Origin of the sequence: Streptomyces roseolus (assembly GCF_014649855.1) — a bacterium.
GTDB classification, from domain to species: Bacteria; Actinomycetota; Actinomycetes; order Streptomycetales; family Streptomycetaceae; genus Streptomyces; species Streptomyces roseolus.
Genome location: NZ_BMTV01000011.1, coordinates 111,435 through 203,934, shown reverse-complemented (window position 1 = coordinate 203,934; position 92,500 = coordinate 111,435). Strand labels below are relative to the sequence as shown.

Sequence of the window (92,500 nt, the reverse complement as noted above, 5' to 3'; positions counted from 1 at the left end):
GACCCTCGCATCACGTTCGAGACGTACGCGCACGTCATGCCCGACGCGCCGGAGCGGCTGAGGAACCTCATGGACGCCGTCTTCACCCGGGAGGCCGAGCCGGCTCTGCCCCTGGAGTTCGACACGCTCGCTGCGGCTGCCTGACGCCGGTCGATGAGACGTGAGGCCGACGGTCCTCGACGGAGGCTGTCGGCCTCACGTGTCTGCTCACCCATGGCCATCCGATCCGTGTCCGAATGCCCGAGTTCAACGCTCCGTAGTCAGCACCGAACCAGCACCGGAGGGAGAACCCCCTCGTCGAACCGGGGCGGAAACAGCCATATCTGACGCCCTCCTGGGGCGGGTGCAAGCCGCTGTCCGGAAGGTGGTCGACCGTCTCGGAGGGCCTTCGCATGGTGGCCGCCCGCACCTTCGGCCGCCGAACTATGGTGTGCAGCCACATACACGCGTGACCAGCGGGTTTCTACGGTGTGGCGACACGAACACGTCCCCGTCGCCTGCTCGGAAGTGGTGCACATGGCCGCCGCAACACACGCTCCCACGTCCCCCGGATCCATCAAGCGGATCGTCGCCGCGAGCCTGATCGGCACCACCATCGAGTGGTACGACAACTCATCCGATCAGGGCTAGGACCTGCGTCTTTTCGCGCTGTGAGCGGCGAGAACCAGCACGGGAGTTGAGTGTGCTGGTTCAGGCCGGAGGCCGGCGAGTTCCGACCCTGAACCGGAAGCTCTTTGCTCGGAGCCGGCGTCACTCGGTGCGATCTCTCTCGCGGCGCTACATAGGTGGCCATGTTGTGGTGGAACTTCGTCGGCCGCGCCTACGACGAGATCCGCAAGGCGAGGGAGGACTGGACGGCGAGCGATCGCTTCGGCGAGGTCAAGGGCTACGACGGTGACCGTCTGGACGCCTCCGAGCTCCCGGCGGCCCAACTGAAGGCGCGGGGTCGGGTGCGCTGAGTTGGGGTCTTCCGCTCCTAATCGATGCAGGGGCGGAGGTGCCTGGTCCTGTCCGTGGTTCGTTGTCGCGGCTGTGGGAGGAGGGCGTATCGCAGCCCCTCCCGCAGCCGCGCAGTCGGCTGGTGTGCTTCCAGGGTGTGCTCGTGCACGAGCGGGTCCGGTCAGCTGAATGCCGACCTCTTGCCGACTTTTCTGACGGGAGGTCAGTTTTCTCGATGACGCGGCGCAGGGGGGGCCAGCGTGGGTCACGTGGGGCGGAGCAGGAGCGGCGCTCGTCATCCGCGGGCCGACCGCCTGCTCGGCCGTACGGGCCGCGCGGGTGCCCTCAGAGCCGTGCCCGCTGTCTGCGACAGGAAGCTCGCGCACCGGTCTCGGCCCTGGAAGAGCGCGTACCGGCGTCGCGCCTCCTGGCGTCGGTGAACCGCGACGGAAGCGGCCGATGCGGCGAGTCGCTCGCCAGCAGCTTCTTCGTCTGCTGGTAGTGCTCCGGCATCATCTTGTGGGTCTCCCGACCGATGCCCGACCGCTTGTGGCCGCCGAAGGCGGCGTGTGCGGAGTGTGATGAAAGTCCGTGGATGCGGAAAGCGTCTGAACGGGCATGATGACGGACGGAGGGCGATTTGATCACTGACTGCAACGGGCTCCGGCTCTCTCAGGGAGGCTCTGGAGCGGCTTCCGGAGCACCTGACTGACGTCGAGGAGCGACCACCGGGTCTGTGCCGCTACTCCGCGCCGGCAAGGCTCGAAGACTGCTGGGGCAGCAGGCCACGAAGATGACCGAAGACCCGTGGGTCGACGGCGTCGGGATAGCCGTTGAACCAGCCCGTCGGAGGCGGGTCACGCGATTCCGCCAGGCCGTGGCACCACTGCGAGAGGACGTTGTCGCCGAGCGCAGGATCCGTCCCGGCGGCGCAGCTTGACGATGTGCCGAAGGACGCGGTCGCGGTCCACGGACCGGACGGCGCCGATCGAGGCGCCTTCGTGGGCGATCCGGTTCCGGACCTGCCTGGCCTGGTGCAGGGTGTCCGTGCCCGTGGCCCGGCCCGCCGGGAGTGCGGCCAGGCTGTGCGGGCCGCCGCCCAGCGACTTGTCGGCGGGAACTGGGGCGACGGTCTCTTCGAAGGTCACGGCCGGATCTGCCCGGTGGGCGCGGTGCCCCTGTCCCTTGCGTACGCCGGGATCTCGGCTTCAAGGTCAGGGGCGTTCAGCCCACGTACGGGGCCGTGACCGAGGCCTGCACCCGCCGCCACGCCGGCGCTCAGTCGACGGCGGAAGACGATGGTGCCCCGTCCTGCGGTGGGCGAGGGCTCACCCGCTCGACCGTCAGCCGGTTCACCACACCGACCACGCCGTCCACCCGCCACGCGGCTCGGACCAGTACCGACGCGTCGGCCTCCGGCCCGGGCGAGCCGGCCAGGGTGACCATCCCGTCCCGGACATCGACGTGGAGCTTCTCGGCACCGCGGGGGGCCGCCCTCCGGGCAGTGACGGCGTCGGCGACTTCCCTGCGGATCTCCTCGTCCGTTCTCAGGAAGACGCGCAGGAGGTCACGTCGCGTGGTGATGCCGATGAGGCGGTCCTCCTCGTCCACCACGGGCAGCCGGTCGATGTGACGGCGTTCCATGATGCGCGCGGCGTCGACGACGCGCTGCTCGGGGTGGACCGTGACCGCTGGACTGGTCATCAGTTCCATGGCCGCCGACGCGGCCGGACGGGCGTGGACGAGCCGCTTCAGAACTCCCGCCAGTCGGCGTCGCCCGACACCACCGCGGCCGAGACCTGCCTGTCGCCGGGTGAGGTCCGTCTGGGACACCACACCCATGACCTTGTCGTCCTCGTCCACCACCGGCACGCCGCTGATCCGGTGGGAGGCGAGCATGCGGGCCAGTTCGCCGACTGAGGTGTCCGGGCGCGCCTGCACCACCTCACCGGTCATCACCTCGCCCACCATCCGGTTTCCGACCACGGTTCTCATCTCCTGTCGTGCGCGCGGGTACGGGACAGTTCACATCTCGAAGACCACGCGAGCCTTCACCGTTCCCTTGAGCACCTCGTCGACGCACTCGTTGACGGACGAGAGGGGGCGGGTTTCGTAGATCACGCGGGTACGTCCGGCGGCGTGCAGCTGGAACACCTCGGCCAGGTCCTGGCGGGTACCGACGATCGAGCCGATGACGGACGTTCCGCCGAGCACGGTGGAGAAGATCGGAACCTGGACCGCGCCGTCGGCGGGAAGGGCCACCATGACCAGCCTGCCGCCCCGGCGCAGGCCGGCCAGGGCGGTCGCGAAGCTTTCCTCGCTCACCGCCAGGGCCAGGGCCGCGTGCGCGCCTCCGTACCGCTGGAGGACCGTTGCCGGGTCTTCCTTGCGGGCGTCGATGAGGATGTCGGCGCCGAGGTCGGCGGCGAGCCGGAGCTTGTCGTCGGAGATGTCGATCGCGGCCACAGTGGCACCGGCGATCTTGGCGTACTGCACGGCGAGGTGTCCCAGCCCGCCTATACCGGAGATCGCCACGAGGTCTGTCGGACCGATGCCGGCCACCTTCAGGGCCTTGTACGTGGTGACTCCCGCGCACGTCAGGGGCGCCGCCTCGCGCGGGTCGACGCCGTCGGGCACGGGCTGCGCGAAGTCGGCGTGGGCGAGCATCTTCTCGGCGTAGGCGCCGTCGACCCCGTACCCGGTGTTGACCTGCTGTTCGCACAGGGTCTCCCAGCCGGAGAGACAGTGCTCGCACCGTCCGCAGGCCCAGCCCAGCCAGGGCACGGCCACGCGCTGCCCGACCGACAGGTGCGTGACGCCCGCGCCGAGTTCCTCGACGATGCCGACGCCCTCGTGCCCGGGGACGAACGGGGGCGTGGGCCTGACCGGCCAGTCGCCGTGGGCCGCGTGGATGTCCGTATGGCACAGCCCGGACGCTTCGACGCGGATGCGTACCTGTCCGGGACCGGGCACGGGATCGGGACGCTCCTCGATCACCAGCGGTTCTCCCAGGGCCTTCACCACTGCTGCCTTCATGGCCTGCTCCTCATGCTCGTCGTCGCTTCCAGCGTGCTGCGCGGCACGGGCAGGGAACAGAACCGGTCAGGACCCGTTCGCCGGGCCGAAGGGCCGTGGCGGACCGGGCCGGGAGGGGCACGGCGCACGAGGGCCCAATGACCCTGCGGCGCCCCCCGTTCGGCCCCTGCCCCCCGGCCAGGCGGAGCCGACAGGCTGGCCCCACTCGAATCGGCACCTGTCGGGAGGGCGGCGGAGATGACCGTACGCATAGGCATCAACGGCTTCGGGCGCATAGGGCGCGACTACCTGCGCTGCGTCATGGAACGCATGGAGACGGGTAACGGCATCCCGGTGGAGGTGGTGGCCGTCAACGACCTCGCCTCGCCGGCCGCGCTGGCCCACCTGCTCGCCTACGACTCCACCTACGGCAGGCTCGGCCGCACCGTCGAGCACGACGACGAATCGCTCACGGTGGACGGGCACCGCATCGCCGTCACGTCCGAGCGCGACCCGGCCGACCTGCGCTGGGGGGACCTCGGTGTGGACGTGGTCATCGAGGCCACCGGCCGCTTCCGCACCAGGGAGGACGCCGGCCGGCACCTGCGGGCGGGTGCGCGCAAGGTGCTGCTCTCGGTGCCCGGCAAGGACGTGGACGCCACCCTCGTCATGGGCGTCAACGAGTACGCGTACGACCCGTACGCGCATCACGTGATCTCCAACGCGTCCTGCACCACCAACTGCGTGGCCCCGATGGCGAAGGTCCTCGACGAGCGCTTCGGGATCGTCAAGGGACTGATGACCACCATCCACGGATACACCAACGACCAGGTCGTGCTCGACGGTCCGCACAAGGACCTGCGCCGGGGGCGCACGGCCGCCGTGAACATCATCCCGACCGGCACCGGTGCCGCCCGCGCCGTCGGTCTCGTGCTCCCGGAGCTCGCCGGCACCCTGGACGGCATCGCCGTGCGCGTGCCGGTCGAGGACGGTTCGCTGACGGACCTCACCCTCGTCCTGGAGCAGCCGGTGTCCGCGGAGGACGTCAACGACGCCTTCCTCGACGCCGCCGGTGGACCGCTGAAGGGCATCCTGCGCGTGAGTCACGCCCCGATCGTCTCGCGCGACATCGTCGGCGACCCCGCGTCCTGCATCGTGGACGCCCTCCTGACCCAGGCCCACGGGAACCTGGTCAAGGCCTTCGGCTGGTACGACAACGAGTGGGGCTACACCAACCGTCTGGTCGATCTGACCCAGTACGTCGCCGCCCTGCTGGACGGCCGGTGAACCCCGGGGCACGCGGCGGCAACGGAGACGGGACGGCGGGCGTCAGGCGGGTGCGGCTATGGCGATGGCGGCGCAACGCGCTGCGCCGCCGCTCCCACGCCGTGGAGGGCTGGTTCCTGCTGGTGCTGGGCGTGACCGGGTGCGTCGGCGCGCCGCTGGGCGGCGCGGCGGCCTGGGAGGCCGTGCTGGAGGCACGGTCACAGCAGCGGGCCGGGAGCCACCTCACCGACGCCGTGCTGGTGGAGGACGCCGCACCGCCGGCCAGGGGCAGCGCACGCACCACGGTCGCGGTGCGGTGGACCGACGTCGACGGCGTCCCTCACACCGACCGGGTGCCGGTCGCCGGCCACCTGGAGCGCGGAGCGCGTGTCCCCGTGTGGACGGATGAGGACGGCGCGATGACCTCGGCGCCGCCCGGCCTGGCCGCCGCACGGTTCGACGCCTCCGTGGCCGGAACAGCCGTCACGGTGAGCCTCGGCTTCATGGTCCTCGCCGTCCACCGGATCGTGCGACGGCGATACGAGCGTCGCCACAGCCGGCGGTGGGCGAGGGAATGGGCCCGAGTGGCTCCCGCGTGGGACCCGCGAACCGCCTGAGCTGCCGCCGGGAGACCATCGGGCCCCTCCGCGGGACCTTCGGGACCTTCGCCACGGGCTCGTCCGGCGCAAGGCTGTGGGTGACGGAACGGGCAGCCGACCCGGTGGCCGGCCTTGCACGGCCGCCGGCCACCCAGACTCAGGGAGCCTTCATGACCCAGCCGACCAGCGACCCGCACACCACCTCTGACAGCGCCCCATCGGACACGCGCGTGGCCGTGAACCTGCTGGTCGACAACGCGACCAAGGCACTCACCGACTTCGAGTCCTTCACGCAGGAGCAGGTCGACCACATCGTCGCCAAGGCCTCCGTGGCCGCCCTCGACCAGCACACCACCCTGGCACGGCTGGCGGTCGAGGAGACCGGACGCGGCGTGTTCGAGGACAAGGCCGCGAAGAACATGTTCGCCTGCGAACACGTCACGCACAGCATGGCCCGGGCGAAGACGGTCGGCGTCGTCGGCCGCGACGACATCGAGGGAATCATCGAGATCGCCGAACCGGTGGGCGTGATCTGCGCGGTCACCCCGGTCACCAATCCGACGTCGACGACCGTCTTCAAGGCGCTGCTGGCACTGAAGACGCGCAATCCGGTGGTGTTCGCCTTCCACCCCTCCGCACAGGCGTGCAGCGCCGAGGCCGCCCGCGTCGTGCGGGACGCCGCCATCGCCGCCGGAGCCCCCGAGCACTGCGTCCAGTGGGTCGAGGAGCCCTCGATCGAGGCGACCAGCCTCCTCATGCGCCACCCGGGCGTGGCCCTGATCCTCGCGACCGGCGGAAACGGCATGGTCAAGGCCGCCTACTCGGCGGGCAAGCCGGCCGTCGGCGTCGGCGCGGGGAACGTACCCGCCTATGTGCACCGCAGCGCTGACCTGCGCAGGGCCGTCAACGACCTCGTCCTGTCCAAGTCCTTCGACAACGGCATGATCTGCGCCTCCGAACAGGCGGTCATCCTCGACGCGGAGGTGTACGACGAGGCCCTCGCCGAGTTCCGACGCCTGCACGCGTACCTCGCGACGGCGGAGGAGAAGAGGCAGCTGGAGACCTACCTCTTCCCGCCGGACCCGGCGGGGCGCCAGGGCCGCGTCAATCCGGCGGCCGTGGGCCAGAGCCCCGCCTGGATCGCCGAGCGGGCCGGGTTCACCGTCCCCGCCGACACCTCGCTGATCCTGGCCGAGACCGGTCGCGTCGGCCCGGGCGAGCCGCTGACGCGGGAGAAGCTCTGCCCGGTGCTCGCCGTGCTACGGGCCGGCACGCCCGAGGAGGGGTTCGACCTCGCCGCCGACATGGTCGCCTTCCACGGGCAGGGGCACAGCGCTGTGATCCACACCGGCGACCCGGACCTCGCGGAACGATACGGCCACCGCATGAAGACGGTACGGATCATCGTCAACTCACCGTCGTCCCAGGGAGCCATCGGCGGCATCTACAACCGCCTCCTGCCCTCGCTGACCCTGGGCTGCGGATCCTGGGGCAGCACGTCCGTCTCCGACAACGTCTCCGCCGCCCAGCTGCTCAACATCAAGCACGTCACCACACGGCAGAACAACCTGCAGTGGTTCAAGGTGCCGCCGAAGATCTACTTCGAGCCGCAGGCCATCCGCTACCTGGCCGCGATGCCGGATGTCCACCGCGTCACCGTGGTCACCGACGCCACCATGACCCGGCTCGGATACGTCGACCGCGTCAGCCGGGTCCTGCGGCAGCGGGAGCGGCCCGTGACCCTCCAGGTCATCGACGACGTCGAACCGGAGCCGAGCATCGACTCCGTACGACGCGGCGCCGCCCTCATGCGCGACTTCCGGCCGGACACCATCATCGCCCTCGGCGGCGGGTCCCCCATGGACGCGGCGAAGGTGATGTGGCTGCTCTACGAACAGCCGGACGTCGACTTCGCGGACATGCGGCAGAAGTTCTCCGACATCCGCAAGCGCGCCTTCCGCTTCCCGGTTCTCGGTGACCGCGCGCGCCTGGTCTGCGTCCCCACCACCTCGGGCACCGGCGCCGAGGTCACCCCCTTCGCGGTGATCTCCGACCCGGCGACCGGCAAGAAGTATCCGCTGGCCGACTACGCCCTCACCCCCAGTGTCGCGATCGTCGACCCGGTACTCACCGCCGACCTGCCGGCGTCGCTCGCCGCCGACAGCGGCTTCGACGCCCTCACGCACGCCACCGAGGCGTACGTCTCGGTCTACGCCAACGACTTCACCGACGGCCTGGCGCTGCACGCCATCAAGCTGATCTTCGAGAACCTGGAAGCCGCCGTCACCGGCCGGGACGCACCGCGAACCCTGGCCCGGGAGAAGATGCACAACGCGGGCACCATCGCAGGCATGGCCTTCGGCAACGCCTTCCTCGGCATCGTCCACGCCATGTCCCACACCCTGGGCGCCACCTTCCACCTCGCCCACGGGCGGACCAACGCGATCCTCCTCCCGCACGTGATCCGCTACAACGGCACGGTTCCCGCCAAACCGACGGGATGGCCCAAGTACGAGAGCTACCGGGCGCCCGAGCGCTTCCAGGACATCGCCCGCGCCCTGGGACTGCCGGCCTCCACCGCCGCCGAAGGCGTCGCCTCGTACGCCGCCGCCGTGGAGCGCCTGCGCGACGCCGTCGGCATCGAACCGTCCTTCCGAGCCCTGGGCGTCGACGAGACCGACTTCACCAGCGCCCTGCCGCGGCAGGCGCTGAACGCCTACGAGGACCAGTGCGCGCCCGCCAACCCGCGCACGCCGATGCTGGACGACATGGAGGACATCATGCGAGCCGCCTACTACGCCGGGCCCCGGCCACTGCCCTTGAGCTGACGCTCCGGGTCACCCGCCCGGCCGATAGGCTGTCACGGTACGGGCGGGTGATCGACGGAGGAGGACCGGTGGGCGTGGAGGAGCCGCTGTCGCGGATGCCCCAGATGCGGCTCGACGAGCTGCTGGAGGAGCTGCAGGCGCGCATCAACGCCGCCCGCGGCACCCGGGACCGGGTGCACAGCCTCCTGGAGGCCGTCGTCTCGGTAGGCCGTGAACTGGACCTCTCCCAGGTGCTGCGGCGCATCGTGGAAGCCGCCGCCCTGCTCGTCGACGCCCAGTACGCGGCGCTCGGAGTGATCGGGCCCGACGGCCGGACCCTGTCGCAGTTCCTCACCGTCGGGCTGACGGAGGAGGAGATCGCGAAGATCGGCCCCCTGCCGGCCGGGCACGGCATCCTGGGAGAGCTCATCCGCAACCCGGAACCGCTCCGCCTGACGGACCTCGGCGCCCACGAGGCGTCCTACGGCTTCCCGGCCCATCACCCGCCGATGCGCACGTTCCTCGGCGTGCCCATCCGGGTACGCGACGAGGTCTTCGGCAACCTCTACCTGACCGACAAGCGCGGCGGCATGGACTTCGACGCCGAGGACGAGTCGGTGATCTCCACCCTGTCCGTCGCCGCCGGCGTCGCCATCGACAACGCGCGGCTGTACGAGGGGTCGCAGCGCCAGCAGCGGTGGCTTCAGGCCAACGCGGAGATCACCAACAGCCTGCTCTCAGGCAGCCCCCGACTCGAGGTCCTGGAGCTGATCGCCCGCCGCGCCCAGGAGATCACCGGCGCGGCGCTCGCCGACGTCTCCGTGCCCGTCGCCGGGACGGACGACCTCGTCGTCGAGCTGGCCATCGGTGCCGACGGCGAGACCCGCCGTGGCCTGGTGGTCCCGGTCGCGGGCACGCTTTCGGGCGCCGCCTACCAGGCCGGCGCCCCCGTGACCACCGCCGGCCTCGCGCAGGACGACCGGTACACCGCCGGGCCCCGTCGCTTCGACGGGCTGGGCCCGGCGGTCGCCGTCCCGCTGGGCACCGCCGTCAAGGACACCCGAGGCGTTCTGCTGCTCGCCCGTCACGAGGCCGAACCGGTCTTCACGGAGGGGGAACTCGACCCGCTGCTCGCCTTCGCAGGGCAGGCCGCGCTCGCTCTGGAGCTCGCCGCGCGGCGCAGTGACGCCGAGCAGCTCGCCCTCCTGGAGGACCGCGACCGCATCGCCCGGGACCTGCACGACCTCGCCATCCAGAGGCTCTTCGCGACCGGGATGACCCTGCAGAGCGCGGCACGGCTCGTACAGCACGAGGGCGCCGCCGAACGCGTCTCGCGCGCGGTGGGGGACCTCGACGAGACCATCAAGATCATCCGTTCCACGATCTTCGGCCTGCGTGCCCGTGAGGAGGACTCGGGACCGAGTCTGCGGGCACGCGTGGCCCGCGCGGTGGGAGAGGCGGCGACGACCCTCGGCTTCCCGCCACGCCTGAGCATGGAGGGACTGCTCGACACGGACGTGCCGCCGCAGGTGGCCGAGCACGTCGTGGCGGCCCTCACGGAAACGCTGAGCAACGCCGCCCGCCATGCCCACGCGAGCCGGGTCGAGGTCTCGCTGCAGGCCACCAACGACGAGGTCGTCCTCACGGTGACGGACAACGGCCGGGGCATCCCCGCCGAGGGCAGGCGCAGCGGCCTTCGCAACCTCGAGGAGCGGGCGACGGGCGTGGCCGGCACGCTGCGGGTCGAGCGGCCGACGGAGGGCGGCAGCCGACTCGTGTGGCGGGCGCCGCTCGCCCCACGCCGTGACGGCTCGTGATCGCCGTCGCGGGACGCCGTCCTCACACGCGCCGTGCGGGCTCGGGCGCCGGGACCACCCCTGGCAGCCGGAACGTTCGCGTGCAGGTCGCACGCGCTCCCGGAGAGGAAGGCCGACCCGCTACGGGGTGAGCCGCAGGCCCGTCACCAGGTCCGGTCGGATGCGCAGCGCGGCGTTCATGGCGGGGTGGTCCACCCAGGAGCGCAGGCGGGAGGCGAAGGACGCCAGCTCGCCCTCGTCCGTGACGCGGCGGGCGTATCCGGTGACCACGACGCTCCAGCCCAAGTGTGTTTCGGGATCGATGACGTCCGCTTCGTAGGCCACGACGACACCGGTGGCGTCGGTGGGCGCCACGATGGAGGCGAGCGTCGCGCCGTCGTGGAGCTGGACGACGACGTCGTCGCCGTCCATGAGGTGGTTGACGGGACGGACGGCCGGCAGGGCGTGCTGGGTGAAGACGATGCGTCCCAGGGACACGGTGCCGAGCAGGCGCAGCGCCTCGGCCCGCCCGAGCTGTGCCATCCGCCGGGGCGCCACCGCCTCGCGGTGATCGTCCACCGTTCGATGAGTGGCTTCCTCCTCCATCGTGCCCACCTTCTGCTCCGGTTCGGTCCTCGCGTGCTACGCGCCTTCCGTCAGCGTGCCTGCGGCCGACCACCGGCACTAGGGCCGAACGGACCTTTCCCGCCACACGCGTTTCAGGCCGTCCTGCCGGAGGGCACGGCCTCCTGCCCAGCTGTCAGGCGAAGGAGCAGGGCAAGGCACGGTCCACGCCCAGGGCCCGGACGACCCGAGCGGGAAGCCGCTGGATACCGGACAGTCTCAAGCCCACGCCGGAGGCCTGGCAGCGCTGGTGCATGCGGAGGAAGAGCGCGACGCCGGAGCTGTCGCAGAAGGTGACGCCCGTCAGGTCGAGCGTCACTCCGCGTTCCGCCTCCCTGGTCAGACGGTTCAGAACCGGCTCGATGCGCGCGACGGTGCAGAGATCGAGCTCTCCGGCCAGGGCGACGGACACCGTGCTCCGGTCCGCTGGGGTCTCGGTCAGGCTGATCTGGGTCATGGTCGTGGAGGCTGCCTCTCTGTGACCGGGCAGGGCCCGTGGCCCCTCGTTGCGCCGACAGCGCCGGCACGGGGCAGTCCACCGGAACGCGGACTCGGGCGGCATCTGCCGTGGGTCCCTCGGCGCGGGGCCGAAGGTCCCTGTCCGGTCGGGCTGATCGCGAAGGGCCCATCGGATGCGAGTCGCCTCCGCCGCCCGGTGTTCCTCGTCCGTGCGGTTGCCGAGCCCGGCGATCGCATGGGCACCGCCGCTCCGGGCACCGGTGTGGAGAGGACGACGCGGAATGAGGGCCATCCGGCCCTGGCCGGAGGTCCCGTTCACGCGGCACGATGCAGACGGATCCGCCTGCGGCGGAAATGGACTAGGCGAACACGGAGTGCTTCATGACGGACAGCAGCGGCCTCACCGAGAAGGAGCCGGTCAGGGTCTTCCTGCTCGACGACCACGAGGTGGTGCGCCGTGGGGTGCATGACCTGCTGGACGCCGAACCGGACCTGACTGTGGTCGGGGAGGCGGGCACGGCCGAGCAGGCGCTCGTGCGGGTGCCGGCGCTGCGTCCGCAGGTCGCCGTCCTGGACGTGCGACTGCCGGACGGAGACGGGGTGAGCGTCTGCCGCGAGCTGCGCTCACGCATGCCGGACCTGGCCTGCCTGATGCTGACGTCCTTCGACGACGAGGAGGCACTGCTCGACGCCATCATGGCCGGCGCGTCCGGCTACGTCCTCAAGCAGATCACCGGCACCGACCTGGTCAACGCCGTGCGTACGGTCGCATCCGGTCAGTCCATGCTCGACCCCGGCGCCACGGCACGGGTCATGGCCCGGCTGCGGGGCGGAGCCGCCAAGGAAGAGCAGCCGCAGGGCCTGCCGGGTCTGACGGATCGGGAGCGGGAGATTCTCGCCCTGGTCGGGGAGGGACTGACCAACCGGGAGATCGGCAAGCGGCTCTACCTCGCCGAGAAGACCGTGAAGAACAACATCTCCCGGCTGCTGGCGAAGCTGGGCGTCGAACGCCGCGTGCAGGCCGCGGTCATCGCCACCCAAGCCCTGGCCGCCCAGGACGACCAGGGCCGCCCGAAGACCTGAGTACGGTCCCACGGGGTCGTGAGCGTCCCGTCCGCGTCATCCGGCAAGGATGCCGCGGACGGGACGTTTCCGTATGTCCGGCCGACAGGCCGGCGCATCGCGTTCGGGCCGTCCCGGCAAGGTTGCGCCGGCCTCGGACGGTGATGGCCGACGTGGTGGTCGACGCGCCGCACTCGGGCCACCCGCCGTCACCGGGTCGCGCGACGGGGACCCTCGGGTCCACGCCGCGGAGCTCTCGACGGCCCTGGCAGGGGAGCCTCGAACGACGCGAGGCTTCTGGGTGTCCCCGCGCGTGGTGCCCCCGCCCCGACAGACCATGTGGTGCGGGCGCTCACGACCGGTCCTCCTCGGTGCGAGGGCCGGTACAGGTCGTGAAGCCGGCTGCGTGACGCCTGCAGCCGGTGGGACGACCACCGAGCAGCCCCGGACGGCGATCACTCCCCCCGGCTCCGCGCCCACGGCCCGTACCGACAGTTCGTCGAATCCGTGCGGGGCGGGAGCGCGACGGTTGAGGACACGGCTGTCAGGCCCCAGCGTGTGCCGCGCGAACGGGAAATCCGCGGACTTCCGCTTCGTGGGCGGTCCGTTTCGCCGTGCCCGTGCCTCGACCGGGTCACCCGGCTTCCGGCGCCGCCGCGGCCTCACACCACGGGGCGTTCACGGCGACCGGGTTCCCCCGCCGTGCTGCCGCCACGACGCCGACTTCCTGATGAGGGCACGGGCGTGCCGAGGCGTGACGAGCGCTTCGCGTCGGAAGGGCGTGGTCCGGTGAAGCGGGTGATGACGGGGCCGACCACGGCGAGCAGGAGGACGTAGGCGGCCACGAGGGCGCCGAGCCGGTCGTCACCGGTGCCCACGAGGCCGACGATGACGAGGGAGAACTCGCCCCTGGCGATGAGCGCGGTTCCCGCACGCAGCCGCCCTCGGCGTCCCGCGCCCTCGCGGCGCGCCGCGTACCAACCGGACCCCACCTTCGTCACGGCGGTGACCACGGCCAGGAGCAGGGCGACCGGAAGGACCGGCAGCAGCGAGTCCGGCGGGACGGACAGGCCGATCGCGAGAAAGAACACCGCGGCGAACAGGTCCCGCAGCGGGCTCAGTACCTTCCGCGCCCGGTCGGCCGCCTCGCCCGTGAGGGAGAGGCCGACCAGGAAGGCACCGACCGCCGCCGAGACGTGGACGGCCTCCGCGAGGGCCGCGACGACCAGCGTCACGCCCAGGAGGCGCAGCAACAGCTGCTCCGCGTCCGGGTGCGACAACAGCCGCCCCAGATGGTGCCCCCACCAGTACGACATGGTGAGCGCGGCCGCTACCGCGCCCAGGGCCAGCAGCACTCCCAGCAGGGCCTCCTGCCATGTGCCGCCGGCCGCCACGACGGCCAGCAGTGGAAGGTACGCCGCCATCGCGAAGTCCTCCAGCACCAGCACGGACAGCACTGCCGGGGTCTCCCGGTTGCTCATCCTCCGCAGGTCGCCCAGGAGCCGGGCGATGATGCCCGACGAGGAGACGTAGGTCACCCCGGCGAGCGCGAGGATCCCTCCTGCGCCCAGTCCGAGCAGCCATCCCGCCACCGCACCGGGGGTCGCGTTCAGCACGAGGTCGACCCATGCCGAGGGCAGGTGGCGGCGCAGACTGACCGTGAACTCCGGCACCGTGAACTCGAGACCGAGCACCAGCAGCAACAGCACGACCCCGATGCCCGCACCGGTCTCCACGAACGAACCCGCTGCCGGGACCGGGGCGATTCCTCCCTCGCCCAGTGCCAGGCCCGCCAGGAGGTACAAAGGGACAGGGGACAGCGCGAAGCGTCGCGCCAGAGCGCCGAGCAGACCCAGGAAGGTGAGGATGACGCCCAGCTCCAGCAGCAGGGCGACCGAGATACGCATCCGCTCAGCCCCGGAAGAGCTGTTCCACCGCGGCGATCCCCTCCCGGGTCCCGATCACCACCAGTACGTCCCCGGCACTCAGAACCTTCTCCGGACCCGGCGAGGGAATGACTTCCTCGTCACGGACGATCGCCACGATCGACGCACCCGTCCGTGTCCGTGCCCTGGATTCTCCCAGCGGGCGGCCGGCGAACGGAGTGCCGACGGGCACCTCGACCTGCCCGGCGCTGAGGCCGGGCACCTCCCTGGTCAGATCCGCGAACCGCTCGGCGATACGCGGTGCGCCGAGGATCTCGGAGAGGACGTCGGCCTCCTCGCCGGTGAGCCGGAAGACGGCCCGCGCCTGGTCCGGGTCGGCTTCTCCGTAGACCGCCAGCTCGAAGTCACCCGAGCGCTGCGCGACCACACCGATCCTGTCGCCCTCCCGGTTGACGAACTCGTAGAGCAGCCCCACACCGGGCAGCAGCACCTCGTTGACGTCCACACGACCCCATCCCGTCCGTCTTGAAGCCGCGTCATACGACTCGGCACCCGACTGTTGCGCATTGGTTATTCGGCATCCGCGGACGGCAGCTCAAGCGCCGGTCCCGGCCGGGAAGGCCCACCGGGGACTCTTCCTGTCGTCGCGCACGGGCCGACAGGGCTGAGCGGCCCCACGCGGAAGGCCGGACGGTCCTTCAGGTGACGACTTGCTCCGGTCGGGGCGTCGGCAGGGCCGTTCCCGACGACGGCTTCGGGACGGTCGGCCCTGGAAGTGGTCCGTACGCCCCATGGCCGGGGGGTCGCGTCCGGGGTGGGCTGGGAGACGAGAGCCGGAGTCCGGTCAGAGGAGGCGTCATGAGCGGTCTGGTGGTCGTGGGTGTGGACGGGTCGGAATCGAGTTCCGTCGCGGTGGAGACGGCGGCCCGGGAGGCACGGGCGCGTGGGGCGGCGCTGCGGGTGGTGCACGCGTTCGCCTGGCCGGTGCCGTATGCGCTTCCGCGCTCTTCACTGGTTGGCCCGTCGTTGTCGGGGCCGCCGTCGTTGGTCTCGGAGGACGTGCTCCGGGAGATGGCCGGGGGGCTGGTGGCCGACGCGGTCGGGCGGGCGCGGGCGGCGGCACCGGAAGTCGAGGTCAGCCATGCCGTGCTGCCCGGTGACCCCGTGACGGTCCTGGAGGCACAGTCCCGCGCCGCCGAGCTGGTCGTGGTGGGTCCCCGGGGGACGGGCGGGTTCGTCGGACTGCCGACCGGGTCGACGGCGGTGCACCTGGTGGCGCACGGGCGGTGCCCGGTGCTGGTGGTCCGCGGGCAGCCGCGCGTGGACGGCCCGGTCGTGCTGGGCGTCGACGGTTCGGCCGCGGGCGCAGCGGCGGTCGACTTCGCCTTCGCGACGGCAGAGCGGCGGAGGGCGCCCCTGGTGGCGCTCCACGCCTGGACGACGTGGAACGCGCCGATGCCCCCTCCGCAGGACGCATCGGCTCCGTACGCCAATCCGCCGGGCGCTCTGTCCGAGGCGGAGGAGGCCCTGCTGTCCGAGGCGCTCGCGGGCTACCGCGCACGGTATCCGGGGGTGGTGGTGGAGTACAGGGTGGTGCACGGTCGCACCCGGGAGGCGTTGATCGACGCGAGCCGGTCCGCCCGGCTGATGGTGGTCGGCGCCCGGGGGCGCGGCGGTTTCGCCGGGCTGCTGCTCGGCTCGGTCAGCCAGGCCCTGCTGCATCACGCCCACTGTCCCGTCGCCGTGGTCCGAGGCCGGCGATGACCACGCCTCAGCAGACCAGGACCGGGAACAGCGCCCCGCACGTACCGGCGTCCCCGCAGCCGGATGCCCACCGACGCGGCGTCGACGACGTCGCGGGCTCGCTCGCGGTGGTTCCGGACCTCGGCTTGACCACGGCGGACGCCGAACGGCGGGCGGCCGTCTGGGGAGCCAACGAACTGGCCGAACCGGTCCGCCGGCCGCGGTGGCTGCGTCTGCTGGACCAGTTCCGCAGCTGGCTGATCGGCATCCTGCTCGCTGCCGCCGTCATCGCCGGAGTCGTCGGCGACGTCACGGACGCCCTTGTCATCACCGCCGTTCTGCTCATCAACGCCACCATCGGATACCTGCAGGAAAACCGTGCCGAGCGCAGCCTCGAAGCGCTGCGCCGGATGCTCGTCCCCACGGCCCGGGTGCGCCGCGACGGTCGGGTCCAGGTGATCCCGGCGGGCTCCCTGGTGCCCGGCGACATCGTCCTCCTGGAAGGCGGAGACCGCGTCCCGGCCGACGGACGCCTGATCGTCGCCGAGTCGGTCGAGGCGGCCGAGGCCGCTCTGACCGGCGAGTCACGCCCCGTCGCCAAGACGACCGCGCCCACCGCGGCCGACGGCCAGGAACACGTGCCCGTGGCCGAGCGCACCGGCATGCTCTTCATGAACACCGCTCTGACCCGCGGTCGTGCCGAGATGATCGTCACGGCCACCGGCATGCGTACCGAGGTCGGCGCGATCGCGGAGGCGCTGCGCACCGACGCGGAACCACCCAGCCCGCTTCAGGTCCAGATGGACAGCCTGGGCCGACGCCTCGCAGTGGTCAGCGGCATCGCCGTGGCCGCCTACGCGCTCGTGGCCCTCCTACGAGGCGAAGAACCGGCCGACCTCGCCCTCCGGGCGGTGGCTCTGGCTGTCGCCGCGATCCCCGAGGGGCTGCCCGCCGTTCTCGCGCTCACCCTGGCCCTGGGCGTCCACCGCATGGCCCGTCGCGGTGCCGTCGTCAAGCGCCTGGCCTCCGTCGAAGCGCTCGGATCCGCGACCGTGGTGTGCAGCGACAAGACCGGCACCTTGACCCTGAACGAGATGACCACCCGGGTCCTGTGGGCCGCCGGAAGCACCTACAGCGTGGCAGGCGAAGGCTACGACACCACCGGCACCGTGCTCCTGGCCGACGGTGAGGGCGGAGTGGACCTGCACGACGCGCTGTTGCCGTTCGCGCTCTGCAACGACGCCCGCCTCACCCCGGACGGAATCATCGGGGACCCCACCGAAGCCGCCCTGATGGTCCTCGCGGCCAAAGCAGGCCTCGACGCCGACCCGCGCACACACATGACGCGTACGGACGAGGTGCCCTTCGACCCGGCTGCCAAATACATGGCCACTTTCCACGCTGACGCCGATGACCGCGTCCGCGTCCACGCCAAAGGAGCCGTCGACGTCCTGTTGGACCGCTGCGCCCACGTCCTGACCGCGCAAGGGCCGATGCCCCTCGACGCGGATCGCCGCCGGGAGGTCACCGATGTCGCGCGGCGGTTGGGCAGCCAGGGCCTGCGTGTCCTCGGTGCCGCCACCGCCACCGTCGACCAGCCCCACCGGAGAGACGTGACAGGGCTGACCTTCACCGCCATCGCCGGGATCTCCGATCCGCCCCGTCCCCAGGCCCGTGACGCGGTCGCCCTGGCGCAGGCGGCCGGTGTGACGGTCAAGATGGTCACCGGGGACCATGCCGACACCGCGACCGCCATCGCCCGCGAACTCGGCATCACGGGAGACATCGTCTCCGGGACCGAACTCGCCCGGATGAGCGACCAAGAGCTCACGGACCGCATCGGGGACATCGGCGTGTTCGCCCGCGTCGCCCCTGAGCACAAGGTGACCATCGTCCGAGCCCTGGCCCGGCGCGGTCACATCGTGGCCATGACCGGAGACGGCGTCAACGACGCGGCGGCCCTTCGCTCCGCCCACATCGGCGTCGCGATGGGCGTCACCGGTACGGACGTGGCCAAAGAGGCCGCGGACATGGTGCTCACCGACGACGACTTCTCCACCGTCGTCCGCGCGGTCCGCGAAGGCAGGACCATCTACGACAACATCGTCACCTTCGTCCGCTTCCAGCTGTCCACCAACATCGGCGCCATCTTCACGTTGCTCGCCACTGTGCTGGCCGGGCTTCCCGCGCCCCTGTCCGCCATCCAGCTGCTGTGGGTCAACATCATCATGGACGGGCCGCCGGCCATGGCCCTGGCCGTCGATCCTCCGCGGGACGACGTCATGCGGCGCCCGCCCCGGCCACCCCAAGAGCGGATCCTGGACGCCCGCCGCCTGGCCGCCATCTCCCGATCAGGCGCCGTCATGGCCGCCGGCACCCTGGCGGTCTTCGCCGGAGCCCGCCATCTCACCGACGCCGCGACGGCCGCCACCATGGCCTTCACCACGTTCGTCCTCTTCCAGCTCTGCAACGCCCTGGCCTCGCGCAACGACGGGGGCCCCGTCCTGGCACGCCATCAGTTCCACAACCGCACCCTGTGGACGTGCCTGGCCGCTGTACTCACCCTCCAGATCATCGCCGTACAGCTGCCCGTCGCCCAAGGCGTCTTCGGCACAGTCCCCCTCAGCCCGGTCCAGTGGGCGATCTGCCTCGCCACCGCCTCCACCGTGCTGCTGACCGAGCACTGCCGGCGTGCCGCACAGGTGCGGTCGGGCCGCCGTCGAGCAGTACGGGAACGGACGCTTGGAGACGGGTGAAGACCGGACGGGATGGGCGAGGGCGTGGATCACCGGCTCGACGCGCAGCCGGGACGGCCATCCCTTGAGGATGTCGTCGCTACTTGGGCGGATCACCCCGGCGAGGACGGCGACCGAGGCGACCACCGGAGGAGGGGCCGCCGGTGAGTTCGGCGCGCTTGGCGGCCCCTCCTCCGGGGTGGCGGGGCCGTTGGGCTCGACGAAGTCGGTGATCAGCTCGTCCAAGGAGCCGCGCTCGATCTGCCGCTGAGGGACGTGGAAGCACCACACTTGCCACCCGCGCACGGATCGCTCCCGTGGCGCCGATGGTCCCGCCCGGCCGACGTCCGGCCTCCTCCCGCCACGACCGTGACGCGCGGAGGCGATGACGCGTTCTGGAAGGGATACAGGATGCGCCTCGCGCAAATCTGCACCGCACTCCCCGCCTTCGACGCCGCAGTGGCAAAGGGCCCAAGCTGAAGGCCCGTGCCGGGCGCGGTCATCCGGCACATCGCAGAAAGGCCGTACTCCGGGCTCTTCTGACCGAAGAAGAAACTCAGCCCGTGCCCGCTGTCTCCGTCAGCTTCTTGAGTTGGGCGGTGATCACCTCGTCCGGGGCCTCGCCCGCGTTCTTGTGCGCGACCAGGCCCTGCCAGCTGAAGACGGCCACGTTGGAGCCGCTGCGGACCACCCGGTACCAGTGCGCTGTTCCCGACAACTCCCTTTTGAAGGCCAGCGCTTCGTCGGCAGGATCCGGGTCGGGGACGGGGAGTCCCGTGACGGTCGGGTTGAGGCCCATGTCGTTCTCGTACCCGGTGCAGCTCTTCGCCGCGTCACGGACGCGGGCGAGGAGTTCCTCCGCGTCGGCCGCCTCGGCGTAGGCGTAGAGCGTGATGTCGGTGGCCTTCGTGTCCTTCTTCGGGTGGACGGAGCGGGCCGCCGCCGCGGTCGGTGCCGGTTCGGGGGAGCGCAACCGGATGTCCTCCACGGGCTGGCAGGCCGCCGGTTCGGCCGGCTTCCCCTTGCTGCCGAGGACGGTGCCCTGCTTGAAGACGGTGAAGGTGTATTCGGGCAGGTCCGCTTCGGTGACCGCCGCGCTCTCCAGGCCGGCGGCGTCCAGCGGTCCTCCGTTCGTCCTTCCCGCGGCCGTCCCCTCTGCCGAGTCCTCGGTCACGGCGCCGCTTCTGCCGTCTTCCGGCCCTTCGTCGCCGTTTCCGCAGCCGGCCAGCAGGGCCACCGCGGCAAGCGTCACCGCGACAGCCTGAACCCGTCGCAGTCCGTCCACTCTCATTTCCACTCCTCCGGTACCAGTGCCCGGGCACGTCGGCACCTGGGGCATATCGGGAAGACGATGGCAGAGCGCGGTAGGGGCGGCGTCACCCGAAACGCGTACAGCCACTACGTACGCCGACCAGTTGGAGGACGAGCCGGTCGCGGAACCCGGCGAGTGCCGCGTCGTGGATCGCCGTGTCCGGAGGCCGGGAGCACGTCATGCGCGCTGCTTCCGCGGCACTTCGAAGGAGGTGGGCCCCGAGCCCGGACTGCTGGCCGTCGGAACCATCGCGTCGATAGGGCTCGGCGCGATACTCGTGTTCGCCGTCGACTGGCAGGGGGAGGGCGCTGACCGGCCCCTGGCGGGACTGATCATGATGGCGGTCGGAAGCCTCGCCCTGGTCGCCGTCACGCACATGTACGGCCATGACTCCCGTTCCGGGAAGACGCCGTGAGTCCGCGGGGCCACACCGGCACCATCCTTGTCCCCGTGGTGGGCCCCATGGCGCCTGACGGCAGGTGAACTTGCTCCGACGTCCCACGGCGGGACCGGGGCGGTGACAGTCCCAGCGTCAGGGCTGTCGTCGTCGTGATGCCGTTCTGGTCGGCCGCGGTGGGCCCGGCGGGGCCGGCGTTCTCGTTCCTGCGACGGGGTGGAGCGCGTTGCGCATGGTCCGCACCTGGGCGGTACCCGCGGCCTGGGAGACGCCGGTGTCGTCGGTGGGCGTCCTGCCCGGACCTGACGAGCGGTCCAGCGCAGGACCGGTCCGAAGGCGTCGACCCCAGCGCTTCGCCCTCGGCCACCGCGATACCGCACCCTCGCAACGACCGGGGCCCGGTGTGGCCGCTTCCCTTCAGGGGAAGCGGCCACACCGGGCCCCGGCAGACTCCGGCGAGCTCATGCCGACCGCGAGTGACGGTCAGGGATGCCGCACCACCGCCACAGGCGCCGCAGCACGGTGCAGCACCGCGTGCGTGACCGGGCCGATGCGCGGGCCGATCGCCGAGTGGCGCACACGCCGTCCCACGACCAGCAGCGAGGCGTCCTTCGAGGCGTCCACGAGGTGGTCGGCCGCCCCGCCCACCACACACTGCTCCTTGACGTCGACCTCCGGGAACTTGCCCCGCCACGGCCGCAGCGCGTCGGTGAGCACGCTTGCCTCACGCAGTCCCATCGCGACGCCATGTCCGGGATCGACGGCTTCGGGGTCGTGTCCGAACACGATCGGTACGCCCCACCCGTGGACGACCTTCAGGGCGGCCCCGCGTGCGGCGGCGGCGGAGAAGGCGAACTCGATCAGCTCGTCGCACGGCCGGGTGAGGTCGAGCCCCAGCACCACGTCGAGGTACCGTGCCCGGCCGGTCGGGCCGCCCTGGGGCTGCTTCTCGTCCTCGGCCTGCTCGCCGGCCCGCACGACGACGACCGGGCACTCGGCGTGCGCGATGACGGGCAAGGACACCGATCCGGCCAGAAGGCCACCCAGGGCTCCCAGTCCCCGCGAGCCCAGAACCAGGACCTCCGCCTTGTTCGTCGCGGCGAGCAGCACCTCGACGGGACGGCCGAGGATCTGCTCGACGCTGACGCGCAGACCGGGATGACTCTCCCGCACCCGCTCGGCCGTCTCACGCGGGATGCGCTCGGCCCAGTGCCGGGTGACGGTCGTTTCGCCGGAGGCGCTGTCCGCACCCGTGAACGGGACGTGGGTGAACCCCGGTGACCAGTCCTGCCAGGCATGGACGATGTGCAGGGGCAGATCCCGCAGCAGCGCCTCTCGGGCAGCCCAGTGCGCGGCTGCCTGCGACTCCATCGAGCCGTCCACAGCGGCGATGACCGGACGTTGTGACATGGAATCCTCCGTGTGAGGGGGCGTTTCGATCGGGAAGCATCCGCGGACCAGGCGAAGGCCGGGCCCCTCGCAGAGGCGCGGCACGTGTCGGCGGAGAACGGGCCCGCCGCCCACGACGGCCGGTGACGGGAGGCGAGGGGCGGGCCGGAAGCGGGGCGCTTCCGGCCGGAGGACGATCTTTACCGGGCGGGGGCGATCAACCCGTAGTGGCCGTCGTAGCGGTGGTAGAGCACGCTGCCCCGACCGGTGGCCGTGTCGGCGAAGAAGACGAACGGCAGTCCGGTGAGGTGCAGCCGCTGAACGGCCTCGGGCACCGTGCTCGCAGGCACCGGGACCGTGCTCACGCCCAGCAGCCCTTCGGCCTCGCGCTCCTGGCCCACGGGCCCCAGCGATGCCAGGCGGTGGCGGCCGGTACGGACGTCGCGGTAGACCACGCTGTCGTACCCGGAGACCAGGTCCGTGAAGACCCAGAAGTCGTAGTCCATGGCCTCCAGGTCGATCACGGCGTCCTCGGGCGTCTGCCGGGTCCGGCTGAACGACTTGTACCGCTCGACGCGGCGCTCCTCGGCAGGCAGGTGCTGACGGTGCGGACGGTGCTCGTGGCCCGCGCTGTCCCACCACGCCTCCTGGGCGGTGTCGGAGAGCCCGCGCGGCCCGTGCCGCCGTGCCCTGGCCAGCCGCGCGGTCAGACGCTCCTGCAGGAGGTCGACCGCTTCGAACATGGTGCTCGCGGCGACGTGGGCACGTACCGGCCGACCGCTCACATCGACCACGGCCTGGGCGATGGCGGGGCGGGCCGCCGAGCAACGGACCGCCTGGGTGAGCTTCACCTGGGCGGCCAGTACCGGCTCGCTCACGTGGTCGAGGGTCGCGAGCACCTTCTCCCGTGCGTAGGCGGCCGCGCCTTGGGGCACCTGTCCTCGGCTGCGGACCTGGACGTCGACTGCCTGGCTGGTCTTGAGACGGCTCATGGGAACTCCTCCTTGATCGCTCTCAGCCTGTCCGGTGCCGACTGTTCCCGGCAGAGCCGACGGGGTCGTCGCCGCGGGGCGACCGGTCCCCTCGCCGCCCCTCCATCCGGGACGTGCGGACATCCGCAAAGGGCCGTTCGGCCCAGGGCCAGGCAAGGGTTGGAGCCAGGAACAAGCACGTGGCCGTGGTCAGCCGGGACAGCGCAAGGAGGCTGCCGAAGTAGCCCATCCGGCCCTTACCGCGACGCTTTCGCTGTGTCAGCGTCGTGGTGGGCGGGTGCACTTGCGGCCATGCGGCTCAGGAGCCGTGGAATCGCGAGGGGCGGCGCCTCCGGGCGGCCCGAGGCGGTTCGCGTTCCCGCGACGCGAGACGTCGCACGCTTCGGCCCCGCAGGCCCGGCGCCCCGCTTGCCGCCCGCGACCACACACGACGGAGAAAACATGCGTGAGGACGAGCGCTCTGAAGGCGTACCGCTGACCGACGAGGAACTCGGTGCGCTCGACGCGCACTGGAGGGCCGCCAACTACCTGTCGGCCGGCCAGATCTACCTGATGGACAACCCGCTGCTGAGGAAGCCGCTGGAACCGGCGCACATCAAGCCGCGGCTGCTCGGACACTGGGGCACCTCCCCGGGCCTCAACCTCGTCCACACCCACCTCAACCGCGTCATCAAGCGGTACGGCATCGACGTGCTGTGCGTCTGGGGGCCCGGACACGGCGGGCCGGCCGTCCTCGCCAACTCCTGGCTGGAAGGCAGCTACAGCGAGACCTACCCCGACGTGAGCCGCGACGAGCACGGCATGGCCCGGCTGTTCCGGCAGTTCTCCTTCCCCGGCGGGGTGCCGAGCCACGTGGCGCCCGAGACCCCCGGCTCGATCCACGAGGGCGGCGAACTGGGCTACTCCCTGGCACACGCCTACGGCGCCGCCCTGGACAATCCCGACCTGCTGGTGGCGTGCGTCATCGGCGACGGTGAGGCGGAGACGGGACCGCTCGCCGCCTCCTGGCACTCCAACAAGTTCCTCGACCCCGTCCACGACGGAGCGGTCCTGCCCGTCCTCCACCTCAACGGGTACAAGATCGCGAATCCCACCGTGCTCGCACGGCTGCCGGAGGCGGAACTCGACCAGTTGCTGCGCGGCTACGGCCACGAGCCCCTGCACGTCACCGGAGACGACCCCCACCAGGTCCACCGGGCCCTGGCGGCGGCCATGGACACGGCCCTCGACCACATCCGGCACATCCAGCGGCAAGCCCGGACCGGCGCCCCCGTCGGGCGGCCGCGCTGGCCGGTGATCGTCCTGCGCACGCCGAAGGGCTGGACCGGACCCGCCACGGTCGACGGTGTCCCCGTCGAGGGCACCTGGCGTGCCCACCAGGTGCCCCTGACGGGCGTCCGCGACGACGACGGCCACCGGGCCCGACTGGAAGCGTGGCTGCGCTCGTACCGGCCCGAGGAGCTCTTCGACGACGCCGGCCGGCCGAGCCCCCAGGTGCTGGAATGCGTGCCGGAGGGCGAGCGGAGGCTGGGTGCGACCCGGCATGCCAACGGCGGCCTGCTCCTGCGGGACCTGCCCCTGCCTCCGCTCGCACGCTTCGCCGTCCCCGTGGACCGGCCCGGCCAGACCCGCCACGAGCCGACCGGGGTACTCGGAGACCTGCTGGAGGGCGTCATGGCCGCCACCGGCGAGCGCCGCGACTTCCGGCTCGTCGGCCCCGACGAGACCGCCTCCAACCGTCTCCAGGCCGTGTACGGAGCGAGCGGCAAGGCCTGGCAGGAACCGCTCCTGGCCACCGACGAACACCTCGACCGGCACGGCCGGGTCATGGAGATCCTCTCCGAACACACCTGCCAGGGCTGGCTGGAGGGCTACCTGCTGACCGGCCGACACGGCCTGTTCTCCTGCTACGAAGCCTTCGTCCACATCGTCGACTCCATGGTCAACCAGCACATCAAGTGGCTCAAGACCTCGCGAGCCCTGCACTGGCGCGCCCCTGTCGCCTCACTCAACTACCTGCTCACCTCCCACGTGTGGCGCCAGGACCACAACGGCTTCTCCCACCAGGACCCCGGGTTCGTCGACCACGTCCTCAACAAGAGCCCCGAGGTCGTCCGCGTCTACCTGCCGCCGGACGCCAACACCCTGCTGACCGTCGCCGACCACGCGCTCCGCAGCCGCGACCAGGTCAACGTGATCGTCGCCGGCAAACAGCCCTGCTTCGACTGGCTCTCCCTCGACGACGCCCGCGCCCACTGCGCCCGCGGCGCCGGCGTGTGGGAATGGGCGGGTACCGAGGACGGGACCCGTGACCCGGACGTCGTCCTGGCCTGCGCCGGTGACGTCCCCACCCAGGAGATCCTCGCGGCGGCCGGCCTCCTGCGGCGCCATCTCCCCCAGCTCGTCGTACGGGTGGTCAACGTCGTCGACATGACCCGGCTCATGCCCCACGACGAACACCCGCACGGCATGACCGACCCGGAATACGACGCCTTGTTCACCCGGGACAAGCCGGTGATCTTCGCTTACCACGGTTACCCCTGGCTCGTGCACCGTCTCGCCTACCGCCGCACCGGCCACCCGAACCTGCACGTGCGCGGCTACAAGGAGGTGGGCACCACCACGACCCCCTTCGACATGGTCGTGCGCAACGACCTCGACCGCTACCGCCTCGTCATGGACGTGATCGACCGCGTGCCCGGCCTTGCCGTGCGAGCCGTGGGCGTGCGCCAGGCCATGGCCGACGCCCGCACCCGCCACCACGCCTTCATCCGCGAACACGGCGCCGACCTGCCCGAGGTCGCCGACTGGAGCTGGAGCTGGAGCGACGGCCGGCAGTCGGCATGATCCCACCGTCCGCATCGTGTGACGCCGAACGCCTCGGCAGGCAGCCGCGACACCCCTGCGCGGCTTCAGCCGACCCGGGAACCACCAAGGGCGGGAGCCGCCGGGAAGCAAGCGGGCGGGCCGGCTCGAAGGAAGTGCCGGAGCGGGCCCGGACCACTTCGTTCGTCATCCCTTCGCCCACGGTCCGGTGCCGCGCCACGGTTCCCGTCTCCATCCGACTGAGGAGCTTCCGCCCCCGCTCTCGGCCTCCACGGGGAGGCGGTGGTCCGCCGAGGGTCCATCGGCCCTGTCTCCCGGCCGTTCGGGTCACACCGCCGTGGCCGTCCACCCGGGGCGTGCGGCGTGAGGCCTCCCGGCCCCCAGCAGGGACCTCCGGCCCCCTGCGCGCACCGCTCCGGCCGATCACCGTGGAGGGGCAGGCCCGCCCAGCACCGCCCCGGAGTGCCGGACGGCGATCACCGGGCCTCTGAAGTCACCCCGCGCACGCCGCGTCCGGCCCGCCCGGCCGCCAGACCCACGGAGTCCCCATGTCCCGCACCGTCACCGCCGGCCTCGACGGATCCCCGGAGAGCCTCGCCGCCACGCAGTGGGCCGCCCAGGAGGCATCGCGACGTGCCGTGCCGCTGCGGCTGCTCCGCGTCTGGAACGTCGACGAGGATCCCCGTACCCGAGTGGTCGATCCCGCGACCGCACGCGGATGGGGCGAGCGCACGCTCGCCATCGCCGAAAGGCGGCTGCGGCGCCGCCACCCGGGCCTGGACGTCGAGACGGCGTGGGTGGCCGGCGACCCCGTGGAGGAGCTGTGCGGTGCCGCCGAGGAAGCGGAACTGCTGGTGCTCGGCTCCCGTGGTCTGGGTGGCCTGGCCGGATTCCTCGCCGGGTCGGTCTCCCTGGCGGTGCTCGCCCGCACGCGGCGCCCGGTCGTCCTCATCCGCCCGCACGACCCCCTGGGGCCCGATGAGGAGCGCACGGGGGAGGTGGTCGTGGGTCTGGACGTGTCCGCCGCCTGCGACGAGCCGCTCGCCTTCGCCTTCGCCGCCGCGGACCGGTACGGCTGCGGGCTGCGCGTGGTGCACCGGTGGGCCGTACCGGCGCTCTACGGACCCGACATGCTCGACGCACTGCCGCTGCTCCTGACGGAGGTCGCCGAAGACACGCGGCGGGCGCTCGACGAGGCACTGGCCCCCTGGACCGAGAAGTTCCCGGACGTGCCGGTGGTGCGCGACTGCCGCCAGGGCCGGCCGGCGCAGGACCTGACGGAGCTGTCGCACGACGCCCGGCTCGTCGTCGTCGGCCGCAAGGCCCGCCGGGCACGGATCGGCACCCGCATCGGGGCCGTCACCCACGCGGTCCTGCACCACTGCCCGGCGCCGGTCGCGGTCGTCCCCCACGACTGAACGGACCCGACCTCCGGAGCGGCGCACCGACACCGCCCGTCCGGCACCGGCCCCGGACGGCTCGGGCAGCCGTGCCGCCCGGCGGCTGCCTCCCCTCTCTCCGCGACGGCTCCGCGCGGCCCGCGAGGGAGGGCGCAAGGTCCCTCGTGCCGCCGGGACCACCGGGCCCCGCCCACCCGGAACGACAAGGCCGGTCAGCGGCTTCGCGCGGCCCTTGCGGCCCTCGGCCGGTGGCAGGCGGACGACGAGCATCGAAGGTGAGGCCGGGCCGTCTCGCCCGCCTCGCAGGCCGCCGTCCCTTGGAGATGACGACATGACCGTGACCGTCCAGCCCCCCGCCGACACCAGCACGCCGTGGCGCGGCTTCACCGGTGAGGAGTGGCAGCGGGAGATCGACGTCCGTTCCTTCATCCAGGACAACTACGCCCCTTACGAAGGCGGTGCCGCGTTCCTGGCCGGTCCCACGGACCGGACGCTCGCCGTGTGGAGAGCCGTCGCCGCCCTCTTCCCCGAGGAACGCCGCAAGGGCGTCCTCGACGTCGACACGGCGACGCCCTCCACCATCACGTCCCACGCGCCCGGCTACATCGACCGCGACCGGGAGCTGATCGTCGGTCTGCAGACCGACGCCCCGCTGAAGCGGGCCATCATGCCCAACGGCGGACTGCGCATGGTCGAGAACGGATTGCGCGCCTACGGCTTCGAGCCCGACCCGTTCGTCACCACGGTCTTCGGCACCTACCGCAAGACCCACAACGACGGCGTCTTCGACGCCTACACCCCCGAGATGCTGCGCGCCCGCAAGGCCGGCATCGTCACGGGCCTGCCCGACGCGTACGGGCGGGGCCGGATCATCGGCGACTACCGCCGCGTCGCGCTGTACGGGACCAGCCGGCTGATCGAGGCCAAGCGCGCCGAGCGGTCGCGCCTCGACCACATCCCGTCCGCGGCCGACGTCATCCGCGACCGGGAAGAACTGGCCGAGCAGATCAGGGCGCTGGGCGAGCTGGAGCGCATGGCAGCCTCCTACGGCTGCGACGTCTCCCGTCCCGCGGCCACCGCACAGGAGGCCGTCCAGTGGCTGTACCTGGGCTTCCTGGCCGCGGTGAAGGAGCAGAACGGCGCGGCGATGTCCCTCGGCCGCACCTCCACCTTCCTGGACGTCTACCTCCAGCGCGACCTCGACGAGGGGCGCATCGACGAGAGTCGCGCCCAGGAGCTCGTCGACGACTTCGTGATCAAGCTGCGGATCGTGCGGTTCCTGCGCACCCCGGAGTACGACGCACTGTTCTCCGGCGACCCCACCTGGGTCACCGAGTCCATCGGCGGCATCGGAGAGGACGACCGCCCTCTGGTCACGCGCACCTCCTTCCGCTTCCTCCAGACCCTCTACAACCTCGGACCCGCCCCGGAGCCCAACCTGACCGTGCTCTGGTCCCGTCGACTGCCCGAGGGGTTCAAGCGGTTCTGCGCCCAGGTCTCCATCGACACCAGCTCGATCCAGTACGAGTCCGACGACCTGCTCCGCCCCCGCACGGGTGACGACTCGGCGATCGCCTGCTGCGTCTCCGCGATGGCGGTGGGCAGGCAGATGCAGTTCTTCGGCGCCCGCGTCAACCTCGCCAAGGCCCTCCTGTACGCGATCAACGGCGGCCGCGACGAGATGACCGGTGAGCAGGTCGCCCCCGCGACCACCCCGCTGACCGGCGAGTACCTCGACCACGCCGAGGTGGCCGGCGCGTACGACCGCATGCTGGACTGGCTCGCCGCGACCTACGTCAACGCGCTCAACGTGATCCACTACATGCACGACAAGTACGCCTACGAGCGCATCGAGATGGCCCTGCACGACCACCCGGTCCACCGGACGATGGCGTGCGGCATCGCGGGTCTCTCCGTGGCCGCCGACAGCCTCTCGGCCATCAAACACGCCCGGGTGCGGGTCATCCGGGATGCCACCGGGCTCGCCGTCGACTACCGGGTCGAGGGCGACTACCCGGCCTACGGCAACGACGACGACCGGGCGGACCGGATCGCCGTCGACCTGGTCCGCTCCTTCATGGCCAAGGTGCGCCGGCACCCCACCTACCGGGGTGCCGAACACACGCAGTCGGTTCTCACCATCACCTCCAACGTCGTGTACGGCAAGCACACGGGCAACACTCCCGACGGGCGGCGCGCCGGAGCACCGTTCGCCCCGGGCGCCAACCCGATGAACGGCCGCGACCACCGCGGCATGGCGGCCTCGGCGCTGTCGGTCGCGAAGATCCCGTACGACCAGGCCCGCGACGGCATCTCCCTGACCTCGACCATCACCCCGGAGGGGCTGGGTCACGATCCGGCCGAACGCGCGGGACACCTCGTCGGGATCCTCGACGCCTACACCGCCGAAGGCGGCTTCCACATGAACGTCAACGTCCTCGACCGCGCCACACTGGAGGACGCCATGGAACACCCGGACGACTACCCGGAGCTGACCATCCGCGTCTCCGGATACGCCGTCCACTTCGTCCGGCTCACCCGCGAACAGCAACTCGACGTCATCGGCCGCACGTTCCACGGCGCGCGATGACCACCGGCCGCATCCACTCCTGGGACCTGTCCACCGGCGTGGACGGGCCCGGGACCCGTTTCGTCCTCTTCCTCAGCGGCTGCCCGCTGCGCTGTCTGTACTGCGCCAACCCCGACACCTGGCACATGCGCGACGGGGAGCAGGCCACCGTGGACGACGTGCTGGCCCGCATCGAGCGGTACCGGCGGTTCACCGGCCTGGCCGGCGGGGGAGTGACCCTCACCGGAGGCGAGCCCCTGCTTCAGTCCGCCTTCACGGCCGAGGTCCTGCGGCGGTGCAAGGAGCTGGGCCTGCACACCGCCCTCGACACCTCCGGTGTCCTGGGCGCCCGGGCCGACGACGCGCTCCTGGCCGACACCGATCTCGTCCTGCTCGACATCAAGTCCTTCGACGCCGGTGTCCACCGGCGCCTGACCGGCGGCCGGCTCGCACCCACCCTCGGCTTCGCCACCCGTCTGAACCGTCTCGGCGTCCGGGCCTGGATCCGCTACGTCCTCGTCCCCGGCTGGACCGACGACGAGGAGGCCGTCGACGGCCTCGCCCGCTTCCTCGCCGATCTGGACAACGTCGACCGCGTCGACGTCCTTCCCTTCCACAAGCTCGGTGCCGCCAAGTACGACGCGCTCGGCATCCCCTTCCCCCTCCGTGACCATCCCGTTCCCGACGCCGCGCTGGCCGAACGCGTGCGTGAGCAGTTCCGAGCGCACGGCCTGCGGGCGCAATGAACGAACCGGGCGGGGCGAACGGCGCGTGCCCCGTGCGGCACCGGGAAAGACCGGTGCCCGGCTTCCGCGGAGCAGGAAGCCGGGCACCGTAGGGGTGTGCGAGGGGGTTGGTCCTCGCACGAAGCGATGGCCTGGAACGGCAGGGCGGTCGGTCAGGCGGTGGCGTCGGCCAGCCACAGGTCGGGGCCGAAGACCTCGTAGCGGACGTTGCGGGCGGGGATGCCGCCGCGCAGCAGCTGCGACCTGACCTCGCGCATGAAGGAGAGCGGGCCGCACAGGTACACGCTCGCGTCGGCCGGAAGTTCCAGCGCGTCGAGCTCCATCAGCCCCGTCCGGGAGCCGGGCTCCTCCGCCGCGTCCCGCTCGTACCAGAACTGGGCGCGTGCCTCGGGCAACGCGTCGACCAGCCGCTTGGTGTCGGCCCGCAGCGCGTGGTCGGCGGGCGAACGGTCGGCGTGCAGGACCGTGACGGAGCGGGTGGACGTCTCGCCGGTGAGGCGCTCCAGCATGGACACCATCGGTGTGCAGCCGATGCCCGCGGAGACGAGTGCCAACGGCGCGTCCGTCTCGTCCAGCACCACGTCACCGAACGGGACGGAGAGGGTGAGTTCGTCGCCGGCCTCGAGAGTGCGGTGCAACAGGTTCGACACTTCGCCCTCGGGAGCGCCGTTCCCGCGCACGCGCTTGACGGTGATCCGGCGCACCTGGTCGCCGGGTGCCGAGGAGAGGCTGTACTGGCGCAGTTGGTGCACGCCGTCGGGCATCCGCACGCGCACGCTGACGTACTGTCCGGCCCGGGCGCGAGGAGCCGGGGCACCGTCGGAGGGCCGCAGCAGGAAGGAGACGGTGTCGGCGGTCTCGTCGCGACGTTCGACGACGGTCCACTGTCGCCAGGGGTGCCCGGGTCGCACCTGGGCTTCGAGGCAGAGGCGGGCTTCCTGCGCGATGAGGGCGCCGGCCATCAGCCAGTAGACCTCGTCCCAGGCGGCCGCGACGTCCGGGGTGACCGCTTCGCCCAGGACGTCGGTGATGGCGGCGAACAGGTACTTGTGCACGAGGGTGTACTGATCGTCGGTGACGCCCACGGCCACGTGCTTGTGGGCGATGCGGGCGAGCAGGGCGTCCGGGCGGGTGCCGGGCTCCGCCAGGAGCGAACCGGCGAAGGCGGCGATCGACCCGGCAAGGGCCCGGCGCTGCGCGCCACTGGCCTGGTTGCCCCGGTTGAACATGCCGTCCAGCAGCTCGGGGTGCTCGGCGAACATCGTGGCGTAGAACCGGGTGGTTATCTCGTCCAGTGCCCCGCCGACGGCAGGCAGGGTGGCCCGGATCAGCGCGGCCGACTCGGCAGACAGCATGACACTCCTGAGGGGGAAGCGGAGGGGTTTCGCACTGCACAGCGGCAGGCACCTCCTGGTTTAGCAGGCTGAAGACCGCCCGACCTCCTGTGTGCGCAGGACGCGGGACCAAGGTCCCGGGTTCAGGGCCTCACGGTCCGGTGCGGAGCAAGAGCCCGGGACCAGTGGCCCGGAGCGGGAGCGGGGCCTCTCGCACACGCCGCGGACCTCGTGCCGCCCACGACTCCCTCCCGCGCTCTTTGCCACCTGAGACCGGCTCAAGGCCCTGGCGGGCAGCACAGCAGGGCCATCGAGGCCCACGTCAGGGACGATCGGCCCCAGCGCCGGCCGCCGGGTTCCTGCGAGGCTCGCCTCACCGCGTCAGCAGCTCCGCCGACGCCTTCACCCGCACCGGCAGCCCCGGGAGGCACCCATGTCCGGCACCATCACCGTAGGACTCGACGGAACCGACCACGCCCTCGCGGCAGCGGACTGGGCGGCGGACGAGGCGGAGCGCCGCGGCGCGAGCGTGCGGCTGGTCCATGCCTGGGTCTGGGGCCCCACCGACGTGGTGTACGTCGGCGACCGCGCGGCGGAGGAGCGCTGGGCACGCGACGCGCTCAACGAGGCGCGGGCCCGCATCGCCAAGAAGCACCCGTCCCTGGACGTCACCACCGAACTCCTCGTCGGCGACCCGGTGCCCACCCTTCTCACCGAGGCCGCACACGCCGAGATGCTGGTGCTGGGATCCCGTGGCTACGGCACTCTCACCGGTTATCTGATCGGCTCCGTCTCGCTCCACGTGCTTCGACAGGCGACAGGGCCCGTCGTCATGGTCAGGAGGCCCGAGGTCTCCACGCGCCGGCACGAACCCGGGGAGGAGGAGGTGGTGGTCGGCGTCCAGGAACCCGGAGAGAGCGGCGACTCCGTCCTGGAGTTCGCCTTCACGGCCGCCGCCGAACGAGGAGCGGCCCTGCGTGTCGTGCACGCCTGGAGCATCCCGACAGCCCTTGCCTGGGGTCCCGGGTCGCTGTACCTGGCCGACCAGGCCGGTGCTCTGGCGCGGATCAACCGGGAGGTCCTGGCCGACGTCCTCGCGCCATGGCGCGACAAGTACCCCGGGGTGGAGGTCATCGAGCACTTCGAGATCGGCTCGCCCTCCGAAGTGCTGCTGCACAGCAGCGTCCGTGCCGGCCTGGTCGTCGTCGGTCGCCGCTCCCACGAGGCGGGCCTGCGACGCCTCGGAGCGGTCACCCACGCCGTCCTGCACCATGCCTCCGCACCCGTGGCGGTCGTGCCGCACGACTGACACCCGGGGCCGGGGCCACGACCCGACTTCGCGGCCGAGGCGTTACGAGGAGCCCCGGCCGGATTCCCCGGGGTACAGCGAGGCCCCCGGGCCGTCGGCGCGGTCGGAGAGCGGACCGACGGCGGCGAGGGGGACCCGCATCAGGGACCATCGGGCGGAGCGGCTGACAGGGCGGTCACGAGGCGCCGGTGTTCGTCCTCGTCGATCTCGCCAGGACAGAGGTGGGTGGCGCGCCGTCGTGCAGCTGCACGACGGTGTCCACGCCGCCCACACGGTGATGGACCGGCTGCACAGCCGGGAGGACGTGTGGGGGTGAAGACGATGTGCTCCAGCGAGACGGTGCCGGGCACCGCAGCGCTTCGGTGCGGTCGGGTCCGGTTGGGCGCCGGGGTGCCACCGCCTCGTGGTGGCCGTCCGTCGTCCCGTGCGTGGCCGCGTCGTTCCCCGTGCCTGCCTTCTTGTTCCGGCCTGAGAACCCGGGGGCTGCCCGAAGTGCCCTGCCGTCTCAGCGCCTTGCCGTCCCGGCCGCGCAGGCAGGACCTGACGGAACTTTCCCGAGGGCCGGTTTCCGGGAAGGGCCCGGTCAGGCGAAGGAGCACGGGATGGTCCGATCCAGCCCCAGAGTCCGGATCACCGTCGCCGGAAGCCGCGGGACACGGCCCTGTTCTCGTATAGCTACGGCGAACGGACGTGTAGCGCTGTGTGATTGCCCCGGTCCTCGTTTCTCCTGGCTGGGCGCATCGTTGAGCCGAATGAGTGATCTCGGTCGGGGTAGAGGAGTGCGGGTGCAGCAGGACTGGGAGCCGGAGGACCTGATCGAGGTCTGGACGCTGCTGGAAGACGACATGAAGCGGGTGCGGAACAAGTCCGGGGCGACCCGGCTCGGGTTCGCGCTGTTGCTGAAGTTTTTCGAGGCGGAGGCCCGGTTCCCGGAGTCGGCCAGGGAGGTGCCGTCCGCCGCGGTGGAGTACGTGGCGCAGCAGGTGAAGGTCCCGGCAGGGGCGTGGGCGGGGTACGACTGGCAGAGCAAGGCGATCCAGCGGCATCGGGGCGAGATCCGGGCGGCGTACGGGTTCCGGGCGAACACCGAGGAGGACCAGGACCGGCTGGCCGCGTGGCTGGCGACCGAGTTGTGTCCGGTGGAGCTGTCGCGGGACCGGGTGGCGGCCGCGGTGGTGGCCCGGTGCCGCGACGACCACGTCGAGCCGCCGGCGCCCGGTCAGGTTCGGCGGCTGGTCGGCAAGGCGGTCAAGGACTTCGAGAAGCGGCTCTCGCTGGACCGGCTCAGCCACGCGACGCGCTGACGGCTGGAGGACCTGATCACGGGCGACGGAACCGAGCAGGGCGTCGACGGCGACGGCGCCGCGGTCGGGGGCGGGCGGTCGCACTTCACCGAGCTGAAGACCGACCCCGGCGCCCCGGGCCTGGAGAGCCTGCTGGCCGAGGTGAACAAGCTGGAGCGGGTACGGCGCCTGGAGCTGCCCGCGGACCTGTTCGCGGACGTGTCGGAGAAGCTCGTGGACGCCTGGCGGGCGCGGGCGTCGAAGGAGTACCCGGCGAACCTGGAGCGGATGAAGCCGCCACGGCGCCTGACACTGCTGGCCACGCTGTGCCACGTGCGCCAGACGGAGATCACCGACTCGCTGGTGGACCTGTTCATCCAGCTCGTGCTGAAGATCATCACGCGGGCGGAGCGGAAGGTCGACAAGGAGCTGGGGGCGGAGCTGAAGAAGGTCCGGGACAAAGAGGCGATGCTGCTGCGGGTCGCGGAGGCGGCCCTGTCGGAGCCGTCCGGCACGGTGCGGCGGGTGATCTTCCCGGTGGTCGGTGGTGAGAAGACGCTGAAGGCCCTGGCGGCGGAGGCCGCGGCGAACGAGGCCCGGTACAAGGCCCGGGTCCGGCGCCGTGCTGCGCTCCTCGTCCTCGGCGCACTGGAGGCAGATGCCGTCGCCGCTGCTGAAGGCGCTGGAGCTGAAGTGCAACAACACCGCCTACCGGCCGGTGATGGACGCGATCGACCTGCTGAGGCGGTATCTGGGGCAGCCGTTGAAGGAGGGCGCGTTCTTCGATGCGGCGGAGACGGTGCCGCTGGACGGGGTGGTGCCCGAGCAGTGGCGGGCGGCAGTGGTGGACGACAAGGGCCGGGTCGAGCGCATCCCGTATGAGCTGTGCGTGCTCGTTCCCTGCGGGACGCGCTGCGCCGTCGGGAGATCTGGGTGGTGGGCGCGAGCCGGTGGCGTAATCCGGAGGACGACCTGCCCGCCGACTTCGAGGACAACCGGGACGTCCACTACGCGGCCCTGGGCCAGCCGCAGGACGCGGGTGAGTTCATCACCGCCTTGAAGGCCAAGCTCCGCACTCGTTGGACCGCTTCGAGCAGGCTCTGTCCGCGGGCACCACGGGCGGGGTCGCGATCGTCAAGAAGCACGGCGAGCCGTGGATCAGGGTCTCCCCGCGCGGCAAGCAGGAGGAGCCGGAGTTCCTGGTCGCCGTCAAGGCGGAGATCGAGCGGCGCTGGGGCACCATCGACCTGCTGGACATCCTGAAGTACGCCGAGTTCGACACCGGCTTCATCGTCGAGTTCACCTCGGTCGCCACCAGAGAGAACCTGTCCAGGGACGTACTGCGGCGCCGGCTGCTGCTGGTGCTGTTCGGTCTGGGCACCAACATGGGCGTCAAGCGGGTCACGGTCACCGGCAAGCACGGCGAGTCCGAGGCGACGCTGCGCCGGGTGCGGCACCTGTTCGTCAACCGGGCCAACATGCGCGCCGCCTTGCGCAAGCTGGTGAACGCCACCTTCGCCGCCCGGGACGAGATGTGGTGGGGCACCGGCACCGCGTGCGCCTCCGACAGCCGCAAGTTCGGCGCCTGGTCCAGCAACCTGATGACCGAGTGGCACCAGCGTTACCGCGGCCCCGGCGTGATGAACCACTGGCACGTCGAGCGGAAGTCGGTGTGCATCTACTCCCAGCTCAAGTCCTGCTCCGCCTCCGAGGTCGCCTCGATGATCAAGGGCGTGCTGCGACACTGCACCGACATGGAGGTCGACCGGCAGTACACCGACACCCACGGCGCGTCCATCGTCGGCTTCGCCTTCGCCCACATGCTCGACTTCAAGCTGATGCCGCGGCTGAAGAACATCGGCTCCGCGCGGCTGTACCGGCCCGCCGCCGGTGAGGACGACAACTGGCCGAACCTCGCACCGGTGCTGTCGACCAAGACGATCAACTGGGACCTGATCCGCAAGCAGTACGACCAGATCGTGAAGTACAACACCGCCCTGCGCCTGGGCACCGCCGAGGCCGAGCAGGTCCTGCGCCGCTTCGCCCGCGGCGGACCCAAGCACCCCACCTACCAGGCGATCGAGGAACTCGGGCGGGCGGTACGCACGGCGTTCGTCTGCGACTACCTCGCCGACGTCGAACTCCGGCAGGAGATCCACGGGGGTCCGCAGGTGGTGGAGAACTGGGACAGCGCGAACAAGGACCTCTTCTACGGCAAGGACGGCGACCTGGCCGGGTCGGACAAGGAGTCGCAGGAGGTGTCCATGCTCGCCCTGCACCTGCTCCAGTCCGCCCTCGTGCACGTCAACACGCTGCTGATCCAGCAGGTCCTCGCCGACCAGAAGTGGGCCGACATGCTCACCGACGCCGACCGGCGGGCCCTGCCCCGCTGTTCTGGACGCACGTGAACCCCTACGGCCGGTTCGAGCTGGACATGAACAGCAGCCTCGACCTGGACCTGACCGCCCCGGCCCGGGCCGTGCCCGCCCCGCGCAGCCCGCAGAGAGAGGCGGTGCCGACCGGAGGAGACGCCGCGGTGCTGTTCTAGACGCGGGCGGCCGCCGGGCCGGAGGAGTCGGACCCTGCCCGCTAAGCCGAGGCCCAAGGCTGCCTCCACGACCGGCGTCCCCGAGGTCGTCCCTCGCGCCGCTGTTCGTCGCGCTTGCGCTGCCATAGAGGTGCCATGCCGGGCGCGTAACCGCAAACCGCCGTGACGTGAACGTTCGAGCTGCCCCGGACCTCACGATCGCGGCAGCCCGATCGGGGAGACACCCCTGCAGACAAACAAGAGCAACCTCAGTGCCGAAGACGGGGAGGGGAAACAGCCGGGTCCCTGCCGCGCCGACGCGGCAGGGACCCGGCACGCCCGCGCTCCACGGGGGGATTGAAGAGCGCGAGGCGCAAGGGAAGAGCCCTTGACCGTGCACGCCTTGCCGCACACGCCCGGTTCAAACGCGCAGGGCGAAGAGAAAGCGGAGCGGCGGCAGAAACGTCCTGTTCCTCCAGGGCTGCGGCAAAGTACCGGCTGGTTCTGGATGCGCCCCGTCTTCTCGGGCAGGCGCTGGGGGAGGGAAGCGGCGGCCGGCCGGTTCGGTGTGTGCTCCCGGCGGGGTGACGGTGTCGTGCGTAGCGTGGGCGGTGAGGGACGAGAGCGAGAGGGCGTTGTGAACTCCGACGAGGAACCGAGCGGCACACCGAGCGAGACGCGTCTGCCCGGGCTTGGGCTGAAGCTGGACGAGCAGCTGGAGGGGATCGCGCAGCAGCTGCGGGAGCTGGCTCGGGCGAAGGGCCGGTTGCAGGGGCTGCTGTCGGCGGTGCTGGCCATCGGCGGGGATCTGGACCTGCCGGCGGTGCTGCACCGGATCGTCACCACCGCCATGGACCTGGCCGGGGCGCGTTACGGCGCCCTCGGCGTCCTGGCCCCTTCCGGAGATCACCTGGAGCAGTTCATCACTGCCGGCCTCACCGAGGAGGAACGGGCCGCGCTCGCGGGAATCGACTTCCCGCACGGCCGCGGCGTCCTGGGTCACCTGATCCACCATCCCGAGCCACTGCGCGTGGAGGACATCCCCTCGCACCCGGCCTCGGTCGGATTCCCGCCCGGCCACCCGCCCATGCGCACGCTGCTGGGCGTCGCGATCACCGTCCGCGGCGAGATCTACGGAGACCTCTACCTCTCCGAGCGCGGGGACGGCCGGCCGTTCGACGAGGACGACGAGGCCATCGTGCGCGCCCTGGCGGGAGCAGCCGGGATCGCCATCGAGAACGCCCGCCTGTTCGGTTACATGCGTGACAGCGCCGAACAGTTCCAGCGGCTGCTGCTGCCGACCCTGCCCGACCTGACGCCGTTCTCCGGCGCAGCGGTCTACCGCACCGCGGCCGAGCCGGCCAGCGTCGGCGGCGACTGGTACGACGCCGTCGTCCTGCCCGACCGCGCCTGCGCGGCCGTCATCGGCGACGTCGTCGGCCACGACCTGCACGCGGCCGCCGCCATGGCCCAGGCCCGCAACATGCTCCGCGCCCTGCTCTACGACCGCCAGACCCCGCCCAGCTCGGTGCTGACCCAGCTCGACCACACCGTCCACGCCATCACCGACCTGCCGGTCACCACCGCATGCCTGGTCAGGATCGAGCCCACCGGCGACGGCTGGACGCTCCACTGGAGCACCGCCGGCCACCTCCCGCCGCTGATCCTGACCCCCGATGGATCCGCCCGATACCTGCATGCGGAGCCGGGCATCCCCCTGGGCGTCGACCCCGACATCCACCGCCCCGACCACACCCACGAGCTGCCGCCGGGCGCCATCGTGCTGCTGTTCTCCGACGGCCTTGTCGAACACCCGGACCATCCCATCGACGACCGCCTGAACGCCCTGGCCGATCTCGCCGCCGCGCACGCCACCCAGCCACTGGACGCCCTGGTCCACGCCCTCGCCGACCACCACCCCAGCGACGGGCACGACGACATCGCCATCCTCGCCATCCGCACCCCCGGCGAAGAATGACCCCCACCCGAGCCGAGCCTCCTTTCGCGAAGGCCAAGCACGGCAGGGTCAGACCGGTGCCCTGCAGGCTCTCCTCCAGGGCGGCCGCAGTGCGCACGGCTCCCGTCCCCGCAGGCGCGCAGTCCGGGCCGATCGTGGGCATGCTGATGGGTGTAGTGCTCAGGTATCACGTCGTGGAGGGATCATGCTCATCCAGCACGCGTTCGAGAACGGCGTCCTGCATGTGCACCTCGTACAGGACCTCGAAGTCCACAACCGCGCCGCGGCCGCCGTACACATCGAGCAACTTCTCATCACACACCGCCCCCGGACGCTGCGCCTCCAGCTGCCCACCGCCACCCCCTCACCGGCATCCCTGAGCGCCCTGGCCCGCACCCGCCGGCTGTGCGAAAGCCTGGGCGTCGGTCTGAGCGTCGTCAGCTCCGCCTCCCTCGCCCCGCCCGCCGCCGCATGAGCGAAACTCTGCAGCGGGTGCGCGAAGCGCTCCTGCGCGCAGGATTCGACCCCCACCCCGCCGACGACAGCGGCCTGCAGATCCGCAAGCAGGACGAGGAGACGGTCGAGGTGTGGTGGGAAGCCGACGACGTCCTGCGCCCCACCGCGATCACGCATGCCGCCGAGCCAGGCCTGGCCGGCCGTATGGAGATCGCGGGCATCCACCACGCGATGGACATCGCCCTCACCGAGATCTTCCGGAAAGCGGGCCTGCACGTCACCCACCGCCCCGACGACACCCTTCTCGTCCAACAGCCACCCAAGGAATAGAGACGGCGACGGACTCTTCCCCCTTCACTCTCGTGCGGTTCTCACCAACGATCCTTTGCGCGAGCAAGATCAACAGCGGACGGCCGGACCTCCGCCGGACCCGAATGCGTTCGCAGAACCCGTTCTCACTCAAAAACGGGAGAGATCCCCTTCTGAGACTTGCATGGTGCGAAATCCGGGCCCATGACGGACCCTCGGGAGCCTTCCCCGACCGACCGGTCGGATGCCGACGACGTCGAACAGCACGCCTGCCCGAAGTGTGACGCCCAGCCCGGCTCGCCCTGCCGCTCGCGCGGCGGCGCGGTCGCCTCCGCCTACCACACCCGCCGCTTCACCATGGTGCCCCGGCTGAAGAAGGCGCTGCGGGTGCCCACACCGGCCGACCGCAGCCCGGGTCGGCCGTGGCGGCCGGGCACCCAGCCGCAGGCGCCGATCGACCCGGACCTGCCGAGCGCGGACATTCGCATCGGCTGCGCGCGGTGCTCGACGCTCGGGCAGGAACTCGACTACCGGCTCGACGCGCTCAGCAAGCACGGCATCCCGAGGGAGAAGATCTTCAGCGAGAAGATCAGCACCCGCGTCCGGGTCCGCCCGAAGTTCGAGGAAGCGCTTCGGGCTGCGCGGGAGGTCAAGGCGCACGCCCCGCACTGCCGTGTCATCTTCACCGTGTACGAGATGAAGCGGCTCGGCCGCGATGCCGCCGAGCTGACCGCGCTCGCCGACCACCTCACCGCTCACGGCCTGGTCCTGGAGATGCTCGCCGGGCCCCTGCCCGGGATCTACGACCCCACCGGGCCGGGGAAGCCGCTGTTCGCGTTCTTCGCGGTGATGGCGGAGACCGAGCGGGAGAACATCCGCGAGTCCACGGTGGAGGGGCTCGACACCGCGGTTCGCAAGGGCGAGCACGGCGACCGGCCACCGGTCGTCACCGATGACATGCTCCACACCGTCCTGCGGCGCCGCGCGGACGGCGAGTCCGTCGAGCAGATCCAGCCCGACCTGATCATCCCCACCGGCAAACGCAAGGGACAGAACCCCTCGGTGGCCAGCATCTACCGGGCGCTCGCCGAGCACGCCAAGCGCGAGGTGTACCCCGAAGCCGTCGAACAGGCCCACGCCGACTTCACCGCCCTCCAGGTCGGTGACATCCCCGGACCCCGCCTCGCTGTCCCTGACCGAGCGTCACTCTGATCACAGAGAGCTGCTTGTCACTTCGCCGTAGCTTCGGGGGAGCAGGGCCGAGACGGTTATTTGCCTGATCCACACCGGCAGATCCGCCCGGACTCCCCGTCGGCCTGGTCTACTTCGTGCTGCACGACGTGGAAGGCGAGAGCCGGGCCCGCGAGCTGGCCGCAGCGCTGCACGTCGCCCTCTACGGCGAGCCCCAGCCTTTGGAAAGCTGCCTGCGCAGCTCGTGGAGGACGTCAGGGCTGCCGGTACGGACCACCTGCTCCAGCAGCCGGTCGAGCCGGGCATCGTCTCCCGCGCCCACCGCGTCCACGATGCCCGCGATGACCTCGCGCGCTCCAGGCGGCAGCCCCCGCTCACCGCGTCGCCGCCTCCGCCTCAGCGAGCTCGGCCTCCGGGGTGTCCTCGCGGTGCAGGAAGGCACCCAGGAGGTCACCGACCGGGTGGTCGGCCTCGGATGGGTGACGCAGGGCCACGCTGTCGTCGACGGTGTAGCGGTTGCGTCGTCCCACCCGGGTGCGGGTCAGATAGCCGGCCACCTCCAGGTCGGCGACGATGATCTGCACCGCGCGTTCGGTGATCCCGATCCCGGCGGCGATGTCGCGCAACCGTACCTCGGGGTCGCGGGCGATCCGTAGCAGCACCCGTGCGTGGTTGGTGAGGAAGGTCCACTGGTCGCCGCGTGCCGATGAGCTGCTCATGGCCTCCATCATACGAACCCGACTTCGCATATTCGCCCCTTCGTGCGAACTTTTATTAGCGAAAAAAATTTCGCGTAACTGTTGACGGGTGTCGGTGCCGCAGGTGACGCTTGAGGGGATTCCTCCCGTTAAGGAAGGCGGGCCGTAGCCATGACCCGACTGCTCTCCCACCCCGTACGCGACCACGGCCACCGCCCCGCGCGGGCGGGTCTGGTCCAGCCGATCGCGGCCGTGCTGACCGATCGCATCGACGATGTCGCGGTGGCCGAGGCGGCCGCGCGGATGGCGCTGGTCCGCCGGGTGCCGCTGCTGCTGATTGCCGTGATGCCCCCGCACGTCGGCCGTTCCCCCCTCGGCCCGGCGGCCTGCCCGTCGGTGCGGGCGGTTCTGGCCCGGGTCATGCCCAAAGTCGGCCCCCACGCCATCGGCTGCATCCCCGAGGTGTTCCACCTGCCGGCGGGCAACGGATCACGGCTCGCGGCGGCCAAGCAGCTGCTGGCCCTGGCCGGCCGCCACCGGGCTCCGGACGTGGTGGCCTCGCGTCGCGGCCCGCACGGGCTGGACGCGCACGCCCTGATCGAGGCCGCAGCCCTGCGCGGCGGCCCGTTCGTCCATGCGATCGCCCCTGCGGCCTGGGTGCCGCTGCGATCGCCCTCGACGTGATCGCCTCCTCAGCGTGACCTGCCGTCCGGCCCCTTGAGAGGAAACGTTTAGCGATGAATGACCTGTCGTTCGCCGTCCCGCTGTGGGTGTGGGCCGCGGTCACCGTCGGCATCTGCGTGATGCTCGCCGTCGACCTGATCGCCCACCGCGACAACCACGTCATCGGCTTCAAGGAAGCCGCGATCTGGAGTGGCATCTGGATCGCCATCGGCCTGGGCTTCGGCTTGATCCTGCTGGCGTGGCAGGGCGGGGAGGTGTCCTCCACCTACTACGCCGGCTACCTGATCGAAAAGGCCCTGTCGATCGACAACGTCTTCGTCTTCGCGCTGGTCTTCTCGTTCTTCGCCGTCCCCGACGCCTACCAGCACAAGGTCCTGTTCTGGGGCGTGCTGGGCGCCCTCGCGGCCCGGCTGGTGTTCATCTTCGTCGGCGCCGAACTGCTCCAGGTGTTCTTCTGGACCGCCTACCTCTTCGGCGCGTTCCTGATCTGGACCGGCTGGAAGATGGCCGTCTCCAAAGACGAAGAGGTCCACCCCGACCGCAACCCCATCGTCCGCCTGGTCAAGAAGCTCATCCCCACCGATCCGAAGTTCCACGGCGACAAGTTCTTCATCCGCCGCAACGGCAAGCGGATCGCGACGCTGCTGTTCGTGGTCCTGGTCGCCGTGGAGGCCACCGACCTGATCTTCGCGATCGACTCCGTCGCCGCCGTCCTGGCGATCACCACCAACACCTTCCTGGTGTGGACCGCCAACGCCTTCGCCGTTCTCGGCCTCAGGAGCCTGTACTTCTGCCTCGCCGGACTCCTGCGCCGCTTCCAGTACCTGCACTACGGGCTGGCGGTCCTGCTCGTCTTCGCCGGCGTCAAGCTCATCCTGTCCGAGACCCCCGTCGGCAAGCTCCCCATCCCCCTCACCCTCGGCGTCATCGTCGCAACGATCACCATCTCCATCGGCTGGTCCCTGATCGCCACCCGCAACCAGCCCACCGACGGCAGCGACGAACAGCACCCGGCCCAGACCGGCGAGGACGAGCCGATCGCCGACCGACCGCCCGTCGAACCCACCCGCCAGCAGCCCACTGCCCACCGCAGCCCGAACCCAAAGAACATGCCATGACCACCACCCAGACACCCCGGCCGTTCATCCCCTCCCCGGCCCCGCCGGAGGCCCACATCTACCATCTCTCCCTGCACTCCAGCGGCCATGTTCTGGCGCTGTTCACCGGCTCCCGTGCCGACCGGGCCGTGGCCGCCCACGCGGCCGACCTGGCCGCCCGCACCGGACACAGGGTCATCGCCGCGGCGGTCGTGCGCAGCACCGGCTTCAGCATCAACGCCCTGCTGCACCACGTCCGCTCCCGCCGGATCCAGGCCGAGACCCACGCCATCCTCACACCCGTCATGCCGGCCATCGCCCGCGCCGGCCCGGTCCAGGTCACCGCCCTGGTCGTGCCCGCCCGCAGCAACCCCTACCGGGACCTGCCCGCCGACCGCATCGAGCGCCTCGCCGAGCGCACCGGCACCGAGGTCGCCGTCAGCCCCGTCCCCCTGACCGGATACACCTCACCCATCACACGACACCTTCAGCGAACAGCACCCGACCCGCTCACCACCCCGGACGCGCAGCGACGGGGCCGCCGCGGCACCCGGCAAGACGACTCCGCACCACCGAGGAGGTCGTGATGGCTGCCCGGGGCGTGGTCGGCGTCGACGGCTCGGCGTCGAGTCTGGCCGCCGTCGAGGCCGCGGCACGAGAAGCCCGCTGGCGCGGCGCCGGGCAGCACCTGGTGCACGCCTTCATCTGGCCGACCATGCACGTGCCGCTGGGCCCATCAGAACTGGGCCCGCCCGACGGCGGCCTGCGGAACATGGCCCGGCGCCTGGTGGCCGAGGCCGAGGAGCACGCCAGGACGGTGGCCCCCGACGTGACGGTCACCTCCGCCCGTCGTGACCGGGGACGCGCTGACGGTCCTCGAAGCGCAGTCCCGCACGGCGCAGCTCATGGTGATCGGCTCCCGGAACACGGGCGGCGCCATCGGCCTGCTGGTGGGCTCGACCGCGGTACACCTGGCCGCCCGCGGCCACTGCCCCACCCTGGTGGTCCGGGCCCCGGCGACGCTGCGGGGCCCATCGTGCTCGGGGTCGACGGGTCGGCAGCCGGGGAACGGGCAATCGAGTTCGCCTTCGCCGAAGCGGTATTGCGTAACGCCGACCTGCTCGCCTACACCCCCTGGAACACACAGACACCCCCGCCACCCGACCCGGCCCTGCCCTACGCGAGCGCGCCCGGCGCGCCGGCCGAACGCGAAACGTCCCTGCTGTCCGCAGCCCTCGCCGGCCACCAGGAAAAGCACCCGGACGTGCACGTCGAATGCCATGCGGTGCGACAGGACACCCGCGAGGCGCTCATCAAAGCCAGCCGCACCGCCCAGCTGCTCGTCGTCGGCGCCCGTGGACGAGGAGGATTCACCGGACTGCTCCTCGGATCAGTCAGCCAGGCCATGCTCAACCACGCCCACTGCCCCGTCGCGGTGGCCCCGACAGCCAGCACGACCCGGTGACCGCAGACCTCCGCGGCCCACCATGATCAAGCTCACCGATAACCACGGTTCGATTGATCCCCGACGCCATACCGATGTACCGAGGCCGTGCCACTCTCGCAAGTGCCGTCACGCAACTCCGCCGAGCCGGATCCCCGCAGCCCAATAACCAAGATCAAGTGCTTAGCGCTAACCGCTGTACCGATGTTCCCCAAGGCCGGCGATAGCGGAGACCGAGCGGGAGAACATCCGCGAGTCCACGCTGGAGGGGCTCGACACCGCGGCCCGCAAGGGCAAGCACGGGGCCGGCCGCCGGTCGTCACCGACGACATGCTCCACACCGCGCTGCGGCGGAGGGCCAACAGGGAGTCGGTCGAGCGGATCCAGCCGGACCTGATCATCCCGACCGGCAAGCGGAAGGGGCAGAGTCCCTCGGTGGCGAGCATCTACCGGGCGCTGGTCGAGCACGCCAAGCGAGAGGCGTACCCCGAAGCCGTCAAGGCCGCACACGCCGACTTCCCCGCCATGAACAACGGAGCGGTCCCGAGCCCCGCACTCAAGCAGAGGCCCTGAAATCACACGGAGCTACTTGTCCCCTCGCCGTAGCTACACGAGAACAGGGCCGACACGGCACAGTCTCAGGCGCACACCGGCGGCCAGGCAGCGCCGAGGGACCCGCACGAAGAGCTCGGTGCCGGAGCTGTCACAGAACGTGACTCCCGACAGATCGAGCTGCAGCTCCCGCTCCCCTCGGCCGGCGAGGCCGGTCAGCTGTGGTTCGACGCGCTCGGCGGTGTCCATGTAGAGCTCCCCGGCCAGGGCGACCGTCAGCGTGGTGGGGCCCGGTGCGGTGACCGTCAGGCTCACCGGCGTCATGATCATGAGAATCTGCCTCCGTCCAGGCGTCGGCGGGAAGGGGTGTCTCGTCCGTCCGCCGACGCCGACAGTCCACTCCAGCGCGCCCCCGAGGGGCGAGGTCCGGCAGGCCCCGGGACGGGGGCGAAGGTCCCTCGTCGGAAACCTGCCGGGCGGCCTTCACGCGTGCGGTACGACCGCGACCGGGCAGCCGGCGTGGTGCAGCGCGGCATGGGCCACCGATCCGATGCGGGTCCCGACGGGGGAGTGGCGCATCCGGCGACCGACCACGAGCAGCCGCGCCCGCCCGGCGGACGACAGCAGTACCTGCGCCGCACTTCCCATCTCCACGTGCTCGATCACCGGCACATCCGGGAACCGCTCGCGCCAAGGGGCGAGAGCCTCGTGCAGCGCCTTCCTCTCGAACGGCTCCAGCCCGCCCGCCCGGTCGGCCAGGTACATCGAGCCGGGACTGTAGGCGTAGACGGGAGGCAGGTTCCAGGCCCGTACCGCTCGTACCGCCGCGCCCCGTGCGGCAGCCGCCTCGAAGGCGAACCCCAGCACCACGTCGCTCTCCTCCGGCGTGCCTTGCTGACCCACGACGACCTCGCCGCCCTCCATACCCCGCGCGTCCTCGCCCTGGGCACGCACCGAGACGACCGGCCGGGAGGCGGTGGCGATCACCTGCTGGCCGTACGAACCGAGCAGGAAGCCGACGAAGGCGCCGTGTCCACGGGAACCGAGCACCAGCATCTCGGACCTCTCGGCCTCGGCGAGGAGAGCGGAGACCGCCGTGTCCGGCACTACTTCCGCGGTCACGGAGAGCCCCGGGTACCTACCGGCCACGTGTGTCTCGGCTTCCCGCAGGACAGCGCCGGCGGCCTCGGCCTCGGTCTCGCGGTGCTGGACGACGGGCACGTCCAGCGGTTGCCAGAGCCAGGCGTGAACGATCCGCAGCGGTACACCGCGCAGTGAGGCCTCTCCTGCCGCCCACTCGGCCGCCGCCAGGCTTTCCGGCGATCCGTCCACACCTACGGCGATAGCGCGGTTCATGATGATGGCCTCCGTACGGTTCGACGGGCACGGCTCCTGCGGCCCGCCCTCCGGCACTCAGCATCGGTGAGCGGACGCTTCTTGAAGAGGGCCGGTCGGCCCTGCACGGCGGTCCGCACGGGCCCGCGCCCGGCGGGGACGACCGCGTGCCGTCGGTGAGGGGAGGCACGCGTGCGTCCTCTTCAGGCACGCCACTTCCGCTCCCACGCTGTGTCCTCGCTCGCCGACCGGTGCGGTCTTGGCACTATGGAGGACCGAGAACCTGGCGGGAGAGACGGGTTGCCGGCGGCGATGGCCCGGAGGCTGGGCGTGAGCACAGGGCGTATCACCAGTCCCTGGCACCGCTGCGGTCGTCGGCGAACGCCGACCGGTCCCCGGGGAGGAGAGGAAGCTCGTGGGCTGCCTGCAGCACGTAGAGGGCGTCGTCTTCGACACGGACGGCGTGATCACCGACTCGGCCCGTGTGCACGCCGCCGCGTGGAAGGCCGCTTTCGACGCCTGCCTGAAGGCGCACCCTCCGGCCGATCCGCCCGCACGGCGGCCGTTCGACAGGGACGACTACCTGCGGTACGTCGACGGCAGGTCGCGCCTGGACGGCGCCGTGTCCTTCCTCGCGTCGCGAAGCGTCGTGCTGCCCACCGGGACCCTCGCGGACCCACCGGGCACGGACTCCGTCGCAGCGGTGGCCGCCTACAAGGAACAGCTCTTCACCGAGCGGCTGCTGGCCCAGGGGATCGAGGCGTACCCGGGGACGCTGCTCCTGCTGCGTCGCCTGCGCGAGCGCGGGGTGGTGATGGCGGCCGCGTCCGCCTCCCGGCACGCCGGAGAACTGCTCGGCCGCTCCGGAGTGCTGCCGTACTTCACGGCCTTGGTGGACGGAGCCGAGGCGGCCCGCCTGGGCCTGCCGGGCAAACCCGCCCCCGACCTCTTCCTCGAAGCGGCCGGACGGCTGGGACTGCCGCCCGGACGCACGGCCGTGGTGGAGGACTCCCTGGCCGGAGTGGAGGCGGGCACACGCGGCGGGTTCCGCCTGGTGGTGGGGGTGGACCGCAGCGCCGCCCCCGGCACGCGCGCCGCGCTCCTCGACCGGGGCGCGCACATCGTCGTGAACGACCTCGCCGAACTGCTCACCGCCGACTCCACCGAGGAACGATGATGACGGAGCACGCCCCGGAGACGAACCACACCTGGGAGTACGAGGGGTACGAGCCCGGCGGGGAGCGCCTGCGGGAGGCACTGTGCACCCTCGGCAACGGATACATGGCGACCCGGGGCGCGATCCCGGAGTGCACGGCCGACGCGGTGCACTACCCGGGCACGTACGCCGCCGGCTGCTACAACCGGCTCACCTCGACCGTCGCGGGCCGCCAGGTCGAGAACGAGGACATGGTCAACCTGCCCAACTGGCTGCCGCTGCGTTTCCGGATGTACAGCCCGCGGGGCGACACGCCGTGGTTCACCCCCGACGGCGGAGCCCTGCGTGAGCACCGCCAGCATCTCGACCTGCGCACCGGCACCCTGGAACGCACGACGAGGTACGAGGCCGACGGGCGCGTGCTCGCCGTGCGCCAGGTCCGCCTCGTGCACATGGGGGACCCCCACATCGCGGCACTGCGCACCGAGTTCACGGCCGAGGGCGGCTGGTCCGGCGACATCGAGGTGGAGGCCGCCCTCGACGGCTCCGTGACCAACAGCGGTGTCGCCCGATACCAGCAGCTCGACGGCCGGCACCTGGTCCACGTCAACGCCGGGGACGGCACGGCCGACACCATGTGGCTGCGGTGCAGGACCAGTACCTCCGACATCCGGGTGGGCCTGGCCGCCCGTACGACGGCCGACACGGGCCTGGTCGAGGCCGGCACGGCGCACGAGCCCCTGCGCGCCGTACAGCACATGCGTCTGCGGCTGTCCGCGTCGGAGGGCGCCCGCACGGTCGACAAGATCGTCGCCCTGTACACGTCCCGGGACCCCGCCATCAGCGATCCGCTGCACGCGGCGATCGACGCGGTCGGGCGGGCGCCCTCCTTCCCGGTGCTCCTGGAGTCACACCGGACCGCCTGGCGCCAGCTCTGGCGCAGGGCGGACCTGGACGTGCCGGGCGAGGCGGGCCGCATCCTGCGGCTCCACCTCTTCCACGTGCTCCAGACGCTGTCGCCGCACACCGCCGAACTGGACGTCGGCGTCCCGGCCCGGGGCCTGCACGGAGAGGCGTACCGTGGACACGTCTTCTGGGACGAACTGTTCGTCCTGCCGTACCTGAACCTGCACCTCCCGGAGGTGTCCCGCGCGCTGCTGCTCTACCGCCACCGGCGCCTGCCCCGGGCCCTGAACGCGGCGCGCGACGCGGGCAGGAGGGGCGCCCTCTATCCGTGGCAGAGCGGCAGCGACGGGCGGGAGGAGACCCAGCAGCTCCACCTCAACCCCCGGTCCGGGCGCTGGCTCCCCGACCACACGCACCTCCAGCACCATGTGGGCTCGGCCATCGCGTACAACGTGTGGAAGTACTACGAGGCGAGCGGGGACAGCGAGTTCCTGCACACCAAGGGCGCCGAGATGCTGACACAGATCGCCCGCTTCTGGGCCGACTCCGCCACCTACGACACGGACACCGGGCGCTACCGGATCCTCGGCGTGCTCGGACCGGACGAGTACCACGACTCCTACCCCGGCTCGCCCACACCCGGACTCGACGACAACGCCTACACCAACGTCTGCGCCTCCTGGGTGCTCACCCGGGCCCTGCACGTGTTGAGAGAACTTCCCGCACCGCGCCGCGTGGAGCTGTGCGAGCGGACCGGCCTCGACGACGCGGAGCTCGCCCTGTGGGAGGAGGTGTCGCGCAAGCTCCGCGTACCGTTCCACGCCGGCGTGATCAGCCAGTTCGAGGGCTACGGCGACCTGGCGGAACTCGACTGGGAGGGCTACCGCGCCCGGTACGGCAACATCCGCCGCCTCGACCGGATCCTGGAGGCGGAGGGCGACACGGTCAACCGCTACCAGGCGTCGAAGCAGGCCGACGTCCTCATGCTCGGTTATCTTTTCTCACCGCCCGAACTCGCCGGTGTGTTCCGCCGCCTGGGATACGAACTGGACGACGCGACCTGGAGCCGGACCGTCGACCACTACCTGCACCGCACCAGCCACGGCTCGACCCTCAGCGGGCTGGTCCACGGCTGGGTCCTGTCCCGGGTCCGCCGCGAGGAGGCGTGGGCCTACGTCCAGGAGGCCCTGGAAGGCGACGTCGCCGACCTCCAGGGCGGAACCACGGAAGAGGGAATCCACCTGGGCGCGATGGCCGGCACGATCGACCTCGTACAGCGCGGGCTCACCGGCCTGGAGACCCGGAGCGGCGCCCTGTGGCTGGATCCCGTGCCCTCCCCGCGATTCACCGAGTACGGCTTCTCCATCCGCTACCAGGGCCACTGGGGCGTCCAGCTCCGGATGTGCCCCGGCAGTCTGCAGATCAGTGTGCCGCCTTCGGACATGTCCCCGATCGATGTCCGGCTGCCCGACCGTGCCGTTTCGGTGGAGCCGGGCGATTCGGCCGTGCTCGCGCTGGGCCGGCCGTGAGCGGTGGGCATCGCACCGGGACCGCTTCGCCGGGCCGGTGACCACCGCCGCCGAGCCGGCGGCACGTGGCAGCCGGTTGCGCCGTCGCGGGTCGGCGGGCCCCTGGAAAGAACCGCGGTCGAGCAGGACCTCACCCGCGACCGGGCCACCGCCGGCTGCTGCCTCTCGCTTCCACGGCGGCCATGCCCTCCCGGTCAGGAACGAGCCGTCCATTCCCCACGTGGAGACCGGCCTGGTCCAGGCGCCCGGGACCGCAGTGGCGCGGCTGTGGTTCCACCGTGAAGAGGAAAGTCGGGCTCGCCACCATCGCGACCGCCCAGCTGTACACCCCCGGCCGCATCATCGCGGTCGATCTCGCCGAGTCCCGGCTCGACGCCGCGCGCTCCATGGGCGCCGACGCCGTCGTCAGCGCCGCGGAAGTCCCGGAGCAGCTGGTCAGGTACCTCACAAACGGCCTGGGCGCCGACGTCGTGGTAGGGGCTGTCGGCGCCCCCGAGACATTTTCGCCGGTGCGTCCCGCACCGGAGCGCTCAAGGCGGTGCCGGGCCGCCCCAAGCACGACGAGGTCGGTGTGGCCTCCTGGCGGTCACAGCGCGTTCTCCGCCGGTGCTGGTCTTCCCGCCGCGGCGGCCATCGTGTTTGTCTTCCGGGCCGTCCATGCCGACGACGGCGACCCTTTCGGGCCAGGTGTCCTGGCGGCACTCGGCGTAGTCGGAGTGCCGCCGAACGTGACTGTCGTGGGCTGTCCCGGCCCTGTCGCCCGCCGTCGGAGCGGATCCGGGTCCCGGCTCAGCTTCTGTGCCGGCGGAGCCCGGCCGGGAAAAGGAGTTCACGGGCCAGGCGGGCGTCATCGGGGGGCCGATCGGCCCTGGGGCGTGGTGACTCACGCGCGCGAGGCTGGTCCCGAGGCCGTACGAGCTCGGTGAAAGGCGGTGGGGACGATGCAGTCGCCCCTGGTGGTAGGTGTGGACGGTTCGGAATCCAGCTTCGAGGCGGCCGACTGGGCCGCGGACGAGGCGCGTCGTCACGGCCTGCCGCTGCGCATCGTGTACGCGTCCCTCTGGCCGCTTGACGAAGGGGCTGCCCTCGCGGCCGGTCTCGGCCGTCCCGGCGGGCAGGTGTTCGCCGAGAACATCGTGCGAACCACGGTCGGGCGCGTCAGGCACCGTACGCCGGACGTCGAGGTCACCGCCGAGGTCCTGAGGGAGGACACGGTGCCGGCTCTGCTGAGAGAAGGACGGCACGCCCTCGCACTCGTCACCGGCTCCCGTGGCCGGGGCGACATCGCCGGTCTCCTGCTGGGGTCGGTGAGCCTCGCCGTGGCCGCCAAGGCCCACTGCCCCGTCATCGTCGTGCGGGGTGACGAGGCGGGACGTGCCGGCACGCACCAGCGGATCATGCTCGGTGTCGGTCAGGCCGACGTCGACTCCGAGGCGGTCCGGTTCGCCTTCCGCGAGGCGGAGCTGAGGGGGTGCACGCTCGAGGTCGTACGCGCCTGGCGCCGCCCGGCCCACGAGTCCACGGACCACCCGCTGCTGGCGGGAGACCCCGCCCACTATCACGAGGCCCAGGCCTCAGCACTCCTGGACAAGGTCCTCAAGACGGCCGTGAGCGACCATCCGGACGTCCGGGTGAAGCGAGCCACGGTCGAGGGGCCCGCGCGCAAGGTCCTGCTCGCGCGGTCGGCGGCAGCCGACCTGCTGGTCGTCGGAGCACGACGTCGCCACAGCGAGTTCGGTCTGCAACTGGGCCGAGTCGCCCATACCGTTCTGCACCACGCCTCGTGTCCTGTGGCGGTCGTTCCTCGGACCGCGTGACACGAGGGCGACGGCCCGGAGGACTCGGAAGACGGTTCGGGCCGAACGACGGGCCGCTCGGCCCTACCGCGGGTCGTCCGTCCGGATCACGCCGGCGGTGAGGAGCCGGCCGTGGCCCGGCCGGTCGTCGATGCACTCCCGAAAGGAGGCGTGTCGTGAACCGCCGATCGCCGCACACCGTCAATGACGTGATGACATCGACCGTCGTCGCGGTGGGGCTGGACGCCCAGTTCGAAGAGGTCGTGACCGCCATGAGGCAGTGGCAGGTCACAGCGGTGCCCGTCCTGGAAGGAGAAGGACGCGTGGTGGGAGTCGTATCGGAGGCGGATCTCCTGGCCAAGGAAGAGCTGCGCGACGTGGAACCCACGATGATCGCCCAGAGGGAGCGCCTCGCGGACTACGCCAAAGCCGGTGCCGTCACCGCACGGGACCTGATGTCGAGCCCCGCGGTCACGGTTCCCCGGGCTCCACGCTGCCCCGGGCCGCCCGCCTGATGGCGGAGCATCGGGTGAAGCGCCTGCCGGTTGTCGACGAACAGGGGGACCTGAAGCGGATCGTGAGCCGGTCCGACCTGCTCAAGGTCTTCTTCCGGACGGACGAAGACCTCGCCGCCGAGGTGAGGCGTGAAGTGGTCGACCGCCTCTTCCCCGTCTCCCGCATGGGGGTTGACATAGACGTCCGGAAAGGACGCGTGACCCTGACCGGGGCCGTCCGTGACCCCACGCCGGTCCCTGCCGCGGAGCGTCTCACACGGATGGTGGAAGGCGTGGTGGACGTGCGCTGCGACCTCGTGGCGCCCGGGGCTCACGGTGAGGGTGTTCAGTAGTCAGGAGGCTCACTCCTCCTTGCCGGTGGGACGCACGACGACCACCGGGCATGCGGCGTGCTGAGCACAGCGCTGACTCACGGACCCCAGCATCGCGCGGGCGAAGCCTCCCCGGCCCCTGCTGCCCACCACGAGCAGTTCGGCTCCCTCGGAAGCCCTTACCAGGACTTCCGACGGGTCGCCCCGGACCAGCATCTCCCGTACCTCGACGGGCCTGTCCTCGCCGAAGACCGTCCGGATCTCCTCGGCGAAGCCTCTGCGGGCCTCCTCCAGGTCGAAGCCGGGTTCCGTGGCCGGTCCCGCCCAACCGGACTCCGAGGGCGTGTCCCACGCGCAGACGGCTTCGACCGTGCCGCCGATGAGCCGGGCCTGCCCGGCCGCCCAGCGCAGTGCTGCCTGTGACGATGCCGAACCGTCGACCCCGACGACGACGCGGGGAACCGGATCACTGCTGTTCATGGCCGTCTCAGCCCTCACCGGGCCTGGTGCTCCTCCACGGTGCGCGCCCCTGGCGGTCTACGCCAAGCCGGGATGCTCCGTCCGGTCCGCTCGTCCGTCCAGTTCCCGCCCGATGCCGGCCGCCCACGCGTCGATCTCCGCCCAGTCCCGGTAGTCCCCGTAACGGCATCCCAGCAGGCGGAAGAGCATGGCACCCTTCCGGTCCAGGTGTCCGCGCCTGATGACGCCGGAGAAGCGCCGGTGCTCGCGAGGGCGGACGAGGCCGACGAGCCGAGCGATGCGCGGCTGCTCGGCCCTCGCGGCGAGCAGCCGCAGCGGGCCGGGCAGGGCGGCGGTCATGCCCACGCTGAACATCCACACCGGTCGGCTGCCCAGAAGCTCGGCACGGGCTTGGACGAAGGTCTCGGCAGCGGGCAACCAGGCCCCGTCGTGAACGGCGCTGCCGACCACCACGGCGTCAGGCGGCGGGGACAGCGGCCCGGCAGGAAGCTCGTGCACCTCCACGGCGTGCCCCTGCTCCACAAGCCGGTCGCTGATCCGGGCCGCGATCTGCCGCGTGGAGTGGTGCTCTGACGCGAAGACGATCCACACGGACGCCATGACACCTCCTCGTGCCGTCCAGTCTCGCACCGCCCATGGCAGGCGGCGGCGCACGACCTGCCGGTTCTCCCACAGTGCCCGCTCGGCCCACGTCGAGGGCCGTTCATCCCCTGGCGGGCGGCCTGCCCACGTGAGGACCGAAGTGCGGACAAGGGTTCTTCACCGATGCGGAGGAGGTCGTCATCAAGCGATGGATCGCAAGGTCGCCCTGGTGACAGTCCGCACCTCCGGCGAATGCGCCACGGGCCACTTGCCCGGCGCACACGACGTTCCCCTCGATCACCTGGACGCGGCCCCGCCCGCGATCAAGGCCGCCGCCGGCCTTGGGGACCTGCTCGTGGTCTACGCCTCCGGCGCACGTTCGGCCCGGGCACGCGCCACCCCGGCCGAGAACGACATCGTCGCGGCCCCTCCCACCGGCGGAGACGGTCGGGACACTTGGTGACGTGGTCAGAAGCACACCGCGACGAGATACGCGCGGCATCGATGCTCGCACGGGGGCGGTACCCGCCTCCATGCCGGCGCCGACCGCACCACCGGACGACGAAGAAGCGGCGGCCCAGTGCGTCGCCTGGGCCATCAGCAGGGAGACGGCCGTGATCCACAACAGTCATCCGCACCTGGTCACAGAGAGCAGGACCGGGCTGGAACGCAGCGCGAACGCGGGCATGCGTGCGCGGCTCGGCGACCAGATCGTCGTGGAGAGCCCCACCGAGGGAGTGGTGGGCGGGACGGCGAAGTGGTCGGTCTGCACCAAGACGACGGCAGCCCGCCCTATGACGTGCGCCGGTCCGGCACCGGAAGGGTCACGTTGTTCTTCCCCGACCCGGACGCACGCCTCCCGTCAGTCGCCCCGTCAGTGCGGGACCACCTCGGGGCCATGCAGATCGAGCCTGATGTCCACGACTCCCTCGACCGCGCGGACGGCCCTCGCCAGAAGGGGAACCAGAGCGCGGTCCCGTAGCCGGCCACCCAAGGTCACCACACCGTCCGTGACCGCGACGCGAACCCCGGCCGCGGCCGGCAGGTCCGGCAGGACACAGGTTCGGATCTCGGCTGCCATGTCCTCGTCCGTTCGCAGGAACACCTTCAACAGGTCGCTTCTGCTGACCACGCCCTCCAGCAGACCGTGGCCGTCCACGACGGGCAACCGTTTGACGCGCCGCCTCGCCATGACCCTCGCGGCCTCGGCGATGGTCGCGTCCGCGTGGACGGTGACGGCCGGGCTCGACATGAGGTCCTCCGCGTACACCGCCCCCGCCTTGGCCGTGTCGGCGCGCGGCCGGTCCCTCGGGACCGCGTCGTCCACGCGGTACTCCTCCTTGGGCAGGAGGTCCGCTTCGGAAACCACGCCGATGACGCGGCCCTCGCCCGCGAGCACGGGCAGGGCGCTCACCTTCCACTGGTTCATCAGCTCGACGATCTCCTTGTACGACGCCCGACCGCCCACCGCCACAGCGGTGTGGGTCATGACGTCGCTCACGGTGTGTGGTGATGCGTTCATCGCAAGCCTCCACTCAGGTCCCGCCGCCGATGCGACCGCACCGCCGCGCACACGGGTTCACGCGCTTTCCGGCTTCCCGATGTCGTGGGCCACGTCCGTGGCCCACTCCGCGATGCGGTTCAGATCACGGAAGTCACCGCCGCGGCCCTCGTCCAGGATGGCCTTCGCCATGCGCCCCTTCGCTCCGGCCTCGAGCCGACCGCCGAAGGTGACGTGACCGAGGGCGTCCGTACGACGCTGCGCCCGACGGGCACTCGCGACGGGCGGGATGTCCCGCTCGGACGCCGAAGGGTCGAGAGGGCCGCTGCTGAACAGCCACACAGGGCGTTCTCGGAGGTCCTTACGATGCTGCCGCGTGAAGCGCCGGGCGTCCCGGTGCCAGCGGCCCATGTAAAGAGCCCCGCCGATCACGATCGCGTCGTAGGGAGCGACGTCCTCCACTTCGGACGGCGGCCGGACTTCGGCCTCCAGCCCCTCGTCCCTCAGAACGGAAGCGACGACGTGGGCGATCTCGGCCGTCGAACCGTTCTTGGTCCCGTAGGTGATCAGTACACGCCCAGGCACTGCTCCCACCGCCCTTACCGGTAGCCCGGAGGCCGACGCCGACCGCGCCGCCGTCCGGTCTGCGTGTGGTTCCACTTCCGAGCGTGCGCTGATCGACCGGGACAATGAAGGGCCACCGAGGCAGAGCTCGGGGCCGAACGGCCCTCCCCTCGGCTGACGGGGCGCGTCGGCGTCCGTCGCCACGGGCTTCCGGACCGCTTCGGAATCGACGGGGCCGAACGGCCCTCGGCGCTGCCCCATCCGCCTCTCGTCACCGTCAGCGGGCCCTGCGACGGTGGTCGTGGGGGAGGAGTTCGCGCAGTGAGAAGGCGGTGGAGACCGTGTGGTTGCCCCTTGTCGCCGGAGTGGACGGTTCGGCCTCCGGTCTCCGCGCGGTCGACTGGGCGGTGGCCGAAGCATCCCGGCTGGCCCTCCCCGTGAAGATCGTGCACGCCACCATGGAAGAGGATCGCGGAGCTTCCCGCGGCCCGGGAACCGGCACCGCGATCGCTCCCGGGCACGACGTCGGCCGGTATCTGGTCCAGGTGGCTCGGGAGCGGGCTCGGCTGCGCGACCCGGACGTGAAGGTGAGCACGGAGCTCCTGTGCGGCGACGCCGTCGCGGCCTTGCTGCACGCCGGCCGTAACGCCTCCGCGCTGGTCATCGGCGCACGCGGCCATGGCGAGCTGAAGGATCTGCTGCTCGGATCCGTCAGCCTCGGCGTGGCTGCCCGGGCCCAGTGCCCCGTGGTGGTCGTCCGGGACGGTGACAAACCTCCCGCTGACCGGTACGGACGGATTCTGCTCGGTGTCGCGGATGCCACGTCCGGCTCGGAAGCGGTGCGGTTCGCCTTCGAACTCGCGGCGGCACGTGGCTGCGTCCTCGACGCGATGGTGGCTTGGGAGCACCCCCCGCGCACCTCCATCAGCCGGCTCCTCGGTCTTCCGTACCGCGACGACCGGGGCGGACGGCGGGCGAGGGCCGTTCTGGACGAAGCTCTCGAGCGGTCCGCCGGCGAGTTCCCGTCGGTCGACGTCCACCGCGTCGTGATCGAGGGACCCGCACGCGACGTGCTCCTCAAACACTCGGAGGCGACAGACCTGCTGGTCGTGGGAGCCCGGCGGAGGCTGAACCACGCCGGTCTGCATCTCGGCAGGGTGAACCACGCGCTGCTCCACTACGCCGGCTGCTCTGTGGCGGTCGTACCGCAGTGGCGTGGGCCTCCGGAGTGAGCGGCGGGGCCGGGTGGCGCCGGCGGTCTTCCTGACGATGCCGATGGTCGGTGCGCCCTCCCGTCACGGCACTGTTCCGCCCGGACGTCGCGGCGGCGTGGTACGCGCCGACGGGGCGAAGGCGGGCACAGGTGAGTCCTGATGCCCTTCGGTCCGAGGAGTCTCGCGCGAAGCCCGATTCCCGCACCGCCCTGTCGGCCGTGGTCGCCCCGGCGCTCCTCCTGACCGGCTGCGGTGACGACGGCAACGGTTCTGCCGCTCCCTCTCCCAGCCCCACCACGTCCGTTCCGGCAGGCGAGCACAGCCGCGCGGCCGTCGACTTCGCGCAGGGCGTGATCCCGCACCGCCGCCAGGCCGTCATGATGTCCGACATGGCCGAGGCCCGGTCGCGTCCAGGGACGTCGAGGCCCTCGCCGGCGACGTCATCACCGACCGGAAGGCGGAGATCACCCGCCTGCGGCAGATGTTCGGCACCGGTTGATCCCGGCCGGCGCGGGCGGTCCGCCCGGTGTCGCGGACAGAACGGAACAGCCCCGGTCGCACGGCGGTGCCGCGGCCGGGCGAGATGGCGCCGAGGGGTGTTGGCTGGAAGGTGGACCTGAGACCCGTCAGGCGGCCCGTCCCGGTCCGCCGGCCCCAGGACGAAGGAGGCAACGATGGCCAGCACCGTGAAGGACATGCTCGCCACCTACCCCGCCGACCTCGGCGGCGTCGACCGCGAGAAGCTCACCCACTGCATCGAGCAATGCATCGCCTGCGCGCAGGCCTGTACGGCGTGCGCGGACGCCTGCCTGTCCGAGGGCATGGTGGGTGACCTGACCAAGTGCATCCGTACCGACATGGACTGCGCCGACATCTGCAACGCCACCGCGTCCGTCCTCTCCCGCCACACCGGGTACGACGCCGACGTGACCCGCGCGATCCTCCAGGCGTGCGCGACGGCCTGCAAGGCGTGCGGTGACGAGTGCGCTTCCCACGCGGACATGCACGAACACTGCCGTGTGTGCGCGGAAGCCTGCCGCTCGTGCGAACAGGCGTGCAACGATCTCCTCGGCGCGCTCGGCTGACCGGAGGCACGACATGACGGCCCGCACCGGGCCGCCCGGGCAGGGGATTCCGGGGGATTCCGGCCGCGTCGACTGCGGGGCACCGGACCGCACTGCGGCGCGCCGCCGGCCTTCGGACCCCGCCGTCGCCGGCTGGACCGAGCGCAGCCGCGGACCTCCTTGCCTGTCACCCGATGGCTGTGACCGGTCATCTGCGCGTGCGGAGACCCGGCTGTGCGGCGACGGCGGACATGGGTCAGGTGGGAAGGGCCAGGGTCAGCGGATCAGGACGGCCTCACCGGACCGGGGCACGACGGCCGTCCAGCCGAGTTCGCGGTCGATGCGGTCGCGCAGCGCTTCGGAAGCGGCCGCTTCGCCGTGCACGAGATAGGTGGTGTGAGGGGGAGGGGCGTCACGCAGCCACTCGATGATCTGTTCGGCGTCGGCGTGTGCCGAGAAGCGGGGTACGTCGGCGACCTCGGCCCGTACGGGCACGTACTCGCCGAACATCTTCAGTGCCCGGGCGCCGTCCACCAGGTCACGCGCCCGCGTGCCGGCCGCGGCGAACCCGACCACGACCACGGCGTTGCGCGGGTCGGGCAGCAGACGGTGCAGGTGGTGCAGGACCCGGCCGCCGGTGGCCATACCGGCCGAGGAGACGATGACCGCGGGGCCTCGGGAGCCGTTGATGTCGATGGACTCCTGGACCGTGCGTGCGGCGAGGAACGGCGCCGGGCTCAGCGCGTCGGCCCCCTTGGCGAGGATTTCCGGCCGCAGCTCGGGGGACCCATCGCGCACGGCGTCCCGGTACACGTCGAGCGCTGCCAGGGCCATGGGGCTGTCCACGTACACGGGCACCGAGCCGGGCAGGACCCCTGTCTCGCGCAGCCGGGTGAGTTCGTGCAGGACGACCTCCGTGCGGTCGATCGCGAAGGCGGGGATCACCACGGTTCCGCCCCGGCCGATGGTCCGCTCGATGACCGATGCGAAGGCGGACCGACCGGAGTCCTGGTCATGGCGGCGGTCCCCGTAGGTCGACTCCAGGAGCAGCACGTCGGCGCCCGAGAACGGCTCCGCCGGCAGCAGCAGGGGGTGCCCCGGTCGGCCGAGGTCACCGGATACGGCGAGAGTGTGCCCGTCCTCCAGTGTCAGGTGGGCCCAGGCCGAGCCGAGGATGTGCCCGCCCTGGTGGAGGGCCAGACGGGTGCCGGCCATGATCTCCACCTCGTCGCCGACCGGTACCGGATCGAAGAACGCCAGCGTCTTGTCGACGTCGGAGTCGTCGTACAGCGGCTTCGCCGGGCGGTGCTTGGACCAGCCGTGCTCATTGGCGTGCCGGGCGGCCTCCATCTGGAGCCGCGCGCTGTCACGCAGCACGATTTCGGCGAGCCGGGCGGTGTGCGGGCTCATGAGGATCGGCCCCCGGAAACCCTGCCGGACGAGGCGCGGCAGATAGCCGCAGTGGTCCAGGTGGGCATGGGTGACGACGACGGCGTCGATGTCGGCGGCGTCACGGGCGAACCGGCCCCAGTTGCGGCGGCGCAGGTCCGCGAAACCCTGGAAGAGACCGCAGTCCAGGAGGATGCGCGCATGGTCGCTCTCGACGAGGAACTTGCTGCCGGTGACCGTTCCCACCCCGCCCAGGAAACTGAGCAGGGCCGGTCGCGGGCCGGCGGCGGGAGCGAGGGGAGCCGCGGTCGGGTCTGTTCGGGACATGGCCGTCCTCCTTGGAGTGTGTGTCAGCTCCACCGTCGCACCCGCTTCCTCCTCGGCCGGAGGGTCCGATCGGCCCTTACCCCGGGCCGGTCGGCACGTGCGGTGTCCTGACCTGGCCGCGGGTCCGAGCGGGTGGACCCGGAACAGGGCCGCGTCCTGGTCTTCCGCATCTCCGTCGGCGATCGCCTCTGTCGCGAGGGCCGCCACGACCGGTGCCGTGACGGAGCGACTTGAGGCAGGTTCGCTCGGCTGTGCCTCCGGATGGCGACGTGCCACCGGGAGGGCTGGTCACGTACCCCCTCCCAGTGGCGCGGCCGGTGCGGTGCGCTTCTCCGGTGTGCTCGTGTGCGAGCCGATCCGGTCAGCTGAATGCCGGCCTTTTGCCGATTTAGCTGATGGGGCATCAGGTCGGTTGTCGGGAGGCAGTGACTTTCTCGGCGGGCCGTCGTACAGGCGATCTGGCACGCCTGTACGACGGCCCGCACTCGACGTGGTGCCGATCACCGGACCGCAGTGTCCTCGGAGTCGGTGCCTGTGCGTCGTGAGCGGATGGAGGGCCCGGACGAGTTGCCCAACGTGATGATCCGGGGTTCGGACGCCCTTGTACGGGTCGGGTCCGACGGAACGGAGGCGCACCTGCCGCCGCCTGTGGCAAAGGGTTCGGGCTGCTCGTCGTACGGGGCAGCCGCCCATGACCTGTGGCTTCAGGCCGGCGGGGGCTCAGTCCGTGACGCGGACCGCGCGGGCCGGGCGGATGGCGGCGGCACGGCGGGCCGGACCCCACGTGGCCAGGAGCGATGCGGCGAAGGTGGCGGCCGCGAGGATGCCGATGCTCGCCCATTCGACGGGGAACCCTCCTTCGAGGCCCTCGAACGCGGCGCTGTTCCGGTACATCAGCCACGTGGTCAGCACGCCCAGCAGACTGCCGAGTACGATCCCCTCCACCGCGACGAAGGCGCTCTCCCAGAGGAAGGACCGCCGCACGGTCGCGGCCCGGAAGCCCAGGGCCCGCAGGATGCCGATGGTGCGTCGGCGTTCGCGGACCGCGCGGACCATGACGACGCCGAGCCCGGTGATGCCCACGCCCAGCCCCAGCGCGAGGAAGCCCTGCATGAGCCGGAAGAAGGCCGTGCTGGAGTCGAACTGCCGGCGGATGTCCGTCTCGATGGGGGTGGCGACCAGGCTGGACGACAGCTGTTCGCCCTGCAGCCTGGTCGCGAGGACGTCGGGCGAGGTTCCGGGATCCGTCCGCACCAGCGCCGAGGAGTTCTGCGCCTGGGAGCCGAAGAGCTCGCGCGCCGCGCGCTCGTTCATCACCACGGGGTACGTGGTCGAGCCGGCCCCGGTGCCGGGGTAGAAGACCCTGCCGTTGCTGAGGACGCCGGCGATGACCTTCTGCTCGGCGCGCCCGGTCCGCGGGTCGGTGACGACGAGGGTGTCGCCGGGGTCGTAGTAGTCGCCGGCCGGGCCGCCCGTGCTGCCGAAGAAGCCGTCGAGGACGACGTAGCGGGGATCGGCGGCGAGCGCCTGCCAGACCGCGGGATCGTCCGCGAGACCGGGCAGCCGTTCGCGGAAGGTGATGCCGGTGATCGCGCCGTCCGGCACCCCGACGGCCGCGACGTCCAACGGCCGCGGATCGCGGTGGCCGGGATCGGTGGCCCGGCCGGTGGCGTTGAGCAGGGGGGCGACCCCGGAGATTCCGTGGGCCGAAGGGCTGTTCCGCAGCTCCTCGACCAGGTGCTCGCCCGCGACCAGGGGGTTGTAGTCGAGCCGCAGCGAGTACCCGGCCGTGGCGTCGGCGACGACTCCGTCGACTCCCGCGCGCAGGACGCCGGAGATCTCCGTGAGGAGGACGAGGACGAACACGATCAACGTGTACATCACCAGCGTCGCACCTGTCCGGAACCGCTTCGCCAGCGGATGCGCGACCGCGAGCCGTGCCGCCAGACCCGACTCCGAAGGGCGTTCCAGCAGCCGCCGCACGGGGCGGAGCAGGGTCTTCTGGTTGTCGCTGACGAGGACCACGGCGGAGAAGGCGGCGAGGGCTCCCTGGACGACGTAGACGGACATGGAAGGCGTGTCGAAGATCCGGGGGCGTACGACGGGAGCCAGCAGGGTCCAGGCCAGAACGGCTGCCGCGACCAGGGTGGTGACGGCGTGTCGCGGCAGGACGAGCAGGAGCGCCGGGGCGGCGAAGGCGAGGGCGAGCGCCGGCAGGAGGTAGGTCGCGTCCGGCTGACTGCGTGCCAGGGCCGGGACGGCCGCGGCCGCGCACAGCACGGCCAGGCCGGTCGACAGGATCAGCCGCCCGCGGTGCGGTCCCCGGCCGAGCGGCGCGGGAAGGTCGCGGACGGCGGCGATGATGTTGAACCTGCTGATGCGCACACTCGTCGCCAGGATCGCGGCGAAGGCGATGAGCAGCCCCATGGCGAGTCCGTTCAGGACACTCGTGGGAGTCACGTCGAAGGCGATGCGGATGCTGCTTCCGCCGACCGACCACCCCTGGAAGATCTCCGCGGCCACCACGGCGACGCCCCAGCCGACGGCGATCCCGATGCCGACACCCGGCAGCGCGGACATCAGCGCGTAGGCGGCCCCTTCGAGGGTGAAGGAACCCACGAGCCGCGAGCGCCTCATGCCGAGCGCCCGCACCATGCCCATCTGTGCCTTCCGCTCCTCGCCGAGCATCACGAAGATGTTCACCAGGAGCAGGGCACCCGCGATGACGCTGAAGCTGCCGATCATCAGGAACAGCGCGCCGAGCGAGTCCCCGGCCTGCCGCGCCTCCCGCAGCACCGTCTGCTTCGGCGTGTCGATCGTGGCCTGCCCGGCCAGCGGGCCCAGGGCGTCCCGGATGTCCGCCGTGACCCGAGAGGTCAGCGCGTCCCCGCCCTCCACCCCGCCCCGGTTCGACACGAAGGTGACCGACCGGGGTTCCGCCCCCGCGGCCCGGGCCGCGGCGTCCAGAGTCCCCGGTGCCAGGAACGCGTTGCGGTTCAGGCGCCCTCCGAGTCCCGCACCGGCCACACCCCGCTCCGGCACCACGCGCTCCACCCGGTAGGTCCCGGGCGTCCCGAACAGGTACAGCGTGATCGAATCCCCGGAGCGCACGCTCAGCGACCGGGCCAACGGCTCGTTGAGCACGACCTGACCGGGCCCCGGGGCCGGTCCGTCGAGACCTGAGTCGCCTCCCGCCGCGCCGAAGCGCGCCGCGTCGGCGAAGTCCACCTGCCAGGCGAGCACGCGCGGTTCGGCGACGGTGCCGCCGCCGTCGGTGCCGAGCGCGGACGCCTGGATGGTCCTGGCGTTCAGCACCCCGTCCACGTCGGGATCACCGGCCAGGGTTTCCAGCCGTTCGGCGACGGCGCGTCCGGCCGGGCCGGGCGGCGCGACGACCCTCTCGTCCACCGGCCCCAGGGTCCGGTACGCCTCCTGTCGCACGGAGAAGTCCAAGGTGTCGCCGACGACCAGAGCCCCGATCACGATGGCCGTGCCAAGCATCGATCCGCCGATCACCAGAGCGGCCTCGGTACGTCGCCGGGCGACCTGCCGGAAGGCCAGCCGGCGCGACACCGGCTGGCGGACGGCGATCAGGGCGAGGGCCGCGAGGGCGAGCGTCAGCGCGGCGAGCAGGGGGAGCAGGAGGTTCGGGTACATGATCAGTCCAGGGCGAGGTCGCGGCGTTCGGTCCGGCGCACGTCGGCGACCAGCCGGCCGTCGCGCATCCGGATCAGCCGCGGGACGCGCGCCCCGATGGCGCTGTCGTGGGTGACCAGGACGATCGTCTGGCCCTCGTCCCGGTTGAGCTCGCCCAGCAGGTCCATCACCTGATCGGCCATCGCGCTGTCGAGGTTGCCGGTCGGTTCGTCCGCCCACACGATGGCGGGCCGTCCGACGAGAGCGCGTGCGATGGTCACGCGCTGCTGTTCGCCGCCGGACAGTTCACTGGGCCGGTGCTCGACCCGGTGGCCGAGGCCGACCCGTCCGAGCGTGGCCAGCGCCCGCCGCCGCGCCTCGCGCGGCCGGGCGCCGACGAGCAGCAGGGGCAGTTCGACGTTCTCCGCCGCGGAGAAGACCGGGATGAGGTTGAACGACTGGAAGACGAAGCCCATGGTGCGGGCCCGGTGCTGCGTGCGCGCGGCGTCCGACATGGCGAAGAGGTCCTGGCCCTCGATCTCGACCCGGCCGCCGTCGATGTCGTCGAGCCCGGACAGACAGTTCAGCAAGGTCGTCTTGCCGGACCCGGAAGGACCCATGACCCCCACGAGCTCCCCGTGGCGCACGACGAGATCCAGGTCGTCCAGGGCGGTCACCGCCACCGAGCCGGTCCGGTAGATCTTGCGGACCCCGGTGGCGACCAGAAGGGGGCGGTCGCTGTTCATGCCTTCCATACGAACTTCCGGAGGCGACCCGCCGCGACGGCCGTCCGGGCCCGTCCGAGGGACCGACCGGCCCTGTGCCCGGCGTGCCGACCGGCGCACCGTGAGGAAAGGAGGCCGGAACGCTCGCGTACGCGTTCGGCGGGGACCGGCCCGACCTCGGGAGCGTGAGTGGCGATGATGTTCTGGTACGGCGACGGCATGAACGGATGGGGCTGGTTCGCCATGTCGGCGGGGATGATCCTCTTCTGGGGCCTTCTGATCACCGCGGTCGTGTTGATCTTCCGCGCGCTGGACCGATCCGCTGAACGGCCCGCGCGTCAGGACGGCTCCACGGGACCGGAGCGGATCCTCGGCGAGCGGCTGGCCCGCGGCGAGATCGACGAGGAGGAGTACCGAAGGCGGCTGAGCGCCCTACGGGGCGGCGCGTCGTAGACCGTGCCGTGCGAGCGCCCGGGGATCCGTGCGCCCGGTCACTCTGGGAGCATGCCCCGTCGGCGCACGCCACGGCTGATCGCGCGGGTGGGGAGAGACGCCGGCCGGGGTCAGGTGTTCTGCGCCTTCCGTTTCCCGTCCGACGGGAGTCGTCCCAGTCCCTTCCCCCGAGCGCGCCGAGACCGTGACTCCGTGTCCTGACGACGGGGTCGCGGCGGTACGGTTCCGTATCGCCGCGCGGATGAAGGCCGAAGCCGTCCCGTCCGTCCGGCCCTGGGATCGCGGCCCCACGGGGTCAGTCGTGGGGCACGAGGGCGACGGGTGCCCGACTGTGGTGCAGCACGGCATGGGCGACACTGCCGATGTGCGTGCCCATCGCCGAACGACGGGTGCGCCGCCCCACGACCACCAGGCCGGCGCCGGAGGCGGCACGCACCAGTTCGAGGCCGGCCGATCCGACCACCACGGAGGCCGTGGTGGTCACGGCGGGGTACTCGGCGCGCCAGGGTTCCAGCATGTCCTTCAGCGCGTGCTCGATCTCCGGTCGCAGCGTGAACCGCACGTCCGGTACCATCGCCGGCCCCCAGGCGTAGAGCGGGAGCTGCTGGGCGTAGACGACGCGTACCTCGGCGTGCCGGCGAGCAGCCTCCTCGAACGAGAACGCCAGGACGGCGTCCGCGGGCTGTCGCGCGTCGATCCCGACCAGGACGGAGTTCTCCGGACGAGCGCCGCCGTCCGCGCGCACGAGGACGACCGGCCGTTCGACGGCACCGGCCACGGCCAGGCCGACCGAGCCGACCAGGTAACCGGCCACACCGCCCAGCGCACGTGAGCCCAGGACCAGGAGGTCGCCCGCCTCCGCCGCGGCGACCAGGGCCTGGACGGGGCCGTCGGCCGCGACCCGGGCCGTCACGGACAGCCCCGGATGCCGCTCACGCAGTCCCGCGGCGGTTCGCGTCAACAGCTCCTCTGCCCACGGCTCCTCCGATTCCCGCGCCGCCACGGGCGAGACGGGGTCCGGCCAGGGTTGCCGTGCGTGCAGCAGGTGAACGCCCGCACCGCGGAGGACGGCTTCGTCCGCGGCCCACCGGGCGGCGGTCTCCGCCTCCTCCGAGCCGTCCACCCCGACCACGATGCTGCCGGTCATGACCGTCCACCTCCTGATGGCGTCGTGATGTCGCCGTTTCCCTCGGCGAGTCGGGTGAGCGAGGCCGAGACCACACCGTCCACCGTCGTGCACATGCGCTCGATCACGGGGAGCAGGCCCCGGTACGGCACGGTGCCGCAGAGCTCCACCCGGCCTTCCTTCACCTCCACGGTCACGGTGCCCGGCGCGAGGCCGAGCGTGCCGCCGAGGACGTCCTCGGCGATCTCGCGGCGGATGCCGTCGTCGTCGCGGAGGAAGACGCCCAGCAGGTCCCGGCGGCTCACGACGCCGACGAGCCGGTCCCGGTCGTCGACGACGACCAGGCGCTTGACGCCCTGTACTTCCATGAGACGCGCGGCCTCCACGACCGTCCAGTCGGGACGGGCGCACACCGCGGGGGCGGACATCAGCTCCTCCGCGCGCGTCCCCTCAGCCTTCGCCCGCTCCCACGCCTCCAGTCCCGGCACGGCGGGAACGTCTCCGGCGGCGGTCCGATCGACCGTCTTGCGCAGGAGGTCGCCCTCCGAGACGACGCCGATCACGCGGTCCGCTTCGTCCACGACCGGCACGGCGGTGACGCGGTGGCGCGTCAGCACCCGCACGATCTCCTTGAACGGCGCGTCGCCGTGGATACTCACCACTTCGCGGGTCATCAGCTCTTCGATCCTGCGGTGTCGCATCATCCGTTCCTTCCGTGTACAGGCGTCTCCGCCTCGGCCGTCGGGCGATCGGCCGGTCCGCCGTCACGGGAACCGGCGGGCGGAGTTCGACGCGGCTGCTCCACGTCGGGCGCCAGGTTGTCGTAGGCGTAGTCGATCGATTCGTGCAGGGCGACGACTCCGTCGACGGAGCGGCACAACCGGGCGATCGCGGGTATGTCGGCGCGTTCGTCGACGTGACCGGTCAGCGTGACGATCCCGTCGTCGACCGTGGCGCGGAGCGCGCCCGGGGCGAGTCGTAGGGCGCCGGCCAGGACGTCGTGCTCGATCTCGTCCCGGATGGCGGCGTCACCACGGAGGAACGGCCGCAGCAGATCGGCGCGGCTGATGATCCCGGCCAGCCGGCCGGTGTCGTCGAGCACGGGGAGCCGCTTCACGCCTTCGCGGTGCATCGTCCTGGCCGTCTCGACGAGGTTCCAGCCGGGCCGTGCCGAGACGGCCGGCGAGGTCATCAGCTCGGCCGCCGTCTCCGCCTCGGGTACACCCCGTTCCCGGGACAGCAGCCGGACGCCCGCCCAGCGTCCCTGCAGAGAGGGCAGTTCGGAGGTGTCCCGCAGCAGATCGGCCTCGGAGACCACCCCCAGGACACGCAGGTCCTCGTCGACGACCGGCACCGCAGAGATGCCGTGTTCCACGAGGAGGCGCGCGATCTCCTTGAACGGAGTGGAGGGGGAGACGGTGACCACGCGGTGCGTCATCATCTCGAGGACGGTGCGGTGCCGCATGACGTCCCTCCTTCGCAGGGTCGATGCCCCCGTTGGTCCCACCCTGCGGTACCGGCGCATGCGTCAGGAGTGCCGAACGGGACCTTTCCGGGGCCATTGGCCCCATGGGCTGTGACCGATGTGCTCGCGGGGTTCCGGCTCTGCCCCTCGGAAGCCGACGTCTTTTCCGGTGTGCCGGGTGGCGCTGTTTCTGTGCGGGTTCCGTGGCCGTGGCCGCGTGCGCCGTCTGACCTGGGGCCGGGCACCGGCAGGGATCAGGGCTCGGTGCGGTCGGTGATCCAGCGGGCGGCGAGGAGGCCGGAGGCGGCGGTGAGGACGGCGGCGGCCACGACGGTGGCGTTCAGGCCGAGGGTGTCGGCGAGGATGCCCGCGACGAGGGCGCCGGCGGCGTAGCCGATGTCCCGCCAGAAGCGGTAGGTGCCGAGGGCGTTGGCGCGCCAGGCGGGATGGGCGTGGTCGGACACGGAGGCGATGAGGGCGGGATAGACCAAGGCCGTGCCGAGGCCGAGGGCCACGGCGGACAGGACACCGGCGAGCAGGGGAGTGTCGAGGAGGGCGAGGGCGAGGAGGAAGCCGGCCGCTTGGACGAGCATGCCGGTGACGACGAGGGGTTTGCGGCCGACGCGGTCGGCGAGGTGGCCGGCGGGGATCTGGCCGATGCCCCACAGGACGGGACAGAGGCCCTTGATGAGGCCGACGGCGGCGAGTCCGAGGCCGTGGTCGGTGAACAGCAGGGGGAAGACGCCCCAGGTCAGACCGTCGTTGAGGTTGTTGACGAGGCCGGCCTGACTGGCGCCGCGCAGGGAGCGGTCACGCCAGGAGGTGCGGACGAAGACGGCCTTCAGGCCGGTCTTCTCGCCCGTGGGCAGGGGCTCGGCGTGCCGGGCCAGTTCGAGGGCCACGTGTGCGGCGGTGTCCCGTACGACGAGGGACAGGGCCAGCCCGGTGGCGACGAAGACGACGCCGAGGAGTTCGGGGACGGGGCGCAGGCCGTGGCCGGTGGCGAGGTAGCCGGTGAGCAGTGCGGTGACGCCGACGGCGGTGTACCCGGCGGCCTCGTTGAGACCGGTCGCCAGTCCGCGGCGGGAGGGGCCGACGAGGTCGATCTTCATGTTGACGGTCATCGACCAGGTCAGGCCCTGGTTGAGGCCGAGCAGGACGTTGGCGGCGACGATCCAGCCCCAGGACGGCGCGTAGGCCAGGGCGAAGGGGACGGGGACGCCGATCAGCCAGCCGGTGAGGAGGAGCCGCCTGCGACGGAAACGGGCGGTCAGCGCCCCGGCGGCGAGGTTGGTCAGGGCCTTGGAGAGTCCGAAGGCGATGATGAACGCGAAGACCGCCAGGTCGCTGGTCAGGCCGAAGACATCGGTGCCGATGAGCGGCACGGTGGTGCGTTCCAGGCCCACGAGACCACCGACGGCGACGTTGACGACGACGAGAAGCGCGAACTGGAGCCGGTTCTCCCGCAGCCCGAGCCGCACGGCGTGCTCGGCGGGCCGCTTCGTCGTGAGGGTGGTGGTCATGCGCGCGTCCTTGCGGAGGAGAGGGAAGGGGGCCGACGCGAGGGTCAGACGAACGCGTCGACGAGCATGAAAACCGCGACCGCGAGCAGCACATAGGCGAAGACGCGTTGCAGGGCGTCGCCGGTGAGCCGACGCGCGTGCCGCTTGCCGTCCCAGGCGCCGAGGATCGCGGCCGCGGTGAAGGGCGCGATGACCGTCCAGTCCAGGTGCGTTCCGGCGCCGGCCCGGGCACCGAGGGCGGCGAGCGAGTTGACGGTGATGACCAGCAGGCTGGTGCCGACGGCCCGGCGCATCGGGAGGTTCAGCACCCGTACCAGGGCCGGTACGGCGAGGAAACCACCGCCCACGCCCAGCAGTCCGGTCACCGCGCCGAGTCCGGCGCCGGCGGCGCCGGCCTTGGCGGGACGCACCTCGCCCACGGCCGGGGTGCGTGCGGGGCGCAGCATGCGCAGGGCGGCGAGTCCCGCGACGGCCGCGAAGGCGACGGTCAGTCCCGCCTGGGGCAGACGGCCGGCGGCCATCCCGGCGAACATGGCGGGGACGATGCCCGCCGCCGCGAACAGCAGGCCGGTCCGCCAGGCCACGTTGCCGTCCCGGGCGTGCCCGGACAGCGCGGTGATCGACGTCAGGGTGACGATGATCAGACTGGTGGTGATCGCGTCCGCCGGGGGCAGGCCGATCAGGTAGGTCAGGGCGGGGACCGCCAGGACGCTGCCGCCACCGCCGAGTCCGCCGAGCGCCAGACCGACGACGGCTCCGGCCGCGAGTGCGAGGATCACGGGGGTCATGCCACCGAACCGTCGTCACCGTGGCCGTCGACGACAGGGTGTCCGGCGGCAACCCACTCCCGCAGGCCGCCCCTCACGTCCACCGCGTCCGCGCCGCGGGCGCGGAGCAGCTCGACGGCCTTCCGCGAGCGGTTCCCGCTGCGGCACATCACCACCAGCGGCCGCCCCTGGGCGGCCTGCGGCAGGGGCGCTCCCGCGACCAGGCCGGACAGCGGGGCGTGCACGGCGCCGGGGGCGCGCCCGGCGTCCCACTCGCCCCGCTCGCGTATGTCCAGCAGGACGGCAGAGGCGCGGGTGCCCCGGGTGCGCCGGTGGGCCTCCTCGACGGTGACGCGTGTGCGGTCTCGGGAGAACAGGGACATCACAGGACCTCGTGAAAGTAGTCGTACGGGGGGTGGGGCGGCCGTCGGTCGCCCGGGGGCGGGGCGCCCGGACGTGCGGAACCTTTCCGCCGGCCGGGCGCCCGGTGGACGCCGGTCAGGGCGTGGGGACGGCGGGGGAGAGAGCGGTCACGACGGGTTCCGCAAGGAGGCGACGACGGTGCGGATGTCGGTGCGCGGGCCGCGGTTGTAGGGCAGCTTGGAGAGCATCATGCCCATGGCACAGGTGTTGCTGAGGGCGGCGAAGGTCAGTCCGGCGCCGATCGCGGTGCCGATCAGGTGCACACCGGGGACGAAGACGCCCGTGATGCCGGTGACCAGGACGACCGAGCCGGCGATGAGGCGCACCTGCCGCTCCAGCTCCCAGCGCTGTGGGCCGCGGTTGACCGGAGCGCCGGAAGCCTCCCAGGCCGTCATGCCGCCGTCCAGGACCCGCAGGTTGGGCAGGCCCGCCTCGGCGAGCGCCTGCTCGGCCTGCATGGCGCGGGCGCCGGAGCGGCAGACCAGCACCACGTCCTCGTCGAGGTGCCCGCGCAGTTCCGTACGGTGCTCGCGCAGGGTGTCCAGGGGCACGTTGTAGGCGCCGGGGATGTGGCTCGTCCGGAACTCGCCGGGGGTACGTACGTCCAGCAGGCGGGGGCCCCTGCCGGTCTCGATCAGGTGCTGGAGGGCCGCGGGGGTGAAGGCGGTGGCGCGAGAGGCGTCGGTCGTCATGAGGACTGCTCCGTGGGGACGAGATGAACGGGAAGGGGGAAGGGGGCGAGTCCGCACCGGGACGTGTGCGTGGCGGACCCGCCGGGGTCAGGCGGTGGCGGGCGTGCTGAGCAGGGACCAGGCGGCCCAGCCGCCGAGGACGTCCGAGACGTCCTCGAAGCCCTTGTGGCGCAGCAGGCTGGCGGCGATGGAGGAACGGTGACCGCCCGCGCAGTGCACCACCAGCGGCCTGTCGCGCGGGATCTCGTCGAGACGGCGGGGCAGCTCGCCCAGGGCGATGTGCAGCGCACCCTCGATGAATCCGTTCTCGCCGCGCTCGCCGCAGTTGCGGACGTCGATGACGACCGGTGGGTTGTCTCCGTCCAGCGCGGCGCGGAGCCGGCCGGCGGTCAGACGGCTGGCCGGGGTGACTTCTTCGGCCATGGCCTCCAGGGCCTCCTCGGGTGCGTCCAGGTGGCCGGCCACCCGGTCGAAACCGATCCGGGCGAGCCGGGTGGCGATCTCCTCCTCGCGGTCCTCCGGTGCCACGACCAGCAGTTCCGCGTCGAGCGGCAGGACGGTGCCGGCCTGCTCGGCGAACCGGCCGTCGGCCGGGACGTTGACCGCGCCGCGCAGGTGGCCGGCGGCGAACTCCTGCGGATCGCGCGCGTCGACCACCACCGCGCCCGCCGCACGCCGGGCCAGGAAGTCCGCCGCGTCCAGCGCCCGCGGCGCGGTCGCCGGGTCGAACAGCTCCCGCTCCCGGCGATTGAGGTCCGCGTCGTAGGCGAAGTATCCCGGCGCCGCGGACTGCCCGGCGGTCACGAGCGCGACGAAGTCCTTCTCGCTCATGGGCGTGCACGCGTAGTTGGCGGCGCGCTGCTCGCCGATCGTGGACTGCAGTTCGGTGGACAGGTTCTTGCCGCAGGAGGAACCGGCGCCGTGGGCGGGGAAGACCCGTACCGCGTCGGGCAGGCCCATCAGCTTGTGCTGCACACTGTCGTGCAGCATCGCGCCCAGCTCGTCGGCGGTCACCCCGACCGAGGCCAGCAGGTCCGGGCGGCCGACGTCGCCGATGAACAGCGCGTCACCGGTCAGCACGCCGTACGGGACGGGATCCTCGGCGCGCTCGTACACCAGCACGCTGATCGACTCCGGTGTGTGACCAGGGGTCTCCATGATCTTCAGCGTCACGTCACCGAGGTTGATGGTGTCGCCCTCGGACAGCTTGCGGATCTCGTACTCGGTCTCGGCCCGGCGTCCGTAGCCGATCCACGCGCCGGTCCGAGCGGCCATCTCCAGGTGCCCGGCGACGAAGTCGGCGTGGAAGTGCGTGTTGATGACGCCCACGACGGTGAAGCCGCGGGCTTCCGCGTCGTTCAGGTACTCCGACACGTCCCGGCGCGGGTCCACGACCACGGCCCGGCCGGTGGTCTCGTCGGCGATCATGTACGACGCCTGGGAGAGGCACTCGAGGTAGTACTGCGAGAAGAACACGGAAACCTCCGAAACAGAGTGGCCGTATACCCCGGGGGGTATTTTTGGGGCCGAGTGGTGGCCCCGGCGGGGACGGGTGTGCGGGGGTGATCGGGTGCGAGCCGGCGTGCTCCGGCTTCGTGCCGCCCAGGACTTCGGGCCCCGGTCGGGGTCGGCGTCCGGGGTGACCGCCCGGCTCTCCGCGAGGATTGCGGGGGATACCCCAGGGGGTATGACATATTCGACCGTAAAGGGTCGCGATCCTTGCTGTCAAATACCTGGGGGGGTATTGGGGGTGCGGTGCCGGTCGCTTGCGGCGAGGGCGCGGGGGTCCCCGTCGGCGGAGTCGCGTGACGGCCCGGACCCATACCCCACGGGGTATCCTCGATCGGGAGGGGATCAGCGAAGGAGGACCACATGCAGGTGGACGAAGAGTCGATGCGGCCCGTCCTGAACCGTCTGAAGCGAGCGCAGGGGCAGCTGGCCGCCGTGATCGCGATGATCGAGGCCGGACGCGACTGCAAGGACGTCGTGACGCAGCTGGCAGCCGTCTCCCGCGCCCTGGACCGGGCGGGATTCAAGATCGTCGCCAGTGGGATGCGGCAGTGCCTCGCAGGGGACTCCGACACTCCGCCCATGTCCGAGGAGGAACTGGAAAAACTCTTCCTCACCCTCGCGTGATCGCGCACCGGGCGTTCTCGCGCGGGACGGCCGCCCGCGGGCCGACGAGCCGGCGAGGTACTCCGGAGACCACGAGCGGCCGGGGCGGCCCCGCGTGAACGGGAGCGGTTCGTTCTGTCCCTTCGAGGGCGCGGCCAGGAGAAGGAGGGTTCGTCCCCTTCGACGTCCGCGACATCCCGAGGACGGTGCCGACCGATCCCGGGCGGCTGGGCGTGCACGCCGGTGCGCCGACGGGCCGCCGTCTCGAACGAGAGCGCCAGGACGGTGTCCATCGGCTGCCGCGCACGGAGAAGGCGGACACCCGTGTCGCGCGGGACGGCTTCGTCCGCGGCCCAGCGGGCGGCCGTCTTCGGCCGGCTCTCTTCCGCCCCTCCGGTGGCCGTCCCCCGCCGGTCCCACCCTGTTGTGCCGGCGCATTCGTCAGGGGTGCCGAACGGGACCCTTCCGGGACCGTTGGCCCCTATGGACTGCGGTCGGTGTGCCGCAGGGTGGGAGAAGGCGACGAGGCCGCGGGACCCTCTCCCGCGGCGGCAGAGCTCGGAGGAGGAAGCCATGAACCGCACCGGAACACGGCACGGCCCGGAGAGGGCCCGTGCCGGTCTGTGGGCCCGCGTCGGCGACCGGTTGATCGTCGGTGGTGCCACCGTCGGGGACGAGGGGCGGGACGGCGAGATCGTGGCACTGCACCACGAGGACGGCAGCCCGCCCTTCGACGTCCGCTGGTCCGACACCGGGAGGGTCACCCTCGTCTTCCCCGGCCCGGACGCGCGCGTCCAGCACTTCTCGCGACCCGGCCCCACGGCCGCGCCAGGGCGGTGAAAGCCACCGAGGCGTCCATGACACCGGGCACGGCCAGGCCGGCGCACCGTCGGCCTGGCGGACCGGCGCGCACGGACACCGGCGACCGGCACCGCGTTCGGCGCCGGAACGGAGACAAGCCTTCAGCCTCCGGTCCGACCGGGCGGACCAGGGTGGACCGATCGGCCCTGTCGCCCTCTCCTCCACCGGTGCGAACGTGGCGACAGATCCTCACGTGACCGAAAGGCGGTGGGCAGGATGGAAACCCCCCTGGTAGTCGGCGTCGATGGTTCCGATCCGGCTCTGACGGCCCTGGACTGGGCCGTCGACGAGGCCGTACGGCAGGGGCGTCCCCTGCGGATCGTGTACGCCTCACTGTGGGAACGGTACGAGGGGGCAGTGCCTCCCTGGAGCACCGACCGGCCGTGGGGCCAGGCCCTCGCCGACACCATCATCGGCCAGGCCGCGGAACGCGCCCGGCGACGGGCGCCCGGGCTCTCCCTCACCACCCGTGTCGCCGCCGAGGACGCCGCCGGCGCCCTGCTCGGCGAAGGCCGGGAAGCGTGGGCCGTGGTCGTCGGCGCGCGGGGGCGCAGCGAACTGGGCGACCTCCTGCTGGGATCGGTCGGTCTCGTCGTCGCCGCCCGGGCGTCGTGTCCCGTCGTCGTCGTACGGGGAGACAGGCAGGCTCTGGAAGCGCGCCACGAGCGGATTCTCCTGGGCGTCGGCGACCACGACGTCGACGCCCCGTCCGTCGCGTTCGCCTTCCGCGAGGCCGCGGTCCGTGACGCGGAACTGGACGCGGTGCGCACCTGGCGCCGACCCCTCCACGATCCGCTCGACCACCCCCTCCTCCGGGGCGAGACCGGGGTGTACCTCGCGGAGGAGGCGTCGGAGACCCTGGACAAGGTCCTCGCCGCGGGCACACGGGAACACCCCGAGGCGCGGGTGCGCCGGAGCAGTGTCGAGGGGGCCGCACACCGGGTGCTGGTCGAGCGCTCCGCCGCCGCCGACCTCCTCGTGCTCGGCGCGCGCCGCCGCGACGGACACGTCGGCTTCCAACTGGGCAGAGTGGCCCACCGGGCCCTGCACCACGCCCGGTGCCCGGTCGCGGTCGTACCGCAGCCCGCACCCGCCGTCACGGAAGGGGACGAGCGATGAACACCAACGGTGACCGGCGGTACCGGAGCGACCTCGGCCGTCGCGTCATGACGCGACGACTGCAGCTCGGCCTGTCCCGCGAGGAGGTGGCGGAGCGTGCCGGGTCCGCGCCCGGATACATCGCCCACGTGGAGGAGCAACTGCCCACGCCGGGAATCGAGTTCCTGGTCCGCCTCGCCCACGCCCTGGAGACGACCATCCAGGACCTGACCGGCCTCACCGCGGACCTCGCCCCCGGTGGGGCGCCGCCGGGGAACCGGCCGGAGCTGGTCGGGATGGACGAGGCGGAGTGCTGGTCCCTGCTCGACGACCGAGGGGTCGGCCGGGTCGCCGTCGAGGGGGCCGACGGCCTCTCCGTGTTCCCGGTCAACTATCAGGTGATCGACGGAAGCATGGTCATCTCGACCGCGGCGGATTCCCCTCTCGGCCGGGCGGCGGCCTCCTGCGCCGAGATCGCCTTCGAGGAGGACCGTCTGGACGAGGCGTTCCGGCGAGGCTGGAGCGTCCTTGTCGTCGGCCCGGTGCACGTGCTCTCCGATCCGGCCGAAGCCATGGACATGAGTCGGGCCGTGACGGTGCGCCCCTGGTCCGGAGACGAGCGGGACACCCTCGTGAGGCTCGCCCCCCGACGTGTCACGGGACGACGGATCGTCGTCCCCGGCGCGCCCGCCGCGCCGGGGACCTGAGCCGGCGGGGCCAGGACACGCGGGTGCGGGGGCGGACCGTCCGGTCCGCCCCCGCACCCGCGTGTCCTGGCCCCGCCCACTCATCCCAGACTCACCCCAGGGGGACGACCGCCACCGGCACCGGACTGTGGTGGACGACCGCGTGCGCCACGTGGCCGACGTGCGGGCCGACGGGCAGCCGGCGGGAGCGGCGCCCCACGACGACGAGTTCCGCCTCCCGCGACGCGTCGGTCATCCGGGGCGCGGCCGCTCCCACGACCGCCTCGGTCGTGACGTCGGCACCCGGATACCGCGCGCGCCACGGCGACAGCAGTTCTTCGAGGCCGGCGCGTACGCCGGCTCCCAGTTCCTCGTTGATCCCGGGGTCCACGACGGCCGCGTAGCCGTAGGAGGTGGGCACCGTCCAGGTGCTGAGGAACCGCAGGGGAGCGTGCCGCCTGACCGCTTCCCCGAAGGCGAAGGCCAGCAGCGGCTCGCACGCGTGACGAAGGTCGACCCCCACCACGATCCCGCGGGCGGAGGACGTCGGGTCCGGGTGTTCCGCCCGCACGAGGACGACCGGCTGCCGAGCCGTGCCCACGACCGCGAGGGAGACCGAACCCATGACGAAACCGAGGACGCCGCCGAGGCCGCGGGACCCCAGCACCAGCAGGTCGGCCTCGTCCGCCGCGGCGACCAGCTCGTCCGCGGCCCGCCCACGCACCCGTTCCGTGACGACCTCCAGGCCGAGATGCTCCTTCCGCGCCCGCTCCGCCTCGTCGTGCAGGAGGGCCTCCGCCCGCTCGTACAGGGTCCGGGCGTGGGGGACGGGGATCTCCGGAGTGTCCGGCCACTCCTCCACGTGCAGCAGCCGGAGCGGAACCTCGCGGAGAACCGCCTCCGCCGCGGCCCAGCGTGCCGCGGCGAGGCTTTCGTCCGAGCCGTCGAGCCCCACGGTGACCTGTGCTGTCATCACTGCCTCCTCGGCCGTCGCCGTCGATGACACCAGACTCGCCCGGCGCACCACCGCGCGGTGAGGGCCGGGCAGGTCGCCATCGGGGCCGAACGGCCCATCGCGGCCGGCGCTCCGTGGTGCGAGCGTGAGGAGTGTCGTCCCTCCGGGCGCCGTACGAGCCCCGGGCCGAACCCGAGGAGGAACCATGAGCAGCGAGACGCCCGTCCGGCCCGAGCTGGCCGACGTCGTCGTCGGGATCGACGGATCCCCCTCGGCCCGGACGGCCGCCCTGTGGGCCGCCGCGGAGGCGGACCGCCGGTCCCGCCCCCTGCACCTCGTCCACGCCGCCGACACCGACCGGCGCGCCTACTGGAGCGACGCCGCGACGATCCAGACCGTCCGGGAGACCGGCCGCGACCTGCTGACCGCGACCGAGGCGGCGGTCGGGGAACGCTTTCCCGACCTCGTCGTCACCCGGCTGCTCGGCCGACAGGAACCGCTCGACGGACTCCGGGAGGCCGCGGGCGGAGAGAAGACCATCGTGGTCGGCAGCAGGGGGCTCGGAGGCTTCTCCGCCCTCCTGCTCGGCTCCGTGGGACTCGGAGTCGCCGCCCGCGCGGACGTGCCCGTCATCGTCGTGCGCGGTGACGCGGACCGTCCCGAGGCGGGTTCCGTGACCGCGGCGGTCCGTGACTCCGAGGACCTGGGATGGCTCCTCCTCGCCGCCGCCGAGGCGGACGTCCGCAAGGTCCCGCTGCGTCTCCTCAGCGTGTGGAACATCCTCACGCACGTCGGCGACGTGGCGACCATGCTCGACGACCTGGACGCCGCCGCCCACCGGCGCGTCCGTGAGGTGAAGGCCCTCGCCGACCGCGTCCGCGAGTGGTACCCGGACCTGACCGTCACCCACCACGTGGAGACCGGCACCTCGACGCCCGGGATCCTCGTCGACGCGAGCCTCCACACCGACCTGGTCGTCATGGGCCGGGACCACCGGCCCCTCGGCGTGGGACCCTCCCTCGGACGCGTCGCTCACGCCCTCATCCACCACGCCCACTGCCCCGTGGAGATCGTCCCCGTCGGCTTCGGGACGCGGGGCGGCGACACGACGTGAACGACCTCCTGCACGGAGTGGATCCAGCGGATCCGTCCGTGACCGCCCTGGTCCGGGCCGCCGACGAGGCGGCCCGCAGACGGCTGCGGCTGCGGCTCGTCGTCGCCGTCCCTCCCGTCCACGACAGGCTGGGATACGACGCCCTGGGGCACCGGTCCGCCCTGCGGACGCGGGCGGAGTCCGCCCTCTCCGACGTCCGCGAGCTCGTCCGGAGGCTCCACGCCGACCTTCGCACGAGCTCGGAACTGGTGGACGGGGCACCGGCCGCCGTCCTGCTCGCGCGCGTCCGCCGCCGACCTTGTGGTGCTCGGATCGCGCCGGTACGGCGTGTCCGCCCACCACGGACGCCCCGCCGCGGCACCGCGGCGTCTCCCGATGGCCCGCCCGTGAGAAGTGAGGGTGCTCCGAGGGCCGGTCGGGTCCCTCGGGAACGGGACCGTTCGGCCCTCCCCGACGACCCCTTTCGACACTCCGCCGCGCGGCGTACGGGCGGAAGGCTGGAACCACGGAACCAAACCGGTGTCCGCCACCCGACACAGTCCGTCGGGACGGCACCCGGCACGTGGAAGAGGAGCAGGACGATGACCGGAGCCAAGCCCGAACGCAGGCACAGCTTCCTCCCCGACCTCGACACCTGGTTCGGCCGGGAGTTTCCCGGTCTCCCCGGATGGCGGCCCGCGACGGCCGCCCACTCCATCCCGGTCGAGGTCTCCACCGGCGACGACGGCGTCTGCACGCTGCGGGCCGAGCTCCCCGGGATGGACCCGGACGACATCACCCTCACGGTCGACGACAACCTCCTCACCGTGAGAGCCGAGCACCGGGAGAACACCGAGGACAAGGACCACTCGGAGTTCCGCTACGGAGCGTTCCGCAGGACCGTCCGCCTCCCGGACACCGTCCCCGCTGACGACGTCGACGCCTCCTACGCGGACGGCATCCTGACCGTCCGGATCCCGATGCCCGCCCAGGACACCCGCACGACACGGACCATCCGCGTCAAGCGGGCCGCGGACGACGGCGAGGACCGGTCATGACCCCGAAGCGGGTCCTCGTCGCCTACGGCAGCAAGCACGGTTCCACCGCGGGCATCGCCGACGAGATCGGCCGGGCCCTCCGGGACGATGGATTCGACACCGACGTCCGGCCGGCCGACACCGTCACCGACGTCAGCGACTACGACGGCGTCGTCCTCGGCGGAGCCCTCTACGCCGGACGCTGGAACGGCAAGGCCCGCCGGTGCGCCCGGCGCAACGCCGAACAGCTCCGACACCGCCCGCTGTGGCTGTTCAGCAGCGGCCCCGTCGACAGCTCCGCCGAACAGCACGACATCCCGCCCGTGCGCGGCGTCACCCGCCGGATGAAGAAGCTCGGCGCGCGGGAGCACGTCACCTTCGGAGGCGCGCTCACCGCCGACAACCCGGATCTCTTCGCCCGCGCCATGGTCCGCCAAGGCAAGGGCGGGGACTTCCGGGACCCGGCCCGCGTCCGGGCCTGGGCCCACCGGATCGGAGCCGCGCTCGGGGAAGCCGGCTGAACCCGCTTCGGCCTTCCTCTTCCGACGGGGACGAGCGCACGGAGGCGTGCCATGACCGACCGCGAAACACCCCGCGCCGGACCACGGCTGCCGCGGGGCGCCCCCGGCCGCCGCGCGACGGTGGTCGTCATCGCGGTCCTCGCGCTCGTCGGCGGCGCGATCGCCGCCGGGTACCTGTGGAGCTTCGGCGCCAGGACCGAGCGCGACCGCGCCGCCGGTCTGCACCAGGTGACGGCGACCACGACGGGACCGGCCCGGGAGCCGTCCGCCCTCGTGCGCAGCGGTGCGGCGAACCGGTCCGTCGCGCCCGCGGTCTGGGAGTACCCGGACGGTGAGCGCCGCTCCGGCACCGTCGAGGTACCGGCCAGGACCCCCCAGGGGCGGACCGTGAAGGTCTCGGTGGACGACTCGGGAGCTCCCGTCCGCCGGGCCGTCGGGACGTCGGACCTCCTGCTGACGTCGGTCGTCGGCGGTGCCGCGACGGCCGGTGCGGTCGCCGCGACCGGAGCCGGCGTCCTCGCCCTCCTGCGACGGAGGACCGACGGCCGCAGCCTCGCCGCCCTGGAACGCGAGTGGGAACAGGTCGAGCCCGTCTGGTCCGGCCGGCTCCGCAAGGAGAACGGTTCCGGGACGGACGACGTCTGACGACGGCGCCGGCCGTACGGCGACCGACCGCACGGGCACCGCACGGCCGACCGCCGAGGCGCTCCCCTTCGACCCCAGCGAGCCCCTGCCCCGCCTCTGTCGGGAACTGGACACAGGCCCCGACGGGCTGTCCGCCCGGGAGGCGGCCCGGCGCCTTGCGGCGCACGGTCCGAACGAGGTGCGCCGCAAGGCGGGGCCCTCCGTCTGGCGGGAGGTGGCCACGCAGCTGGCGCACCCCCTGGCCCCGCTGCTGTGGGCCGCGGCCGCCCTGGCCTTCGTGGCCGATCTCGCCGTGCTCGGCTGGACCGTCCTCGCAGTCATCGTCGTCAACGCGGATTTCGCGCTGCTCCAGGAGCGCCAGGCGGAACGCGCGGTGGAGACCCTCGCCCGCTGCCTGCCCGAGCACGCCCTCGTCGTACGCGACGGGCACCCGCTCACCGTGGAGGCCCGCGAGCTCGTGCCGGGGGACGTCGTCCTCCTGGAGGAGGGGACAAGGTCCCGGCGGACGCCAGGGTCACCGAGGGCGGTGTGGAGGTGGACCTGTCGATGCTGACGGGGGAGTCGGTGCCGGCGGAACGGGTGGCGGTGGCCGGACTGCTCGGCGCGCCCCTCCTGGAGGAGCCCAATCTCGTCTTCAGCGGGACGACCTGTATCGAGGGACAGGCCCGGGCCGTCGTCTTCGCCACCGGGGACCGTACCGAGCTGGGGCGGATCGCCGCCCTCAGCCAGCGGACGCGGCGAGAGGCCAGCCCCTGGAGCGACAGGTCAAGAAGGTGGCCTGGCTCATCGCCGCCGTCGCCACGGGAATGGGAGCCGTCTTCCTCGTCGTCGGTGTGGCGGTCGGACTGCCGGTGACCGACGCCCTGATGTTCGCCATCGGGCTCCTCGTCGCCAACGTCCCCGAAGGGCTGCTGCCGACGGTCACCCTCGCCCTCGCCGTCGGCGTCCGCGCCCTTGCCCGGCAGGGCGCCCTGGTCAAGCGGCTCAGCGCGGTGGAGACCCTCGGTTCCACCGGTGTCATCTGCACGGACAAGACCGGCACCCTCACCCGGAACCGCATGCACCTGCGTGTCTGCTGGACCCCCGGTCACGGGAGGGAAACGGGGCCCTGGGCACAGGAGCTGGTAAGGGCTGCCGCCGAGTGCACCACGGTCACCCGGGACGCCGAGAACGAGCTGCACGGCGACCCCACCGAGACCGCTCTCGTCGAGGGAGCCGCCGAGCTGGGCGCCCCGGTGGACCTCGCCCGGCGTGACGAGCGGCGGCAGGCGCTCTTCCGGTTCGACCCACGGCTTCGGATGATGACCGTCGTGCAGGACGGCGGAACCTCCGGGCCCACCCGGGTCGTGGTCAAGGGAGCCCCCGAAGCGGTTCTCGAGCACGTCCTGCCCGGCCCGGACCGGGAAGCGGCCCGAGACGCGGCGCAACGACTGGCAGGGGCCGGCACCCGCGTCCTGGCCGTCGCCGTCCGCGACCTCCCGGCCGGCGGCGGGGCGCCCGCCCGGCGGCAGGACGCCGAAACCCGCCTGACCCCGCTGGGACTCGTCGGGCTCTACGACCCGCCGCGGGCCGAGGTGGCGTCCGCCGTCCGCCGCTGCCACGGGGCCGGCGTGCGCGTGCACGTGGTGACGGGGGACAACGGCGCCACGGCCGCCGCGATCGCGCGGGAGGTCGGCACCGGGGTGCCCCGGCTGGAGGTCGTCGACGACTCCGAGACCCTGGGCGACGCCGAACTGGACCGCCTGCTCGTGGAGGACGACGCCGAGATCGTCTTCGCCCGTTCCTCGCCCGAGACGAAACTCAGGGTCGCCGACACCCTGCGGGCCCACGGCCGGATCGTCGCCATGACCGGGGACGGCGTCAACGACGCCCCCGCTCTCCACCGCGCGCGCATCGGGGTGGCCATGGGCCGCTCCGGCACGGACGTGGTCCGCGAGGCGGCGGCCATGGTCCTCACCGACGACGACTTCGCCACCATCGTCACCGCGATCGAATCCGGGCGCCGCGTCTACGACAACGCCCGCAAGTTCATCGTCTACATCTTCGCCCACGCGACGCCGGAGATCGTACCCTTCCTCGTCTTCGCCCTGTCGGCGGGAGCCGTTCCGCTCCCCCTCACGGTGCTCCAGATCCTCGCCGTCGACCTCGGCACGGAGACCCTTCCCGCCCTCGCGCTGGGCAGGGAACGCTCCGAGCCCGGTGTCATGCGACGGCCGCCCCGATCCGCACACCAGGGCGTCGTCTCCCGTGACATGCTCATCCGCAGCTGGGGGTACCTGGGCCTGGTCTCGGCCGTCCTCGTCATGACCGGATTCCTCTACGTCCCCTGGCGCGCAGGCTGGCAGCCCGGCTACCCCACCGGCGAGGGGTCCCCGCTGCACGGAGCGTACGTGACGGCGACGACGGCCACGTTCGCCGGCATCGTCACCTGCCAGGTCGGCACCGCCTTCGCGGCCCGCACCGACCACGCGGCGCTCCGCGAGATCGGCGTCCTGTCGAATCCGCTGCTGCTCGCGGGCATCGCCTTCGAACTCTGCTTCACCGCCGCGCTCGTCTACGCGCCACCGCTCCAGCGGGTCTTCGGGACGGCCGCGCTCCCCTGGGACGTCGTCCTGCTCGTCGGCGCCTTCCCGCTGTTGGTCTGGGGCGTCGACGAGGCGCCGCGCCCGGCGGCGCCGTCACAGGGGCTGCTGAGAGGACGCCGGCTCGTCCCCTCCCTGGTCGAGGCGGAAGGGCGGATAGGCGTCCGTCATGAGGCCCGCGTAGGCGGCGGCGCGGAGGACCCAGCGGTTCAGGCCGACGACCAGGTCGAACAGGTCCCGGGGATAGCGCGAGGTGAAGGCGAGGGCGAAGCCGGCGATCACCGCGAGCAGCGTGATCAGGCCGCCACTCCACCATCCGGCGCGCAGGCCGCCGGTGAAGAACGCGAGGACCAGGTAGTGGGGGATCGCGAGCAGCCACCACTTGACCAGCACCTGCGAGCGGGAGAGCCGTTCCGGGTAGGCGATGTCGAGCCGGGCCGGGTAGCCGGGTTCGGGGCCGAGGCTGAAGGGCGGGTAGCGGTCGGTGCCGAGCCCGCCGTAGGAGTAGTACGAGACCCGCCACGACCACCGGAGCACGCCGAGGTTGAAGTCGAAGAGGCTCCGCGGATAGCGCTCGGTGAACAGGACCGCGAAGAAGGCGATCACCGTCACGACCAGGAAGGCGATCCACAGGAAGAACAGCACGATCCAATGAGGGATCACGAGGATCCACTTCACCAGCCACAGCCAGCGGGACAGGGGGGCGTCGAGCACGGCCGCCACTCGGACGGGAGGGTACGAGGAGCTGATGTCGTCCATGACCGTCACCTCCTCGCTCCGGCCCGGTCCCGGTATCGGATGCGGTCGACGGCGTTTCGGTGCCTCATGGCTGGTCACCTCTCCTGTGGTGTCCCCGTTTCCCAGGGTCCTCCGTGCCCGCCGCCCGGGGGAGGGCCGTCCGGCCCCCACGCGTGCCCGTGGTCCTCCGCGTAGGCCGCGAAGACCCCCTCCGTCCCCTCGCCCGTGAGCAGGAAGCGTTCGTCGAGCACGGCCGCCAGGTCGTCGAGGGCCTTGCGCAGCACCGACGCGGAGAGCCGGACGTCCGGGTGGCGCGCCTCGTCGGCGCCGTCGGCGAGGCCGAGGGCGTATCCGAGCTGCCGGGGGAGGGACGTGCGCTCGTCGGCGTCGTGGAAGTAGTACGACTCGGCGTACTGCATGAAGTCGACGGTGGCGGTGGACAGGCCGGCGGCGAGCCCGTCGAGGAGCGCCGCCCCGCCGTCGGAGTCGAGTGCCCGGACGGTGACCCGGCCGCGGCGCACGTGGGACAGCCGCAGGGCCAGCGTCCTGCGGCGGGCGAGGGCGGGGTAGATGCCGAGGAGCCACGCGACCGTGGCCGACAGGAGCACGAAGCCCACCAGGGCCTCCAGGGGCGCCAGCACCCGCAGCCACCCCGGGGTCGGGGCGATGTCGCCGAGGCCGAGCGTGGCCAGGGTGACCAGGGAGAGGTACAGGGCGTCCAGCGGGCCGGCGTGCTCGGACGGCGTGAGCCCGGGCGCGTAGGAGAAGTCCTCCGGCATGCGGGGCCAGTAGACGAGCGCCCATCCCACGGCCACCGTCAGCGCCCAGACGGCGACCACCGCCACCATGCCGAGCGGGCCGGCCAGCCCGGCCGGGCGCCACCGCGTGCCGCGGTGTGCCGACAGCCGCCACACCGCCCGCATCACCACTCTGCTGAGACCGCCGTGGCGGGTCGGATGCCAGAGCGTGTGGAAGACGTCCCGGAGGACGAGCAACACCAGGAGAACGCCCAACGGCGTCACGAGCCACGTCATGGTGAACCGCTTCCCGGCCGGGACGGGAGCACTCCGCCCCGGCCGCACGGGCCGCCCGCCCTGCCGCGCAGGTGCTCTCCGCGTGATCTCCGTCGCGGTTCCGGGCCCGCTCCGCCGCGCATGTCCTACGAACCCGTTTCCGTCCGGCCGGTGAGGAGGCGCCGGACGACGCAGGCGAAGACCTCGATGTCCGCGACGTCGGCCCGTATCCGGGCGAGGTGGCCGAGGGCCGGTTCCGGACCGGCGACCACCAGGGATCTCCGGCCCGGTGGCAGATCTCGCACGCACAGGCTGAACGTGGCAGGCGCCCGCAGGTACGGGAGCGCCATGGTGACGTCGTACAGGTCGGTGGTCGTCACCTCGGACATGCTTCGAGCATGCGCGGCCGGACGGCGCCCCGCACGGGGACGGGACACCGGTCTCACGCTCCGGCGGCGAGGGTGAGGCCGCACCGTACGTCCACCACGCCCTCCACGGCCCGGGCCAGGCGCTCCGCGACCGGGACGAGCGTGCTGTCGCGCACGTCGCCGGTCAGGGTCACGACACCGGCCTCGACGCGGACCTCGATCCGGTCCCGGGAGAGCGGGAAGAGGTGCGCGACCACATCACGGCGGATCTCGTCGGCGAGCTCCTCGTCCGGCCGGAGGAACACCTTGAGCAGATCGGACCGGCTCACGACACCCTGGATCACGCCGTTCCCGTCCACGACCGGCAGCCGCTTCACCCGGTGGGTGGCCATGAGCCGGGCGGCCCGTGACAGGGTCGCGTCGGGGCCGATGGTGAGGGCCGGAGCGGTCATCAGCTCCGCCGCCCGGTCGGAACCGGCCTTCGCGGTGGCGTCGTGCCGCCGCAGCTGCTCGATCATGCCGAGGCGGTGGTCGTGGAACTCCTCCTTGAGGAGCAGGTCCGCCTCGGACACCACGCCGACGACGCGGCCCTCGCCCTCCAGGACGGGGAGCGCGGTCACCTTCCAGCGCTCCATGGCGGCGGCGATCTCCTTGAACGGGGTGTCGGGGCGAACGGCGACGACCTTCTTGGTCATCACGTCGGCGACGGTGAACGGCCGGGAGGTCATGGCGGTCTCCTTCAGCGGGCGTAGGCCAAGGCTTCCGCGCCGGCGTGCGGCGCGAGGTCTTCGAGGAGGCGGCTCCGCACCGCCGGCAGCCGGCGCGCCATCGTGGCGGCGACGCACGCGAACACGGCCTCGCCGACGGACGGGTCCCGGGCACAGAGCTCCCGTACCGCCCGGGCGTCGAACTCCAGGGCGCGGACCTCGGTGACCGCGGTGGCGCCGAGGTGCCAGATGTGGGGCGGGACGATCCAGGAGCAGCCGAGGAGCGCGCCGCCGGCGAGGGTGTCCACGACGGCGTCGCGGCGGCCGGGGACATGGGTGTCGAGCTCGACGCGGCCCGTTCGGACGATCCAGAAGCGGTCGGCCCGCTGCCGCTCACGGAAGATCCGGGTGCCGGCCTCGAAGCGGACCGGTCGGGAGTGCTCCAGGAGCTGTTCCCGTGCCTTCGGGGGGAGTTCGTCCAGCAGGGTCCGCGTGGTGGTCATGGTGTCCTCCAGCCCTTCCCTCCCAGGGTCCGGCGGGGCTCGCGTCGGGCGGCAGGGCCGCGAGGGTCCGACGGTGGGGCCGAAGGGCCCGTCTCAGCGGACCAGGACGGCCTCGCCGGAGCGGGGCACGACGGCCGTCCAGCCCAGTTCGCGGTCGAGCCGGTCGCGGAGCGCTTCGGAGGCGGCCGGTTCGCCGTGCACGACGTAGGTGGTGTGCGGGGCGGGCGCGCCCCGGAGCCAGTCGACGACCTGTGCCGCGTCGGCGTGGGCGGAGAAGTGGGGTACGTCGGCGACCTCGGCCCGTACGGGCACGTACTCGCCGAACATCTTCAGCGCGCGGGCTCCGTCCACCAGGTCCCGGGCCCGGGTACCGGCGGCGGCGAAGCCGACCACGACGACGGCGTTGCGCGGGTCGGGCAGGAGCCGGCGCAGGTGGTGCAGGACGCGGCCACCGGTGGCCATGCCGGCCGAAGACACGATGACGGCGGGTCCGTGCACGCTGTTGATGTCGATGGACTCCCGCACGGTCCGGGCGGCGAGGAACGGGGCGGGGCTCAGCGCGGCCTCCCCCCGCGCCAGGATCTCGGGGCGCAGCTCGGGGGAGCGCTCGCGCACGGCGTCGCGGTAGACGTCGAGGGCGGCCAGCGCCATCGGGCTGTCCACGTAGACGGGTACCGACGGGGGCAGCACGCCCGTCTCGCGCAGCCGGGTCAGCTCGTGCAGGACGACCTCGGTCCGGTCGATGGCGAAGGCGGGGATCACCACCGTCCCGTTCCGGGAGAGGGTCCGCGCCACGACCGCCGCGAACTCCGGACGGGCGGAGTCCTGGTCGTGGTAGCGGTCGCCGTACGTCGACTCCACCAGCAGCGTGTCCGCGCCGGAGAACGGCTCCGGTGGCAGGAGCAGCGGGTGTCCGGGGCGCCCCAGGTCGCCGGAGACGGCCAGCGTGTGCCCGTCCTCCAGAGTGAGGCGGGCCCAGGCCGAGCCGAGGATGTGGCCGCCGTGGTGGAGCGTCAGCCGGGTGCCGCGCAGGAGCTCCACGTCCTCCCCGGCGGGGACGGGGTCGAAGAACGACAGCGTCTTGTCCACGTCGGTTTCGTCGTACAGCGGCTTCGCCGGGCGGTGCTTGGACCAGCCGTGCTCGTCGGCGTGCCGGGCCGCCTCCATCTGCAGGCGCGCGCTGTCGCGCAGGACGATCCCGGCGAGGCGGGCCGTGTGCGGGGTCGCGAGGATCGGCCCGCGGAAGCCCTGCCGGACCAGGCGCGGCAGGTAACCGCAGTGGTCCAGATGGGCGTGGGTGACGACCACGGCGCGGACATCGGCCGCGTCACGGGCGAACCGGTCCCAGTTGCGCCGGCGCAGTTTCGCGAATCCCTGGAAGAGACCGCAGTCGACGAGGACCCGGGCGTGGTCGCTCTCGACGAGGAACTTGCTGCCGGTGACCGTCCCCACGCCACCCAGGAACGAGAGCAGGGCGGGGCGCGGGGAGGAGGGAGCGGAATGCGGGGCTGCCTCGGGCATGAGCGGGTCCTCCTTCGTCCCGGGGACCGGCCTCGCCGGCCCCTGTCCACCCTCGCGCCGCCCGGGACCGCGCGGCATGGGCCCGTAGGGCCCCTGGCGGGGACCGACCGGCCCATGCGCACGGGCCCGCCGACGGGCCAGCCTGACGGTGACGTCCGCGGACCAGACCCGCGGGCCCCTACGAGGAGGCGGCCGTCATGAAGGCTCTCGTGTTCCAGGGGACGGGCGAGGTGGCGTGGCAGGAGGTGCCCGACCCCGCCGTCGAGGACGCCGCCGACGCGATCGTCCGCGTCGACGCCGTCACCCTCTGCGGGACCGACCTGCACATCGTCAAGGGGGACGTGCCCGAGGTGGAACCGGGCCGCGTCCTCGGCCACGAGGCGGTGGGCACGGTGGTCGAGACGGGCGGCGACGTCCGCACGGTGCGGCCCGGCGACCGTGTCCTCGTCTCCTGCATCTCCTCGTGCGGCCGTTGTTCCTTCTGCCGCGAGCGGCGCTACGGGCAGTGCGGGGGCGGCGGCGGGTGGGTGCTGGGCCACCTGATCGACGGGACGCAGGCCGAGTACGTTCGCGTGCCCTTCGCCGACCTCTCCGTCCACCCGCTGCCGAGCGCGGTCGACAGCTTCGACGCGGTGCTCCTCGCCGACATCTTCCCCACCGCGTACGAGGTCGGCGTCCTCAACGGCGGCGTCCGGCCGGGCGACACGGTCGTCGTGGTCGGCGCGGGGCCCATCGGCCTCGCCGCGATCATCACCGCACGCCTCTACAGCCCCGGCCGGATCATCGCCGTCGACCTGGCCGACTCCCGTCTCGCCGCCGCCCGCCGCCTCGGCGCCGACGCCACCGCCACGGCCGACGAGGGACCGGAACAGCTCGTCGCCGACCTGACCGACGGCCTCGGCGCCGACGTCGTCATGGAAGCGGTGGGCGTCCCGGAGACCTTCGAGATGTGCACCCGCATGGTCCGCCCCGGCGGGCGGGTCGCCAACATAGGAGTCCACGGAAAGCCCGCCGCCCTCCACCTCGAAGACCTGTGGATCAAGGACGTCACCCTCACCACCGGCCTCGTCGACACCTCCTCGACGCCGATGCTGCTGCGCATGATGGCCGCCGGCCGGCTCCCGGTATCCGGACTGGTCACCCACCGCTTCGAACTGGGGCAGATGGAAGAGGCGTACGACGTCTTCGGCCGTGCCGCCGAGACCGGGGCGATCAAGGTCGCGCTCGGCGGACCGCAGCACACGTCCGTCCAGGCCGCGGGAGCCGGATGAACGGCCGTCTTCCCACCTGCTCCGCGCCGCCGCGCGCCGTCGTCCTCGACACCGACGGCGTGCTGATCGACTCCACCGCCGTCCACGCGGCGGCGTGGAGGACGGCCTTCGACGCCTGCCTCGCGGGGCGGGCGGACGGGGCGGCACGGCAGGAGCCGTTCGACACGGACGCCGACTACCGCACGTATGTCGACGGCCGGTCCCGCTACGACGGCGCCGAGGCGTTCCTGACCGCCCGAGGCATCCGCCTGCCGCCCGGAACGCCCGACGACCGCCCCGGGCGCGACACGATCCGGGCCGTGGCCGCGCGCAAGGAACAGGCGTTCCAGGGCGCCCTGCGCACCGAGCCGGTGGTCGCCTTCGACGACGCCGTACGGGCGCTGACCGCCCTGCGCGACCTCCGCGTACCGTGCGCGGCGGTCTCCGCCTCCCGGCACGCCCGCGCACTGCTCGCCGCCGGCGGATTCGACCCGCTCCTCCGCACCGTCGTGGACGGCGAGGAAGCCGCCCGGCTCGGACTGCCCGGCAAACCGGACCCCGCGCTCTTCCTCCACGCGGCCCACGCCCTCGGCGTCCGCCCCCGGGACTGCGCGGTCGTCGAGGACGCCCTCGCCGGCGTCCTGGCGGGCCGCCGCGGACGCTTCGGCCTCGTCGTCGGTGTCGACCGCACCCCGGACCGGCACACCACCGGCGCCCTCCGCGAACAGGGCGCCCACCTCGTCACCACCGACCTCATGGAGTGCGTGGAGGCGGTGTGGGGAGCGGAGCCGTGAACTCGGGGTCGGGCTGGACCTGGGGCTACGACGTCTACGTGCCGGGGCACGAGCGTCTGGTGGAGGCCCTCTGCGCCCTCGGGAACGGCCGGTTCGCCACCCGGGGCTCCACGCCCGAGTGCGCCGCCGACACCACGCACTACCCGGGCACCTACCTCGCGGGCTGCTACGACCGGCGCACCTCGCTCGTCGACGGCCGGGCGGTCGAGAACGAGGACCTCGTCAACCTCCCGAACTGGACCCTGCTGCGCTACCGGTGCCTGCCGGAGGACGAGCCGGCGGGGGAGTGGCTCACCCCCGACTCCGACGAGCTGCGGCACTACGCCGTCCGGCTCGACCTGCGGCGAGGCATCCTGCACCGCAGCCTGTACTTCCAGGACATCCGAGGGCGCGGACCGCGCGTCGGACACACCCGCCTCGTCCACATGGGAGATCCCGGGCTCGCCGCCCAGCGCACCACCTTCCACGCCTACGGCTGGAGCGGCGAGATCGAGGTCGAGTCCGTCCTCGACGGCGACGTGGCCAACACCGGCGTCGAGCGCTACCACCACTTCCGGCCCGAGGAGCTGTCGGCCCTGTTCGCGCGGCTCGGGCACCGGCTGGACGACGAGACCTGGCGGGCCACGGTGGACTACTACCTGCGCCGTACCAGCCACGGTTCGACCCTCAGCAGCCTCGTCCACGGCTGGGTGCTCGCCCGGCTGAAGGGCGCCGGAGACTGGCGGTACTGCGAGGAGGCCCTGCTCTCCGACGTGGCGGACGTCCAGGGCGGCACGACCGGTGAGGGCATCCACCTCGGGGCGATGGCCGGCACGATCGACCTGGTCGAACGCGGGATCACCGGCCTGGAGGGGGGCCCGGACGGCCTGCGGGTGGCGCCGGTGTCCCTGCGGCAGCTGCCCCGGTTCGCCTTCGCCCTCTGCTGCGGCGGGCACCGCGGCGTACGCCTACGCGTGCTGCCCGGCCGACTGGGAGCGCGGGTCCCCGCCGGACCCGGAGCCCCCCTTGCCCTCGTCCTCCCCGGAGACCGGAGGTTCACCGTCCCGCCCGGCGAGGAACGGTGGTTCCCGCTGTGAGGGCGCGGGCGCTCAGCCGAAGGCGAGCACCTCGCAGGCGGGCCGGCGGGGCGTCGCCCGGCCCACCGGTCCGTACCCCAGACGGAACACCATCTGGACGTAGCCGACGGCCGAGAGCGGGTCCCGTGCGTCGAAGCGCAGTTCCGGCCATTCGAGGGGTTGGGACACGGGGGAGGTGGCCAGCCCGTCGAGGGTGGCCTGGAGCAGCACCCGGTGCGTCGCCTGCCCCGCCCGGAGCCACGCCTCAGGGGTGTCCTCGGCGGTGCCGAGCAGGGCGATCTGCGGTGTCTTCTCGAAGCGCGCCGACGGACGGCCGGTCACCCGGCCCCGGGCGCCGAAGTCCCTGACGGGCGAGGTCACGTCGTACTGCCGCGGACCGAAGGCGTAGGCGGGCACCCCGTCGCGGTGCGACGCCTCTCCGGCCGCGCCCGTACGCGTCCAGGAGGCGATCTCCGCCCGTACGGCGTCGTCCGCCGCCTCGTACAGCGCGGAGGCGTGGACGAGCCCCATCACGGTGTCGGTGTGCCACTCGCCGGGGACGGTCAGACGGCAGCCCTCGAGCAGGGCGGCGGCACGGAGGCCGTCGAACAGCTCGGGCGGTATGCGCTCCTCGGTGAAGGGGAAGCGGCTGGTGTGCCGGCGGGGCAGGGCGGGGTGGAGCACGTCCAGTCCGTCGTCGACGCCCTCGGGCCCGTCGAACCGGACGTCGGCGAGATGCCACGGATCACCGGGGTCCGGCAGCAGCCGGACCGCCGGACACAGCCCCCTGTGCACGGCGGCCACCCGCAGACCGAACAGGGCGGCGCCGCAGCCGAGGTGGAGGGCCCGGTGGTCGGGGTCCTGGCGGGGCATGCCACGGGACGGGTCGCCGTACAGCTCGACGGTGCCGGACGCCTCGCGGTGAGTGAAGCGCCAGGGCTGGGAGTTGTGCATCGACGGAGCCAGGACGGCTTCCTCGACCAGCGAGGCGACGAGGGGACGGGGCAGGGGGTTGGAGGCCACGGTGCGTCCTGTCTGTGCGAGGGCGGTCATTCGGAGAAGTCGTAGGCCGTGCGCGTGGGCGGGCGGGCGAGGCGGGTGCCGTCGTCGGGGGCGGACAGCCGGTCGACGACGGCGACGACGCCGTCCACGCGTTCGGCGAGCTCCAGGAGCGTCGCGGCCTGGCTCCGCCGCCGCAGTCGGCCCGCCAGGGTGACCACGCCGTCGAGCACGTGCACGTCGACCGCGTCCTGCGGCAGGTCCATGGCGTCCGAGAGGACCTCCTCCCGGACGCGCCGCCTGATCTCGGGGTCCGGCCGTAGGAAGACGCGGAGCAGGTCACGTCGGGTGACGATGCCCACCAGCCGCTCCTCCTCGTCGACCACGGGGAGGCGTTCCACCCCGCGGCGCACCATGAGCCGTGCCGCGTCCGCCGCGGCCTCCTCGGCGTGCACGGTGACGGCCGGAGTACTCATCACACCCCGGACGGTCAGGGCCCTGCGAGCCAGGAGGTCGCTCTCGGAGACCACACCGATGACGTGGTCGTCGGCATCGACGACGGGCAGCCCGCTGATGTCGTGTTCGGCGAGGAGCTTCGCCACGTCCCGGAACGACGTGTCGGCGAGGGCGGTGACCACGTCGTCGGTCATCAGGCCGCCCACCTTCAGGTGCCTCATGGCGGTCCTCCCGTTCGGCTCGTCGGCGGAGGGGTGCCTACGCCACCACCGTCCACCGCGCCGGTGCGGGCCGGCGAGGGGCCGAACGGTCCATCCGAGGGCCCGACCGGGTCTCCGTCGGCTCCGGGCGCCCGCCTCATGGGACCTTCGGCCCCACCCTGTGCCCCCTCAGGCCCTCGGGCTCCCCGGGCACCGGGTGCGAGGGTCGAAGGACAGTCCTCGGGGAGTCGGCAAGGAGGAGCCATGGCGGCAGTCCAGCGCCCCCCGCGCCTCGGATCCGTCGTCGGCGTCGACGGATCTAAAAGCGCGCTGTCCGCCGCCCTGTGGTCCGCCGAAGAGGCGATCCTGCGGGTCACGGGGCTCTTCCTCGTCCACGCCACGGACACGGAGGCCCCCGCCC

At 72.2% G+C, this 92,500-nt stretch carries 80 protein-coding genes and 9 pseudogenes (1 of these 89 running past the window's edge); 52 read left to right on the top strand and 37 right to left on the bottom strand.

Annotated elements, in window-relative coordinates; translation table 11 throughout:
- Positions 1-791: 791 nt before the first annotated feature.
- Positions 792-959 (top strand): annotated as a pseudogene (locus IE245_RS15910) (pirin family protein); the annotation flags it as partial.
- 1,258 nt (positions 960-2,217) lie between these two features.
- Here the strand turns inward: IE245_RS15910 and IE245_RS15900 are convergent.
- Both IE245_RS15900 and adhP read right to left on the bottom strand, forming a co-directional pair.
- A complete protein-coding gene (locus IE245_RS15900) occupies positions 2,218-2,925 on the bottom strand; it encodes a CBS domain-containing protein (protein WP_229851312.1) in 708 nt (235 codons plus the stop codon).
- Positions 2,926-2,964: 39 nt separating this feature from the next.
- A complete protein-coding gene (adhP, locus tag IE245_RS15895) occupies positions 2,965-3,975 on the bottom strand; it encodes an alcohol dehydrogenase AdhP (RefSeq protein ID WP_189947851.1) in 1,011 nt (336 codons plus the stop codon).
- A gap of 237 nt (positions 3,976-4,212) precedes the next feature.
- On the opposite strand from adhP, the gene gap reads away from it, so the two are divergent.
- From gap to IE245_RS15875, 4 genes are all read left to right on the top strand, one after another.
- Positions 4,213-5,241: a type I glyceraldehyde-3-phosphate dehydrogenase gene (gene gap, locus IE245_RS15890; protein WP_189947849.1), complete on the top strand. Its 1,029-nt coding sequence runs from the start codon at positions 4,213-4,215 to the stop codon at positions 5,239-5,241.
- Positions 5,242-5,291: 50 nt separating this feature from the next.
- The gene (locus IE245_RS15885; RefSeq protein ID WP_189947847.1) at positions 5,292-5,837 is read left to right on the top strand and encodes an Rv1733c family protein; all 546 of its coding nucleotides are present in this window, start codon (positions 5,292-5,294) and stop codon (positions 5,835-5,837) included.
- 152 nt (positions 5,838-5,989) lie between these two features.
- A complete protein-coding gene (gene adhE / locus IE245_RS15880; RefSeq protein ID WP_189947845.1) occupies positions 5,990-8,647 on the top strand; it encodes a bifunctional acetaldehyde-CoA/alcohol dehydrogenase in 2,658 nt (885 codons plus the stop codon).
- A 68-nt stretch (positions 8,648-8,715) separates the two neighbouring features.
- Positions 8,716-10,443: a sensor histidine kinase gene (locus IE245_RS15875; RefSeq protein WP_444545735.1), complete on the top strand. Its 1,728-nt coding sequence runs from the start codon at positions 8,716-8,718 to the stop codon at positions 10,441-10,443.
- Between the two features lie 120 nt (positions 10,444-10,563).
- On the opposite strand, the gene IE245_RS15870 is transcribed toward IE245_RS15875, so the two are convergent.
- Entirely contained in the window at positions 10,564-11,028 is a 465-nt protein-coding gene (locus tag IE245_RS15870) for a pyridoxamine 5'-phosphate oxidase family protein (protein WP_189947843.1), read from the bottom strand.
- Between the two features lie 154 nt (positions 11,029-11,182).
- Positions 11,183-11,503 (bottom strand): STAS domain-containing protein, encoded by a 321-nt coding sequence (locus IE245_RS15865; protein ID WP_189947841.1) that lies wholly within the window; start codon positions 11,501-11,503, stop codon positions 11,183-11,185.
- Between the two features lie 383 nt (positions 11,504-11,886).
- Between IE245_RS15865 and IE245_RS15860 the strand changes: the two genes are divergently transcribed.
- Positions 11,887-12,588 (top strand): response regulator, encoded by a 702-nt coding sequence (locus tag IE245_RS15860; RefSeq protein WP_030493110.1) that lies wholly within the window; start codon positions 11,887-11,889, stop codon positions 12,586-12,588.
- A 641-nt stretch (positions 12,589-13,229) separates the two neighbouring features.
- Here IE245_RS15860 and IE245_RS15855 read toward each other — a convergent pair.
- Together IE245_RS15855 and IE245_RS15850 are read right to left on the bottom strand one after the other, a co-directional pair.
- The gene (locus IE245_RS15855; RefSeq protein ID WP_189947839.1) at positions 13,230-14,474 is read right to left on the bottom strand and encodes a cation:proton antiporter; all 1,245 of its coding nucleotides are present in this window, start codon (positions 14,472-14,474) and stop codon (positions 13,230-13,232) included.
- A 4-nt stretch (positions 14,475-14,478) separates the two neighbouring features.
- Complete coding sequence (locus IE245_RS15850) at positions 14,479-14,958, bottom strand: cation:proton antiporter regulatory subunit (RefSeq protein WP_189947837.1); 480 nt, start codon at positions 14,956-14,958, stop codon at positions 14,479-14,481.
- Positions 14,959-15,311: 353 nt separating this feature from the next.
- On the opposite strand from IE245_RS15850, the gene IE245_RS15845 reads away from it, so the two are divergent.
- Positions 15,312-16,217 (top strand): universal stress protein, encoded by a 906-nt coding sequence (locus tag IE245_RS15845; RefSeq protein ID WP_189947835.1) that lies wholly within the window; start codon positions 15,312-15,314, stop codon positions 16,215-16,217.
- Positions 16,214-18,952 (top strand): cation-translocating P-type ATPase, encoded by a 2,739-nt coding sequence (locus tag IE245_RS15840; RefSeq protein ID WP_189947833.1) that lies wholly within the window; start codon positions 16,214-16,216, stop codon positions 18,950-18,952. Before IE245_RS15845 ends, IE245_RS15840 begins: the two co-directional genes overlap by 4 nt.
- A gap of 535 nt (positions 18,953-19,487) precedes the next feature.
- Here IE245_RS15840 and IE245_RS15835 read toward each other — a convergent pair.
- On the bottom strand, positions 19,488-20,183 hold the full coding sequence (locus tag IE245_RS15835; RefSeq protein ID WP_189947831.1) for a hypothetical protein: 696 nt from the start codon (positions 20,181-20,183) through the stop codon (positions 19,488-19,490).
- Positions 20,184-20,454: 271 nt separating this feature from the next.
- On the opposite strand from IE245_RS15835, the gene IE245_RS15830 reads away from it, so the two are divergent.
- Entirely contained in the window at positions 20,455-20,658 is a 204-nt protein-coding gene (locus IE245_RS15830) for a hypothetical protein (protein ID WP_189947829.1), read from the top strand.
- Positions 20,659-21,123: 465 nt separating this feature from the next.
- Here the strand turns inward: IE245_RS15830 and IE245_RS15825 are convergent, their stop codons facing one another.
- Complete coding sequence (locus IE245_RS15825; RefSeq protein ID WP_189947827.1) at positions 21,124-22,050, bottom strand: universal stress protein; 927 nt, start codon at positions 22,048-22,050, stop codon at positions 21,124-21,126.
- A 179-nt stretch (positions 22,051-22,229) separates the two neighbouring features.
- Complete coding sequence (locus IE245_RS15820) at positions 22,230-23,021, bottom strand: sigma 54 modulation/S30EA ribosomal C-terminal domain-containing protein (protein WP_030493118.1); 792 nt, start codon at positions 23,019-23,021, stop codon at positions 22,230-22,232.
- A 441-nt stretch (positions 23,022-23,462) separates the two neighbouring features.
- Between IE245_RS15820 and IE245_RS15815 the strand changes: the two genes are divergently transcribed.
- The 4 genes from IE245_RS15815 to pflA all read left to right on the top strand — a co-directional run bounded on the left by IE245_RS15815 (position 23,463) and on the right by pflA (position 30,562).
- On the top strand, positions 23,463-25,868 hold the full coding sequence (locus tag IE245_RS15815) for a phosphoketolase family protein (RefSeq protein ID WP_189947826.1): 2,406 nt from the start codon (positions 23,463-23,465) through the stop codon (positions 25,866-25,868).
- Positions 25,869-26,395: 527 nt separating this feature from the next.
- The gene (locus IE245_RS15810) at positions 26,396-27,265 is read left to right on the top strand and encodes a universal stress protein (protein ID WP_189947824.1); all 870 of its coding nucleotides are present in this window, start codon (positions 26,396-26,398) and stop codon (positions 27,263-27,265) included.
- Between the two features lie 313 nt (positions 27,266-27,578).
- On the top strand, positions 27,579-29,837 hold the full coding sequence (pflB, locus tag IE245_RS15805; protein WP_189947821.1) for a formate C-acetyltransferase: 2,259 nt from the start codon (positions 27,579-27,581) through the stop codon (positions 29,835-29,837).
- Positions 29,834-30,562: a pyruvate formate-lyase-activating protein gene (pflA, locus tag IE245_RS15800; RefSeq protein ID WP_189947819.1), complete on the top strand. Its 729-nt coding sequence runs from the start codon at positions 29,834-29,836 to the stop codon at positions 30,560-30,562. The genes pflB and pflA overlap by 4 nt, the downstream gene beginning before the upstream one ends.
- A gap of 152 nt (positions 30,563-30,714) precedes the next feature.
- Here the strand turns inward: pflA and IE245_RS15795 are convergent, their stop codons facing one another.
- Positions 30,715-31,917, bottom strand: coding sequence for a globin domain-containing protein (locus IE245_RS15795; RefSeq protein WP_189947818.1), 1,203 nt, complete (start codon positions 31,915-31,917; stop codon positions 30,715-30,717).
- 412 nt (positions 31,918-32,329) lie between these two features.
- Between IE245_RS15795 and IE245_RS15790 the strand changes: the two genes are divergently transcribed.
- From IE245_RS15790 to IE245_RS15765, 9 genes are all read left to right on the top strand, one after another.
- Positions 32,330-33,205 carry a universal stress protein gene (locus tag IE245_RS15790; RefSeq protein WP_189947816.1) on the top strand — a complete coding sequence of 292 codons (876 nt, stop codon included), beginning with the start codon at positions 32,330-32,332 and terminating at the stop codon, positions 33,203-33,205.
- A 785-nt stretch (positions 33,206-33,990) separates the two neighbouring features.
- Entirely contained in the window at positions 33,991-34,509 is a 519-nt protein-coding gene (locus IE245_RS36985; protein WP_229851311.1) for a DUF4158 domain-containing protein, read from the top strand.
- A gap of 141 nt (positions 34,510-34,650) precedes the next feature.
- Positions 34,651-35,370 carry a hypothetical protein gene (locus tag IE245_RS36980; protein ID WP_229851310.1) on the top strand — a complete coding sequence of 240 codons (720 nt, stop codon included), beginning with the start codon at positions 34,651-34,653 and terminating at the stop codon, positions 35,368-35,370.
- Between the two features lie 197 nt (positions 35,371-35,567).
- On the top strand, positions 35,568-36,896 hold the full coding sequence (locus tag IE245_RS36975; RefSeq protein WP_229851309.1) for a Tn3 family transposase: 1,329 nt from the start codon (positions 35,568-35,570) through the stop codon (positions 36,894-36,896).
- The gene (locus IE245_RS36970) at positions 36,893-37,036 is read left to right on the top strand and encodes a hypothetical protein (RefSeq protein ID WP_229851308.1); all 144 of its coding nucleotides are present in this window, start codon (positions 36,893-36,895) and stop codon (positions 37,034-37,036) included. Before IE245_RS36975 ends, IE245_RS36970 begins: the two co-directional genes overlap by 4 nt.
- Before the next feature lie 616 nt (positions 37,037-37,652).
- On the top strand, positions 37,653-38,993 hold the full coding sequence (locus IE245_RS15780; RefSeq protein WP_373305333.1) for a PP2C family protein-serine/threonine phosphatase: 1,341 nt from the start codon (positions 37,653-37,655) through the stop codon (positions 38,991-38,993).
- A gap of 184 nt (positions 38,994-39,177) precedes the next feature.
- A complete protein-coding gene (locus IE245_RS15775; protein WP_189947814.1) occupies positions 39,178-39,447 on the top strand; it encodes a hypothetical protein in 270 nt (89 codons plus the stop codon).
- On the top strand, positions 39,444-39,758 hold the full coding sequence (locus IE245_RS15770; protein ID WP_189947812.1) for a hypothetical protein: 315 nt from the start codon (positions 39,444-39,446) through the stop codon (positions 39,756-39,758). The genes IE245_RS15775 and IE245_RS15770 overlap by 4 nt, the downstream gene beginning before the upstream one ends.
- A 183-nt stretch (positions 39,759-39,941) precedes the next feature.
- The gene (locus IE245_RS15765; RefSeq protein WP_189947810.1) at positions 39,942-40,949 is read left to right on the top strand and encodes a recombinase family protein; all 1,008 of its coding nucleotides are present in this window, start codon (positions 39,942-39,944) and stop codon (positions 40,947-40,949) included.
- Positions 40,950-41,302: 353 nt separating this feature from the next.
- Here the strand turns inward: IE245_RS15765 and IE245_RS15760 are convergent, their stop codons facing one another.
- Entirely contained in the window at positions 41,303-41,647 is a 345-nt protein-coding gene (locus tag IE245_RS15760; RefSeq protein ID WP_189947808.1) for a helix-turn-helix transcriptional regulator, read from the bottom strand.
- A gap of 150 nt (positions 41,648-41,797) precedes the next feature.
- On the opposite strand from IE245_RS15760, the gene IE245_RS15755 reads away from it, so the two are divergent.
- From IE245_RS15755 to IE245_RS15735, 5 genes and pseudogenes are all read left to right on the top strand, one after another.
- Entirely contained in the window at positions 41,798-42,310 is a 513-nt protein-coding gene (locus tag IE245_RS15755) for a universal stress protein (protein ID WP_189947806.1), read from the top strand.
- A 53-nt stretch (positions 42,311-42,363) separates the two neighbouring features.
- On the top strand, positions 42,364-43,428 hold the full coding sequence (locus IE245_RS15750; RefSeq protein ID WP_229851307.1) for a TerC family protein: 1,065 nt from the start codon (positions 42,364-42,366) through the stop codon (positions 43,426-43,428).
- The gene (locus tag IE245_RS15745) at positions 43,425-43,994 is read left to right on the top strand and encodes a hypothetical protein (protein ID WP_189947804.1); all 570 of its coding nucleotides are present in this window, start codon (positions 43,425-43,427) and stop codon (positions 43,992-43,994) included. Before IE245_RS15750 ends, IE245_RS15745 begins: the two co-directional genes overlap by 4 nt.
- Positions 43,994-44,872, top strand: a pseudogene (locus tag IE245_RS15740) (universal stress protein). Before IE245_RS15745 ends, IE245_RS15740 begins: the two are co-directional and overlap by 1 nt.
- A 309-nt stretch (positions 44,873-45,181) precedes the next feature.
- Positions 45,182-45,424 carry a hypothetical protein gene (locus IE245_RS15735; RefSeq protein ID WP_229851306.1) on the top strand — a complete coding sequence of 81 codons (243 nt, stop codon included), beginning with the start codon at positions 45,182-45,184 and terminating at the stop codon, positions 45,422-45,424.
- A gap of 33 nt (positions 45,425-45,457) precedes the next feature.
- On the opposite strand, the gene IE245_RS15730 is transcribed toward IE245_RS15735, so the two are convergent.
- Together IE245_RS15730 and IE245_RS15725 are read right to left on the bottom strand one after the other, a co-directional pair.
- Positions 45,458-45,733 carry an STAS domain-containing protein gene (locus tag IE245_RS15730; RefSeq protein ID WP_189947802.1) on the bottom strand — a complete coding sequence of 92 codons (276 nt, stop codon included), beginning with the start codon at positions 45,731-45,733 and terminating at the stop codon, positions 45,458-45,460.
- 153 nt (positions 45,734-45,886) lie between these two features.
- Positions 45,887-46,759 (bottom strand): universal stress protein, encoded by an 873-nt coding sequence (locus IE245_RS15725; RefSeq protein ID WP_189947800.1) that lies wholly within the window; start codon positions 46,757-46,759, stop codon positions 45,887-45,889.
- Between the two features lie 394 nt (positions 46,760-47,153).
- Here IE245_RS15725 and IE245_RS15720 point away from each other — a divergent pair, with 394 nt between their 5' ends.
- The 5 genes and pseudogenes from IE245_RS15720 (at position 47,154) to IE245_RS15700 (ending at position 52,972) form a co-directional block, all read left to right on the top strand.
- Positions 47,154-47,915: an HAD family hydrolase gene (locus tag IE245_RS15720; RefSeq protein ID WP_189947798.1), complete on the top strand. Its 762-nt coding sequence runs from the start codon at positions 47,154-47,156 to the stop codon at positions 47,913-47,915.
- The gene (locus tag IE245_RS15715; RefSeq protein ID WP_189947796.1) at positions 47,915-50,329 is read left to right on the top strand and encodes a glycoside hydrolase family 65 protein; all 2,415 of its coding nucleotides are present in this window, start codon (positions 47,915-47,917) and stop codon (positions 50,327-50,329) included. Before IE245_RS15720 ends, IE245_RS15715 begins: the two co-directional genes overlap by 1 nt.
- Before the next feature lie 290 nt (positions 50,330-50,619).
- Positions 50,620-50,952 (top strand): annotated as a pseudogene (locus IE245_RS38060) (zinc-binding dehydrogenase); the annotation flags it as partial.
- Between the two features lie 318 nt (positions 50,953-51,270).
- Positions 51,271-52,146, top strand: a complete 876-nt coding sequence (locus IE245_RS15705; RefSeq protein ID WP_189947793.1) for a universal stress protein — start codon at positions 51,271-51,273, stop codon at positions 52,144-52,146.
- A gap of 191 nt (positions 52,147-52,337) precedes the next feature.
- Positions 52,338-52,972: pseudogene (locus IE245_RS15700) on the top strand (CBS domain-containing protein).
- A 9-nt stretch (positions 52,973-52,981) separates the two neighbouring features.
- Here IE245_RS15700 and IE245_RS15695 read toward each other — a convergent pair.
- Together IE245_RS15695 and IE245_RS15690 are read right to left on the bottom strand one after the other, a co-directional pair.
- Positions 52,982-53,431 (bottom strand): universal stress protein, encoded by a 450-nt coding sequence (locus tag IE245_RS15695; protein ID WP_030493139.1) that lies wholly within the window; start codon positions 53,429-53,431, stop codon positions 52,982-52,984.
- 57 nt (positions 53,432-53,488) lie between these two features.
- On the bottom strand, positions 53,489-54,031 hold the full coding sequence (locus tag IE245_RS15690) for a flavodoxin domain-containing protein (protein WP_189947791.1): 543 nt from the start codon (positions 54,029-54,031) through the stop codon (positions 53,489-53,491).
- A gap of 190 nt (positions 54,032-54,221) precedes the next feature.
- Between IE245_RS15690 and IE245_RS15685 the strand changes: the two genes are divergently transcribed.
- A complete protein-coding gene (locus IE245_RS15685) occupies positions 54,222-54,476 on the top strand; it encodes a rhodanese-like domain-containing protein (RefSeq protein ID WP_189947789.1) in 255 nt (84 codons plus the stop codon).
- Positions 54,477-54,699: 223 nt separating this feature from the next.
- Positions 54,700-54,872, top strand: a pseudogene (locus tag IE245_RS38235) (DUF1918 domain-containing protein); the annotation flags it as partial.
- A gap of 15 nt (positions 54,873-54,887) precedes the next feature.
- Here IE245_RS38235 and IE245_RS15675 read toward each other — a convergent pair.
- Both IE245_RS15675 and IE245_RS15670 read right to left on the bottom strand, forming a co-directional pair.
- Entirely contained in the window at positions 54,888-55,535 is a 648-nt protein-coding gene (locus tag IE245_RS15675; protein ID WP_189947786.1) for a CBS domain-containing protein, read from the bottom strand.
- 57 nt (positions 55,536-55,592) lie between these two features.
- Entirely contained in the window at positions 55,593-56,099 is a 507-nt protein-coding gene (locus IE245_RS15670) for a flavodoxin domain-containing protein (protein ID WP_030493143.1), read from the bottom strand.
- Positions 56,100-56,419: 320 nt separating this feature from the next.
- On the opposite strand from IE245_RS15670, the gene IE245_RS15665 reads away from it, so the two are divergent.
- Both IE245_RS15665 and IE245_RS15660 read left to right on the top strand, forming a co-directional pair.
- Complete coding sequence (locus IE245_RS15665) at positions 56,420-57,310, top strand: universal stress protein (protein WP_229851304.1); 891 nt, start codon at positions 56,420-56,422, stop codon at positions 57,308-57,310.
- Between the two features lie 656 nt (positions 57,311-57,966).
- Positions 57,967-58,377 carry a four-helix bundle copper-binding protein gene (locus IE245_RS15660; RefSeq protein ID WP_189947782.1) on the top strand — a complete coding sequence of 137 codons (411 nt, stop codon included), beginning with the start codon at positions 57,967-57,969 and terminating at the stop codon, positions 58,375-58,377.
- A 255-nt stretch (positions 58,378-58,632) separates the two neighbouring features.
- On the opposite strand, the gene IE245_RS15655 is transcribed toward IE245_RS15660, so the two are convergent.
- The 3 genes from IE245_RS15655 to IE245_RS15645 form a co-directional block, all read right to left on the bottom strand.
- Positions 58,633-60,072: an MBL fold metallo-hydrolase RNA specificity domain-containing protein gene (locus IE245_RS15655; protein WP_189947780.1), complete on the bottom strand. Its 1,440-nt coding sequence runs from the start codon at positions 60,070-60,072 to the stop codon at positions 58,633-58,635.
- 720 nt (positions 60,073-60,792) lie between these two features.
- Positions 60,793-63,729: an ABC transporter permease gene (locus tag IE245_RS15650; protein ID WP_189947778.1), complete on the bottom strand. Its 2,937-nt coding sequence runs from the start codon at positions 63,727-63,729 to the stop codon at positions 60,793-60,795.
- 2 nt (positions 63,730-63,731) lie between these two features.
- Positions 63,732-64,454 (bottom strand): ABC transporter ATP-binding protein, encoded by a 723-nt coding sequence (locus IE245_RS15645; protein WP_189947776.1) that lies wholly within the window; start codon positions 64,452-64,454, stop codon positions 63,732-63,734.
- A gap of 174 nt (positions 64,455-64,628) precedes the next feature.
- On the opposite strand from IE245_RS15645, the gene IE245_RS15640 reads away from it, so the two are divergent.
- Complete coding sequence (locus IE245_RS15640; RefSeq protein ID WP_030493150.1) at positions 64,629-64,886, top strand: SHOCT domain-containing protein; 258 nt, start codon at positions 64,629-64,631, stop codon at positions 64,884-64,886.
- 295 nt (positions 64,887-65,181) lie between these two features.
- Here IE245_RS15640 and IE245_RS15635 read toward each other — a convergent pair whose 3' ends face one another.
- The 8 genes from IE245_RS15635 to IE245_RS15600 form a co-directional block, all read right to left on the bottom strand.
- Positions 65,182-66,033 carry a universal stress protein gene (locus IE245_RS15635; protein ID WP_189947774.1) on the bottom strand — a complete coding sequence of 284 codons (852 nt, stop codon included), beginning with the start codon at positions 66,031-66,033 and terminating at the stop codon, positions 65,182-65,184.
- Positions 66,030-66,713 carry a CBS domain-containing protein gene (locus IE245_RS15630; protein ID WP_189947772.1) on the bottom strand — a complete coding sequence of 228 codons (684 nt, stop codon included), beginning with the start codon at positions 66,711-66,713 and terminating at the stop codon, positions 66,030-66,032. The genes IE245_RS15635 and IE245_RS15630 overlap by 4 nt, the downstream gene beginning before the upstream one ends.
- The gene (locus IE245_RS15625) at positions 66,713-67,477 is read right to left on the bottom strand and encodes a CBS domain-containing protein (protein WP_189947770.1); all 765 of its coding nucleotides are present in this window, start codon (positions 67,475-67,477) and stop codon (positions 66,713-66,715) included. Before IE245_RS15625 ends, IE245_RS15630 begins: the two co-directional genes overlap by 1 nt.
- A 254-nt stretch (positions 67,478-67,731) precedes the next feature.
- Positions 67,732-69,000 (bottom strand): MFS transporter, encoded by a 1,269-nt coding sequence (locus IE245_RS15620; RefSeq protein ID WP_189947767.1) that lies wholly within the window; start codon positions 68,998-69,000, stop codon positions 67,732-67,734.
- 44 nt (positions 69,001-69,044) lie between these two features.
- Positions 69,045-69,788, bottom strand: coding sequence for a sulfite exporter TauE/SafE family protein (locus IE245_RS15615; RefSeq protein WP_189947765.1), 744 nt, complete (start codon positions 69,786-69,788; stop codon positions 69,045-69,047).
- Positions 69,785-70,150 carry a rhodanese-like domain-containing protein gene (locus IE245_RS15610; protein WP_189947763.1) on the bottom strand — a complete coding sequence of 122 codons (366 nt, stop codon included), beginning with the start codon at positions 70,148-70,150 and terminating at the stop codon, positions 69,785-69,787. Before IE245_RS15610 ends, IE245_RS15615 begins: the two co-directional genes overlap by 4 nt.
- Positions 70,151-70,297: 147 nt before the next feature.
- Complete coding sequence (locus IE245_RS15605; protein WP_189947761.1) at positions 70,298-70,882, bottom strand: rhodanese-like domain-containing protein; 585 nt, start codon at positions 70,880-70,882, stop codon at positions 70,298-70,300.
- An 87-nt stretch (positions 70,883-70,969) separates the two neighbouring features.
- A complete protein-coding gene (locus tag IE245_RS15600) occupies positions 70,970-72,358 on the bottom strand; it encodes an MBL fold metallo-hydrolase (RefSeq protein WP_189947759.1) in 1,389 nt (462 codons plus the stop codon).
- 396 nt (positions 72,359-72,754) lie between these two features.
- On the opposite strand from IE245_RS15600, the gene IE245_RS15595 reads away from it, so the two are divergent.
- From IE245_RS15595 to IE245_RS15580, 4 genes are all read left to right on the top strand, one after another.
- Positions 72,755-73,018: a metal-sensitive transcriptional regulator gene (locus tag IE245_RS15595; RefSeq protein ID WP_030493159.1), complete on the top strand. Its 264-nt coding sequence runs from the start codon at positions 72,755-72,757 to the stop codon at positions 73,016-73,018.
- A 552-nt stretch (positions 73,019-73,570) separates the two neighbouring features.
- Complete coding sequence (locus IE245_RS15590; protein ID WP_189947758.1) at positions 73,571-73,837, top strand: DUF1918 domain-containing protein; 267 nt, start codon at positions 73,571-73,573, stop codon at positions 73,835-73,837.
- 237 nt (positions 73,838-74,074) lie between these two features.
- Entirely contained in the window at positions 74,075-74,977 is a 903-nt protein-coding gene (locus tag IE245_RS15585) for a universal stress protein (protein ID WP_189947756.1), read from the top strand.
- Positions 74,974-75,663: a helix-turn-helix domain-containing protein gene (locus IE245_RS15580; RefSeq protein WP_189947754.1), complete on the top strand. Its 690-nt coding sequence runs from the start codon at positions 74,974-74,976 to the stop codon at positions 75,661-75,663. The genes IE245_RS15585 and IE245_RS15580 overlap by 4 nt, the downstream gene beginning before the upstream one ends.
- Positions 75,664-75,754: 91 nt before the next feature.
- Here IE245_RS15580 and IE245_RS15575 read toward each other — a convergent pair whose 3' ends face one another.
- Complete coding sequence (locus IE245_RS15575; protein ID WP_189947752.1) at positions 75,755-76,615, bottom strand: universal stress protein; 861 nt, start codon at positions 76,613-76,615, stop codon at positions 75,755-75,757.
- 187 nt (positions 76,616-76,802) lie between these two features.
- Here IE245_RS15575 and IE245_RS15570 point away from each other — a divergent pair, with 187 nt between their 5' ends.
- The 6 genes and pseudogenes from IE245_RS15570 to IE245_RS36950 all read left to right on the top strand — a co-directional run.
- Entirely contained in the window at positions 76,803-77,711 is a 909-nt protein-coding gene (locus IE245_RS15570) for a universal stress protein (RefSeq protein ID WP_189947750.1), read from the top strand.
- Between the two features lie 581 nt (positions 77,712-78,292).
- Positions 78,293-78,748: an Hsp20/alpha crystallin family protein gene (locus tag IE245_RS15565; protein WP_189947747.1), complete on the top strand. Its 456-nt coding sequence runs from the start codon at positions 78,293-78,295 to the stop codon at positions 78,746-78,748.
- On the top strand, positions 78,745-79,248 hold the full coding sequence (locus tag IE245_RS15560) for a flavodoxin domain-containing protein (protein ID WP_189947745.1): 504 nt from the start codon (positions 78,745-78,747) through the stop codon (positions 79,246-79,248). Before IE245_RS15565 ends, IE245_RS15560 begins: the two co-directional genes overlap by 4 nt.
- A 51-nt stretch (positions 79,249-79,299) precedes the next feature.
- Positions 79,300-79,893: an Rv1733c family protein gene (locus tag IE245_RS15555; RefSeq protein WP_189947743.1), complete on the top strand. Its 594-nt coding sequence runs from the start codon at positions 79,300-79,302 to the stop codon at positions 79,891-79,893.
- Between the two features lie 85 nt (positions 79,894-79,978).
- A pseudogene (locus tag IE245_RS38275) lies at positions 79,979-80,748 on the top strand (P-type ATPase actuator domain-containing protein).
- Positions 80,667-82,493 (top strand): annotated as a pseudogene (locus tag IE245_RS36950) (cation-translocating P-type ATPase); the annotation flags it as partial. The pseudogenes IE245_RS38275 and IE245_RS36950, both read left to right, overlap by 82 nt.
- A 78-nt stretch (positions 82,494-82,571) precedes the next feature.
- Here the strand turns inward: IE245_RS36950 and IE245_RS36945 are convergent.
- The 6 genes from IE245_RS36945 to IE245_RS15525 all read right to left on the bottom strand — a co-directional run bounded on the left by IE245_RS36945 (position 82,572) and on the right by IE245_RS15525 (position 87,325).
- Complete coding sequence (locus IE245_RS36945) at positions 82,572-83,234, bottom strand: DUF4389 domain-containing protein (protein WP_229851319.1); 663 nt, start codon at positions 83,232-83,234, stop codon at positions 82,572-82,574.
- A gap of 74 nt (positions 83,235-83,308) precedes the next feature.
- Entirely contained in the window at positions 83,309-84,247 is a 939-nt protein-coding gene (locus IE245_RS15545; RefSeq protein WP_189947741.1) for a potassium channel family protein, read from the bottom strand.
- A 125-nt stretch (positions 84,248-84,372) separates the two neighbouring features.
- On the bottom strand, positions 84,373-84,615 hold the full coding sequence (locus IE245_RS36940; protein WP_229851303.1) for a hypothetical protein: 243 nt from the start codon (positions 84,613-84,615) through the stop codon (positions 84,373-84,375).
- 53 nt (positions 84,616-84,668) lie between these two features.
- On the bottom strand, positions 84,669-85,322 hold the full coding sequence (locus IE245_RS15535; RefSeq protein WP_189947739.1) for a CBS domain-containing protein: 654 nt from the start codon (positions 85,320-85,322) through the stop codon (positions 84,669-84,671).
- 11 nt (positions 85,323-85,333) lie between these two features.
- Positions 85,334-85,804, bottom strand: coding sequence for a cyclic nucleotide-binding domain-containing protein (locus tag IE245_RS15530; protein WP_189947737.1), 471 nt, complete (start codon positions 85,802-85,804; stop codon positions 85,334-85,336).
- 93 nt (positions 85,805-85,897) lie between these two features.
- Positions 85,898-87,325, bottom strand: a complete 1,428-nt coding sequence (locus IE245_RS15525; RefSeq protein WP_189947735.1) for an MBL fold metallo-hydrolase RNA specificity domain-containing protein — start codon at positions 87,323-87,325, stop codon at positions 85,898-85,900.
- Positions 87,326-87,522: 197 nt separating this feature from the next.
- Here IE245_RS15525 and IE245_RS15520 point away from each other — a divergent pair, with 197 nt between their 5' ends.
- The 4 genes and pseudogenes from IE245_RS15520 to IE245_RS38225 all read left to right on the top strand — a co-directional run.
- Positions 87,523-88,596 (top strand): zinc-dependent alcohol dehydrogenase family protein, encoded by a 1,074-nt coding sequence (locus tag IE245_RS15520; protein WP_189947733.1) that lies wholly within the window; start codon positions 87,523-87,525, stop codon positions 88,594-88,596.
- Positions 88,593-89,369, top strand: a complete 777-nt coding sequence (locus IE245_RS15515; protein ID WP_189947731.1) for an HAD family hydrolase — start codon at positions 88,593-88,595, stop codon at positions 89,367-89,369. The genes IE245_RS15520 and IE245_RS15515 overlap by 4 nt, the downstream gene beginning before the upstream one ends.
- A pseudogene (locus IE245_RS38230) lies at positions 89,336-89,866 on the top strand (glycoside hydrolase family 65 protein); the annotation flags it as partial. The gene IE245_RS15515 and the pseudogene IE245_RS38230, both read left to right, overlap by 34 nt.
- Before the next feature lie 54 nt (positions 89,867-89,920).
- Positions 89,921-90,445 (top strand): annotated as a pseudogene (locus tag IE245_RS38225) (glycoside hydrolase family 65 protein); the annotation flags it as partial.
- 12 nt (positions 90,446-90,457) lie between these two features.
- Here IE245_RS38225 and IE245_RS15505 read toward each other — a convergent pair.
- Positions 90,458-91,477 carry an Acg family FMN-binding oxidoreductase gene (locus tag IE245_RS15505; protein WP_189947727.1) on the bottom strand — a complete coding sequence of 340 codons (1,020 nt, stop codon included), beginning with the start codon at positions 91,475-91,477 and terminating at the stop codon, positions 90,458-90,460.
- Entirely contained in the window at positions 91,474-92,100 is a 627-nt protein-coding gene (locus IE245_RS15500; RefSeq protein ID WP_189947724.1) for a CBS domain-containing protein, read from the bottom strand. Before IE245_RS15500 ends, IE245_RS15505 begins: the two co-directional genes overlap by 4 nt.
- 243 nt (positions 92,101-92,343) lie before the next feature.
- Between IE245_RS15500 and IE245_RS15495 the strand changes: the two genes are divergently transcribed.
- Positions 92,344-92,500 carry the 5' end (the start) of a universal stress protein gene (locus tag IE245_RS15495; RefSeq protein ID WP_189947716.1) on the top strand. Its footprint extends 743 nt past the window's final position, so 157 of the gene's 900 nt are visible here — the first part of the coding sequence; it begins with the start codon at positions 92,344-92,346; its stop codon lies beyond the right edge, outside the window.

Excerpts from the sequence above, each read along its gene's own strand:
- IE245_RS15815 (WP_189947826.1), top strand. The coding sequence starts at position 23,463 with ATGCGTGAGGACGAGCGCTCTGAAGGCGTACCGCTGACCGACGAGGAA.
- IE245_RS15860 (WP_030493110.1), top strand. The coding sequence starts at position 11,887 with ATGACGGACAGCAGCGGCCTCACCGAGAAGGAGCCGGTCAGGGTCTTC.
- IE245_RS15790 (WP_189947816.1), top strand. The coding sequence starts at position 32,330 with ATGTCCGGCACCATCACCGTAGGACTCGACGGAACCGACCACGCCCTC.
- pflA (WP_189947819.1), top strand. The coding sequence starts at position 29,834 with ATGACCACCGGCCGCATCCACTCCTGGGACCTGTCCACCGGCGTGGAC.
- pflB (WP_189947821.1), top strand. The coding sequence starts at position 27,579 with ATGACCGTGACCGTCCAGCCCCCCGCCGACACCAGCACGCCGTGGCGC.
- IE245_RS15765 (WP_189947810.1), top strand. The coding sequence starts at position 39,942 with ATGACGGACCCTCGGGAGCCTTCCCCGACCGACCGGTCGGATGCCGAC.
- IE245_RS15690 (WP_189947791.1), bottom strand. The coding sequence starts at position 54,031 with ATGGCGTCCGTGTGGATCGTCTTCGCGTCAGAGCACCACTCCACGCGG.
- IE245_RS15825 (WP_189947827.1), bottom strand. The coding sequence starts at position 22,050 with ATGTCACAACGTCCGGTCATCGCCGCTGTGGACGGCTCGATGGAGTCG.
- IE245_RS15760 (WP_189947808.1), bottom strand. The coding sequence starts at position 41,647 with ATGAGCAGCTCATCGGCACGCGGCGACCAGTGGACCTTCCTCACCAAC.
- IE245_RS15610 (WP_189947763.1), bottom strand. The coding sequence starts at position 70,150 with ATGTCCCTGTTCTCCCGAGACCGCACACGCGTCACCGTCGAGGAGGCC.
- IE245_RS15705 (WP_189947793.1), top strand. The coding sequence starts at position 51,271 with ATGCAGTCGCCCCTGGTGGTAGGTGTGGACGGTTCGGAATCCAGCTTC.
- IE245_RS15675 (WP_189947786.1), bottom strand. The coding sequence starts at position 55,535 with ATGAACGCATCACCACACACCGTGAGCGACGTCATGACCCACACCGCT.
- IE245_RS15650 (WP_189947778.1), bottom strand. The coding sequence starts at position 63,729 with ATGTACCCGAACCTCCTGCTCCCCCTGCTCGCCGCGCTGACGCTCGCC.
- IE245_RS15725 (WP_189947800.1), bottom strand. The coding sequence starts at position 46,759 with ATGAACCGCGCTATCGCCGTAGGTGTGGACGGATCGCCGGAAAGCCTG.
- IE245_RS15500 (WP_189947724.1), bottom strand. The coding sequence starts at position 92,100 with ATGAGGCACCTGAAGGTGGGCGGCCTGATGACCGACGACGTGGTCACC.
- IE245_RS15775 (WP_189947814.1), top strand. The coding sequence starts at position 39,178 with ATGCTCATCCAGCACGCGTTCGAGAACGGCGTCCTGCATGTGCACCTC.
- IE245_RS15795 (WP_189947818.1), bottom strand. The coding sequence starts at position 31,917 with ATGCTGTCTGCCGAGTCGGCCGCGCTGATCCGGGCCACCCTGCCTGCC.
- IE245_RS15625 (WP_189947770.1), bottom strand. The coding sequence starts at position 67,477 with ATGCGGCACCGCACCGTCCTCGAGATGATGACGCACCGCGTGGTCACC.
- IE245_RS15545 (WP_189947741.1), bottom strand. The coding sequence starts at position 84,247 with ATGACGTGGCTCGTGACGCCGTTGGGCGTTCTCCTGGTGTTGCTCGTC.
- IE245_RS15695 (WP_030493139.1), bottom strand. The coding sequence starts at position 53,431 with ATGAACAGCAGTGATCCGGTTCCCCGCGTCGTCGTCGGGGTCGACGGT.
- IE245_RS15685 (WP_189947789.1), top strand. The coding sequence starts at position 54,222 with ATGGATCGCAAGGTCGCCCTGGTGACAGTCCGCACCTCCGGCGAATGC.
- IE245_RS15615 (WP_189947765.1), bottom strand. The coding sequence starts at position 69,788 with ATGACCCCCGTGATCCTCGCACTCGCGGCCGGAGCCGTCGTCGGTCTG.
- IE245_RS15660 (WP_189947782.1), top strand. The coding sequence starts at position 57,967 with ATGGCCAGCACCGTGAAGGACATGCTCGCCACCTACCCCGCCGACCTC.
- IE245_RS15505 (WP_189947727.1), bottom strand. The coding sequence starts at position 91,477 with ATGACCGCCCTCGCACAGACAGGACGCACCGTGGCCTCCAACCCCCTG.
- IE245_RS15730 (WP_189947802.1), bottom strand. The coding sequence starts at position 45,733 with ATGATCATGACGCCGGTGAGCCTGACGGTCACCGCACCGGGCCCCACC.
- IE245_RS15845 (WP_189947835.1), top strand. The coding sequence starts at position 15,312 with ATGAGCGGTCTGGTGGTCGTGGGTGTGGACGGGTCGGAATCGAGTTCC.
- IE245_RS15750 (WP_229851307.1), top strand. The coding sequence starts at position 42,364 with ATGAATGACCTGTCGTTCGCCGTCCCGCTGTGGGTGTGGGCCGCGGTC.
- IE245_RS15590 (WP_189947758.1), top strand. The coding sequence starts at position 73,571 with ATGAACCGCACCGGAACACGGCACGGCCCGGAGAGGGCCCGTGCCGGT.
- adhE (WP_189947845.1), top strand. The coding sequence starts at position 5,990 with ATGACCCAGCCGACCAGCGACCCGCACACCACCTCTGACAGCGCCCCA.
- IE245_RS15655 (WP_189947780.1), bottom strand. The coding sequence starts at position 60,072 with ATGTCCCGAACAGACCCGACCGCGGCTCCCCTCGCTCCCGCCGCCGGC.
- IE245_RS15840 (WP_189947833.1), top strand. The coding sequence starts at position 16,214 with ATGACCACGCCTCAGCAGACCAGGACCGGGAACAGCGCCCCGCACGTA.
- IE245_RS15770 (WP_189947812.1), top strand. The coding sequence starts at position 39,444 with ATGAGCGAAACTCTGCAGCGGGTGCGCGAAGCGCTCCTGCGCGCAGGA.
- IE245_RS15585 (WP_189947756.1), top strand. The coding sequence starts at position 74,075 with ATGGAAACCCCCCTGGTAGTCGGCGTCGATGGTTCCGATCCGGCTCTG.
- IE245_RS15575 (WP_189947752.1), bottom strand. The coding sequence starts at position 76,615 with ATGACAGCACAGGTCACCGTGGGGCTCGACGGCTCGGACGAAAGCCTC.
- IE245_RS15735 (WP_229851306.1), top strand. The coding sequence starts at position 45,182 with ATGCTCCACACCGCGCTGCGGCGGAGGGCCAACAGGGAGTCGGTCGAG.
- IE245_RS15565 (WP_189947747.1), top strand. The coding sequence starts at position 78,293 with ATGACCGGAGCCAAGCCCGAACGCAGGCACAGCTTCCTCCCCGACCTC.
- IE245_RS15570 (WP_189947750.1), top strand. The coding sequence starts at position 76,803 with ATGAGCAGCGAGACGCCCGTCCGGCCCGAGCTGGCCGACGTCGTCGTC.
- IE245_RS15580 (WP_189947754.1), top strand. The coding sequence starts at position 74,974 with ATGAACACCAACGGTGACCGGCGGTACCGGAGCGACCTCGGCCGTCGC.
- IE245_RS15620 (WP_189947767.1), bottom strand. The coding sequence starts at position 69,000 with ATGACCACCACCCTCACGACGAAGCGGCCCGCCGAGCACGCCGTGCGG.
- IE245_RS15755 (WP_189947806.1), top strand. The coding sequence starts at position 41,798 with ATGACCCGACTGCTCTCCCACCCCGTACGCGACCACGGCCACCGCCCC.
- IE245_RS15530 (WP_189947737.1), bottom strand. The coding sequence starts at position 85,804 with ATGACCACCACGCGGACCCTGCTGGACGAACTCCCCCCGAAGGCACGG.
- gap (WP_189947849.1), top strand. The coding sequence starts at position 4,213 with ATGACCGTACGCATAGGCATCAACGGCTTCGGGCGCATAGGGCGCGAC.
- IE245_RS15855 (WP_189947839.1), bottom strand. The coding sequence starts at position 14,474 with ATGCGTATCTCGGTCGCCCTGCTGCTGGAGCTGGGCGTCATCCTCACC.
- IE245_RS15535 (WP_189947739.1), bottom strand. The coding sequence starts at position 85,322 with ATGACCTCCCGGCCGTTCACCGTCGCCGACGTGATGACCAAGAAGGTC.
- IE245_RS15810 (WP_189947824.1), top strand. The coding sequence starts at position 26,396 with ATGTCCCGCACCGTCACCGCCGGCCTCGACGGATCCCCGGAGAGCCTC.
- IE245_RS15820 (WP_030493118.1), bottom strand. The coding sequence starts at position 23,021 with ATGAGCCGTCTCAAGACCAGCCAGGCAGTCGACGTCCAGGTCCGCAGC.
- IE245_RS15525 (WP_189947735.1), bottom strand. The coding sequence starts at position 87,325 with ATGCCCGAGGCAGCCCCGCATTCCGCTCCCTCCTCCCCGCGCCCCGCC.
- IE245_RS15635 (WP_189947774.1), bottom strand. The coding sequence starts at position 66,033 with ATGACCGGCAGCATCGTGGTCGGGGTGGACGGCTCGGAGGAGGCGGAG.
- adhP (WP_189947851.1), bottom strand. The coding sequence starts at position 3,975 with ATGAAGGCAGCAGTGGTGAAGGCCCTGGGAGAACCGCTGGTGATCGAG.
- IE245_RS36940 (WP_229851303.1), bottom strand. The coding sequence starts at position 84,615 with ATGTCCGAGGTGACGACCACCGACCTGTACGACGTCACCATGGCGCTC.
- IE245_RS15645 (WP_189947776.1), bottom strand. The coding sequence starts at position 64,454 with ATGAACAGCGACCGCCCCCTTCTGGTCGCCACCGGGGTCCGCAAGATC.
- IE245_RS15605 (WP_189947761.1), bottom strand. The coding sequence starts at position 70,882 with ATGACGACCGACGCCTCTCGCGCCACCGCCTTCACCCCCGCGGCCCTC.
- IE245_RS15865 (WP_189947841.1), bottom strand. The coding sequence starts at position 11,503 with ATGACCCAGATCAGCCTGACCGAGACCCCAGCGGACCGGAGCACGGTG.
- IE245_RS15630 (WP_189947772.1), bottom strand. The coding sequence starts at position 66,713 with ATGCGACACCGCAGGATCGAAGAGCTGATGACCCGCGAAGTGGTGAGT.
- IE245_RS15515 (WP_189947731.1), top strand. The coding sequence starts at position 88,593 with ATGAACGGCCGTCTTCCCACCTGCTCCGCGCCGCCGCGCGCCGTCGTC.
- IE245_RS36945 (WP_229851319.1), bottom strand. The coding sequence starts at position 83,234 with ATGGACGACATCAGCTCCTCGTACCCTCCCGTCCGAGTGGCGGCCGTG.
- IE245_RS15555 (WP_189947743.1), top strand. The coding sequence starts at position 79,300 with ATGACCGACCGCGAAACACCCCGCGCCGGACCACGGCTGCCGCGGGGC.
- IE245_RS15595 (WP_030493159.1), top strand. The coding sequence starts at position 72,755 with ATGCAGGTGGACGAAGAGTCGATGCGGCCCGTCCTGAACCGTCTGAAG.
- IE245_RS15640 (WP_030493150.1), top strand. The coding sequence starts at position 64,629 with ATGATGTTCTGGTACGGCGACGGCATGAACGGATGGGGCTGGTTCGCC.
- IE245_RS15870 (WP_189947843.1), bottom strand. The coding sequence starts at position 11,028 with ATGGAGGAGGAAGCCACTCATCGAACGGTGGACGATCACCGCGAGGCG.
- IE245_RS15560 (WP_189947745.1), top strand. The coding sequence starts at position 78,745 with ATGACCCCGAAGCGGGTCCTCGTCGCCTACGGCAGCAAGCACGGTTCC.
- IE245_RS15745 (WP_189947804.1), top strand. The coding sequence starts at position 43,425 with ATGACCACCACCCAGACACCCCGGCCGTTCATCCCCTCCCCGGCCCCG.
- IE245_RS15715 (WP_189947796.1), top strand. The coding sequence starts at position 47,915 with ATGACGGAGCACGCCCCGGAGACGAACCACACCTGGGAGTACGAGGGG.
- IE245_RS15520 (WP_189947733.1), top strand. The coding sequence starts at position 87,523 with ATGAAGGCTCTCGTGTTCCAGGGGACGGGCGAGGTGGCGTGGCAGGAG.